105 protein-coding genes (2 of these 105 cut by a window edge) are annotated in these 115,343 nt (G+C 34.0%); 73 read left to right on the top strand and 32 right to left on the bottom strand.

The genetic code is table 11. The features are described 5' to 3' along the window. On the bottom strand, positions 1–1,042 hold the 5' portion of the coding sequence (locus DPQ89_RS03810; protein ID WP_127715375.1) for a hypothetical protein. The gene continues 182 nt to the left of window position 1, outside the view; the window shows 1,042 of its 1,224 coding nt (coding positions 1–1,042); the start codon lies at positions 1,040–1,042; the stop codon falls past the left edge of the window. A gap of 92 nt (positions 1,043–1,134) precedes the next feature. Here DPQ89_RS03810 and mtnP point away from each other — a divergent pair, with 92 nt between their 5' ends. The 14 genes from mtnP (at position 1,135) to ftsZ (ending at position 17,746) form a co-directional block, all read left to right on the top strand. After that, positions 1,135–1,983, top strand: a complete 849-nt coding sequence (mtnP, locus tag DPQ89_RS03805; protein ID WP_127715373.1) for an S-methyl-5'-thioadenosine phosphorylase — start codon at positions 1,135–1,137, stop codon at positions 1,981–1,983. After that, the gene (rsmH, locus tag DPQ89_RS03800) at positions 1,983–2,960 is read left to right on the top strand and encodes a 16S rRNA (cytosine(1402)-N(4))-methyltransferase RsmH (RefSeq protein WP_127715370.1); all 978 of its coding nucleotides are present in this window, start codon (positions 1,983–1,985) and stop codon (positions 2,958–2,960) included. Before mtnP ends, rsmH begins: the two co-directional genes overlap by 1 nt. Positions 2,961–3,020: 60 nt before the next feature. Beyond that, positions 3,021–3,362, top strand: coding sequence for a hypothetical protein (locus DPQ89_RS03795; protein ID WP_127715368.1), 342 nt, complete (start codon positions 3,021–3,023; stop codon positions 3,360–3,362). Beyond that, entirely contained in the window at positions 3,363–5,285 is a 1,923-nt protein-coding gene (locus DPQ89_RS03790; RefSeq protein WP_127715366.1) for a penicillin-binding protein, read from the top strand. It begins immediately after the preceding gene. Further along, the gene (locus tag DPQ89_RS03785; protein ID WP_127715364.1) at positions 5,278–6,654 is read left to right on the top strand and encodes a UDP-N-acetylmuramoyl-L-alanyl-D-glutamate--2,6-diaminopimelate ligase; all 1,377 of its coding nucleotides are present in this window, start codon (positions 5,278–5,280) and stop codon (positions 6,652–6,654) included. Before DPQ89_RS03790 ends, DPQ89_RS03785 begins: the two co-directional genes overlap by 8 nt. Further along, on the top strand, positions 6,654–8,039 hold the full coding sequence (gene murF, locus DPQ89_RS03780) for a UDP-N-acetylmuramoyl-tripeptide--D-alanyl-D-alanine ligase (RefSeq protein ID WP_127715362.1): 1,386 nt from the start codon (positions 6,654–6,656) through the stop codon (positions 8,037–8,039). The genes DPQ89_RS03785 and murF overlap by 1 nt, the downstream gene beginning before the upstream one ends. 29 nt (positions 8,040–8,068) lie before the next feature. Continuing rightward, positions 8,069–9,145, top strand: coding sequence for a phospho-N-acetylmuramoyl-pentapeptide-transferase (gene mraY, locus DPQ89_RS03775; RefSeq protein ID WP_127715360.1), 1,077 nt, complete (start codon positions 8,069–8,071; stop codon positions 9,143–9,145). Positions 9,146–9,149: 4 nt separating this feature from the next. After that, positions 9,150–10,532 (top strand): UDP-N-acetylmuramoyl-L-alanine--D-glutamate ligase, encoded by a 1,383-nt coding sequence (gene murD, locus DPQ89_RS03770; RefSeq protein WP_127715358.1) that lies wholly within the window; start codon positions 9,150–9,152, stop codon positions 10,530–10,532. A gap of 78 nt (positions 10,533–10,610) precedes the next feature. Further along, entirely contained in the window at positions 10,611–11,816 is a 1,206-nt protein-coding gene (ftsW, locus tag DPQ89_RS03765) for a putative lipid II flippase FtsW (protein ID WP_127715356.1), read from the top strand. Between the two features lie 36 nt (positions 11,817–11,852). Next, positions 11,853–13,223: a UDP-N-acetylmuramate--L-alanine ligase gene (gene murC / locus DPQ89_RS03760; RefSeq protein WP_127715354.1), complete on the top strand. Its 1,371-nt coding sequence runs from the start codon at positions 11,853–11,855 to the stop codon at positions 13,221–13,223. Further along, positions 13,220–14,116 carry a UDP-N-acetylmuramate dehydrogenase gene (locus DPQ89_RS03755; protein WP_127715352.1) on the top strand — a complete coding sequence of 299 codons (897 nt, stop codon included), beginning with the start codon at positions 13,220–13,222 and terminating at the stop codon, positions 14,114–14,116. Before murC ends, DPQ89_RS03755 begins: the two co-directional genes overlap by 4 nt. An 11-nt stretch (positions 14,117–14,127) precedes the next feature. Continuing rightward, positions 14,128–14,907: a cell division protein FtsQ/DivIB gene (locus tag DPQ89_RS03750; RefSeq protein ID WP_127715350.1), complete on the top strand. Its 780-nt coding sequence runs from the start codon at positions 14,128–14,130 to the stop codon at positions 14,905–14,907. 81 nt (positions 14,908–14,988) lie between these two features. After that, positions 14,989–16,227 carry a cell division protein FtsA gene (gene ftsA / locus DPQ89_RS03745; RefSeq protein WP_127715348.1) on the top strand — a complete coding sequence of 413 codons (1,239 nt, stop codon included), beginning with the start codon at positions 14,989–14,991 and terminating at the stop codon, positions 16,225–16,227. Positions 16,228–16,240: 13 nt separating this feature from the next. Then, positions 16,241–17,746 (top strand): cell division protein FtsZ, encoded by a 1,506-nt coding sequence (gene ftsZ / locus DPQ89_RS03740; protein ID WP_127715346.1) that lies wholly within the window; start codon positions 16,241–16,243, stop codon positions 17,744–17,746. A gap of 65 nt (positions 17,747–17,811) precedes the next feature. On the opposite strand, the gene DPQ89_RS03735 is transcribed toward ftsZ, so the two are convergent. From DPQ89_RS03735 to udk, 4 genes are read right to left on the bottom strand one after another with little or no spacing between them, the layout of a single operon-like run. Continuing rightward, positions 17,812–18,210, bottom strand: coding sequence for a hypothetical protein (locus tag DPQ89_RS03735; protein ID WP_127715344.1), 399 nt, complete (start codon positions 18,208–18,210; stop codon positions 17,812–17,814). Beyond that, positions 18,203–18,766, bottom strand: a complete 564-nt coding sequence (locus DPQ89_RS03730; RefSeq protein WP_127715342.1) for a hypothetical protein — start codon at positions 18,764–18,766, stop codon at positions 18,203–18,205. Before DPQ89_RS03730 ends, DPQ89_RS03735 begins: the two co-directional genes overlap by 8 nt. Before the next feature lie 18 nt (positions 18,767–18,784). After that, positions 18,785–20,413, bottom strand: coding sequence for a ribonuclease J (locus tag DPQ89_RS03725; RefSeq protein ID WP_127715340.1), 1,629 nt, complete (start codon positions 20,411–20,413; stop codon positions 18,785–18,787). Continuing rightward, positions 20,406–21,092, bottom strand: a complete 687-nt coding sequence (udk, locus tag DPQ89_RS03720; RefSeq protein WP_164848246.1) for a uridine kinase — start codon at positions 21,090–21,092, stop codon at positions 20,406–20,408. Before udk ends, DPQ89_RS03725 begins: the two co-directional genes overlap by 8 nt. Positions 21,093–21,200: 108 nt before the next feature. Between udk and DPQ89_RS03715 the strand changes: the two genes are divergently transcribed. The 10 genes from DPQ89_RS03715 (at position 21,201) to DPQ89_RS03670 (ending at position 29,767) form a co-directional block, all read left to right on the top strand. Next, on the top strand, positions 21,201–22,745 hold the full coding sequence (locus DPQ89_RS03715; RefSeq protein ID WP_127715336.1) for an ABC transporter substrate-binding protein: 1,545 nt from the start codon (positions 21,201–21,203) through the stop codon (positions 22,743–22,745). Continuing rightward, the gene (locus DPQ89_RS03710; protein WP_127715334.1) at positions 22,735–23,712 is read left to right on the top strand and encodes a 50S ribosomal protein L11 methyltransferase; all 978 of its coding nucleotides are present in this window, start codon (positions 22,735–22,737) and stop codon (positions 23,710–23,712) included. The genes DPQ89_RS03715 and DPQ89_RS03710 overlap by 11 nt, the downstream gene beginning before the upstream one ends. After that, positions 23,709–24,398 (top strand): RsmE family RNA methyltransferase, encoded by a 690-nt coding sequence (locus DPQ89_RS03705; protein ID WP_127715332.1) that lies wholly within the window; start codon positions 23,709–23,711, stop codon positions 24,396–24,398. Before DPQ89_RS03710 ends, DPQ89_RS03705 begins: the two co-directional genes overlap by 4 nt. 62 nt (positions 24,399–24,460) lie before the next feature. Further along, entirely contained in the window at positions 24,461–25,207 is a 747-nt protein-coding gene (locus DPQ89_RS03700; protein WP_127715330.1) for an RDD family protein, read from the top strand. Next, positions 25,200–25,661: a D-glycero-beta-D-manno-heptose 1-phosphate adenylyltransferase gene (rfaE2, locus tag DPQ89_RS03695; RefSeq protein ID WP_127715328.1), complete on the top strand. Its 462-nt coding sequence runs from the start codon at positions 25,200–25,202 to the stop codon at positions 25,659–25,661. Before DPQ89_RS03700 ends, rfaE2 begins: the two co-directional genes overlap by 8 nt. Further along, positions 25,662–26,033 (top strand): hypothetical protein, encoded by a 372-nt coding sequence (locus DPQ89_RS03690; RefSeq protein ID WP_127715326.1) that lies wholly within the window; start codon positions 25,662–25,664, stop codon positions 26,031–26,033. 194 nt (positions 26,034–26,227) lie between these two features. Next, complete coding sequence (locus tag DPQ89_RS03685; protein ID WP_127715324.1) at positions 26,228–27,061, top strand: flagellin; 834 nt, start codon at positions 26,228–26,230, stop codon at positions 27,059–27,061. 250 nt (positions 27,062–27,311) lie between these two features. Beyond that, a complete protein-coding gene (locus DPQ89_RS03680) occupies positions 27,312–28,145 on the top strand; it encodes a flagellin (RefSeq protein ID WP_127715322.1) in 834 nt (277 codons plus the stop codon). 135 nt (positions 28,146–28,280) lie between these two features. Next, entirely contained in the window at positions 28,281–28,982 is a 702-nt protein-coding gene (locus DPQ89_RS03675; RefSeq protein ID WP_127715320.1) for a PilZ domain-containing protein, read from the top strand. 2 nt (positions 28,983–28,984) lie between these two features. Then, positions 28,985–29,767 (top strand): UDP-2,3-diacylglucosamine diphosphatase, encoded by a 783-nt coding sequence (locus tag DPQ89_RS03670; protein WP_127715317.1) that lies wholly within the window; start codon positions 28,985–28,987, stop codon positions 29,765–29,767. On the opposite strand, the gene DPQ89_RS03665 is transcribed toward DPQ89_RS03670, so the two are convergent. From DPQ89_RS03665 to fliD, 12 genes are all read right to left on the bottom strand, one after another. Next, the gene (locus DPQ89_RS03665) at positions 29,744–31,345 is read right to left on the bottom strand and encodes a DNA repair protein RecN (protein ID WP_127715315.1); all 1,602 of its coding nucleotides are present in this window, start codon (positions 31,343–31,345) and stop codon (positions 29,744–29,746) included. The two genes, DPQ89_RS03670 and DPQ89_RS03665, sit on opposite strands and share 24 nt — an antisense overlap. After that, positions 31,342–32,244: an NAD(+)/NADH kinase gene (locus DPQ89_RS03660; RefSeq protein WP_127715313.1), complete on the bottom strand. Its 903-nt coding sequence runs from the start codon at positions 32,242–32,244 to the stop codon at positions 31,342–31,344. Before DPQ89_RS03660 ends, DPQ89_RS03665 begins: the two co-directional genes overlap by 4 nt. A 6-nt stretch (positions 32,245–32,250) precedes the next feature. Then, positions 32,251–32,610 (bottom strand): response regulator, encoded by a 360-nt coding sequence (locus DPQ89_RS03655; protein WP_127715311.1) that lies wholly within the window; start codon positions 32,608–32,610, stop codon positions 32,251–32,253. Then, positions 32,591–34,318 carry a sensor histidine kinase gene (locus DPQ89_RS03650; RefSeq protein ID WP_127715309.1) on the bottom strand — a complete coding sequence of 576 codons (1,728 nt, stop codon included), beginning with the start codon at positions 34,316–34,318 and terminating at the stop codon, positions 32,591–32,593. Before DPQ89_RS03650 ends, DPQ89_RS03655 begins: the two co-directional genes overlap by 20 nt. Beyond that, positions 34,270–34,887, bottom strand: a complete 618-nt coding sequence (locus DPQ89_RS03645) for a hypothetical protein (RefSeq protein WP_127715307.1) — start codon at positions 34,885–34,887, stop codon at positions 34,270–34,272. The genes DPQ89_RS03650 and DPQ89_RS03645 overlap by 49 nt, the downstream gene beginning before the upstream one ends. A gap of 6 nt (positions 34,888–34,893) precedes the next feature. Beyond that, on the bottom strand, positions 34,894–36,603 hold the full coding sequence (locus DPQ89_RS03640; RefSeq protein ID WP_127715305.1) for a glycosyltransferase family 9 protein: 1,710 nt from the start codon (positions 36,601–36,603) through the stop codon (positions 34,894–34,896). Next, a complete protein-coding gene (locus DPQ89_RS18420) occupies positions 36,590–36,733 on the bottom strand; it encodes a hypothetical protein (protein ID WP_164848245.1) in 144 nt (47 codons plus the stop codon). Before DPQ89_RS18420 ends, DPQ89_RS03640 begins: the two co-directional genes overlap by 14 nt. Before the next feature lie 21 nt (positions 36,734–36,754). After that, positions 36,755–38,401, bottom strand: coding sequence for a glycosyltransferase family 9 protein (locus DPQ89_RS03635; protein ID WP_127715303.1), 1,647 nt, complete (start codon positions 38,399–38,401; stop codon positions 36,755–36,757). Next, entirely contained in the window at positions 38,401–39,078 is a 678-nt protein-coding gene (locus DPQ89_RS03630; RefSeq protein ID WP_127715301.1) for a hypothetical protein, read from the bottom strand. The genes DPQ89_RS03635 and DPQ89_RS03630 overlap by 1 nt, the downstream gene beginning before the upstream one ends. 237 nt (positions 39,079–39,315) lie before the next feature. Continuing rightward, positions 39,316–39,660, bottom strand: coding sequence for a hypothetical protein (locus DPQ89_RS03625; RefSeq protein ID WP_164848244.1), 345 nt, complete (start codon positions 39,658–39,660; stop codon positions 39,316–39,318). 62 nt (positions 39,661–39,722) lie between these two features. After that, positions 39,723–40,124 (bottom strand): flagellar export chaperone FliS, encoded by a 402-nt coding sequence (fliS, locus tag DPQ89_RS03620; RefSeq protein WP_127715296.1) that lies wholly within the window; start codon positions 40,122–40,124, stop codon positions 39,723–39,725. A gap of 16 nt (positions 40,125–40,140) precedes the next feature. Continuing rightward, entirely contained in the window at positions 40,141–41,529 is a 1,389-nt protein-coding gene (gene fliD / locus DPQ89_RS03615) for a flagellar filament capping protein FliD (protein ID WP_127715294.1), read from the bottom strand. 298 nt (positions 41,530–41,827) lie between these two features. Here fliD and DPQ89_RS03610 point away from each other — a divergent pair, with 298 nt between their 5' ends. From DPQ89_RS03610 to lepB, 7 genes are all read left to right on the top strand, one after another. Next, complete coding sequence (locus DPQ89_RS03610) at positions 41,828–43,330, top strand: hypothetical protein (RefSeq protein ID WP_127715292.1); 1,503 nt, start codon at positions 41,828–41,830, stop codon at positions 43,328–43,330. A gap of 74 nt (positions 43,331–43,404) precedes the next feature. Then, complete coding sequence (locus tag DPQ89_RS03605; protein WP_127715290.1) at positions 43,405–43,623, top strand: hypothetical protein; 219 nt, start codon at positions 43,405–43,407, stop codon at positions 43,621–43,623. Positions 43,624–44,098: 475 nt separating this feature from the next. Next, positions 44,099–44,851 carry an inositol monophosphatase family protein gene (locus DPQ89_RS03600; RefSeq protein ID WP_127715288.1) on the top strand — a complete coding sequence of 251 codons (753 nt, stop codon included), beginning with the start codon at positions 44,099–44,101 and terminating at the stop codon, positions 44,849–44,851. A gap of 69 nt (positions 44,852–44,920) precedes the next feature. Beyond that, complete coding sequence (locus tag DPQ89_RS03595; RefSeq protein WP_127715286.1) at positions 44,921–45,829, top strand: sigma 54-interacting transcriptional regulator; 909 nt, start codon at positions 44,921–44,923, stop codon at positions 45,827–45,829. A gap of 21 nt (positions 45,830–45,850) precedes the next feature. Continuing rightward, positions 45,851–46,444, top strand: a complete 594-nt coding sequence (locus DPQ89_RS03590) for an RlmE family RNA methyltransferase (RefSeq protein WP_164848243.1) — start codon at positions 45,851–45,853, stop codon at positions 46,442–46,444. A gap of 9 nt (positions 46,445–46,453) precedes the next feature. Continuing rightward, entirely contained in the window at positions 46,454–47,740 is a 1,287-nt protein-coding gene (locus DPQ89_RS03585; RefSeq protein ID WP_127715282.1) for a penicillin-binding transpeptidase domain-containing protein, read from the top strand. Next, positions 47,740–48,501, top strand: a complete 762-nt coding sequence (lepB, locus tag DPQ89_RS03580; protein WP_127715280.1) for a signal peptidase I — start codon at positions 47,740–47,742, stop codon at positions 48,499–48,501. The genes DPQ89_RS03585 and lepB overlap by 1 nt, the downstream gene beginning before the upstream one ends. Here lepB and DPQ89_RS03575 read toward each other — a convergent pair. Then, positions 48,494–50,854, bottom strand: coding sequence for a Smr/MutS family protein (locus DPQ89_RS03575; RefSeq protein ID WP_127715278.1), 2,361 nt, complete (start codon positions 50,852–50,854; stop codon positions 48,494–48,496). The two genes, lepB and DPQ89_RS03575, sit on opposite strands and share 8 nt — an antisense overlap. An 85-nt stretch (positions 50,855–50,939) precedes the next feature. Between DPQ89_RS03575 and DPQ89_RS03570 the strand changes: the two genes are divergently transcribed. The 16 genes from DPQ89_RS03570 (at position 50,940) to DPQ89_RS18780 (ending at position 71,966) form a co-directional block, all read left to right on the top strand. Beyond that, the gene (locus DPQ89_RS03570; RefSeq protein ID WP_164848242.1) at positions 50,940–52,205 is read left to right on the top strand and encodes an NFACT RNA binding domain-containing protein; all 1,266 of its coding nucleotides are present in this window, start codon (positions 50,940–50,942) and stop codon (positions 52,203–52,205) included. A 62-nt stretch (positions 52,206–52,267) separates the two neighbouring features. Then, positions 52,268–53,068, top strand: coding sequence for a hypothetical protein (locus DPQ89_RS03565; protein ID WP_127715274.1), 801 nt, complete (start codon positions 52,268–52,270; stop codon positions 53,066–53,068). A 1-nt stretch (position 53,069) separates the two neighbouring features. Further along, positions 53,070–57,170, top strand: coding sequence for a hypothetical protein (locus DPQ89_RS03560; protein WP_127715272.1), 4,101 nt, complete (start codon positions 53,070–53,072; stop codon positions 57,168–57,170). 10 nt (positions 57,171–57,180) lie between these two features. Beyond that, entirely contained in the window at positions 57,181–58,353 is a 1,173-nt protein-coding gene (locus DPQ89_RS03555) for a class I SAM-dependent rRNA methyltransferase (RefSeq protein ID WP_127715270.1), read from the top strand. 8 nt (positions 58,354–58,361) lie between these two features. Further along, positions 58,362–59,309, top strand: coding sequence for a MoxR family ATPase (locus DPQ89_RS03550; protein ID WP_127715268.1), 948 nt, complete (start codon positions 58,362–58,364; stop codon positions 59,307–59,309). Further along, entirely contained in the window at positions 59,309–60,148 is an 840-nt protein-coding gene (locus DPQ89_RS03545) for a DUF58 domain-containing protein (RefSeq protein WP_127715266.1), read from the top strand. Before DPQ89_RS03550 ends, DPQ89_RS03545 begins: the two co-directional genes overlap by 1 nt. Beyond that, on the top strand, positions 60,145–60,924 hold the full coding sequence (locus tag DPQ89_RS03540; RefSeq protein ID WP_127715264.1) for a hypothetical protein: 780 nt from the start codon (positions 60,145–60,147) through the stop codon (positions 60,922–60,924). Before DPQ89_RS03545 ends, DPQ89_RS03540 begins: the two co-directional genes overlap by 4 nt. Next, positions 60,911–61,900 carry a VWA domain-containing protein gene (locus tag DPQ89_RS03535; RefSeq protein ID WP_127715262.1) on the top strand — a complete coding sequence of 330 codons (990 nt, stop codon included), beginning with the start codon at positions 60,911–60,913 and terminating at the stop codon, positions 61,898–61,900. Before DPQ89_RS03540 ends, DPQ89_RS03535 begins: the two co-directional genes overlap by 14 nt. Further along, positions 61,897–63,708 (top strand): VWA domain-containing protein, encoded by a 1,812-nt coding sequence (locus DPQ89_RS03530; protein ID WP_127715260.1) that lies wholly within the window; start codon positions 61,897–61,899, stop codon positions 63,706–63,708. The genes DPQ89_RS03535 and DPQ89_RS03530 overlap by 4 nt, the downstream gene beginning before the upstream one ends. A gap of 4 nt (positions 63,709–63,712) precedes the next feature. Next, positions 63,713–65,362, top strand: coding sequence for a BatD family protein (locus tag DPQ89_RS03525; RefSeq protein ID WP_127715258.1), 1,650 nt, complete (start codon positions 63,713–63,715; stop codon positions 65,360–65,362). A 3-nt stretch (positions 65,363–65,365) separates the two neighbouring features. Then, positions 65,366–66,280 carry a bifunctional riboflavin kinase/FAD synthetase gene (locus DPQ89_RS03520; RefSeq protein ID WP_127715256.1) on the top strand — a complete coding sequence of 305 codons (915 nt, stop codon included), beginning with the start codon at positions 65,366–65,368 and terminating at the stop codon, positions 66,278–66,280. 2 nt (positions 66,281–66,282) lie between these two features. Beyond that, complete coding sequence (locus tag DPQ89_RS03515) at positions 66,283–66,939, top strand: hypothetical protein (RefSeq protein ID WP_127715254.1); 657 nt, start codon at positions 66,283–66,285, stop codon at positions 66,937–66,939. A gap of 110 nt (positions 66,940–67,049) precedes the next feature. Beyond that, the gene (gene pilB, locus DPQ89_RS03510) at positions 67,050–68,726 is read left to right on the top strand and encodes a type IV-A pilus assembly ATPase PilB (RefSeq protein WP_127715252.1); all 1,677 of its coding nucleotides are present in this window, start codon (positions 67,050–67,052) and stop codon (positions 68,724–68,726) included. A gap of 12 nt (positions 68,727–68,738) precedes the next feature. Next, entirely contained in the window at positions 68,739–69,875 is a 1,137-nt protein-coding gene (locus tag DPQ89_RS03505; RefSeq protein ID WP_127715250.1) for a type IV pilus twitching motility protein PilT, read from the top strand. Between the two features lie 5 nt (positions 69,876–69,880). Beyond that, the gene (locus tag DPQ89_RS03500; protein ID WP_127715248.1) at positions 69,881–71,101 is read left to right on the top strand and encodes a type II secretion system F family protein; all 1,221 of its coding nucleotides are present in this window, start codon (positions 69,881–69,883) and stop codon (positions 71,099–71,101) included. A gap of 271 nt (positions 71,102–71,372) precedes the next feature. Then, complete coding sequence (locus DPQ89_RS18780) at positions 71,373–71,966, top strand: type IV pilin protein (RefSeq protein WP_127715246.1); 594 nt, start codon at positions 71,373–71,375, stop codon at positions 71,964–71,966. 48 nt (positions 71,967–72,014) lie between these two features. Here DPQ89_RS18780 and DPQ89_RS03490 read toward each other — a convergent pair whose 3' ends face one another. Then, positions 72,015–72,728, bottom strand: a complete 714-nt coding sequence (locus DPQ89_RS03490; protein WP_127715244.1) for a M48 family metallopeptidase — start codon at positions 72,726–72,728, stop codon at positions 72,015–72,017. Positions 72,729–72,838: 110 nt separating this feature from the next. On the opposite strand from DPQ89_RS03490, the gene DPQ89_RS03485 reads away from it, so the two are divergent. The 23 genes from DPQ89_RS03485 (at position 72,839) to lon (ending at position 102,109) form a co-directional block, all read left to right on the top strand. After that, the gene (locus DPQ89_RS03485) at positions 72,839–73,735 is read left to right on the top strand and encodes an ABC transporter ATP-binding protein (RefSeq protein WP_127715242.1); all 897 of its coding nucleotides are present in this window, start codon (positions 72,839–72,841) and stop codon (positions 73,733–73,735) included. Next, positions 73,725–74,501 (top strand): ABC transporter permease, encoded by a 777-nt coding sequence (locus tag DPQ89_RS03480; protein ID WP_127715240.1) that lies wholly within the window; start codon positions 73,725–73,727, stop codon positions 74,499–74,501. Before DPQ89_RS03485 ends, DPQ89_RS03480 begins: the two co-directional genes overlap by 11 nt. Beyond that, positions 74,498–75,277, top strand: coding sequence for an A24 family peptidase (locus DPQ89_RS03475; protein ID WP_127715238.1), 780 nt, complete (start codon positions 74,498–74,500; stop codon positions 75,275–75,277). Before DPQ89_RS03480 ends, DPQ89_RS03475 begins: the two co-directional genes overlap by 4 nt. 85 nt (positions 75,278–75,362) lie before the next feature. Next, positions 75,363–76,466, top strand: coding sequence for a type IV pilus assembly protein PilM (pilM, locus tag DPQ89_RS03470; RefSeq protein WP_164848241.1), 1,104 nt, complete (start codon positions 75,363–75,365; stop codon positions 76,464–76,466). Next, entirely contained in the window at positions 76,467–77,078 is a 612-nt protein-coding gene (locus DPQ89_RS03465; protein WP_127715233.1) for a PilN domain-containing protein, read from the top strand. Continuing rightward, a complete protein-coding gene (gene pilO / locus DPQ89_RS03460) occupies positions 77,079–77,735 on the top strand; it encodes a type 4a pilus biogenesis protein PilO (RefSeq protein WP_127715231.1) in 657 nt (218 codons plus the stop codon). It begins immediately after the preceding gene. 2 nt (positions 77,736–77,737) lie between these two features. After that, positions 77,738–78,208, top strand: coding sequence for a hypothetical protein (locus DPQ89_RS03455; RefSeq protein ID WP_127715229.1), 471 nt, complete (start codon positions 77,738–77,740; stop codon positions 78,206–78,208). A gap of 91 nt (positions 78,209–78,299) precedes the next feature. Next, the gene (locus DPQ89_RS03450) at positions 78,300–80,132 is read left to right on the top strand and encodes a type IV pilus secretin PilQ (protein WP_127715227.1); all 1,833 of its coding nucleotides are present in this window, start codon (positions 78,300–78,302) and stop codon (positions 80,130–80,132) included. Positions 80,133–80,135: 3 nt separating this feature from the next. Next, positions 80,136–81,248, top strand: a complete 1,113-nt coding sequence (locus DPQ89_RS03445) for a CDC27 family protein (RefSeq protein ID WP_127715225.1) — start codon at positions 80,136–80,138, stop codon at positions 81,246–81,248. A gap of 91 nt (positions 81,249–81,339) precedes the next feature. Beyond that, positions 81,340–81,783 (top strand): type II 3-dehydroquinate dehydratase, encoded by a 444-nt coding sequence (locus tag DPQ89_RS03440; protein ID WP_127715223.1) that lies wholly within the window; start codon positions 81,340–81,342, stop codon positions 81,781–81,783. Positions 81,784–81,798: 15 nt separating this feature from the next. Next, the gene (gene efp, locus DPQ89_RS03435; RefSeq protein WP_127715221.1) at positions 81,799–82,377 is read left to right on the top strand and encodes an elongation factor P; all 579 of its coding nucleotides are present in this window, start codon (positions 81,799–81,801) and stop codon (positions 82,375–82,377) included. A gap of 9 nt (positions 82,378–82,386) precedes the next feature. Further along, positions 82,387–82,821, top strand: coding sequence for an acetyl-CoA carboxylase biotin carboxyl carrier protein (accB, locus tag DPQ89_RS03430; RefSeq protein ID WP_127715218.1), 435 nt, complete (start codon positions 82,387–82,389; stop codon positions 82,819–82,821). 14 nt (positions 82,822–82,835) lie between these two features. After that, a complete protein-coding gene (gene accC / locus DPQ89_RS03425; RefSeq protein WP_127715216.1) occupies positions 82,836–84,179 on the top strand; it encodes an acetyl-CoA carboxylase biotin carboxylase subunit in 1,344 nt (447 codons plus the stop codon). A gap of 60 nt (positions 84,180–84,239) precedes the next feature. Next, positions 84,240–85,826, top strand: a complete 1,587-nt coding sequence (locus DPQ89_RS03420; RefSeq protein WP_127715214.1) for a hypothetical protein — start codon at positions 84,240–84,242, stop codon at positions 85,824–85,826. Continuing rightward, complete coding sequence (locus DPQ89_RS03415) at positions 85,819–89,862, top strand: translocation/assembly module TamB domain-containing protein (RefSeq protein WP_127715212.1); 4,044 nt, start codon at positions 85,819–85,821, stop codon at positions 89,860–89,862. Before DPQ89_RS03420 ends, DPQ89_RS03415 begins: the two co-directional genes overlap by 8 nt. Further along, positions 89,850–92,723 (top strand): outer membrane protein assembly factor, encoded by a 2,874-nt coding sequence (locus DPQ89_RS03410; protein ID WP_127715210.1) that lies wholly within the window; start codon positions 89,850–89,852, stop codon positions 92,721–92,723. Before DPQ89_RS03415 ends, DPQ89_RS03410 begins: the two co-directional genes overlap by 13 nt. 180 nt (positions 92,724–92,903) lie before the next feature. Then, positions 92,904–93,344: a 50S ribosomal protein L13 gene (rplM, locus tag DPQ89_RS03405; RefSeq protein ID WP_127715207.1), complete on the top strand. Its 441-nt coding sequence runs from the start codon at positions 92,904–92,906 to the stop codon at positions 93,342–93,344. 14 nt (positions 93,345–93,358) lie between these two features. Then, on the top strand, positions 93,359–93,763 hold the full coding sequence (rpsI, locus tag DPQ89_RS03400) for a 30S ribosomal protein S9 (protein ID WP_127715205.1): 405 nt from the start codon (positions 93,359–93,361) through the stop codon (positions 93,761–93,763). A 62-nt stretch (positions 93,764–93,825) separates the two neighbouring features. After that, positions 93,826–96,411: a hypothetical protein gene (locus tag DPQ89_RS03395; RefSeq protein WP_127715203.1), complete on the top strand. Its 2,586-nt coding sequence runs from the start codon at positions 93,826–93,828 to the stop codon at positions 96,409–96,411. A 100-nt stretch (positions 96,412–96,511) separates the two neighbouring features. Beyond that, positions 96,512–97,237: a hypothetical protein gene (locus tag DPQ89_RS03390; protein WP_127715201.1), complete on the top strand. Its 726-nt coding sequence runs from the start codon at positions 96,512–96,514 to the stop codon at positions 97,235–97,237. Positions 97,238–97,240: 3 nt separating this feature from the next. Beyond that, on the top strand, positions 97,241–99,052 hold the full coding sequence (locus DPQ89_RS03385; RefSeq protein WP_127715199.1) for a matrixin family metalloprotease: 1,812 nt from the start codon (positions 97,241–97,243) through the stop codon (positions 99,050–99,052). 74 nt (positions 99,053–99,126) lie between these two features. Beyond that, positions 99,127–99,600, top strand: coding sequence for a hypothetical protein (locus DPQ89_RS03380; protein ID WP_127715197.1), 474 nt, complete (start codon positions 99,127–99,129; stop codon positions 99,598–99,600). A 13-nt stretch (positions 99,601–99,613) separates the two neighbouring features. Then, on the top strand, positions 99,614–102,109 hold the full coding sequence (lon, locus tag DPQ89_RS03375; protein ID WP_127715195.1) for an endopeptidase La: 2,496 nt from the start codon (positions 99,614–99,616) through the stop codon (positions 102,107–102,109). Positions 102,110–102,156: 47 nt separating this feature from the next. Here the strand turns inward: lon and rpoZ are convergent, their stop codons facing one another. Next, positions 102,157–102,369, bottom strand: a complete 213-nt coding sequence (gene rpoZ / locus DPQ89_RS03370) for a DNA-directed RNA polymerase subunit omega (protein ID WP_127715193.1) — start codon at positions 102,367–102,369, stop codon at positions 102,157–102,159. A gap of 59 nt (positions 102,370–102,428) precedes the next feature. Then, on the bottom strand, positions 102,429–104,258 hold the full coding sequence (locus DPQ89_RS03365; protein WP_127715191.1) for a long-chain fatty acid--CoA ligase: 1,830 nt from the start codon (positions 104,256–104,258) through the stop codon (positions 102,429–102,431). Between the two features lie 107 nt (positions 104,259–104,365). Here DPQ89_RS03365 and DPQ89_RS03360 point away from each other — a divergent pair, with 107 nt between their 5' ends. Beyond that, positions 104,366–104,629: a hypothetical protein gene (locus DPQ89_RS03360; RefSeq protein ID WP_127715189.1), complete on the top strand. Its 264-nt coding sequence runs from the start codon at positions 104,366–104,368 to the stop codon at positions 104,627–104,629. 32 nt (positions 104,630–104,661) lie between these two features. Next, on the top strand, positions 104,662–104,901 hold the full coding sequence (locus tag DPQ89_RS03355; RefSeq protein WP_127715187.1) for a hypothetical protein: 240 nt from the start codon (positions 104,662–104,664) through the stop codon (positions 104,899–104,901). Here DPQ89_RS03355 and DPQ89_RS03350 read toward each other — a convergent pair whose 3' ends face one another. The 5 genes from DPQ89_RS03350 to DPQ89_RS03330 form a co-directional block, all read right to left on the bottom strand. Continuing rightward, positions 104,902–105,303 carry a hypothetical protein gene (locus tag DPQ89_RS03350; protein WP_127715185.1) on the bottom strand — a complete coding sequence of 134 codons (402 nt, stop codon included), beginning with the start codon at positions 105,301–105,303 and terminating at the stop codon, positions 104,902–104,904. Between the two features lie 129 nt (positions 105,304–105,432). Further along, entirely contained in the window at positions 105,433–107,151 is a 1,719-nt protein-coding gene (locus tag DPQ89_RS03345) for an ABC transporter substrate-binding protein (RefSeq protein ID WP_127715183.1), read from the bottom strand. 49 nt (positions 107,152–107,200) lie between these two features. Next, complete coding sequence (locus DPQ89_RS03340) at positions 107,201–107,701, bottom strand: regulatory protein RecX (protein ID WP_127715181.1); 501 nt, start codon at positions 107,699–107,701, stop codon at positions 107,201–107,203. Between the two features lie 52 nt (positions 107,702–107,753). Then, complete coding sequence (recA, locus tag DPQ89_RS03335; protein WP_127715179.1) at positions 107,754–108,887, bottom strand: recombinase RecA; 1,134 nt, start codon at positions 108,885–108,887, stop codon at positions 107,754–107,756. Between the two features lie 240 nt (positions 108,888–109,127). Beyond that, complete coding sequence (locus DPQ89_RS03330) at positions 109,128–109,616, bottom strand: phosphatidylglycerophosphatase A (RefSeq protein ID WP_127715177.1); 489 nt, start codon at positions 109,614–109,616, stop codon at positions 109,128–109,130. Positions 109,617–109,661: 45 nt separating this feature from the next. Between DPQ89_RS03330 and DPQ89_RS03325 the strand changes: the two genes are divergently transcribed. Then, positions 109,662–110,891 carry a TIGR04552 family protein gene (locus DPQ89_RS03325; RefSeq protein WP_127715175.1) on the top strand — a complete coding sequence of 410 codons (1,230 nt, stop codon included), beginning with the start codon at positions 109,662–109,664 and terminating at the stop codon, positions 110,889–110,891. Here DPQ89_RS03325 and DPQ89_RS03320 read toward each other — a convergent pair. The 6 genes in view from DPQ89_RS03320 to DPQ89_RS03295 are tightly spaced (at most 28 nt apart) and all read right to left on the bottom strand, a layout consistent with a single transcriptional unit that may run on beyond the window. Further along, positions 110,888–111,772, bottom strand: coding sequence for an alpha/beta fold hydrolase (locus DPQ89_RS03320; protein WP_127715173.1), 885 nt, complete (start codon positions 111,770–111,772; stop codon positions 110,888–110,890). The two genes, DPQ89_RS03325 and DPQ89_RS03320, sit on opposite strands and share 4 nt — an antisense overlap. Next, positions 111,759–112,184, bottom strand: coding sequence for a hypothetical protein (locus DPQ89_RS03315; protein WP_127715171.1), 426 nt, complete (start codon positions 112,182–112,184; stop codon positions 111,759–111,761). Before DPQ89_RS03315 ends, DPQ89_RS03320 begins: the two co-directional genes overlap by 14 nt. Positions 112,185–112,212: 28 nt before the next feature. Continuing rightward, positions 112,213–114,354, bottom strand: a complete 2,142-nt coding sequence (locus tag DPQ89_RS03310; protein WP_127715169.1) for an ATP-dependent DNA helicase RecG — start codon at positions 114,352–114,354, stop codon at positions 112,213–112,215. Then, positions 114,326–114,802, bottom strand: a complete 477-nt coding sequence (gene greA, locus DPQ89_RS03305) for a transcription elongation factor GreA (RefSeq protein WP_127715167.1) — start codon at positions 114,800–114,802, stop codon at positions 114,326–114,328. The genes DPQ89_RS03310 and greA overlap by 29 nt, the downstream gene beginning before the upstream one ends. A gap of 9 nt (positions 114,803–114,811) precedes the next feature. Next, complete coding sequence (locus DPQ89_RS03300; protein WP_206611132.1) at positions 114,812–115,114, bottom strand: hypothetical protein; 303 nt, start codon at positions 115,112–115,114, stop codon at positions 114,812–114,814. Between the two features lies 1 nt (position 115,115). After that, positions 115,116–115,343 carry the end of a hypothetical protein gene (locus DPQ89_RS03295; RefSeq protein WP_127715165.1) on the bottom strand. It continues 282 nt past the right edge of the window, so only the last 228 of its 510 coding nucleotides appear in the window; its start codon lies beyond the right edge, outside the window; it ends in the stop codon at positions 115,116–115,118.

Below are 115,343 nucleotides of genomic sequence, written 5' to 3'. Positions count from 1 at the left end.
CATTACTTTCATTACTTTGAAATAGTAACTTTGTTAAGACCATCCAGATATGGCTCTCGTACCACTCCGCTTCTAGAGCAACAGATGTGTAAAACTGTAAATTTGGTAAGAATTGATGGTTTTTCTTAAACCAATCTTTCTGATAATCACTTGATAAAGAACGTTGAAACTCCTTCATCATAATATCTTTCTTACTATCTATATATTTATAAATTTTAGTTCTTTCAAAGAAGTGAATACTATTTAGTAGCTTAAAAACTTTGTGCTTTAAGTGATCAGACCCTAATATTGGAGATGCGATTGTACTAAGGCCAATGACATGTTCTTGGGCCCAGTCTTTATTATCTTTTAAAAAATGAAGAGTATCAATTCCGCCTTTAGAAAAGCAGAGGAACCAAAGTTTTTCATTTGGATTTTCTTCAGTATACCTTTTTAGTTGTTGCTGAAGAAGCCTTGAATTGTGCTTGCAAGATTTTGTTCCGTTGACTTCAGCCGCAATATATTTGAGTCCCTTCGTTTTAAAAAGATGTTGGGCCCCTCTTTCAAATGCAGGAGTCGAAAAGATCTCATTAAAAACACCAGAAACTAAAACTATAGTTGAGTCAATTTTAGGTATTTTAATAGTACTTTCATAATCAGAATGCTTATGAGCATAATCAAGCTCAAGACATATGGCTTCAAATATATCTCCCTCGGAGTATTTCTCGAGGATAGTCTTATCACCGCTTTCAATAGACTTAATAATTTCAATGAAGCCTTCGTCATTTTTAAAATTATTTCTCTTATTAAAAATATCTATATATGAATGGAGATAGCGTAAACTAGAATGACTAATCCATGTACCAGAATTAGTTAGTGTTTTAACTAGATTTGTCATTGTCTGAATATTTGGCTCGCGAACAAATGTCTCCACTGCCTCAATTGAGTCCCTGATAGAAATACGCGTAGCACTTTCTAAGAAGTTCTTAGTGTGCTTCTTGTACGACTGGTATTGCTTTAAATACCTTTTGTATGTCTCATTCGGTGCTATGGCCGGCGTCATTGTTTATATCCTCTTTTAAAACTAAAGAGTCGGGAGTAGAATTGTTGCATTAACTTATGAAAGTAGTCAAATCCTTTGATGCGGAGGTCTAAGTGTCTGAAAGAGCGATTGGAATAATTGGTGGAAGTGGAGTTTATAACATAGAAGGTATTGAAATCTTGAAAGAGCATCAGGTCAATACTCCTTATGGAGCTCCATCAGATAAAATAATTGAAGCAAAGTTAGACGGTGTTAAGTTCTATTTTATTCCAAGACATGGAAGAGCTCACTCAGTATTACCTCACGAGGTTAACTACTGTGCAAATATTTATGCACTTAAGACTTTTAATGTTCAATACTTAATTTCTGTATCTGCAGTTGGATCTCTTAAGGAAGAATGTCCACCGACCACTATGGTACTTCCTGATCAATTTATTGACTGGACTAAGGGTGGAAGAAGAAGAACATTTTTTGGGGAAGGAATTGTTGCTCACGTTTCAGTTGCAGAACCAGTTGAGCCTAATCTTAGACAGGTATTAATTGATTCTTGTAAAGAGTCAGGTGCAAATCATCATGTTGGTGGTTCCTACCTTTGTATTGAAGGTCCACAATTCTCATCGAAAGCAGAATCAAATATATATAGAGGCTTTGGTGCAACAGTGATTGGGATGACAAATGTTCCAGAGTCTTACCTCGCCAAAGAAGCAGGTATGGCCTATGCAACACTTGCGATGGTTACAGATTATGATTGTTGGAGAGAAGAAGATCACTGTACAGTTGATGAAATAATGAAAGTTATGAAGACTAACAACGAGACGGCTCAGTCTATTTTAAAGAGTGCTTTAAAGAAGATTGAAAATAACAAATTTGATTTTAAGAAAGAGAATATGTTTGCAATCATGACTCCAAAAGATGCGATGAGTGATGAGCAAAGAAAAATTTGTGAAGTGTTACAATCATAATGAGCTATAAAGAACACTATTCAGTATTAAATAAAGAAGTCATTGAAATACTTTGTGGAAACACTGAGACTGATGATGAACTTACTTTTGCAGACATGACTTTTGGAGCAGGTGGGCACACTTTTGCTCTAGCACGAGCAAGAGAAAATTGTACTGTTCATAGTGTTGATCAAGACCCAGATGCTCTTAATAATGGAAGGAAAGAAATCTCTGAAAGTAACCTAGAAGGTAGAGTTATTTTAAGAGACATGAACTTTCAAGAATTTCCAAAATTCATTTCCCAAAATGAAGCAGGTCTTAAATTTGACGGAATAATTGCTGACCTAGGAGTCTCGAGTCATCACTTTGATCAAGGTGATCGAGGGTTTTCTTTTAGATTTGATGCTCCCCTTGATATGAGAATGGACTCAGATAATGACTCAATAGAAACAGCTGCCCATATAGTTAACACATATAGCGGTGAAGAACTTGCAAATATATTTTTTCGTTATGGTGAAGAAAAGTTTTCTAAACGAATAGCGAGAAAGATTCTAGAGCAAAGAGAAACTGCCCCTATAGAAACCACTAAGCAACTGGAGCAAATTATTAAGGATTGTTATCCGACAAAACTACAATTTGGTAAAATTAATCCTGCAACCAAGTGCTTTCAGGCCTTGAGAATCAAAGTAAATAAAGAATTAGAAGTTTTAGAAAACCTTATCCCGGCACTTTTACCAATGTTAAAAATTGGTGGAAAACTCGCAATTATAACTTTTCACTCTCTCGAAGATAGAATTGTAAAAAATTTGTTTAAAGACGCGATGCGAAGTGAAGAGCTCTTTGAGCTTTATAATAAAAAGCCAATCGTCCCATCTCATGGTGAGTTAGAAGAAAATCCAAGATCTAGAAGTGCTAAGTTAAGAGTAATTGAAAAAGTAAATCAAAAAAAATCTAAGAATAAGTATGCACAATTTTCAAAAATAGGTGAAAATAGATAGTAGAGCATGATGCTCTTAATTTAATTTGTAATTTTAAGCAAGAAGCTTAGGAGATAACAAATGTCTTTAAAAAAGAAAAAAGCAAAACGATCAAAATCAAAATCTTCAGTTAATAACGGAGCAATTGACTCTGTTAAGAAGGTATTTCTAAGTTCTCAGGGAATGCCAATTATGCTTACGCTTTCTGTTCTAGGAATTCTCTTTGTATTGTTTAGAATGAAAGGTATTGAGTTAAATTATAAAATAACAAATATAAATAAAGATATAGAAAAAGTTGCTCTAGAGTCTAAAGAGCTTAAAGCTAAGAAGGCGCGCCTATTATCGGTAAAGAACCTAAGAAGTATGGCAAAAGAGTATGATCTTAAGCAACCGAAACAAAGTCAGGTAATGGTGATTCCATAGATGGAAAATAATAGTACAAAAATTAAAATTTCATTCTTTATTTTTGTTGGTTTATTTACAGCAATATTAATAAAGGCTTTCATGCTTCAGGTTGTAGACAAAGAACATCTATTAACAAAGGCTAAGAAACAATTTTTTAGAGAGAGAACAACTTATCCTAAAAGAGGTTCTATTTATGACCGTAATGGGAACCCTCTTGCGATAAATGTTCAAACTTATAGTATTTTTACAATTCCAAAAAACCTTAAGGGTGACTATTCAACTTATAGGGAAGTTTCAAAAATTGTTCCAGACCTAACTTATAACAAAATAATGTCTATTATTAAAAAGAGAAAGAAATTTACTTTTCTAGCCCGAAAGATAGAACTGACTAATGAACAAGTTGAAAAATTAAAAGATTTAAAAGGTGTTCATATAGAAGCCGTAGCAAAGAGGTTCTATCCAAACCATGAATTGGTTGCTCAAACTGTTGGTTTTGTCGGAATCGATAATGGTGGACTATCAGGAATTGAATATGCTTTTGATGAGCAGTTGAAGGGTAAGCCTAAAATTACAAAGTATGTGATTGATCGTAAAGGTCGTCCTATAAAGTTTGAAAGTACACAGGCCGGAAGTGGCGCTAAAGATATTATTCTCTCTATTGATAAAGATCTGCAGTCAATCGGTGAAAAGGCTTTAAAAGATGCAATTGAGGAATACGGAGCACTTAAAGGTGGCTTTGGAGTAATGAATTCTGAGACAGGTGAAATTCTGGCAATGGGTAACTACCCTACTTTTGATCCAAATTATCCTCATAAGTCGCCTTCTAAGAATCAAAAACTTTCTTTTATTACAGATCCATTCGAACCTGGTTCAACGTTCAAATCACTTACAATTGCTTCAGCGTTAGAACATAAAATTGCACGCCCAGATACGAACTATTATTGTGAGCAAGGAAAGTTAAAAGTAGAAGGTCATATAATCTCTGAAGCGGAATCAAAGAAGAAGTATGAGTGGCTATCTGTTACAGATATCCTAAGTCATTCATCAAACGTAGGAACGACAAAAATTGCTTTTGATTTAACGTATCCGAAACTAAAAGAAACGCTAAAGAAGTTTAGGATTGGTGAAAAAACAGGAATAGAAATTTCTGGAGAATCAAGAGGTATATTTAATGAGGAAGAGAATGTATCTCCATTAAGTCTAAGTAATATTAGCTTCGGTCAAGGAGTTGCTACGACAGGAATACAAATGTTGTCTGCATACTCTGCGATACTAAATGAAGGTAACTATATAAAACCAACAATCCTTAAAAGAGATAAAAGTGAGATTAAGGAAGAAGATAAAGAGAGAATAATAGAATTTCAAACTTCTAGAGAGTTGAAAAAAATGTTGGTAGAAGCTGTTGAAAATGGAACAGGAACTAATGCAAGAATTCCGTACTTTACAATTGGTGGGAAGACATCAACAGCACAAAAGTCAGATAGTAATGGTGGTGGTTATACAGGTTATACACCAGGATTTATTGGCTTTCCTCTTGGAACAAAAGATAAATTTGTTGTTTATGTCTACGTACATCGTCCTGAAAAAGGTAAGGCCTACTACGGTGGTGTTGTCGCTGCTCCGGTCTTTAAGAAGATTGCACAATACATTCTTTATAAAGATCGCAACCTTGGTAATTTAGCGGTGAAGAAGAATTTTGATAAGAAAAATAACTTTGACACAGTAAAAGTTAAGCACTCTTCAACTCGTATAATTAAAGGTCATATTCCTGACTTCAAAGGTCTTGATAAGCGTTCAGCTAGTCAATTAGCTAAGAAATTAAACTTAACAATTCATCACCAGGGAATTGGAGTCGTTTCATCGCAAGATCCTCCTTCTGGTGAAAAAATAGAAGGTGGACGATCTGTTAGATTGTATTATAATCCACCTAGTTATGAATAATGAAAAAATCACAGATATTCTTACTCCACTGATAGAATCGAAGAATGCAAATCTTCAAAGTGAAATTCTTGGGGCCACAACTAATCTGCAGTTAGCTTGCGCTAACGATCTATGCTTCTACAACCTCAATTCAGAAGGTCTTCCAGTAGACACGCTTAAAAAGAGATTAACTCAAAGTGACTGCAAAAATCTTGTAACAACTTTAAGAATCGAAATTCCTGGCATAAATATATGGGTTGTTAGTAAAGAGGACTTCCTTAAAGCGCAAAAAATAATTGCTGATATACTCTACCCCGATCAGCAAAAGTTGAAGCTTATTGGTATTACGGGAACCAATGGTAAGACATCAACTAGTTATCTTGCAATGCAGATAGCATCTAATTGTAACTACCCTTCTTTATCCATAGGTACTATTGGGATAAGATCGAGTGAAAAGGTTTTAGAAAAAGATCTCTTAAGTACAACGCCTAGCTACCTTGAACTAAGAAAGATTATCCATAAATATCAAAAAGATTATAAATTTCTATTTATTGAAGTTAGCTCTCACGCGCTTGCTCAAAAAAGGTTATTTGATATTGAACTTGAACTTGGAGCATGGACAAGTTTTTCACAAGACCATCTAGACTACCATTCAAGCTTTGAAGAATATTTTAAAGCAAAGTGCTTACTTGTTAATAATCTTAAGAATAAAAATATAATTGTTCCTCAAACGGAAGAAGATTTAATTAAAAAATTAGATGTAGAAAAAATTAACACGTATATTGTAAAACCATTTTATGACCAACGTCTGTCTGTAGGTTTTAAAGCTAAGTATAATCAAAACAACTTAGCAATAGCCCGTGCTTTGGTTCAAGAGCTCATAGGTAGAAGAATCTTAATGTCTGAAATGGAGAAAATTAATTTACCTGACGGACGATTTGAGCCCGTAGAGATAAATGGCAATATAATAATTGTTGATTATGCACATACTCCCGATGCCTTAGAAAATATATGCAATACAATCAAGTCAGATTTTAATGATTACGAATTAGTTGTTGTCTTTGGCTGTGGTGGAGATAGAGACACATCTAAAAGATCTTTAATGGGAAAGGTTGTTGAAAAGTACGCTGACTCAATCATTGTGACATCTGATAATCCTAGAACAGAAGAACCGATGAAGATTATTGAAGATATTGTATGTGACTTAAAAGGTAATTATACTATAGAAGAAGATCGTAAGAAGGCCATCGAGTTAGCAATAAATAATTTAAAGAAACGTTCTGTGGTTCTTGTCGCAGGAAAAGGTCACGAAGACTATCAAGAGATTAAAGGTGTTAAATACCATTTTAGTGATAGTGAAGTAATAAGAAATGCCATTAAAGGATTGTAATGTTTAACTTATCTCTTTTGAATCAATTACAAAGTAAATTTACTTTTGAAAGGACTCAAGTTTCTCTATCAACAGATTCAAGAAAATATAATAAAGAAGAAGTTTTCTTTTGTTTATACGGGGATAACTTCGATGGATTCAACTTTTGTGAATCTGTGATCTTGTCTGGTTGTAAGATAGTTATATTCAGAGATGCACAAGAGAATTTAAAAACTCTTAAAACTCTTGTTGAAAAATATCCTAAAGTACAATTTATTCCATGCAATGACCCTATTGATTTTCTTCAAGAGCTGGCCAAGTTAAGGATCGATGAATTTAAGAGAGAGTCCAATTTAGTTATTGGAATTACGGGCTCAAATGGAAAGACGACAACTAAAGAAATGTTACATCACTTATTAAGTAGTATTCATGGAGAAGAGGTTTTTTGTACCCAAGGTAATTTGAATAACCATATAGGAGTACCTTTAACAATTCTATCAGCTCCTGAAAAATGTAAAGTCTTAATAGTTGAGATGGGTGCAAATCATTATGGAGAGATTTCGGCTCTTTGCAAAATTGCACAACCAGAGGCGGGGTTAATAACTAGTATTGGAGCTGCCCATATTGGTTTGTTTGGGGACGTAGAAACAATATATAAAGAAAAAACGTCTTTATATAAATATGTAGAGTCTAATAGTACGGCTCGTTCAAAATTTATTGTTAGTGACGAGGATAAGTACCTTACAAGGTTATCTGAAACAGAAGTTCTAAAGAAGTTTGGATCTTCTGGTAAAGTGGAATTTAATATTAGTAAAGCTTCTAATGGTTGGATTGTAGAAAATGGACAGAATAGTTTTTGTATAAATAACCCGACGATATTAGAGATATATAATCAGCAGAATTTAGTTCTATCTTTTTTATTATCCTTTTGCTTATACCCAGAAAAGATTGAGCAACTTTTGGATAGTGTAAAAACTTTTGAGATGCCGTCATTAAACAGATCTGAATGGATTTCTAAAAATGATAAAACGTTTTTTCTTGATGCTTATAATGCTAACCCAACTTCTATGGAGTTTTCTATAAAGTCTTTTGTTGAGAACCTAGAGTTGAAAGGTATTGAACTCAGTAGCGTTCATTTTATACTCGGTGATATGAATGAACTTGGTTCGTATACTGAGCAAGAGCATATGAAAATTGCCACGATCTTAGAAGGACTAGGTGTTAAGTCAGCCTCGTTCATTGGTAAGTTTAGTGGCTTTTACCAAAAGGGAATGGCCTGCGGGAAGTCTTATGAGACAAAAGAAGGCTTTAATGACGCATGGCCCGAACTTTTGAAGCAGCACAAAGCTTTCTTTATAAAAGGAAGTCGCTCTTTACAACTTGAGTCAATAATAGATATAACTTAAGTTACATCTCATATTAGCTTGGGTAACATATGCTATATCATTTTTTATATCCTCTAAGTCAGGATTTCTCTGCTTTTAATATTTTTCGCTATATTACATTTCGTACTTTTGCGGCTTTCTTGATTGCTACTATCTTTTCAATCGTTTGGGGTCAATATTTCATTAAATTTATGAAAAGGAAGCAGTTTGGACAAATCGTGAGAGATGACGGTCCTGAAAGTCACTTAAAGAAGGCTGGAACACCTACAATGGGTGGAGTTTTCATTATTGGTACTATTTTCGTAACAATGTTAGTTACGGCCAATTTCTTCTCTATACCAGTCCTCGTTACTCTAGGCGTTACACTATCTTACTTCTTATTAGGCTTTTGTGATGACTATCTTAAAGTTTTAAAAAAAAATACTGATGGAATATCAGCTAAAGGAAAGCTTTTGTGGCAATTCGCTACGGCCTTGTTAGCTGGCTACTTTCTAATTAGTAATGGTGTAATAGATACTAATTTGTACGTTCCTTTTGTTAAGGGACCGGTTTTAGATATGGGCTGGTTCTATGTTCTTTTTATAGGACTAGTCGTAGTCGGTTCAAGTAATGCAGTAAACCTAACTGACGGCTTAGATGGTTTAGCAATTGGTCCAATCGTTACAAGTGCGGCAAGTTTAGGTATTATTGCTTACGCTGCTGGTCATAAAGAGATTGCTGCATACCTATTTATTCCTTATGTAGAAAATATCGGTGAATTGATGGTTATTTCTGCGGCCATAATAGGTGCCGGTGTAGGCTTTCTATGGTACAACTCTTATCCAGCACAAATATTTATGGGAGATGTTGGTTCTCTAAGCCTAGGTGGAAACCTAGGAATTATAGCGGTGCTGACTAAGAGTGAGATACTCTTTGTGATTATCGGTGGTATTTTTGTTGTAGAGGCCCTATCTGTAATTTTACAAGTAGGCTCCTATAAACTTAGAAAGAAAAGAATTTTTAGAATGGCCCCTATACATCATCACTTTGAATTAAAGGGATGGCCGGAGCCAAAAGTAATAGTCAGATTTTGGATTATTAGTATATTTTTAGCAATGTTCGCGATAGCGACATTGAAAATGAGGTAAGTAGATGGAACGTTTTCAAGGCAAAAAAGTTCTAATTGTTGGAATTGGTAAAACAGGTTTTACGTTAATCAATTTCTTTAACACTGTTGGGTGTGAAATTAAAGTGACGGATATAAAGCCTATCTTTGATTTAAACAAAGCAGTAAAAAAGTTGAAAAAAATTCAACCACCTCTTCAAATGACTTTTGGAGAACACAGAGATAGTGATTTTCTTGAAGCAGACGTAGTTGTTTACTCTTCTTCGGTTAATCCTGATCTTCCTCAACTTGAGCTAGCAAGACAAAATGGAAAAGAAGTTTATTCAGAATTTGCACTGGGTAATCTATTATGTAGAAAACCAATTATAGCAGTATGTGGAAGCCAGGGTAGAACTACAGTAGCTCACATGATCGGCTATACGCTTAAATTAGACGGTAAGAATGTTTTTATTGGAGGTACTTCAGGAAGTCCTTTTATAGAATATGCAATGCTGCCTAACAAAGAAGAGGTTGATTACGTCGTAGTAGAAGTTTCTGCTGTTCAGATGAGAAAACTTACTAATTTTCACCCTAAGTTAGTTGTGTTTACTAATATTAGTGAAAACTATCCTGATAAGCATTTCAGCTCAGTTGGTGATTATATTGAAACTAAGTTAAGTATTATCAAAACATTGTCTCCTGATGACACTCTTGTTGTTAACTTTGATCAGTTAGCAAATAATACATTTTTTAGAAATGCAAATTGCCAAACTTATTGGTACTCAAGAAAGTCTTTTGTGACAATGGGAGTTATAAACGAGATCCAAGGAACTCACTTCCACGACAGAAGAATTCACTCGAATATAAATTATCATTCTGAATTTAAAGTTAATCAGATGAGAATTATTGGACAAGAGAATAGAGAAAATTTATTAGCAGCTATTACTGCATGTAAGGCCTTAGAAGTTTCTGATAAGTCTATTCAGTCATGTGTTCAAAAGTTTCCTGGAATTCCTCACCGTCTTGAGTTCCTTATGGAAAAAAATGGAGTGTCTTTTTATAACGATTCTAAAGCTGAAACTATGGAAGAGTTATGTAAGTCTATTTCGGCATTTAAAAATCAAGTTATTCTAATTGCTGGTGGTAAGGATATTGAAGATTTTGATTTCGAACCATATACGAACGACGTAATTAAGTACTCTCGAGTTATTGTACTAGTTGGTGAATGTAAGGAAAGAATGAACCGTGCTCTTCAAGAGCATACTCAAACATTCATCGTTGGCTCTTTTGAAGAGTCAATCCTTTTGGCCTACCAAAAGTCTAGAACAGGTGATGTTATCTTATTATCACCTGGAAATGGCGCTTCAGATTTCTTTAGAGACTACGAAGAACGTGGTAGTTACTTTAAGAAACTTGTTTATCAATTATAAAATCATAAAAGGAAGCTTAGGCTTCCTTTTTTTTTGTATTTCCTTGCGCGAAATCTAATTCACCCTTAAACTAAGAATATGAATGATGACTTCTCTAGGATGGAAAAGCTCTCCACTTATTTAAAATTCTCTTTAGGCACGCTCCTTACAATTGGAGTGATAATGGTCTACTCAGCATCATATATGTATGCAAAAGAGAACTTTGGAAACTCTGGCTACTTTTTTATAAAACAATTAATTTTTGCCGCAATCGCCCTTGGTGTTGCTTTTGTTGTATCAAGGACAAAATACAAGTTTTGGCTTAAGTTTTCTCTATTCATAAATTCAGCCGCAACTTTCTTATTGTTCTTAACTTTTGTTCCAGGTCTTAGAACTGTTGCTAAAGGTGCAAATCGTTGGCTCAATTTTGCTGGCGTTACAGTACAGCCTGGCGAGCTTATTAAATACACCATACTTCTGGTAGCAATCGTTTTTTTCGAGAACTTTGAAAAGTTCGATCGAAACACGAGAATTAAATATGCAGTAAGTTTGTGCCTTCCATTCTTATTGCTGATTTTACAACCAGACTTCGGTACATTTTCTATCTGCTTCTTTTCGATTAGTTTTGTATGCTTTTTGAGTTCTTTTCCAAGAAAATACTTTTATTCATCGTTCATTGCAGGGTTATTTATTGGTTGTGCCGTACTAGTGGCCGCACCATATAGGTTAAAGCGTTTACTTACTTTTCTTGATCCTTGGGCAAATGCACAGGGCTCAGGATTTCAAATTATTCAATCATGGATTGGGTTTGCAAATGGTGGCTTCTTTGGAACAGGACCAGGTAATAGTATAGAGAAACTATTCTATTTACCTGAAGCCCATAACGATTTTATATTTTCAGTAATTGGAGAGGAGTTTGGATTCTTAGGTGTGATGAGCATCGCTTTATTATTTCTTTTTTTGATTTATGCAGGCTTTAGTCTCTCATTAAAAGTAAAAATGAGAGAAGGTTCAATCTTAATGGCCACTATAATTTTTGTAGTAGGTATTCAAGGGGCACTTAATATGGGCGTTGTACTTGGTTTACTTCCTACTAAAGGGTTGAACTTACCTTTTATTAGTTACGGTGGTTCGTCCTTACTCGGTAACCTTTTTGGTATAGGATTGTTTTTTGCAGTGCTTCGTTCTTATCGAGAAAAAACCACGAGCTCTTATAGTGATAATAATATCTTTAATCCTACATCAGGACATTCATCTAGTTTTCAAACCCCGACAAATCAGGCATCATCTAGCTTTACAAGATAGTGAGAAAGTAGCTTCTTACTAATTGATGGAGCATCTATGTTTAGTCCTAGAAAGGATATTAAGGTTCATTTTATAGGAATCGGTGGAATTGGTATGAGTGGTATTGCTGAAGTGCTGCTCTCTCTAGGATATAAAGTGAGTGGTTCTGATATTTCAGAATCTCCTACTGTTATCAGGCTTAGAAACTTAGGTACCGAAGTATTTGTAGGTCATAAGGCAGAAAATATTTCGAACGCAACAGTAATTGTATATTCATCAGCAATTGACAATACTAACCCAGAAGTTATTTTGGCAAAGTCTAAAAGATTACCAATAATGAGAAGAGCTGAAATGCTCGCTGAACTTATGAGGTTGAAATATGGGTTAGCGATCGCTGGAACTCATGGAAAAACAACTACAACAAGTTTCTTGGCAACAATTTTACAAGAAAGTCAGTATGATCCAACTTATATTATCGGTGGAATTGTTAAGAATTTAGATGGTCATGCAAAAGTTGGAAAAGGTGAGTTTCTAGTAGCTGAAGCTGATGAGTCTGATGGTTCATTTCTCTTATTGAATCCAATTATGTCTGTTGTAACTAATATAGATAACGATCATATGGATCACTATGGTAGCGAAGCGAACCTTGTGGACTCGTTTAAGGAGTTTGTAAATAAGGTACCTTTCTACGGTTTAAATGCCCTTAATGCTCACGACGAAAGATTGATGGCAATGACTCCTGAGATTAAGAAACCATGGGTTACTTTTGGAATTGAAACGAAAGCTGATTTCGAAGCACGTAATATTAGATATGTTACAAATGTTGCGACTTATGACCTTTTCCATAAAGGTGAAAAAGTAATCGAGATTACAATTAACCTTCCAGGTAGCCACAATATTCTAAACTCATTAGGAGCCATTTCTCTGGCTTATAATATGGGTGTCTCTTTTGAAAAAATTGCAGCTTCAATAATTAAGTTTGATGGTGTCGGAAGACGTTTTCAAACCCTTTATTCTAAAGGAAAATTTGAAATCATTGATGATTATGCTCATCATCCAACTGAAATTGAGACAACATTAAAAACAATGAAAGAAACAAGAATCGATAAAAAAATCGTAGTTGTTTTTGAACCACACAGATACTCAAGAACTAAAGACTGTTGGGATAACTTTCTTCACTGTTTTAATCATGCTGATGAGGTATATATCTCACCAATTTATCCTGCTAGTGAAAAACCTATTGCAGGAATTGAAAGCGATAGGCTAATTTCAGATATAAATGCTCTTCACCCTAACCTAGTCTCTAAGCTTGATGATATTAATAATATTGAATTACTTATTAAGAAGTATGAAAGTGAAAATGTAACTTTTGTAACTTTAGGCGCCGGAACAATTGGAAAGGCCATAAGGTCTATTACAGATAAATGAACTTAAGAGAACTGTTAACTAATATTAAAGACATTGAGCTTGAAGAAGCTAAAGATCTGACAAAGTATAGTACTATGAGATTAAAGGCTCAAGGAGACTTAATAACTGTCAGATCGATAGAAGCTCTAAAAGAGACCTTGCCTACTCTAACGTCAAAAGGGATTAGCTATAGAGTGTTAGGATTGGGGGCAAATCAGCTTTTACCTGAACTTAGCGTGATTCCTTTTATAAAATTAGCTCTACCTTTTAAATCTTCTTACTTGGATGAAGTACGTGAAATATATGAACTACCAGCTTCAGTTACTTTAAGTAAATTATCTTCACATGCGATTAAAAATGGGTTGAGTGGTTGGGAGAGCTTTACTGGTATTCCAGCGACACTTGGCGGTGCTGTTTTCATGAACGCAGGAACAAATTTAGGTGAAATAGGTACTTTAATTCGAGAAGTAAGAATTATTAATAAATTAGGTGAGCTCAGAGTTGAAGTTATAAATGAAACATCATTTAGTTATAGAAAGAATCACTTTTTAAAAGAAGGTGATGTCGTAGTGTCAGTGTCAATGGGGCATTTGGGTGTTGATCCGGCAATTACTGACAAGATAAAAAATTACTTAGACTTAAGAAACAGGACACAACCTCTTAAAGAATGGACATGTGGATGTATTTTCGAAAACTCTAAACTTGAGAGAACTTGCCTGGCCGGAAAGTTTATTGATATACTGGGATTGAAGGGGTTATCTCATAATGGATTGAGAATTAGCCCGAAGCACGCTAACTTTATGGAAAATGTAGATAATGCAGGCCGTGAAGATGTCGTCGCTCTAATTAAAATAATCAAGGATGAATTACGCCTGCAGTATGGCGTTGAGTTTGAAACGGAAGTTAAACTTTAGGGCAATAAAATATGATTGATCAACCATCAAAAATACGTTTGATCTTAATTGCACCAGTTGTATTACTTTTTCTCTTCATGGTTGAAGAGGGAGTGACATCGATAGGTGCTAGCAAGAGACAGGAAGTTAAATATAGAACTTCTTTTGGTCAGTGTCCTTCAAGAGCTGCTGGAACACTAACGTTGCAACTAATAAAATCTTTCGAAAAGAATAAATCTCTCAAAGATGTAAAGACAAAAATTGTTAAAGATAAACTAGATGAAAAGCATTTCATTTCGTCATATAAAGTTAAATACGATCCTTTAAAAAAGTATCTCCACTTCCAGTATGATTGTCCTGAACCATTAATGAAGGTTCAGATTTATAAGGAAGGCGGCCTTGAATCTTATGAAGCAATCTTAGTTGATAATGGAAAGTTATTTGATCCTACCTACGAGGTACTACTAAGAACAGAGAATAAGCTGACATATGATTTACCATTTCTGGCTTTACCTGTCGGTGAGATGGATGAAAAAATTCAAAAAGATATTACTAAGCTTGTTTCAGGAATGCCTCTTAAGTTTAGAAAGAAACTTGCAGAGGTAATTATCAATGAAGATAAGGAGCTAACCATAATTTTATCTTTAAATAATCACCCTTCTAGTGTTTTTATGGGGATAGACGAGTGGCCGCTTAAGATGACTAAGCTGGAGAAGATAGTTAACTATATGGAATTACAGAAGAAAATTCCAGCAATTATAAATCTTACAAATTCAAAAAAAGTTGTTGTCAAGTTCAACGACAAATTCTAGAATTTTTGTAACGCTTTATATCTAAAAAAAATATAAAGCAAGATCAACGGATTGATTGAACACCAGTGAGAAAGGAATCTCATGAACGAAAGAAATATCATAGTCGGCTTAGATGTCGGTACTACCAAAGTTTGCACCATTGTCGGTGTACAGAACCCTGATTCAGAATTAGAGATAATCGGTATTGGAACTCATCCAAGTTACGGCCTTAAAAAAGGTTCAGTAGTAAATATCGATAAGACCGTTAGATCTATTCAATGCTCATTAGAAGAAGCAAAGCTAATGGCTGGCGTGAATATTCATAGTGCAACAATTGGGATTGCTGGTAGTCATATATACAGTTTTAATAGTTCTGGTGTTGTTGCTATTAAAGGCTCAGAGATAACAAGTGAAGATGTGGATAGAGTTTTAGAAGCAGCAAAAGCTGTTGTAATTCCTTCTGATAGAGAGATTCTTCATGTTATCCCTCAAGAGTTTAGAGTAGATAATACGAATGGTATTAAAGATCCAGTAGGCATGTGCGGTGTTCGCTTAGAAGCGCATGTGCACATTGTTACAGGTTCAATTCCTTTAATTCAAAACTTAGTTAAGTGTGTTGAGCAGACAGGTGTTAAGGCAGATTCTGTTACGCTACAGCCTATTGCTTCAAGTGCTGCTGTGTTATCAAGCGAAGAGAAAGAACTGGGAGTCATCTTAGTTGATATTGGTGGAGGAACTACTGATATCGCGATCTGGAAAGAAGGTAGCTTGATTCACTCACAAATTATACCTGTAGGTGGAAATCATTTTACAAATGACTTGGCCGTTGCTCTAAAGATACCTCATGCTGAGTCTGAAAGAATTAAAATAAATCATGGATGTGTGCTTGCTGAACAGCTTAATCAATCAGCGCATATTACAGTTCAAGGCTTGAGTGGAACTAAGCCTAGAGAAGTTCAGTTAAGTTTAATTGCTGATGTTCTTGGAGCAAGAGCAGATGAATTATTTAAAATAATTAGAACAATTATAGAAGATAAAAACCTTGGTAATGAAATCACGGGTGGAATCGTTCTTACTGGTGGTGGTGCTTTGATTAAAGGTATTGCTGAGCTAGGTGAGTATGTAATTGAAAGACCAACAAAGATTGGATTTCCTACCCCATTTGGTGGGATGACTAATATAATGCAAAACCCTAAGTTTTCCACTGTGCTAGGACTTTTAATAGAGTCGAGCCAGAAGTACGAAGGGATGAGTAAAGTACAAGAAAATAATAACAATCAGATGGATTTGATTGGAAAGTTTAGTGACTCTCTAAAATCCGTCTTTAAAGAAATTTTTTAATTAGGGGGCTCTCATGTTTGAGATTGAACAAGAAAATTCTGTTGTAGCGAACGGTGCAAAAATTAGAGTAGTAGGTATTGGTGGAGGCGGATGTAATGCTGTTAACACTATGATTAGAGCAGGACTTACTGGAGTTGAGTACATTGTTGCAAACACTGATCAGCAAGCTTTAAACGCTAACCTTGCACCAACAAAGATTCAGCTGGGAGCTGAAATAACAAAAGGTCTAGGAGCAGGTGCAAATCCAGAAGTTGGAAGAAAAGCAGCTTTAGACGAATATGAAAAATTAAGTGAAGTTCTAGAAGGTTCAGACATGATCTTTATTACTGCCGGAATGGGTGGTGGAACTGGTACAGGGGCAGCTCCTGTTATTGCAAAACTTGCTAAAGAGCTTGGTGCTCTAACTGTTGGTGTTGTGACTAAACCATTTCTTTTCGAAGGAAAGAAAAGATTTCGTCAAGCGGATGCAGGAATTCAAGTATTAGAAGAAAATGTTGACTCTTTGATTACAATTCCTAATCAAAGACTGCTTTATATGGCAGGAGAAAGTTTATCTCTAGTAGATACTTTTAAAAAGGCCGATGAAGTTTTACTGAATGCTGTTAGAGGTATTTCAGATTTAATTAATACTACAGGTCACATCAATGCTGACTTTGCTGATGTTAAAACAGTTATGGTTAATAAAGGGCTTGCTCTTATGGGAACTGGACTTTGTTCTGGTCCAGATAGAGCAATTAAGGCTGCAACTGAAGCTATTAGTTCTCCACTTCTTGAAGATATTTCTATCAATGGAGCAACGGGAATCATTATCAATATTACAGGTAATGACTCATTAACAATGCATGAGACTAATGAAGCAGTTACTTTAATTATGGAAGCTGCTGATGAAGACGCAGAAATCATTTTTGGGACTGTTATTGACGACACTATGGAAGACAATATTAAAGTTACAGTTGTTGCGACTGGACTTGGTGGCCTAGAAAAAGTACATCATGCATCTGTAACAAGAACTGAACAAATGGTTGAAAGGCTAAGACCAGAGCCAGTTGTTCAAAGACAGGCTCCTAAGAACTGGGAAAATAATCAAAATACTGAAATGAGAACTCAAGACACAGCTCATGTTTCATCTCAATCAACTGAGCAAACTTGGTCTCAACCTGCTTCTCAAGAAGTAAAGCCAGAGACAGTAGAAGAATTTGTATCTGCTCCTGTGGAAACTCAAAACTGGGATCAGCCAACTTATAGAGAAAGAGAAGAGATGCCTGCTAGAAATGAGGCTCAGGCTAACTCTTCATTAGCGCAGTCAATTAGAGATGCAGCAACTAGATATGAGTCTGGTAAAACTGAGCAAGTTCAAACAGCTCCAGCTAGACCAGCACAGCAAGAAAGTGTTTCAGTTAATAGAGCAAAATCAATCGCTGAGAAGTTAGGATTTATTAACTTTGATGAAGATGAGCTTGATACACCATCATTCTTAAGAAAAGATGAGAATCAATCTCATAATAATGCTGAATTTTAATTGAGTTGCCCCCCAACTCAATAATATAAGGCGCTTGTGATTTATTTTGCAAGCGCCTTTAATTTTTATTCGTTTATTGTCTTAGTTACACTCTTTGCAAGGAGTTCGATAAATTGAGGCAAAGTTTCTAAAGTATCTTTTTTAAATTGTTCAGGACACTCTAATAGTAATTTTGAATTACTATGTTTAATATTTGTAAGAATAAATCTATGTCCCTGTTCTTTCCATTTTTTCCAGTTTAGAGCATAGTCTTGACGAGTGAAATCTCCACCACCAAATTTCTTGCTTCTTTCATCTTGGAAAATATCCGCCAAGCAAATTGAGTAATCAACATTTACGTTAGCAGATAATAAATCGGCTTCATATTGAAGGATTTTTTTATCAATCATGTTGCGCTTAGGAGCATTAACTTGATTCTTATTCATAATATCTTGAATTGCATTCTTTAAATTATCTTTATCCATTACGCTGCTCTTCTTTAAATTTTTGTAATTGGTTTGAAATATCATCTTTCTGTTCTTCTCGAACGTAAAGTTGAACATAAGTTTCTATAAAGTCATTTTCAACTTGGATTTTATATTCGTTTAGTATGAAAGAAGGTGTCTTGTTGCTTTTCCAAATTTGTTGTTTGAATTTATATATATAGACACCATCATTGGGATCGTTAGGTGTTGTTCTTTGATTTGTTATAGGTGACCAAGTATGTGAAGCGTAAATACTAAAATGCTCTGGACAAAGGTTTACACTTTCAATTTGCTTAAGGCAGTCAATACAGAACTCGTCTTCACAAATAGCGCAGATGCCGACTGAGTTTTTCTCGTCATGATTTTTACATAGGCCAATACTTTCTATGACAGGTTCAATTTCTTTTTCTAGATCTTTTGGCTTTTGCGAAGTTTCAATTTTTGATCTTTTAAAGTAGTTGAGCATTAAGAATATCGAAACAACAATGAGGCCTGCAATTATAAGTAAGAGCAAGATAACAATTATCATTAAAGTAGAATCAATTTGAATATTCATGGAATTATTATAACTGAACTAAACTATGTGGACAATGGTGACTGGCTTGTACCCAAGTATATTATTAACATAACGCCGGACAACAATTCTTAAGTGCTCAGACGTTTTTTCTAAGAGTTTATTTTTTCGTGTGGACAATTCATTTAGAACTAAGCTTCGAAGCTCGTCATGATTCTCTTTAAAAGAATCCGGAAGACCTTCATAAGTTAAAACAATCTGAATATTTCTTTTAAGTAAACTTTCTTTGTTAATTGAAAGAGATATTAGGCCTGTTGTAGCTAGTTTTCTTCTTTTAGAAATATTCGTCTTTTCAATCTCTAATTGTTTTCCATGTATAAGAATAGGACTTAAGCTCTCCCCTACGTGCGTTTCTAGCTCTAAATTTTCATTTAGTCTAAGAATATCAAAATTCTTTAAAACAATTGCCTGTGCTTGTGGATAACTCTTTTTTATAAAATTTGCATGCTCTTTCAAGAAGAGTGATTCCCCATGAATAGGAACAATGTAGTCAGGGCAGTAGCTTTCATAAACTTTTTTAAGATCGCTCTTTCCAGGGTGTCCAGATACGTGAACAAGTAAGTTTCTATTCGAAATAATTTCAGCACCAGCTTCAATAATTTCATTTTCCAAAAGAGAGATTTTCTTTTCATTTCCCGGGATTGCTTTAGAGCTTATGATAAACAAGTCTTCATGGTTTGGTTTAAAATGAGTATCTTCTCCTTTTACAACACGTCTGAATGACCCTCTGAAATCTCCTTGGCATCCACTTAGAATCACAATTAAATTAGTCTTATTAGGTAGTGCTGCTTGGTCAGTATAGTAACTCCCCTCTTCTATAAGACCTCTTTCAACTGCTGTGTTGACATAATTTATCATTGAGCGACCATAGAGCAGTACTCTCTTTTTATTGGCGGCAGCGGATGCAATAACAGATTGAATTCTATGAATGTTCGAACTGAAGCAAGTAAGATAAACTCTATTATAATTCTTTTTAAAGAGCTCGTTAAAAGATTCAAGAACGAGGGCTTCTGAGGGAGTTTCTAGGTTGCTAGAAAGGATATTTGTGCTGTCAGCAAGCAGAATGCGTTTACTAGAATTACGCGTAACTTCTTTAAGCTGTTTGAAATCAAATTCTCTTTCGTATGGGTTTATAGAATCGATCTTAAAATCTGAAACTAAAAAAATACTATACACTTCATTCTTTTCTCTAAACACTAATCCAAATGTATCTGGAATTGAATGGTTTACATGAATTGGAAAAATATCAAAATCTTCAAACTCTATAACCGAATTTCTATCGTAGATATCTATTTTCTTGCTAACTTTATAGTAATCAAGCTTTCTTCTGATTAGTGCTGCAGCAAATGGAGGAGCAATAATTTCAATATTGGGGAAGTGGTCAATTATGTGGTTAATTGCTCCTATGTGATCTTCATGTCCATGAGTGATTACGAGGTGAGTTGGAGGGTTTTCAATTAAAAGTGTGAGGTCTGGGATTAGATAGTTGATATCAAAGAAGTCCTCACTAGGAAAGAGTATTCCTGCATCTACAATTACTCTACAATTAGATGTTTCAAATAGAGTCATGTTTGAACCAATTTGCCCTACTCCACCAACTGGTTGTATTTTAATTAGACTTTTACTCATTTGATAGATTTACCTGATGATCTCCGTAGTTGAAATCTTCTCTGTTTAGATTTGTGCTATTTAGGCAATACTCACCTTTTTGTGAAAGTTCATTTAGTTTTGCACTTAATATTGAAGCTGCAATATCAGTTTCTTCACCTATGATAAAGTCTGCGTATTCTTTTTGAGGAGAAAGAAACTTGTTGTACATCGGGCGTACGGTTTCGTAGTATTGCGATATTACTGAATCAAGAGTACGTCCCCTTTCATTTACGTCTCGATTTATTCTTCGTGCAATCCTAATGTCTGCGTCAACATGTAGAAAGCACCTTATATCTAGTAGATCTCTTATTTCAGAATCAAAAATAGAAAAAATCCCTTCGAATAAAATCACGCTGGTAGGCTTTACTGTTTTTGTTTTATTAAGCCTTTTAGATGTAACAAAGTCATAAACAGGAACTTCTATTGGATTGCCACTTTTTAACGCTTGCAGATGTGTGCGCAATAATTCCCAGTCAAAAGCTGCTGGATGATCATAATTTGGATTACCTTTTGCGGTAAAGTGAATTTCTGGCTGATTGTCTAGGTAGTATGAATCCATGTGTAGTATGGCCATCTCTTCACTAACTAAATTAATGATTTTCTTTGCAAAAGTTGTTTTTCCAGAACCTGAACCACCGGCAATGCCTACAAGATACACAATATTACTCCAAACAGTTTGTAAAATTCACTTAGAGATAAGATAATGATAATATGTAGTTATCACAATAATTAGGATAATATTTACTTACTTTATTTAGGAACTTTAATGCGATTTAAGACACTTACACTTGTAATACTTTCGGCCCTTCTCTATTGTTTTGATTCATTATCTGCTCTTTCGAAGTCACCTACTCGTATTGCTATTTCATCAGCCCCATCTAATATAAGTTTCTTTTACGGTTCAGATGCAAACTCACAGAATATTAATCGTCTTGTTCATATAAGTTTGACTGACTTTAGTAGTAATATGACGTTCTTTTGTAGGTTATGTGAAAACTATTCCGAAAGAATGGATGGTCAAAAGCATATTATAAATTTTAAATTAAAGAAGAATGTTAAGTTTTGGGATGGAACTGTAGTAACTGCGGGAGATGTTGTTAATTCATGGCAATACATTGCTAAAAATGAAGTAATAAAGTCGAAATACCAAGCGAGCTTCTCAGCCATTGAGAGTATTAATATTAAAAATGACTTTGAAGTTGAATTGGTTTTTAAAGAATTTAATGTTGATAACCTTTCTAATTTGACACTTCTTAAAATTGTAAAGATTAATGATTCTGATATTGTTAACCCTATGCCTGCAGAAAAAATAATTGGAGCAGGAGACTACAAATTTAAAAAGATAAGTGAGCTTGAGATAGTTTTAGAGTCATTGGATAAACAAAGGCCAGACTTATCTTTTAAGGTGGTAAAAGACGAGACAACGCTTGCTTTAAAATTAATTAATAAGGAAATTGATCTGTCGCTGGCAAACATTTCTCCACGTAAGTACTTATGGCTTAAGGAGAATGTGAAAGGATTACAATTCATTCAGACAGAGGGAACTAACTATCAGTATATCGGTATAAATCATAAGAACGAATATTTAAAAGATAAAGATTTTAGAAGGGCACTGTCATTACTGATACCAAGAAAGAAAATTTCAAAATATAAATTAAAAGATACTGTTACATTATCTTCTAGCATGTTTTCAAAAGCGTTCTCAGACTTTTATCTCGGAGAACTCTTTGATGATTACAACCCTAAAGAAGCTTTAGAACTATTCACAAAGCTTGGTTACAAGAAGAATGAAGCAGGAGTATTGACTAAAAATGGAAAAGAGGTTGTTCTTACTTGGCGTGTTTCAAATAACAAAAGTGCAATTGAAACAGCTGAAAGTATAAAGACATTTTTTGAAGAAGCCGGACTTAGGGTTAATTTAATGGTTCAGGAGTGGGGGACCTTTATTCGTAATTATAAGACAGGAAATTTTGATATGGTGATGTCTCAGTGGGTTGGCTTTACTGGACCAGGACTTTTACGCTATATATTTCATAGTCAGACAATACCTCCAAATGGTGCAAATAGAGGTTTCTTTGTAAATGCAAAGTTTGATGAATTTGTTGATAAGGCGACATCTGAAATTAACTCAACTAAGCGAAATAATTACTATAAAGAAGCTCTAAAGATTTCAAATGAGCAATATTCGTATTTAAATCTATGGCATCCAAATATTATATGGATTGGTAGAAGTTGTTTACAAGGTGTAGAGGTTCAGCCTAATGGTAGTTTCTTATCTTTATTAAACTTGGTGGATAACTGTGGAAAATAAAAATTTTATTGAAGTCAAAGTACACTTTACTGTTGGAGATATTTCGCAGCTAGATGAAATCAATGCTCTTGCAATGAGTGATTATGCTTGTGATGGGGTTCAAGAGTTTAGTATTGATGAGCCTATTGTCGATGAGATCCTTGGAACTAGGGCTTACTCAGGTGGAGACGTTCCAGAAGATGTGATCGATGAAGTTAGCGATGTCGCTAGCGGGAAATATCTTAGTCTTGTATATTTTTTCTATCAATCAGATACGGCTTTAGATGATGCGAAGATTTTTAGAGAGTATTTAAAAACTAATGAGAAGGTAATTGATATTACTTTGGAAGAGAAAGCGTGGGAAGATTGGAATAAAGAGTGGAGGAAATTCTATAAACCAATTGTTGTCTCTGATGAACTCGTTATAGTGCCGGAGTGGCAAAAAGAAGAATCAAATCTGTCCGATGAAAGTTGCATTTATATCTATCCTGGAATGGGTTTTGGAACTGGTGAACACCAAACGACATATCTTTGTCTTAAACTTTTTATGGAAATTATATCTGAACTTCCTAAGGATTCTTCTTGTCTTGACTTTGGGTGTGGCTCGGGAATTTTAGGAATTGCAGCAATAAAGAAGCTCTCTATGCCAACACAGTTTTGTGATATTGATGAGCAGGCCCTTAACAATTGTTTACAAAATTTAGACCTTAATTTTGGAGGATGTGACCTTTCGGGAACTTCTTTGGTAAGCAGAAAGAAGTTTGTGTCTGATAAAAAATATGAACTCGTCTTTGCAAATATATTAGAAAATGTACTTATTCTCGAGAAAGGTGAATTGGTTAATTCTACAGCTGAGGGGGGATACTTAATTGTTTCGGGATTGCTTAATCATCAGGTTGAAAATATAGTTAAAGAATATAGTGAATTTAAAAAAATAGAAGTCGTATCAAAAGATGACTGGTCAGCAATTTTATTTAAAAAGATATGAGAGCAGCTTTTTTAGAGAATACTTTTACTGTTGATGATGTTGATAAAGTCTTCAAAATTGAGTCGGATCAAGCTAGGCACCTAATTAAAGTTATTAGAATTAAAAAGAATGAAAAGATTTTGATTCTTAATGGAAAGGGGAGTCGGGTAATTGCTTGTGTGATTCATGTCGATCGAAGAGAGTTAAGTGTTAAATTAGAAAGTGTAGATGTAGCTGTGGATAGCCGTAGGATTAGTCTTTTTCTTGGAATTCCCAAGAAAGAGGCATTTGAGAGTATTGTTAAAATGTCTTCTGAAATAGGTATTAAAGAAATATTCTTATACCGATCGAGATTCTCTCAGCAAGAGGTTGAAGTTAATGAGCGAGTTCTTAAAATTGAAGAAAGTGCGATGCTTCAAAGTAATAATCCATATAGAATGAAGTTCACCATCGTTGAAAATTACCGAGACGTCTTAAATCATTTTGACTTAGTTGTTAATTTCTCTACATTTACTAAAGGTGATCTTGTAGAAATTAACGCTCAAAATGTTCTTATGATGATTGGCCCTGAAGCCGGTTTTTGTGAGGATGAAGAAGACTCTTTTAATTCTCAACCTAATGTTGTTGTGTGCAAAATGAGCACTAATATTCTTCGGGCACCAACAGCTCTAGCTGTAGGTTCAGGTTACATACTTAGTAAGTTTTGATTGATGCTTTAAGTCTTTTGTGAGATTATATAAGTATCTATAACTTCATACTTGGATGGGCCATGGACAATCAAATTACTCATAACGAACCAAAAAGTAATGATTCTAATATTGTTTTTAATACAAGTGAGTTTAACCTTGATGAGTTCGATTTTAAGCCACTGAATGAAGGTTTAGGTTTTCACCAAGAAGAAAGAAGAAACGGTATACTTCCAACGAATAATAATAAAAATATTTCTGTTTCACGAAGCCACAGTGCAGTTAGAACATCTAGTTTAGGGATATCAAATCCAAAGGTCGCGGATAAGGGTATTCAGTCGATGAACGCTCTGTCAGCTTTTTATGAGGAAACTCAGCCTGAGCAAGTTGAAGTTGAATTAAAAAAGACACTTACTGAAGAGAGTTTTTATCAAGTTACATCCTCATCAAGACAATTTGGAGCATGGTTAGTTGATATTTCAGTTGTTACTCTTATGAGTATTTCACTACTTGGTCTGTTTGTCTTAGTCTCTGGACTTAAGGTTTCTCAGTTTTATCAAATAATTGGTCCTAATGACTTATTGATTTTTGGAGCAAGTGCATTTTCTATTTTTTACTTAAGCTATTTTTCTATTTTAGATTTACAGACAACTCCCGGTAAATCGATGTTTAAGATAAAACTTGTTAAGGAAAACAACCAACCAGTTAGTTTAAAAGACAGTTTTCTTCGTTCGTTTATTACTGTTATTTCTTTTGTTACTTTAGGTCTTCCTTGTATTATTGATTTTCAAGGAAAACTAACAGATACAAAAGTTGTAGATGATGTTTAATCTATCTTCATCTACAAAAGAGTTTCTAGCGAATAATAAAGGTAAGAAAATAGTTTTTACCAACGGATGTTTTGATATATTACATTCCGGGCATGTAGCTTATCTAAACGAAGCAAAGAAGCAAGGGGATCTCCTTGTTGTTGGTTTAAATTCAGACGATAGTATTAAAAGATTAAAGGGGCCAACTCGGCCGATTAATAAAGAAAAAGACCGAAAATATCTACTTGAAAACTTAAGGTGTATTGATTGTGTGGAAATCTTCACTGAAGATACTCCTTATGATTTGGTTCGCGCTATAGAACCAAATGTTCTTGTAAAGGGTGGAGATTGGCAAGTTGAACAGATCGTAGGGCATGATATTGTTTTGGCCAACGGTGGTGAAGTTAAAAGTTTACTCTTTGTTGAAGGTTACTCTACAACAAATATAATCTCTTCTGTGCAAGGGAAAGAGTAGATGTTTCTAACTCTTAATAATGAAGGCACAGGCTTTAATCAAGAATTAAAATCTTTTAAAGATTATGACTTTTTTTTTCTATCTTCTGATTTGTCTGGTGACTTTATTACTTTGTCGGATAAAGTTTCATTTAAGGTTTTTAATGACTGCTTAGCATGCTCATTAAAACGAAATAAGAGCGTATTTATATTAAATGACTCATCTCGATTCGATAAAGAGTGGATTGAGCTTATAAAGCAAAAGGATATTAAGCTTCACGAAGACTTTATTTATATTGGTGTCAATTTAAGAGAAAAACTTCTGGCCTTAACACCAACAGATTCAGAAAAAATCAGTCTTAAGGTTCTGTCCAATAATTATAGTCAGTTATAAATAACAGACTTAAGTGGTCGGTTATAAATACCTGATATTACGGCAAATTCTTCCATTTATTTCTCAAGTATATTTCCGAGTATCCGTTATGGTTATTACACGGCCCATGTGGGGTGGGCTTAAATTGTAGCAAACAAGGCTGTTTGTTCTAATCATTTTTACGGAGGAAGGTATATGTTTCGAGGAGATTAGTAATGGGTTTAAGAATTAACACAAATGTACAATCATTATCAGCACAAAGAAGTTTAGGAAAAGTTAAAGCGGATCAAGGAAATAACCTTGAGAAACTTGCTTCTGGAAGTAGAATTAACAAGGCATCTGATGATGCAGCTGGTTTAGCTATCAGTGAAAAGTTAAAAGCGAATATTAGAGGTTCTCAACAAGCGAAAAGAAATGCTGGAGATGGTATCTCAATGATTCAAACTGCTGAAGGTGGATTAAATGAAGTTTCAAATATCTTAGTTAGACTAAGAGAGTTATCAGTACAGGCAGCATCAGATACAATTGGTGACGCTGAAAGAAAGTTTTCTGATATGGAATTTCAAAATTTAGTTCAAGAAGTAGATAGAATTGCTGGATCGACTAAGTTTAACGGTAAAGAGTTGCTAAGTGGAGAAGGTGAAACAGCTGACTTTCAAATTGGTATTATGAATGATGACTTTAATGACAGAATTTCATACAGACCACAAGATTCGGCGGCTTCTGCAGATAGTATTGGAATTGGTGGATTAGCTGTATCGACGAAAGAAGATGCGCAGTCAAACCTAGAAGGTATTGACGGAGCGATTAATAAAATAAATGAGAATAGAGCAAACCTAGGTGCGCTACAAAACAGACTACAGTCTACTATCTCTAACTTAGATGTTAAGACAGAAAACTTAAGTGCTGCAAATTCTCGTATTAGAGACACTGATGTTGCACAAACATCATCTGAACTGACTAAAGCAAATATTCTAACTGCTTCGTCTACTTCGGTACTAGCGCAAGCTAATAGTTCTCAAAATGCAGCTCTAAAGCTAATTGGCTAAAAAGTGTATTAAACATTCATTTAAAAAGGAAGGCCTCGCAAGAGGCCTTTTTTTGTGCCTATACAAATACCATACCAAAAAAGTCAGCATCTAACCTATTGTAAATATTGATAAAATCAAACTAATTTAATTATTTCCGACCAAAAGGCTAAAGTATTTTGGCATGTGAACGATAAAGTTATTGTCTGACAAAAACAGTCGGACAGGCTTAAAGGGAAAAAAATATAACAGTATTTCTTAGGAGGAAATCATGGGTTTAAGAATCGCAACGAACATCGCTTCTCAAGCAGTTCAGAAAAATTTAAAAGAAGTTTCAAACGAAGGTCAAGCAAGTCTTGAAAAACTCTCTTCAGGTAAGAGAATTACAAAGGCCGCTGACGATGCAGCTGGACTAGCAATTGCTACTAACCTAGATGCACAAACAAAAGGTCTTAGACAGGCCACTAGAAATGCGAATGACGGTGTTTCTATGGTACAGACAGCGGAAGGTGGATTGAACGAAGTTTCAAACATTTTAGTCCGTCTTAGAGAGCTAACGGTTCAAGCATCATCTGATACAGTTGGTGATACTGAAAGAGGATTCCTAGATAAGGAATATCAACAGTTAACAACAGAAGTAGACAGAATTGCTGAATCAACAACATTTAACGGAACAAATCTTTTAAATGGAAATGGTAAAGGAACACTGGATATTCAGGTAGGTGCCTTTGCAGGAGATCAAAACAGAATTCAATTCGACTCAGATGCAACAAATGCAACAGCAGATGAGATAGGGGTCGGAGGAACATCAATTTCAGATAAGGGAGATGCCTTAAGTGCAATTGAAAATATAGATACAGCAATAAGTACAGTGTCGGGACAACGAGCGAACTTAGGTTCAATCCAGTCAAGACTACAGTCAACGGTAGCGAACTTAGAAGTTCAAACTATCAACCAGGATAACGCAAGATCAGTAATCCAAGATGTGGATGTAGCTGAAGAAACTGCAAAAATGGCATCATCAAATGTTGTAAAAAATGCAGCGGTATCATCATTGTCACAGGCAAATGCAATACCTAACTCAGCGTTAAGATTAATCGGATAATATTAAAAGTTAAGAAAATGTGGGTGATAAATTCACCCACACTTCCTAAGCCCTTAGGAGTGTAAAAACTCCGATTTAAGCCCAGATCCCTCCGGTTCCCACCGGGGGGAACTTTTAAGGCGCGAAGGAGAAGGCATGAACAACTTGAGAAATGAAGAAAATGATTCAAAAGTTAAAGATCTAATACTTGAAGCTTTTAAAAGTAAGTATGAGATTTATGCATGGGGATCATTTGGTGGAAGAGTTGTTAAGGCCGATTTAGAATTTAAGACAATTAAATTTAATCAAAAAAAAATCATATTAAGTCCAAAAAAAATAAGCAGAGCATATCTCGATGAATTAATCGGTGGAATTGGAAAAATAAATTTCGCAATACCTCAGATGTCTCTTCTTTTTGAATCAGAATTTCTTTCGTATGAAGATGATCTCACTATCGCTTTTCCAAAATACTATAAATTCTATGATAGAAGAAAATCTGAAAGAATCGATCCATTCTTTAACCTTTCGATAAAGTTTGAACATAACAAGGTTAGGTTTAATAAATCTTGTAATGATATAAGTATAGGTGGCATGTCTTTAGTTCTTTCAAAGAATGAAGTTAATAAATTCACTTTTGGAGATATTATTAAAGGTCTAGAGCTAACTTTTCCGATGAAAAATATTAAAGTAGATGCAAAAGTATCTAGCATGATAAAGCTAAATCCTTTTTCAAACGAAGAGAATCCATATGGAGCTGCTAGGCTCTCACTTACTTTTGAAGGTAATACGTCACTAATAAAGAAAGAGATATTGAAGATCATAAATGGACAGAAAAAGCTTGTTTGTGATATTGATTAAGTATGAAAATTTCTTCCATATCTGATGTTCACGTCAAAGTCTTAGATGATAATTCTTTTAAAATTCTAAGTAGTTTCTTTGCTCAAGAAATTGTTCAAAAATCTGATTATATAGTTCTAAATGGAGATATTTTTGACCTTTTACTAGGCACTAAGTCCCAATATATTGATAAATATGAATCTTTCTTTAAATTAATTGAGAAAGCTACTTCAATGGGAGCAACAGTAGTTTACCTAGAAGGTAATCACGACTTCTTTTTAGATAGAATGATATCATCTTCATACGAGAGATTTAATATTCCTAGAGATAAATTTATACATTGTCGGTCTGAATATCGTATTGAAGTAGATGGTGAAATTCTACTTTTTACTCATGGAGATGATGTCGAGATAGATAATATTGCGTATCAGAAATATAAAAGTAGAGTTAATAATAAGCTGATGAAATTTATTACGAGAAATATTTTACCATTCTCTTTGATTGAGTGGATAGGACAGAAAAGTTCAGATTACTCTAGAAGTAAGAACTCAAAACATTACGAGATGTCTTCTGAAGGACAAGAATTTGTTAAAGATAAATTTAGACAAAGTGCTCAAAAGTTTTTCAATGATAACAGAGATGTAAAAGGTCTTATTTGTGGGCACAGCCACAGTAAGGATTTATATAAATTAGATCATGGTAAATATTATATAAATAATGGCTACGCTCCAAGTAGCAAAAGCTTTATATATATTGATGAGCAAGGCCCTCGATTCATTGATCTAAATCTGGGCCATGTTTTGTAGATAAGACTCTCTTTGAGTAGCATCAATAACCTTAGTAAAAGAATATGTTCTCTTTGAGATTTCTTTCTTGTCGACATCAATCAATAAGTCTGAGAATTTTGCAATTTGTGGAAGGTGAGTTATGGCAATAACTTGAGAAGCCTGAGATACTTCCTTTAGTGCCTTACCAATCGTTACGGCTGTTTCCCCACCAATTCCTGTGTCAATCTCATCAAAAAGAAACACTGAAATAGTGTCTGACTGTGAAAGAATTTGTCTTAAAGATAATAAAATTCTTGAAAGTTCTCCGCCTGAAGCTATGTCCTTTATTCTAAAGTACCCTTCGCCTGAGTTTGTCTGGGCTATAAATGAGATACTAGTGCAACCGTTTGAACTAAGAACTTTTTGTTCAGAGCATTCTATTTTTATCGTAGCACCGGTCATTCTTAAAGATCTTACTTTCTTGGTGAGGTCGCTAGATAGTTTTTTTGATGCGCTCACTCTTGCTTGATGAAGTTTAGATGCTTCGTTCCAGCACTGTTCTTGTAGTGATCTTATCTCATCTTTTACATGTTTAATACGCGTGTCAGATGTTTCAATTCTATCAAATTCGTCTTTGAAGCCTCTGAAAATATCTTCAAGTTCTTTAGTTGAACAATTAAATTTTCTTTTCACTTTTTGATAAGCATCAAGCCTTTCTATTATTTCTTGTAGCTCATCTTCATCAGTAATGTCTTGATTCTTTTTTGATATAAAATATGAAATCTCTTCAATTGTTTCTACCGCTTCAATTAGACTCGAGTATTCAGACTCTGGTAGTAAATCATTTCTTTCTACTTTAGAAATAACACCTTTTAATAGTGATGTTATACTGTGATTGTTTTCACTTAATATATCTGAGGCTTCTTTATAACTTTGGGCCTTCTTTATTTCACTAAGTAGCTCATCTTTCTTAGCAATAAGAAATAACTCATCTTCTTCTGTAGGATCTAGACCCTCAAGTTCATTGATCTGAAAATCTAGATAATCTTTTCTTTGAAGAAGTGTTTTGCTTATTTCGGTTAATTCCTCTAGTTCATTTTGTCGTTCCTTTAACTTCGTATAAAGGCCGATGTATGTTTTTGAGTTATTACTGCTATAGTCGTCGACTAACTTTAATTGATAATCTTCGCTTAATAACTTTTGATTATCAAATTGTCCAACAAGGTCAACATATCTTTTAGATATAGAAGATAGGGTCGATAATGAACATTGTTGAAAATTAAGATATGCTTTGGATGAACCTTCTTGATTGATAATTCTTTTTACAATAATTTCATCTTCTTCAAAAGGATGGCCTATTTCCAAAAAGTAATCTTGTATTTCCTTATCTCCGCAGCTAAATACTGCTTCTACAGTTGAGAATATAGAACCCTTTCTAATAATTTTTTTATCAGCTCTCATTCCAAATACAAGCTGAAGAGCATCTAGAATTAAGCTCTTTCCTGATCCTGTTTCACCTACAATTGTGTTAAACGAGTCATTAAACTCGATTACTTGATTATCGAAAGTTGCAAAATTATTTAAGGTTAAAGACTTTAGTATAAGTTTATTTCTCATAAATTCTCTCTTTGCCCATGAGTAAGTTTTTCTTTTAGCGTATGAAAATATGTTCTGTCAGGGTTCTTGATAAATTTTGCGTAACTATTTTTCACTTTAGAAATTGTCACGATACAACCTTTGTCAATATCACATGCTTCTTGCCCATCTATCGTTAGAGTTAGGTGATCTTCTTGAATTGGAAACTTTATATCAATACTCTTGTTGTCTGGAATAACTAGTGGTCTATGATTTAAGCTATGAGGGCATATTGGAGTTAAGACAAGAGCGTTAACCTCGGGATGAATAATTGGTCCACCAGCGGCTAGTGAATATGCTGTTGAACCAATAGGAGTACTTATTATGAGACCATCTCCAGAGACATTATATATGAGTTCTGAATCACTTTCTGCTGTTAAGCTAAACATTCTTGAAATATTGTTCTTGTTTATTACAACATCGTTTATGAAGTTTGCTTTAAAAATAGATTTATTCTTTCGAGAAACCTCAACTTTATAGAGTTGAAGCTTTGAGATTTCGTAGTTCCCCTTAAGAGTCTTTGCGAGTTCGTCGAAATACTCGACTTTAGAAAACTCAGTTATAAAACCGAGTCTTCCCATATTAATACCAAAGATTGGAGGACTCTTTTTCTGACACTTTCTACTTATCCCTATTAAAGTACCATCTCCACCTAGTGTTATGATTAGGTCTAGTTTGTGGAATTCACTATGATCTTCAAAACTAACTTGTTTTGGAATTGTTTTAAAATACTTTTGGATGCGATTATGCTCAGTAGATAGGAATGTAACTGTTTTCTTTCTTCTTATTAACCATTCTGTAATATTAGGAATAATTGTTGTGAATTCTAGAACATTTCTAGGCTTTAGAAGTATACCTACATTTTTAATTACATTACTCACTTGTTCTCACTTTTTTATAAATATTTCAATTGCTTCTTGAATATCTTCAAAGGGTTTACTTAATACTTTGCAACCGTAGCTTTTAGCTTTTTCTAAAATTTGAGGAGAGCTATAGGCCGTCATAATGATAAATAAACTACTAATTTCTTCTATAGAATATTTTTTCTTAGATTCTTCAATAATATCGAAACCCGTAATATCTTGTAGCATAAGATCACAAATTATTCTGTCATAGTTATTATTAATTAACATATCGATTGCAAGTTTACCTGTTGAAGAGACGTCAACAGAGGCACCTTTCTTTTCTAGGAGCTTCTTTAGTGACTTCTGAATTAGCAACTCATCTTCAATTACAAGAATTTGCATAGTTATCCTCTATAGGGAGGGTGAATATTACAATAGTACCACATTCGTCCCTATCTATAATTTCAATTTTTCCATGCAGTTTGTCAATTAAGTTTGCGCAGATTGATAGTCCAAGGCCTGTACCCTTAGATTTTGAGGTGTAGAAAGCATCAAAAACTTTAGATTTGTACTTGTCTGGTATACCAGGGCCAGTATCCGAGATAGATATCTCTATTTCTTCTAGTCGCTTAATTATGCTGATATCAATCTTATTGGTACTGAGATTTGTTCCACTAGATTTTATGGCCTGAGAACTGTTGATAACGAGGTTAAATATAATTTGACTTAGCCACGTAGGATTGGAATTAATAATATAGTCTTTTTCTACTTGAAAGTTGTAAAAGTCGATTTTCTTAGGAATCTGTTTACTTTCACTCTTGGTGAGTAATATTGTCTCTTTAATAACATCGGAAATGTTAAATTCTTCGAAGATATTCTCTTCTCTATAAAGCTTGGAGAAATTGTCGATAATTGTTTGGCACCTATTACTATTGATAGAGATATCATTAACTGTCGTTTTGAATTCGTCATCACCATCTTCAAGTAGGAGAAGATCAGAGGCCATCTTTAATCCAAACAAGGGATTACTAAGTTCATGTTTTAACGTATTAAGCAATTCACCTAATAGACTTATTCTTTGATGGTGATAAATATCTGAAGTATCTTTTTGTTGAGTCTTATATAACTCTACGAGCTTTTTTTCGTTAACGTCTATGTACTTGTCGGCCTCTTCTTGCTCAAGAAGCTCTATCTCACGCGCTGAAATATTTAATGGATTTTCGTCTAAAAATACTGGGTGTGGATAGTGTTGAATAAAAGAAGAATATAGTTCAGATCTTTGTTTCTCAAGAGAAGTTAGTAGTATGTCTTGAACCACGTCAGAGATAAAACTCATTGATGAATTAAAAAGTCCAATTTCTATGTCGGATGGTGGTAAGAAGTCATTTCTTGAAATGAATATAAGTATTGAGTGTTTTGACAATTCAATTTCTTTGGCCAGAAATGTTCCCACTACTCCAATGTCTGTTTCAAGTAGAGAAGATTGATCAAATAATTTGTTCTTACTCTTCTTAACGAGATTGAATATCTTACTAAAATTTGTAACTAGAATTTCTTTCTGGGTCGGACCTAATGTTTCATCATAACAATAGGCTGAAATACTAGGACTCCCCTTTTGATGTATCATTATCTGGCAAGATGAATAGGACTTATATAATTTTGATTTTAAAATATATTCTGGAAGCTCTTTAGTACTAGAAATCTTTTTAGACTGACTAATCATATATGTTTTAAATTCTAATATTTCGTAAAGACTTCTTATGTTGTTAGACGTCACTTTCCGTAAGTGATTTACCTTGAGAGATTTTTTCTTTGTAAATCCTTTGAATTCATCTTTTTGTAAATCTTCATTAGATCTAATTAGCTGATATATAGTTTTATAAAATGTTGAAGATGACGTTTTAAATAAAGGCTTTCCTAGGATTGAATTCCCTTGAAATACTTCAAAAGTTCCTTTTGTACAGTGAATAGAATAGTCAGAGTTTAATGGAGTTTGAGAAAGAGTAATATTCTCGGCAGGTTTAAATATACCTGCCTGAATACTATCTGAGATATAGAGTTTTAAAGGTCTCTTAATTTTTTTAGTTCTGGTATTGCCTTTATTTTCCACTGTGTCAGATTATCTGTTAGTTCATATTCTAGCAAGTCGTTCAACATTATAATGTCGTTTTTTTCTTTAGCAGGAACTAGGGCTTTCATTATTGATAACAAGTGGATTTCTAAGTTTTGAAATGTAGTACTTGTTTGTAAATGCTGAGTATGTCTTTTTCTAATTGTTTTATAAATTCTGGACATTAATTGCACAAAGAGGTCCATGATTTCAATAACTTCTCCAAAAAGTACATTTGCTTCATTCATTTTGTTTTCATTTTGATACTCTGTAAGCATCTCAATTTTTTTGATAATTGTGTCGATGTATGATGAGCAATCAGCAAGTGCATCAAAAGCAAGTTCGTAACTACTTGTAGTCGTAAAATTTATGTCGTTGTACTGTTGAGCAGACTCAGACATTATTTCTTGTTCTTCTTCGTAGGATAGTTGTTTACCATTAATATCAACGGAGGTAATGACTTCATCAGAATGAAGGATTTCATTTAGCACAAACTCCATAACGTCATTTACACTAAAGTTTTTGTCTGAGTTTTTTACGAGCTTATTATTAACTGTTACTGACGTCATTTTTTCCTACCTTGGATTTATAGTGCTTAGATTAGTTTTTTCTTTTTGTTTAGATGTTAAAGTCTTTTCACATAGATCATATATAATACTGCATAAGTTCGAGAGATCATTAAAAGCATAGAATGAACTCTCTGTAAGCTTTACTAGGTTATCACCATGCAAGTTTGCTTTTGAGATCTTTGCGAAATTTGTTACAGGTGTTAGTTGAGGATAAGTTTGAGCAATTAAATCACTAAGCTTGTCTACCTCGTCAACTTTGTTTGAAAAGCTCTTTATTTTTTGAATGTCAGGAGTCTTTGATGAAATTTCTTCTAAAATGTAGCGAGAGTATTTCTTACCAAATTCACACAATTCATAAAATTGATGAAGTCCTTTCATATCTGTCATTATTTGTTGATGTGTTTTATCTGAAATAATAGGCAAGTCTTGTTTGACTTCGATTCCGTTGAATAAATATGCCCAAGCTAATCTGTAGAAGCTGGCGGTGGTGTCTAAGTAGTTAGATTCATCTTTTGTGATGGACTTAAGTATGTAAACACCAGACTCATTAAACTCAGATTTTCTAATGTTAATAGAGTTTAAGTGAAAGTGAGAAAGCTTTTCTTTTAGGGCCTCTTCAGTTACTTCTTTTCCATTAGCGACTAAGTTTAAAACTTCATTTATTGTTTGAAATGGAATGTCTGCATGACACTGATAGAAGTCACATTTTGTATCAGGTTTACAAGGAAAACACTTTGTTTGTGGTGATAAATTGTAAACACCCTCGATATATGGAGTTGTCTCATGTGGTCTAACGGGCCCAATACTAACGGTGATTATTGGGATCTGTTGTAAAGAAGCTAAGTGACTAACCATTGAGTCGTGTCCAATAAAGCATGTGTCGCTATCCATTGACTCTTTGAGTTCGTTTATTGACAACTTTGCGCAATCTACATGAATTCTATCTAGATAGTCTTTTAACAAAGGGTTTTTTATTATTTTATCACAGCACTCTAGGTCGGACTTTGCTCCGACTATATGAACTGCCTTGTCTGTATTATCTTTTAAGAATTTAAAAATGATTTCAACCCACTTTGATTCACTCCATTTCTTCTTTGGATCACTGGCGAATGGATGAATAATTAGTTTCTTTTTTACAGAGTTTTTTACTTTGTTTTTAGTGGTTGAAGTTAAGTCTACGCCAACAATAAAGTTGAAAAGATCAACAAGAGAGTATGGGTTCTGATTTGTTTCTAGAACATTTGCATATAAATACTGTGACCATTTGTCATTGATTACAATATTTGCATTGGTGTCATAGTGTGGACCAATTTTATGTTGAGCATTTATTAGGGACATCAGATAGTTTGCACTTTTTGAGTAGGAAAGATTTATACAAACTTCAATATTATTTAAGTTAATTTTTGATCTAAGTGCTTCAATATTTGTAAGAGTATTCTCAAGATTAGTCGTTTGACTCGATAGTGTCAGGTCATTTAGATCAACAGTTATGCACTCATCAAATACACTGTCGATAATTTTTTTCAGTGGAGTAGCAAATTGCTTTCTAGCGATAAGAAGTAGTCTGTACTTTTCTCCGTGGACATAGCGTAGACCTTGGGCCATTTGAACTGTCTGGATAATATCACCAAGTCGTAGTATTTGTACTAGTGCTATTGTTTTCTTTACTTCCTGTGGAGGTACTTCAATATCTGTCGAATTTTTAACTGCTGACATTTCCTTCCTCCTCTAAAAGTGATGCAAGGAATAGAACTTTTAGCTCTTCTGATGACAAAGGTTTACCTGTCGAAGCAGATTTCTTTATGTCCTCAATTTTATCAACAATTTCTTTCGCAAAGTTACTCATACGCCTTCCTTGGCATTGTAATTATAGTGATTGAATAGGCCTAGTGCTTTTGTTTTCGATAACCGAAGCAGCATCCTGCAGCCTTGAGCTTTCTTCAACTGTTTTTAACACTTCATATACTTTCTGTAATTCGCCTTTCATTTTATAAAGTTGGGCCTCAACTTCTTTTACAGACTCAGATAAGTTAGTAGAAATTAGTGCTTCTAGCCTTGCTCTAAGAAAGAGTGTAGGTATTGCAGTAATAGTTACATCAGAGCAGTGTTCTAATAGCAGGCCTAGTGAAGCGATAAAGTCTTTAGTTTTAGACTTACTTTCAGTCATTTGGATTAATGATCTTATTGTTCCTAGAAGATCTTTTGTAACATTTGTTACAGCTTCTTTTTCGTTAGCAAGCCATCTTTTGAATTGATCTCCTTTCAAATCTAAGATCATCTCTACAAAAGAATCTGTTGGCCTCTCTGTTAGGGTTTTAGTTAGGAACATTCTAGAAGCAATTCTTTGTGCCTCTATGATATTGTTTACACTTCCTTTAACTGAAAAATATGAAACACCTAGATCATCATGGTAAGGTCTGTACAAAGTTAGGCCTTCTGATATTTCAGTACTATCAAGGGATTTAATATTAAGTAGTAAAAGTGTTGAGTTGAGTATGTCTGAAGCAGTAATCTTTACTTCAGTATCATCTTTTGAGAAATTTCTATCTTCTAGTGACTTTGTAAGTATTAGAGACTGATCGTTGATGGACCCTTGCTTAAGAAAAGGAGATGCTCCGAGACTTACTTCTAGACACGGAGTATCTACTAGGTCCGATAAATGCTTTATCGCAGTGTCAGGAGTTATAATTGCATCTAGATTCATAACCACACTAGTTAGTGCGTGAAAGTCTGATTCAACCGAAACAAGCTTCCCTGAGAATGATTCATTGATTCTATTTGCAATTGTTCTTTCTGAATCAGTTGGGGCAATTAGAAGCATAGGAGTAATGTCATTATCAATAAGCAACTGAATTGTTTCTATTAAAATGTTTTCTGGAATGTTTTTCGATTTTTCGCTTGTAACAAGTTGGAGACCAATAACTTTTTTGCTCTTTCCATCTTGCCCTTTTCTAAGGAATGAAATGTTTTTAAATGCATTTTCATTATGGTTTGCGCTAGTTTTCAGTTTAAGCCCGTCTTTGTTTATCTTAACACCTACCATACTGTGATATATGTCGTTAAAATGAATAGGAGAGAAGTCTAGTTCAGTGAGAACATCGTTAAAAAGAATTTCCCAATCATTAGAGTAATTGTTTCGCATTGTTTTTGAAAATGTTAACCCTAGTTTTTCTTTTGAATTTAAAAGTGTGCAAAGATGAGTTGAAACTCTGTCGTTAGAGTAGTTTATTACTTGATCCCAGCTAATAGTATTAAACTCTTTAATATCTTTGTAGAACTCTTCGATCGCATACCCATCATTGAAAATATTACTCTTGGTTAGAGTAATTATTTTTTTTCTATCTATTGTGTAAACATTAGTTACACCTTGAAGGTTTAGTGCAACCTTTTCAAACTCTTTATATACTAGAAGCGATATATCCCACCCATTCTCTTTAACCATCGAGTTGATGAGGTTTTCGCATGAATAGATGTCACCAAATCTTCTTAGATTAACAAGTAATACTTTTTTCATTATTTATTTCCTTCTTCGAGGGCGAGTGATCCCTTAATCATTTCATTATATGCTAGAAAGAAGTGATCTGTTTGATCTAGATCTTCTTTTCTATTTTGAACCGATTCATTTATTGCACTAACAATGTCTCTGTCCTGGTTTAATCTTTTAAGGTTGTCTCTGAGAACTACAGATTCAATATATTCATCGAAACTTCTCACACTCTTTGGAGCTTGGTACGAAAGAAGGTTTTTGTAGTAATCTTCATATAGATTGAAGCTTGCTGGATGAGCTATGATTCCTGGCTTTGTGAGTAGGTAATTTACAAGTTCTCTGTTTTTATATAATTCTTTTATCTCATAACCTGCATATATAGAAAGGTTACTGTCGCTTAGTTCATTATATTCGAGGTAATCTCTATAAACTTTTTCATTTGGTTCAATAACTATTATCTTATAATTTGTTCCCCATTTTTCTTTAAGAGATACGATGGCCTCGCTTACATGGTATCCAAAACCCAGACCTAGAATTAGTATTTCATTCTTTGCAGAGATCAACTTTTTATTCTTAGCTATAAACCCTACGGCCTCTCTAACAGGGTTGTAGATTGAATGAATATGTACATCATTTACAACTGGAACTTTGTGTTCAGTTTTGGCAACCTTGATTTCATACTTATATAAAGAAGTATTTTCCATGGAGAATTCCTTGGCTGTAGATAGATATTTAGAATTTTCAATAATAGAATTATTAGACACGTTGATTACCTCTTCCTTAAGGTTATTTGTGAAATATATAGAGAACCAAATCCTAGTTCTCTCGCCCCTATATTTCACCATGTCTACGGATTTTCGTCAATCAGAATATAAAAAATAGTCGATTAACACTGGGTCCCATAAGGAGTTGTAATCTATGGGAACCAGCTTAAATTAAGGTTATTTTTTGGTATTATTAAGGTTGTATCCTTTGAACTGTTGGCGTGACTTAAATATCGTACCAATCTCCTTGGTTGTTTCTAATTTTTGGGCTTCAAGGATCTCAAATGACTTTACATCAATTGCTTCAACTTCTTGTGCCCATAAAGATAGGTCACTTTGCCAAGCTTTGAGTATTGAAATTATCTCTTGAGTGATTTCCTCGGGCTTGAGAGTTGCTACCATATTTTCGATTTCCGACTGGAACTTCTCTAGGATATTGATCACTCTTTCTCTATTGTCAGCTTCAAAGTTTACAAGATTGATATCGCCACGAGTTGTTGCAATATACATTTCATGTGTCATTTTTAGACTACTATCCAATAGAGATGTATGTCTCATTAGGAGATTGTAAATTCTACTTATCATTAGGCACCATTTCCTTCTGCTGCGCTCTCTTTACGGAGCGATTTGATTGCTTGTCCCCATCCCTCATAAAGAGTATTGAGTACATTGAGAACACCATTTAATGGTTCGGCCTCAATTTTAATATTGGCCTGTGTGCTAGAAAATAGAATGAAGTCATATAAAGATGATAGTTCTTTTGCAATATCTCCTCCTACTTCAAAGTCAAGACTGTTATTTAGCTCGATAACTATGTCTTGTAGTTTTCCAATATATTCACCTTTGGCAGGGATATTCCTTTGCTCAATAGCTTCAATTGCCTTCTTGCAATTCTTTATAGCTGCTTGATAGAGCATCAGTAGAATTTGTTCCTTGCTTGCCGTGTGAATCGACGTCTTTTTATAAGCTCCTAAACCATAACTCATAACCACCTCCTAATGGTTAACCAAGTTGCTGTACTGGATCTGGTCCAGCAGCACCTAGAGCACTTACTCCAGCACCTTGGCTTTTCATTCTTGCAATAGTTCCTTCGAGCCTTGCAAATTTATCTTTTAAATTTTTTTCTTTTTGTTCAATTCTTCTTTCTTTATCAACTATTCTTCTGTCAATTTGATCTATGTTTGTATCAAGAGATCTCTTTCTTGATTGAAGTAACCCATTTGGAAACTGTAGAGCAGTTTTAACAGTATTATTTAGATGGTCTACAAACCCTGGAGATTTTCCTTCTTCTCCAAAGTATCCAGTTAATATCTGAGAGACCATTTTGTAGTCTTTTGATACAAAGTTCCCGAGGACTTCACTATCAAGTTTTAATAAACCATCTCTTTGAAACTTAATTCCTAAATCACTTAATCTCTTGTAGCCTTTTTCAGTTTTTATATCTTGGAATATAGTAGCTCTAAGTCTACTTTCCAGTGATTGCAAAATACTGTCACCACCAAGGGTTCTAGAGGTATCAGTGTTCTCGTCCATTTGGTTTTGAGTTTTAATAAATTGAAGTACGCCATTGATACTTGTAACTATATCTTCAACTTTGCCTGCAACAGCTTGTGAATCTTCTGTAACCGTTAGTGAGAATTCTTCGCCAGGTTTTGCTTTTTTTAAATCAATTGTTAGGCCTGGAATAAGTTCCGAAGCTTTATTTTCTGGTAGTTCGATGTCAAATCCATCTAATTTAATTTTGGCATCATGGGCCTCTCTTTCAAATTCTAGATAGAGGTCGTTCTCACCATCTACGAAGTAGAAATATGGAAACTCAGCTCTTTTTTCATCACCTGTATCTTCAAGAGATAGAATCATTCTCCATGGCTCATCTCCACCACTACCGTCGTTGATGACAGATGCTCTTAGGCCATTGTCGCTATCTTTATTAATCATCTTGGCTAGACTATTTAGTGATGAGTTGTCACTGTCTACATATAACTCTTTGCTATCTCCATTTGGTAGATAGTATTGAATAAATCCAACACCAACGTAACTTTCATCTGGGTCTTCAAACCCGGAAGTCATAGCTGAAGACTTTTGAGAGAGTTGTGTAACTTCTAGTTGGTAGGTTCCAGGCTGAGCAATATTCTTATCTGCACTAACTCCAATTATGTCATCGTTAGTTTGTACTTTAAGCTCTCTTAGTGATCTGGCGTTACCATTTTTAAGGACTTCACCTTTAACACCTTCCATGAGCTTGATTAGTTCACCAACAAGCGCCTTCTTGTCAGAGATTTTACCTTTTCTTTCATCCATTTTTTGCAAAGGAATTCGCTCAGCAGCGACAATCTGCTTAACTATATCTTTTGGAAGCCCTGTATTTATGGAGCCAAAAGAAATACTCAAATCTTCCTCCTGAAGTGCCTAAACCCTCTTCCTGAGAGCCTGGATAAACCCTCTATATATTATCACAGCAGTGCTTTGGTGCAATGTGACGCGATGTGGGGGCATTATTTTCTATGGGTAATACTTGAGTGATGCGCTCAGGATTGAGTGATAAATACTTAAAATAGCTTTATAGAAATTATATAATGGCTTAAACTAAAAAAGGCCAGATTGGGGATCTGGCCATTTCGAGTGAGTAATAATTCTAAACCTTGTTAATGGGTAGTTAACAAGTGTTGTACTAAATTGATCGGATATTATGGCAAATACTTTAGAAAAAAAGTCAGGAATACTGTTTTTAAAATCGAAATTCTTTATATATCGGCTAGTTAGTTATTTCTCTTTCTTGCTCATTCCTGTGTATGTTCAGAAGTCATTAGATATTCGACCTGTTTATCAAGTTTTTATGATGCTTTTTTATAGTGGATTTATAATGAGTCAGTGGTTCTTTCTGGGTAAGGAGATTGATCACCGATTAAAAATCTACTTCAGGGTAAACTCTTCAATTGATAGAGTTGTCTATCGCCTATTTTTGGGTCTGTTCTTCTTCATTCTTGTTTTTAATCTTGTTTATCTACTGCCCTCAAAATGGATTTATAATGTTTTTTGGATTATTTGGGGGGTTCTTGGTCTTTTCTATTCTTGGCCAACGAGAGGAAAAATAATTCAGGAATCTGTTACTACTAACTTTTCCGAGTTTAAGTATCTTGATAGTTTTGAGAAAACAATTGTGTCACTAGTTGTTCTTATGGTTGCAGTTACAATCCCTGCACTGCCTGAGTTAGTTCAAAAAGAAGCTCTCATTTTATATTTTGATCCTGCACAACATTTAAGTCCAATGTTTTGGAACTTTCTCACGGTCACGTACTATCCTTTTAAGAACTACCCTACGCTATTTAAAATTGCTTGGAGTAGTTACTTTTATGTTGTAAATATTTGCTTATACCTACTTACCTTTTATGCATTTGCAAGATTCTTTATTTCCAGAAGACTTTCTCTGCTCGGTGTCTTTGCTATTATATCTTCATGGAGTGTCTCAAAAATCTTGGTTAGTGATTATGGAGCAATACTCTTTGAGTCTTATTCAATACTTTGGATCTGGGGCCTTCTATGGGTTACCAAGAGTTCAACCTATAGAACGGGATTATTTCTTGGTTTATTAGGCTTTTATGGTGCTCTGTTAAATCAAAGCTATGCCCTACTTTCTATCTTACAGGTTCTTGTTTTGATTTTTTATTTTTTAAAAGATAAGACGGATTGGTTCAAAAGGCAGTTGTTAAAGTACGCTTCTTTCGGCCTTGCGCTAATGGTTTTAGTGGTCATATTTAACTTTAGCTTGGTTGCAGATATTGAACCAAGTGGAATAGATTTCATCTCTAATATTAAAACACTAATTGATAGAAAAGCATTCTATACATTGTCTTTTTTCGGTGTACTTATTGTACTTTTGAAAAGAACAACTCCCCGATTGAGATCATTAACAGCACTTCACTTTGATAAAGTTCGAATTGATGAGTTCAACATTGGGCTTTTTATTCTTTTTAGTTTTGGTATTGTTATTAACGGACTTACGTTACAGGGATTTTCTCTACTGTGGATTATTGCTTTTTTTAGCTTAATACCACTAGAGGTTGTTTTTCTTCAAATTTCGAGATTAAGATCTAGTAGGAATATGATCTATTTAATTTACATTTTAATTTGTCTTCTTGATTCTCACTTTGAGGGTAGATTTAAGATATTTTTAAAATTATTTCATAGATAGACTAATCTTATTATATAATTGAAGTTGTATGATATAATTTATTTGAGTCGATAAGCATTGGAAAAGGAGTTTCTATGTTTAAGTCCAGTCTCACGAATGTTCTCTATCAAGATTTTTTAACCTCTTTTAACCTAAGAAGAGATGAAATCGAATCCTACCCCTTTGTTTATGTCGACCCCGAAACTGGTGAAGTTCGCTTGCTAACGAGTATGTCATTTGATGATGAAGGTGACCTATTTGCAAGCACGATGGCTTCCCACGGAGAGATGGAAGTCTTATCTACTGGGGAGTAGATTTAGCTTTAAATGGCCATTTAAACTAGTTTAAATGAATTCTAGTGGTGTCGTTTGGATACCTTTTGAATTTAATTCAACCTTTAGATTGTAAGGTTTTCAATAATATTCTTAAGTTTTAGGGAATCTTGTTAATGTTATAAAATTTAAGAAAGCAACTTTTAAAATGTGTAATTTTGTGGATAACTTGAATAAATTTGTGGATACATTCTTGTGCAGGTAATCGTATTGTTTCAATGTGTTAAAAATAGTTAGGTAAAACGTTGAAAACACGACTTTCTAAAGAGATATTAATTAGTAAAGTTTAATTGAGCAAAGTAGTATATTATTGTGGATAACTCTTACGTTTTTGTGAGTAAAACAAAGTTGTCAACTAAATATTTCGCATTTTTTAGATATTTTTTAGAACTTTGTTAAGGTAAGACTATTGTAATATATTAAGTTGAGCTTAATGTTTTATTAAGGAATAGGTTAAATGATTAGAAGCGAAAAGCTTAATTTATTAAGATCTGGTGTGAATAAGATTGTAAGAGAAGTTATAAACCCCGAGTCTTTATCGGAGTCTCTGCAAATTGAAAAGAAGTCAGATCGCTCTATTGTTACGCGTGTAGATAAGGAAATTTCTAAACTCATTGAAATTGAGTTGGAGCATCTTGTTAAAAATGAGGGGTTTCACTTTTTCAGTGAAGAAAATATGGTGAGCTTCGGATTTCCCTCAATAATCTTGGATCCAATAGATGGGACAAGAGAGTTAGCAAAGGGATTAGGTGAGTGTGTTGTCTCTTTGGCCGTAATGACTAGTAGTAATGAAGGCTTTTCGTGGATATATAACCCCTTTACTGGCTTTGAAATCTCTTCGAAGGACGCATTCTGTGAGCCTGTTAGCTTTAATGAAGATAGATTGTTTGGCCTTGTTTCTCGAACAGATTACTCAAAGGGCATTTTCTCTGATTTATCTTTAGATAGTTCGATAGTTGTTGAACCGAGAGGAAGTATCGCTTTTAAGCTTGCGCTACTTGCAAGTGGAGCTTGTGACTTTGTCTATTCTAAAACTCCTAAAAGTGTCTGGGATATAGCCGCAGGTACGTTACTTTGTTGGGATAGAAAGATTAAGTTATTTCAATCTGGCGCTGAAGTTAAGAGATTAGACTCTGTCAAAATTGATGGTGAGCTTATATGGTGTCGGGAAAAAGATTTAGCACGATTACAAAGTTCACTTTTGAAATAAATTCTCTAAAGAATACGTTCTAATTGAGCTTTTAGCAGTGAAAAGTTATTTCTCCATTTAGGAGGACTAATGAACTTACTATATAACTCATCTGTTCCAATCCTTATTAAAGGGGAGTCTGGGACTGGTAAAACTATTCTTGCAAGAAAAATTCATACCAATTCAAATAGAAAAGAACTTCCGTTTGTGAAGTGTGATGTTGCCGGCCTAAGTGATAACCTATTTAGTAGCGAACTTTTTGGTCATGAGAAGGGAGCATTTACTGGGGCCGATAAATATAAGCAAGGGTATTGTGACATAGTAGGTGATGGAACATTGTTTTTAGATGAAATCGGAGAACTAAGTCTAATTCAGCAGAAGAGACTTTTATCACTTTTAGATGAAAGTATGTACAGCGCTGTAGGCTCATATAAGAGAAAGCGCTTCTATGGACGAGTCATCTTTGCAACACATAGAGACCTAGAAGAAATGGTTCGCAACGGAAAGTTTAGAGAGGACTTATACTTTAGAATGGGGGTTAATCCAATTCAGCTTAAACCATTCTGGAGAAGAGCCTATAAAGAAAAGCAAATGATTATTCAAAGAAAAATAAACGAAGTTTGCGATACCTATAATTTAAATGGGTGTGAAGTTTCTAACGAAGCATTACTTATACTTACTTCATATGAATGGCCTGGAAACTTTAGAGAGATAGAGAAGACTATAGAGTTTTTAATTCTCAAAGGAAATGGATCAAAGATTGAAAAGAGCTCTTTACCACCTCATATGACACAAGTAAGTAGAGAGGGTGGCCTCTTCCGTAGTCAAGTAGAGTTGTTTGAGAGCAAGATAATACTTAAGGAGCTAGCTTCTAATAATCATGGAGTAAATAAGACCTCAAAATCATTAGGAATCTCAAAGACAACGCTCATTGCAAAAATGCGTAAATATGGTATTACTGTGCATCAATTTAAAGAAAGTATAAAAATAGCGGCATAGCTGCTGATGCATGAGGTTGTGATGAATTTCAAAGTTAAGGATCACTATTTTAAGAAAGCTAAGAAAGAGGATTTTCTTGCTAGAAGTGTTTATAAGTTAGAAGAAATTGATCAAAAGTTCAAAGTTATAAACAAAGGTAACACGGTAGTTGATTTTGGATATCACCCAGGTTCTTGGACTCAATACACAAGTCGAAAAGTAGGTGAGGATGGGAAGGTCGTAGGTATTGACATTAGACCGTTAAACAAAAAACTTCTCCACATTAAAAATATAACACTTTTTGAACAAGATATTTTTGAAGTTCAAGAAACTTCTCAACTAGGTGTAGATCATAAGTTTGATGTTGTTATTTCTGATATGGCACCTAATACAACTGGGATACGCTCAGTTGATCAAGATAGAAGTTTAAACTTAGTTGAAAAAGTATTTGAGGTTCTACCTGTTTTCTTAAAAGAAAATGGAAATCTTGTAATCAAAGTTTTTGATAGTAACCAGGCCCAAAAGTTCCTTAAAGACCAGAAAGGTTTGTTTAAACAGTATGATTTTCTTAAGCCCAAGTCGACACGTTCAATCAGTAAAGAATTTTTTGTCATTGGTCGTGGATATAAGGCATAATAAGTAGATATGAAATATATACTAAACAAAAAAAGCTTTTATTTATTCCTTTTTCTAACTGTTGTTGCTGCGGGATTTGGTTTTAATCAATCTTGGAAAGAGCACAAGGCCGAAAAAAAACGTAATGAGATGATAAGTAAGCGCTCAGTTATAAAGCAAACTTTAAGTCAATCGTTCAATTTTGAAAGATCAACGTTCCCCAAAAAAATAGAGTTAAATGATAATTCAGTGTCGGTTGAATACTCAATGAATGAACAGCTGACAGAACATATTAAGAGACTCTTGAAGAGGTATCGATCAGATTATTCTTCAGTGATTGTTATTGATAATGAAACTGGTTACATTCTTTCAGCGGTTGGTTACGAGAGAAAAGATAATAACTTTAATATATCTCTTCCTTTTAGCTCAACACACCCATCAGCTTCACTTTTTAAAATTATAACGACAGCAGACTTAATCGAGAAATCTAATTTATCAAATGATTCTGTCTTCAAGTTTAGAGGAAGAGGGACTACTCTTTATAAGTATCAGTTAAAAGATAAAAAGAGTCGATGGCAAAGAAATCAGACATTGGCTAAAGCATTTGCTTATTCAAATAATGTAATCTTCGGAAAGGCTGCAATAAATGAATCAAGTTCAGAAAGGCTTTTTGATATGGCCTCTGACTTTGGCTTTAACGAAAAGCTAATGGAAGAGATTAACTTGTCTAAGTCATCTTTTGAAATCTCAGAAACCGAGTATGAATTAGCTGAAAAAGCATCGGGATTTAATTCGGAAACAATGATCTCTCCTATTCATGCGGCAGTACTTTCTTCTGTAGTTGCTAATGATGGTGTTTTGAATTATCCAAGATTTGTTACACAAGTTACGGACTTAACTACAAATAAACCAATTTGGACACCACAACTTAAAACAAAGAGAGTTATGGAAGTTGGAACGGCTAGGCAGATGCAGGACTTAATGGGTTTAACTGTTAAGATTGGGACGGCCAGAGGCCCATTTAGAAGACTTAATAGAAAATTGAAAAAGGAATTATTGGTCGGAGGGAAAACAGGCTCTATTACCGGTGGTGTTCCTTATGGAAAAAGAGATTGGTTTACATCCTATGCAATGCCTGTCAATTCTTCCTTAGGGAAAGGAATTTCTGTTGCTGTTATGAATATTAATGTTAAGAAGTGGTACGTAAAATCAACTTATCTTGCAAAAAATATAATTGAATACTACTTTAAGAAAGTTAATCCTTTAAATGACAACCTTACTAAGGCTAAGAATAAAGAATTAGATAAGGATACTTAGTGGAAGATCTTGGTTTTGAGGAGGCAAAGGCACCTCGTAAAAACAATCGAATTGTAAAAGAGTTGGTTTTAATCGTTACAATAATCTTTGTAATTATGGTTTTTCGCTCTTCACTCTTTGAGCCTTATAGAATACCTACAGGCTCTATGATTCCTACTCTAAAAATTGGTGATTACATAATTGTTAATAAGTTTGCCTATGGCGCAAAACTACCTTTTAGTGACTTTACTCTAGGTGATATTAATTTAAATCCAAAGTACTTAACGAAGCAAGAATTACCTAAGCGTGGAGATATAATAGTATTTAAATTTCCGAAAGACCCTTCAATAAATTATATAAAGAGAGTTGTTGGTTTACCGGGTGATACTATTGAAATTAAAGATAAAGTTTTATACCTAAATGATGTTCAAATTAAAACTCTACCAATTAAGGGTGATAAATACCTTGTAGATATGAATAAAAAATATAAGAAATATAAGTTGAACTTTTTTGAAGAATACTTTGGCGAAATTCCACATATTATACAGCAAGATAGTGATAATTATTATTCAAAAGATAAGGATAAGATTACCGTTAAGCCTGGCCATGTATATGTTATGGGCGATAATCGCGACTTTTCATTTGATTCTAGGTTTTGGTCAACTGTTCCGGTGGAGTATATTAAGGGGAGAGCTGAGTTTGTTTGGATGTCAGTGGTTTTTCCTACTGATGGTGGGAGTTTTATTTTTAGAAGCGCTAGAATAGGTGAAAAAATTAGATAAGTGTTACTCTTGTTGCTCCATCATTTCCTTCTTCTGAAGAAAATTCTATCTCTTTAAAAGAAGTTAAGTATCCTCTAAGCCATTTCTTTAAAACACCTTCCCCATGGCCATGAACAATATTCAAAAAAGGAATATCTCCAGAGATGAGTTCATGAAGTGTGTCTTCAACAAGTCTTTGAAACTCTTCAAGCCTCAAACCTCTTCCATCAATTTCTAGTTTTCCATGGACTGTACGGGTAATATTTATCTGAACTTCTTTTGCCACTCGCTTATGATGAGTAGGATAAAGGTTCTTTGAAGCCATCCAAATACTCATTTTTCCATTTAGAACTTGAATTTCTTTTTTTCTTTCATTTATAGATTGTACAGTAACAACTTTGTTAAAAGGCTTCGCAAGAAGTTGATCACCAATTGATACGGAAGAAATACTTATTGGATCTTCTTTGTAATCAACGGCAAGTGCCTGAGCAAATTTAGTTTTTCTTGGATCAGGTAATTCGTCACTCAGAGTACTTACTTTTTTTGAAAAGTGTTTTTCGTTTTTAATATTTCCTTTTCTTGTTTCATGAAGTAAATGTTCTGCTTTAGAAATTACTTTATTCAACTTCTTCTTATACTCATTAACAAGACGTTCTTTTTCAAGATGAACAAGTCCCTCCATAGACTTGTTCTTATTTTTGAGTTCATTATTCAGCTGTCTGTTTTCAAGGAGTAGTCTGTCTAACTCTGATTTTTTTCCCGATAATTCTTGTAGTAATTGTTCGTATGAAACTTGCTTACGGTCTAAAATCTTCTCTGCTCTTTCAGAGATGGAGTTGATTAAATTAAATTTACTGGCCAAAATTTCAAAGATTTGAAATGCCATAGAACTACCAGGCGAGCCGAAAAGTAATTTATATGTTGGCTTACTGTTTTCAACATCAAAACCTACATGAGATGATATGTAATCTTTGGAGCTATGAATATATGTCTTAAAGAATTGATGATGTGTTGAAATAATAACTTTAGCGTCACTCTTTTTATGGATCTCCTCTAGAAAAGAAATTGCTAGGGCCGAAGCTTCCTCCGAACTTGTAGAGTTGAAAATCTCATCTACGATGATAATGGAAGTAGGCTCTATATCCTTTAGGAGTTCAAGATAATTCTTAGCTTCTGATGCAAAAGAACTAAGACCACTGCTTAAATCTTGCTGATCATGAGAGAAATAGTATAGACCTTCTGGTAAGTACAGGTCACAACTTTGAGCGGGTACATAGAGACCCATGTAGCTCATTAGAAGACATATGGAAACAGACTTAAGAGTTACCGTTTTTCCGCCAGTGTTCGGTCCAGATATAATAAGACCTTTTTTACTTGGTCCTATGGAAATATCATTTAATATTGGATTTTCAATTAATGGATGGAAAAAACCCTTTATATCTATTTTTGATTCAATATTTAATGTCGGACGACATAGGTTTAAACTTTCACTAAATCCTGATTTTGTTTTAAGTAAATCTAACTTGAAATAAAAGTGTAAAATATTTAAAGGTGTGCGATCAAATGTTAAGAGGGTTGAGCAGAATCCCTGGCAGATTTCGTTAATAATAGCATCGACTTGAGCAAGTAGTCGTATTCTTAAGTTACTTTTTTCTCTTAGCGGATAGGGTTCAACAAATAAAGTCATTCCTGTGTTAGACTTCGCAATAATAACTCCAAGTTCTGAGTTATAAGTGTCAGATCTAACAGCGAGAACATATCTGTCATTAATAATATCGTACTCATTTAACTGAAGTGCCTTGGTGTACTTCTCTTCTCGGGAAATATTCATTACCTGCTGGCGAAGAGTAAACTCGAGTTCTTTAACTTCTTTATAGAGCTTGGAGATTATTGGATGATTTTCAAGATGCTCTTCTCCATTTTTATAGACAAGTTTTCTAAAGGGATTTACAAAGTTGTTTCTGATTTTACTCTTTGTCCCCTGGTCGCAGTGTTCGTGTGTTATATTAAAGTCTTGAAAGTACTTTTGTGTTGTGGAGTATGTTTCTAGCAATTTGCATACAGAGTTCAACTCAGCAAGGTTTAAAATGACGCCTTTTTGTATTGCCTTAAGATAAGTTTCTATTTGATTAGTCGATGGCAGACATTCGAAGACATCTTTTAGATGAATGTCGTAATTATCCCGCTGGTCAATATATTGATCAATTAGGTTTAACTCAGCATTAATTTCATCATTATTACGATATTCCAAAAGATTCTTTAACTTCTCTTTGGTATAATCAAAATAAGAATAGGATAAGAGAATTTCTAGTATTTCGTTCCAATCTAGATATTCAAGAAATTTAGAATTTTTTTTTAATAAATTGAGAGCCATGATACAAACTGTAAAAGATTTAATAAATTCAGTCCAAGAATATACCACTTTATGTCATATTGACCAGCGAGTTTGTACTGCTGTTATGCAAAAGATATATTCTAGCCCTCACTATATTGTTGTATCTGCACGCTTACCTGGAAAGACTGTCTTTCTGTATATTGGTAGGGGACAGAACTATGAAGGGCTTTTTGTAGGTAATAAGAATATTCCTTCAAAGTACAGAATTAGGGATCGATTTATAGAGTTTTGTCGCAAATACCTTCAGGGTGGAATAATACAGAAAATATCTGTTGAGAATGAAGACCGTCTAATGAAGATATCTTTTACAAAGAGAACTCTACGTTGTGACTTCTTTCTTTTTTGGAAAGGTCGGGAGCTATACTTTGCCTATTATGAAAATTCTGATGAAGGGAAAAGAGTTTTTCGAAGTTGGTCTGGTTGGGAGGTATGTTTTGAAGAGATTTCTATTTTTGATATTTTTCATGCTTTAGATGTTGGTAGTAATAAAGCAGAAAGAGAAGCTAAGGGCAGTTTTAATGAAGAACACTATATCGCTTCACTCGAAAAAAATGTTGATATTCAAACCTTTCCTAAGCGTAAGAAAAAATTCTTCCAAAGAAAACTGATCAATATAGAGTCAGATTTAAAGAAAGTGAGAAAGTGGAGAGAAATGACGGAGATGATCCAGTCGGATTCATACTCAATACCTATGGATTATGAATTTAAAATTTGTGGAATTAAATTTAAAATCGACACAAGTGTTAATAAGTTCAAAAGAAGAGATATTATTTATAAAAAAATAAAATCCTTTAAGTCAGCTGAAGGTCTACTGGAAAAGAGGTTGAATGATACTTCCAATGAATTAAAAAAATGGGTTAATGGAGACGTTTTTGTTGTTAAAGGTCTTGGTAAAACAATAGAGCCTGTCTGGAAAAGCGTAAAGATTGATAAGAGAGATCAGGTAATTGGTGTCAATAAAAAAATAATAGACTTGGGAAATGAGTTACGAATGGCCGTTGGTATGGATGCAAAATCTAACGACTGGTTAAGAAATACATGGTCTAAGAAAGAAGATTATTGGTTTCACATTGATGGAGAAACCAGCTGCCACATATTCTTAAAAAACCCGAAGAGTATAAACTTAGATGCTAAGATATTAGAATTAATAGGTTCAGCCTTGAGGGAATTTAGTCGTTTCCCGCAGACACAGATACCGGTGGTTTATACTCAAGTAAAGAATTTAAAGCCTGTAAAAGGTGCACCAGGTAAAGTTATATTTAAGAAAGAAAAGAGAATAGATATACATTACCTAGATAATTGGAAGGAAAGAATTTCAATCATTTCATGAGTTTATAATACGTTGTAAAATATTATAAGAGTTTAGATACTCGTTAATAAAGGTAGATATAAATGAAGTACTTGTTGATAGTTTTTATAAGCTTATTGTGCACTAGTGTAACAGCTCGAGAAATTCCTGAAATAAATGAATTCGATATTCGTTATTACCATCCTGAAAATTTCGGGTTGAAAGATTTGGTCTTTGAGATAAGAGTTTCAAACTTAAAAGAAACTTTAAATAAGAGGCAGAATTTTGGAAAAATGGAGGATCTGTATTTTAAAGTGTACTGGATGTTTCCTGGTCAATACCAAATCAGAGTTGAAGGATTTCCAAACGGATTTCAAGAAGTAAAGTATCAACTTAAACAGATGATTAAAAATCGATTAGATTTTGTGATACCCCTGAAACTATCGCCAAGGGTGAGAGGTTATGCTTTGGATTATTTTAATAGTCCTGGGGTTACTGCAATAAAGGGAAAGGACCGTGTAGGATCGAGCCCTGTATCAGAAATACAATTAAAATTTAAGAAAAATGGGATGCTTGAGGAGTTTAAAACTTTTAGTCCTACTGGTGTAAATTCTACAGTCTTTGATTTAACATCAAAAAGCTGGAGTAATAACAAGTGGGTCGTGAATAAAATGACGACAAAATTAATTCAAGGAGTTCAGATCTCAACTATAGATAATGAGTTCACATATCAGACAGTTGAAGGTTTTGGTTTTCCAAAGAAGGTCGAAATTTCGACAACTCAAGAAATAATGGTAAATAATAAAACAGATTCACGTACAGTGAAATCAGTAATTGAATTTTCCAACTTCGAAGTAAATAAGGGAAAGGCCCAAAAGTACATGATGAGAGGAATGAAAAACTAATATGAAAAATCTTATCATACTCGCTTTTTTATTACTTCCTTTATCTTGTTTTAAGCAAGACGCCCCAGAGGTAACATCTGACAGGGATAGAACTACACGAGATAGGGATCAGTTAAAAGCGTGTTCTGATATTACTTTTTATGAAGGTTTTTTAAAGCATAAAAACATAACAAATCTTTTTGTATGTACCAGTTGGGATAGAAAGTTTGTTGAAATGTACTCTGCCTTGAAACAAATTAATGAGACAGATTGGAATACAATACTAAACCCAATTGACGATATCTTCTTTGCGGATAGAGAACGTAGAGATCGATTTATTACCTATTATAGAGAGTTAGATAAAGATGATGCGCTCGATGATCTTGGACGTGTACTTACTGCTTTGACTGATACTAATTTCTATGATGGCCTTAATAAGTTATTTAAATGTTCAGAAAATCCAAGTGATGAAGACTGCCTAAGTAGGTCGATAACGCCTACAAAGGCCGAGATAAAGAACTTTTTTGATATACTTAATCGAAATCCTAAAATCTTGATGGAGTTGTCATTGGTCATAGATAATTTCAATAATGCATCAAGAGATGACTCAGAAGAGCTAAGAAAAGAAATAAATAAATTTAACGATACAGACTTTTTCAAATCTTTGCGTGTCATGTTGGTATCTAAGATGGCCGAAAAATATATCAGCGGTCTAGATTCGACAGACTTAAAGATGATTAAGAGACTATTTTTAACACAGGCTAATAATGGGAAATCGTGGATAAAGTCTTGGCTTGATGATGAATCTGTTACATATGAGTACTTGCTTGAAACTTTATCAGTACCAGTTGTAAAGCAAAAACAAATGGTAAGAGATTTTAAGGTTTTAAATGGATTATATGTTAATGAGATTAGATGTGATTCCAATGAAATAGATTTTAACCTTGATATTAAATCTCTCGTTAATGAAACAATGACACTTCTCGAGGTAGGAGAAAAAGAAAGGTTTTTTGAAAAGCTTCTCTTATCTGTCGAGGCTACAAAGTATGCTCAAAAGATATGCCCTAATGTAACCAGTGCAAAAGGTGTTGTGAACTACTATGAGTATAGCCAGCGAAGAAACGTAAATCATACACTTGAGCTATCGAATACAATTACATATTTGATGGGAATATTGTCACATAATCAGTCATTAGAATTATCAAAGTATATTATCAATATTACAGACAGCAATTATGACTACTTAGTATCTTTGTTGGGCGGAGAGATCTTTAATGTAGGTAACGAAGTTAATCGAGTCGTTATAGAAAATGCAGCACCATTTTATGATGTAATTTTAAGAATTCTAAAAAAATCAGATGATCAAATGTATAAATCGATGGCCGTTCTTGCGAATGAGCTTATTTCTGAATCAAAGAGTCCTGACATCTATGCTTGGAGTAAGGTTTGGTTGTTTTGGAGTACACAAGAAAGAAACTTTCTATTTAACTTTATTGATAGACATTTAGATGATGATACTGACTATATAAGGTTGTTTGAGTTTTATTCCTTATTTTTAAAAGAAATGTCTTCGAATTGGCTAGTTTTAAGAGATGCATATATAAAGGATGAGCATCAAAAGGAACAAACCTATCAGGCATTTAAAAACTTTTCTAAAGTTTTTCATGGCGACAAGATCTTGTCTGATTATAAAAAGTTTTTCTCACGCGATCATATCGTAGAGCTATTAAGAGTAATAACGTCTGGAGAGAGTTTTGTTGATGACCAAATAAGTAGCTTGAGTGTGACATATGAAAGTGATTTTTATTCGCTACCTAGAGTGGATTATTCACTTTCAATGAGTGGCTTTGATGGTTCAGAAAGCTATGAGTGTGCAAAAGAAATTTCTAAGCTTGGGGATCTACAGAGCGTAATTCTAAATTATCCTAAAAAATGTGAAAGTGTTCAAAGCTCATATGCTCTTAAAACAATAACAATGGGAATTAATGATTTTATCACTGAATATCTAGACAACTATCCTAGTCGCGAAGTCGATCACTTCTTCAAAAATGGGGGGGTATTATCGCCTTCGATGATTGAATGGAGTTTGGCAAGTGCAGTCGAATTGAGAACTAATTATGAAGCAAGTGGAAAATCTTTGTCAGACCTATTTTCTTTCTTTGATAAGTATCTCCTTTCTATAGGGGAAGAGAAAACTAAAGGGAAGGATATATTAAATCAGGTTATCAGCTTAAGTGAGTATTGGCTTGGTTCTAATGACGATATTAGCTTTAGAAATACTTTACTACGAAAGCTAACTAGTAATCAATCAAGAGTAGAGGTCGTACAGAATAAGTTACCTGGCCTGTTCTTAGATTATTCTAACTGGTTGAGAAATTATAAGGAAAGTTCTTATGTTGAAGACTCTAATTATAGTTGTGAGAAATTTATTAATACAGGTGTTGGGGCGAATGTGTGTCCAGAGAAAAGTGTTATTAAGAAAAACTTATCTCTACTGACTAGTCAGTTAATAAAGAAACATGAAGACAAAGAAGGACGAGCGATAGATTACATACTAGAAGCAGCAGTTTATGGAGATGGGATTGATATACCTCTTGATGCAGAAAAAACTGAGAAGAAAAGGTTAACATTGGTGGATACCTTTAATTATCTATATGACTTAAGTGATAAGAGTTTAGCTGTAAATAATGTTTTAGTTAAGCATAGGCCACGCCTAAATGCAGATAAAGAGAAGTACAAGTTAACTACATCTGAGAGAATTGATTTGGTTATCAGAAATGTTGCCTTTGATTATAACTATCTTGGTGTCCAGTATCTCAACGCAATTGTTAAAGGAGATGATTACACGGATATTGTTAAAGATAAGCAGAAATTAATGAGCTTGTGTGTAAACGCCCCAGTCGTCAGATGTGGTAAGAAAATGAGTAAAGACGAAAAACGAATGGCGCGAAATGCTCTCTGGGCCTACGATGGTCTTGTTGATGTGAATAACGGTAATGGACTTGAACCTAAACTTGTCTATGGTAAGTATATGCAAACCTTCTTGTTAAGTATGGTGGGCTCTTCTTCAAAAGAAGCTCAGGAGGTTACATTCTGGCCACTGGATAAAGACCTATTGTTGAAACACAATGGTAGAGCACTTGGTTATTTCTCAGAGATGGCTTCTTTTAGTAATATGGGGCGAGTAGTTCATGACCGAGTGGGTAGGAGTCGAGAGGAGTTTGTTGAGTTTATAAATAAGGACCAATTTAAAAGAGTCAATGATTACTTATTCGCTAATGCTAATATTAAAGATCTAAAAGATGTATTTAACGAAACTTTTGAAATTTTGAATAGGGATAATGATGGAGCTACACTAATTGATACAAGTGTTGATTGGTTAGAAAGTCTAAGTTATCAAGAAATGCGTCTTCTGGAAGAACTTGTTAGTAAAGTATTGTACTTATCCACTTATCTTGGAAGTGAGGAGTTTGTTTTTGGACAGGGTGATAGCAAAGAATTCAAAGAACACTCAGTTTATGAACTACTAAGTATTTCAACTAAATTCTTAAGAAAGCATGTATTAATTTCAAAGCAGCTTGGTGAAGAGGACTACCTTAGAAACATGATTTCTCCTGCAAATACTATAGTAAGCTTTTTCTATGACATGCTCTCTGCTGAAAAGACTCGTAGGGATTATTGGGAAATCCTTAATATTACTTATGCTGGTATAAAGACATCATTGTATGAGCTAGGTGGAGATGATCTTATCGTTAGGAATATTGTGGAAAAAACAAGAGTAAATGCGGTAAGTAGATTTGTTAAAGGCTCCAATAAATATCTTAACCGTCTTGATAATGATAGTTTTGAAGAAATAGCTGAACACTTGAGGATAATAAATCAAGGTGCTGTGAAAAATGAAATGGTTTGGGATTTCTTAAAGAAAACTACAGTATCTGCGACTTGCCCCCTTGAGGAAGGCGAGTGTGTCTCTAACCCTACATACGATGACTTTTATAAGATGATGTTCTTATTTACCAAGAAGAGTAACCTCGATGATTTTATTGATTGGTTAATTCTTGATAATAGAAATAGTTTTTTAAAAACAGCAAATGAATTTTTTCCACACATTAGAATAAGATAAAGAGGATAACTTGAGAAATATAAATTTGAGTAAGCAGGCTACATCACGCCTGCTTATTGGGCGTAGTGATTTTTACCTAAAAGACATAGAAGATAATATCAAATCTTTTAGGCCGGGTGAGTGGATTACTGTAAATGAACTGTATTATGCATTTATTAATCCATTTGTGATTAAGGGACCAATACTGAGAAAAGTTGTGGCGATTAAAGATTTCTCTATCAATACTCCTCCTCTTGAAATAATAACAACTCTTCTTAGAAAGAGTTACGATAGAAGAGTTCAGTTTCTAGATTATAAAAACTATCGCCTTTGTTATGGTGATTCAGATCAGCTTCCTGGCTTGATTATAGATGTTTTCGAAAATTGTGTTTTAGTTCAAATTAATACGGCCGGTATAGATATTCATAGAAATGAAATAATAGATTATGTGGCCTCTCTGTATCCTCAAAAAAAAGTGTCTTTCTTAGACAATAAAAAATACAGAGATAACGAAGTACTACCAACTTATGAAAATAGTTTTACAGAAGATATATTGGTTAACGAAAATAATTTTAAATATACAATATCAAACTCAACACTACAAAAAGTAGGATATTACTTTGATCATCGAGAAAATAGATTAAAGATGGAGACTTTTCTTGGTCGTATAGCACCTTTAAAAAATGGAATGGACTTATTTTGTTATACAGGCAGTTGGGGGCTTCATTTACTACGGGCCGGAGTAGATAATGTAACATTTGTTGATCAAGCTGATATGTCTGAGAATATTGATCATGTACTTGATGTGAATGGTTTTCCTAATAGGGGAGAATTTATAAGAAGAGATGTTTTTTCTCACTTAGATCTATGTATTCAAAATCACGAAAGATTTGATATAATTGTTAACGATCCACCAGCTTTTAGTAAAAGTGAGAAAAACTTGAAAAAGGCGTTAGGTGGCTATGAAAAGTTGCATGCTAAAGCAATTAAACTTATTAATGATAAAGGTTTTTATGTTGCAGCTAGCTGTACACATGGTGTTTCTCTTAAGGACTTGGACTCATCTGTGATAAAGGCCGCAACACGAATAGGTAGGACAGTTAAAATGTTAGACGTGGGTGTTCAAGGGTTTGATCATCCGTTTAGCTCTTTTGAAAGCAACGAATTTTATATAAAATATTTATTATACCAAGTTTATGAATAAGGAAGTTTATGAGCACTGTTAGAGAAAAGTCTATTGAAGCACTCGCAAAGGCAAAAGAAGTTATCTATGGTCAAGATGATATGCTTGATGCAATTTTAGCTGCACTTGTATGTGAAGGTCATTTGTTAATTGAAGGAATGCCAGGACTAGGTAAGACTATGAGTGTTTCAACGATGAGTAAATTATGTGACTTATCGTACAAGAGAATTCAATTCACTCCTGATTTATTACCCTCTGATTTGATTGGGACTATGATTTACTCTCAACAAAGAGAAGAGTTTTCAACTAAGTTTGGACCAATCTTTACTCAACTTTTACTCGCGGACGAAATTAACCGTTCTCCTGCAAAGGTGCAGGCTGCTCTTCTTGAAGCTATGGCCGAAAAACAAGTTACAATTGGTGACGAAACACATAAGTTATCGAGTCCTTTCGTAGTTCTTGCTACTCAAAACCCTATTGATCAAGAAGGAACCTATCAATTACCAGAGGCCCAGTTAGATAGATTTATGATGAAGCTTGAGGTTAAGTATCCAGATTTCGAAGCTGAGAAAAGTATTCTTTCTCATACAGGGAATCCTCTAGCTGAGCTTGATGCAATCTTATCAACGGATGATGTTTTAAACATGAAGAGTGAAGTTGAAAATGTTTATGTTGATGACAAGATAAAAGACTTAATAGTTAAAATTGTACATGCAACAAGACCTGGGAATGAATTATTTGATAAAAGATATGATGGGGCTATACTTGCAGGAGGCTCCCCAAGAGCTTGTATTTGGCTACATAAAATCAGTAGGTTTATTGCCTATATGGATAATAAAGAATTTGTCTCTCCTGAGCATTTGTTAAAGATCGTTCCAGGAGTTCTAGGACATAGAATGATTTTAACTTATGAAGCATCAATTGATAATCTTCAAGGTTCGCACATAGCAAAGAAAATTGCAGAAAAACTAGTATAATGAATTTACAAGAAGTACGCAGACTTGTCGGTAGTATAAAGAGTACTCTATTTAAGAACTCAAATAGCTTTTCGATAGGAATGCTTAAATCACATTTCAAAGGTAGTGGTCTACAGTTTAAAGAACATATGGTTTATTCACATGGTGATGATGTACGTTTTATTGATTGGAAAGTATCAGCAAAAACACAAAATACTTTTATAAAAACTTTTGAAGAAGAGCGAAATGTCGAGATTGTTGTAGTTTTAGATTTATCGCCATCAATGTTTATGGGATATAAAGGAGTTTCAAAGCTTCAAGCTGCTTTGGAGATTTGCTGCCTTCTTTTCTTGCTCTCTAGTGAAACAAATGACTATGTTCAAGTAATAATTGCTGGTGAAAAAATTGAGAACTTACCTAAGTCTACTGGAGAAAAAGGAATTGCACTTTTATTATCAAAGCTGGAGAAAATAAATGTCTTGGATACTAAGGGTAAAATTAATCTTTCTTATCCTTACCAAAACAATGCTCCTTCTCAAGAAGTCTTTCAAAATATGATGAAATATTTACGTCGAAATAAGGAAGTTGTTTTTCTTTCTGATTTCGTAGAATTTAGTAACTTAGAAGAATTAAAGAAAATGAGCTATAGAAAACATATTCATTGCTTTCGAATTTTGTCTCCCTTAGATGAAGCTATTGGAGAAACGTATGAAGTCTTCACAAGTAATAAGAATAAAGGCGAAATGAGTCGTGTTCATAAAAGAAGTGCAGATAAGATAGAAGATGCTTTAGGGAAGAGGATAAAAAAACTAAGAGTTCAGGAACGTTACCTGGAATCTTTTATTAAGGAGATGATGTGAGATTTATTGTCACGATCATTTTTTTTCTCTCTCTGACTAACTCTATTGCTTATGAGATTCAGGGCCAATTTAAAAGTTTAAAGAATGAGTCTGAAATTACAGAAGGGGAGTCATTTGATAGTTATATTAGAGTCTGGCCTATTCCAAATGAAGATCTTGAGCTGTTTAAAAGTGAGCTCGAACAAAAAGACTTTTTAAGTTTCTTTTACATAGCAAAAGTATATTCTATAAAGTATTCCGAAAATAATGAAGAAGTTTTAGAAATTCATGCTAAGGCCATATTGAAAAAAAGCTATACGCCTCGGGAATTCTATATATGGAACTATAAGAGTCTAACGATTCCTTTTAGTTTTGAAAATATTGATCCTCAAGAAAATGAAGGTGGTAAAGAGTTTATTGTTGTAAACCAGTCATTCAATGACTTCTTAAAAGAAAGAAGTATTTATCTCTATATCGTGTTTGTCGTTTTTTCAATACCGATAGGTTTTATACTAGGACGTAAAGTTTATATAAGATCTAAGATCAATAAAGAAAAAAGAATGAGAGATGATCATTGGAATCAAGTCTTTCAAAATGCTCAGACTAGGAAAGATTTAGAGGACATATATTTAAAAAGAGAGGAGTGGGTGAATCACCTTGGTGGCGAAACACCTCCGATTCTACACTTCTTTGACTCAATCGCTAAAATCCAGTACAAAAAAGAATGGAGCGACTTTGAACAACTTCAAGTCAATGACTCATTTGATGAGTTGAGGAGGATGTTTGAAAGGAATTGAATTTACGAACCTGCTAATGGCCGTTTGGGGATTAGTTGGCTTAACTATTTGGTCTTTGTCGTATTTTAATATTTTAAAAAAGAGTGAGATATTTCTACCTGGAGGAATAAAGGAGGAAGCATCTCAATTACGCCGAGTTTTAGTTTGGATCGTTGGAGCTGTCGGTTGGCTATTTATAAGTTATTCATTAACACAACCAAGAATACCTCAAGGCTTTGCTAAAAATAAAATTGAAGTGAATGATATTTTCTTTGTCGTCGATGTTTCTAGATCTATGCTTGCAGAAGATTTTACACCTAACCGATTAGAAGTAGCAAAAGAGAAAATAGGTGAGTTTGTCGCTTTACGTCCTACTGATAGAATTGGGATTATCATGTTTTCAGAAAAAGCGTTCACTCTATTACCACTCAGTACAGATTTGAAATTAATACGGCAAATGGTTGCTCAGATCGATGTTGGTGGAATGCTTGGGAGTGGTACTAATATTGGAGATGCTCTAGGTCTTGCTGTCGCTAGAGGAGCTCAGTCTCTTGCAAAAAGTAAAGTTATAGTACTTCTTACAGATGGTGTAAGTAATGTTGGTTTTCTCACGCCAATTCAAGCGGCAGAGGAAGCTAAGGCCCAAGGCATTAAAGTTTATACAATTGGGATGGGTGGAAGTTTAGACGCTAAGATTCCTTATGGAAAGAATGTGTTTGGAAGAAAGCGTTACCAGACTATTCCAGGAGGATCTATTGACTTTAAAACACTTGAAGAGATTTCTCGTATAACGAATGGTAAGTCTTTTGCCGCTCAAAATGAGCAGGCCTTAAAAGATGTATTAGCTGAAATTGAGAAGTTAGAAAGGTCTGAAATTGATTCATCAGCTAAGGTTATATATAAAGAAATATATCTGAAGTTTCTAGTCTTTGGAGTTTTCTTGTTAATAGTTTGTGAATTATCTAGGAAAATATTTTTTAGAGAGGGAGTTTCATGAGCTTTGTATACTGGTCATATTTCCCATTTGTACTTGTAATCTTAATAATAAGCTTCTTTCTACTTAAGAAATATGAAGACAAGTATTTTGCTTGGGTTAAAGATCACTGGTTTTTGGATAGATCTAAATCCTCTAAAATCGCTTCATTTTTAAAGTTCCTAGCGTTTTCATTACTAATCGTTGCGACTTTGGACCTGAGGGGTAAAGAAGAAAAAATAAACTCGGACATTCCTGATCAACGAACAATTATCTTGATCGATAAGTCTTTGAGTATGTTGGTTGAAGATGTGAGACCTAATCGGTTTAAGAAAGCATTAATGATGGCCAGGCACTTTGTTAAAAGAGCTGCAGGTCATCAAGTCTCTGTGATTGTTTTCTCTGATACGCATAAAAGAGTGGTTCCATTTACTGACGATATAGATCTATTAGATTCAATTCTAAATGGTCTAGATAATCCTGCAATAATAAGTGGAGGTTCTCAATTATCAGTTGCGATTAAAGAAGCGATTGGATACTTTTCACTTAACTCTGATTATAAAGGTGGAAACCTTCTTGTTATAACGGATGGAGAGGAGCACGATAGTTTGCAAGGTATGACTATCCCATCAGAAGTTAATTTAGCCATTGTTGGTGTAGGTACTCTAAAAGGAGGACCGATCCCTATTAGAACTCAGGATGGTAGCTTTAGAGGCTATAAGAGATATAATGGGGAAGATGTTGTTTCAAGCTTAAGTGAGTCAAATATAAAGAGCTTTGTTGAAAAAACAAAGAATTCAAAATATTGGATATCACTATCATATTCATTACCGACCGAAGAAATACTTACCTTTTTTCGAGGAAGGTTTAAGTCTAAAATGGCAAGTGGTGAAGTTCGTATACGACCAGTCTTGACGTATCGAATAATTGTTATATCTATCATTATTTTATGTTTTTCTTATTTAGTTTCAATACGAAAGACCTTTGTTAGTTTACTGGTTTTATTAACGTTAACTGGTTTTAATAATGTTGAAGCTCAAGAGGTTGAAAAGCCTAAGTCTGCTCTTGAGATTAATACAGATATGCTAAAGGAAAAATTGAAAAAGGGTGAATTGGATACTTCTCAAAAACTAAAGCTTGCTGAGAATTTAATAAGATTAAAAGATAGCAAGAGTGCTCAAATTCTTTATGAGGAAATAGCAACAAATCCCAAAACAATTTCTAATGAAGCTCTTTTAAATATGACAACATCTATGATTCAAAATGGGGAATTTTCAAAAGCAGTACCATTGTTTGATGAATTAATGTCTCGACAAAATTTAACGGATCAACAAAAGAAAATATTAGAGAATAATACTTTGATGGGATTGAGACAGAAAGATCAAAAGAAAAATCAAAAAAAACAGAAGAAGGATGATCAGAAAGACCAAGAAGATCAAAAAGATAAAAAAGATAATAAGCAGAACGAAAATCAGAGTGATAAGGACAAAGAGCAAGACCAAAATAATAAGAAGAATAGTGAGCAAAAACAGAAGAATTCGCAAAAAGATAAAGAAAAGAAAAAAGATAAAGAAAAGAAGAAGAGTAATGATGAACAGAATAAAGATAAAGAAAAAAAGAATAAAGATAAAGACAAGAGTGATGGAGACAAAGATAAAAAAGAAAAGAAGAAAACTGTAAAACAAAAAGAAGATGAAATTAGAAAGAAGCGGAAGATGAAGAAAGTCCCTGCGACACTTAAGCAAATAATGAATGATGATAGAGGCTTGCAAAAACGCTACTTGAAAACAACAATTGGTAAAGACAAGAGAACTGAAAAGAAAGATTGGTGAAAATATGAAGAAATTATTACTTTTATTGCTATTAACCTTAGGTGTCTTTAGTTCTTACGGATCAGAGAAGGTTAATGTATTTATTCAACCTTCATCTCCGATCGTAAACGAGCCTTTTGACTTGATCTTTAAGATTCAGCTTAGCGGTGATGAGGATCCGTATATATCTTTTGATCCGGGACGTTTTGAAGTTCTTGGTAAAAGTAATCAGGGTGTGTCTATTAAGACAACTATTTTGAACGGAAAATTCGCAACGAAGAAGGAAGTCAATATTGTATATAGCGTACAATCACAATACTCTGGACAAAACTATATTAGAAACATCGAAGTAGACTTCGGCGGAGGTAAGAAAGAGAAACTTAAGAATTTAAGTATCAACGTATTGAAAGAACCTCAGCGAGCTAAGGATATATTTGTTTTAGCTGTACCAAGCAAAACAGATGTATATGTCGGTGAAGGGTTTGATGTTAACTATTATTTATATTTCAAGATTGGTGTTCTTGGAAGTGAGGTAGAGAAATATCCAACACTTTCTAAGTTTTTGAAGAGATTTCATATAGTTAATGAAGTTGTAGAGACTGTACGTTATCAAGGAGAGATGTATCGAAGAACGCTTAAGTATTCTGCGAGACTCTTTGCGCAAAAGCCTGGTGAAGCAACAATTGATCCTTTAAAGTTAAAAGTACAGTATGCAAGTTCTAGGAATCGAGGAGCATTTGGCTTTGGTCTACAGTTAGGACAATATCGAACGAGAAGTTTCAATAGCTCAAAAGTTAAAATAAATGTGATGTCACTGCCTTCTGAAAATGTTCCTCCTTATTTCACAGGTCTTGTAGGTAAACATGAGTTTAATTTAACTGTTCCAAGAAATAAATTTTTAGTGAATGAGGCCATTGAAGCAAAGTTGGAGGTTAAGGGAGTTGGTGCTCTCGAAGCATTTGATCCTCCTAAAATATTTTCTCATGAAAGCTTGGAGGAATTCGATACAAAAGGTGAGATTCAGCCTGTTGATAAGCAGGTCCAGAAAAAGATTTTTGAATATACTTTCTTACCTCGAGCAGGATTTAAACTTGAACCTTCAACTACAAAGGTCGCGTATTTTGATCCAGATCAAAATGTATATGTGACGACTGAGATTCCTGTTCCTGAGATGATTGTTTCTGGTGCAAATACAACCGCTAGAAGCTTCACTCGCCCTGAGGTTTCAGCAGGAGAGGATGTAAAAGATGAGAAGCCGCAAGAGTCAATTCCTAATAAGGGGATCGTCGGCATAGGGCTTGGTAAGAGTGTAACTTCTAGCCTAACGCCTTTAAGATTAAATATTTCGTTAGTTATGGCAATCATTCTTGTAGTAATAAGCTTCTTTATTACTGGCAAAAAGTCATCTAATGAAAATATAAAGCGTCTTGTAAAAGAAGCAATATCAAAAAACTGTAGTTACTCTACTATTTATGCATTAATTAATTATCTTCCAGGTGATGAACAAAAAACTGCAACTGAGAAACTGGGAGCAAGTTCACTTTCGGACCAAGCTAAAGATCATCTTTTAATGTTGCTAGATGCCCTTGAGAGAGGTACTTATTCAGAGGGTATTCATAAAACTTTAAAAGTGAACAGAAAACATATTAATGAATTACGAAAACTAATAGAATAAATAATGAAAAAGATAAGTAGTCTTAAAGAAATTTCTAACGAAACTATTTCAATTACAATGGGTAACTTTGATGGCGTTCATCTTGGACATCAAAGTATTATCAAATCGATAAGTAGTTTGTGTAAAGAAAATGGAACAAAATTCGTTCTTATTACTTTTAATCCTCATCCGATGAGGATTTTAAGTCCGAAGGATAATTTCCTTATTAATACCTACTCTGAGAAATATGAACTTTTAAAAAACTTAGGAGTAGATTACTTTTACGAGATCCCGTTTACTCGTGATCTAAGCACACTGAGTCCAAGTCAATTTCTTGAGGACTACTTGTTGAAGAGTAAGCAAGTGAAGTTTATTTACATGGGGCATGATTTTACATTTGGTGCGAACAAGAAAGGTGATTTCTCTTTTGTTCAAAGTTATTGCTCGGAAATAAATATTGTTAAACTAGATGAATTTAAAAAATCAGAGTCGGATATTTCATCTTCTCGAATTAGAAAATCAATTAATGAGGGAGATGTTGAGCATGCGAATAAGCTGCTAGGAAGAGAATTCTTCCTTAGTGGTACTGTTGTAAAAGGAGCGGGAAGAGGAAGACAGATTGGCTTTCCTACTGCAAATATTGAGTACAATGATGAGAGAATAACACCAGCTTTTGGTGTTTATATAACAACTGTTGAAGTTCGAGGAATGATTTATCACTCTATTACCAATATAGGGATCAATCCTACTTTTAATGAAACTAATCTTAAGACGGTTGAAACAAATATTTTCGATTTTTCAGAAGACATCTATGGTGAAGAGCTAAAGGTGAAGTTTCATAAGCGGGTAAGAGATGAGAAGAAGTTTTCAAGCGTGAATGAATTGGTTGAACAAATCTCTAATGATGTTTCCCACGCAAAAGCTTATTTTAAGAGTTAGAAATGAGAAAATTAGGACTTGTTGGTAGAAATATTTCTCATAGTAAATCACAGCAAATGTATGAGGAAATTCTAGGTGAGCCCGTTGATTATTCTCTTTTTGACTTTGAAGAAGAATCAAAAATACCTAAATTAGAATATTTTTTTAACTTAGTTGATGGACTTAGTATTACAGCGCCTTATAAAAAGCAATTTCTTAAAGATGTAATACTTGATCGAGAAATAGAGGCCCTTGGTGCAATAAATTGCATTAAAAAAGAAGGGAATCAGTATTTCGGAACTAATACAGACTTTATGGCCGTGGAGCAATTACTTAGAAGTTACACTGATAAATCAATAGTAATTCTTGGAGATGGTTCTATGGCCTCAATCACCATCGCAGCTCTAAACTCTTTGAAGCTACAATATAGGCAATATTCGAGACGATCTTGTGGTGATATTACCAAATTAGATCTCTCGAATTTGAATAATGGATTAATTATAAATACGTGCTCAAGAGAGTTTCTTTATGAAGGAGCTTTGTCTAAAGATACAATTTTTTGGGACTATAATTACTCAAGTAGCAAGCAGGCTAAAATAATTCAAAACAAGTACTCATATGTTGACGGGCTAGAACTATTAAAGCTCCAGGCTAAATTTGCTCTAGATTTCTGGGATTAGGTCAATACTTGAGTTCTTTACTGCGGAAAACTCTAACCACTTAAAATTCTTAAATAAAATTTTAATATATCCGATAAGATATATATAGAGACTTTTATTTACGGTGACTTATGTTCAGGAAAGAATTTGCAGACGTGATTGGTAAAACGGGAATGATCCCGATTAAAGATTTGCGTCCACTTTTACTGGAAAAAGATCCTTCGAAAATTTCTGAAATTGGTTTACTTGACCTGTCATTTTTTGATGATACAAAATTTGCTAAGCAAGTAGCTGAAAACTACGGACTTACCTTCATAGATCTATCAAAGGCTAAGATACCTGATAGAACAATAAAGCTAATTAAAAAATCTGATGTATTAAAATATAGAGTGTTGCCGATACAAAAGACAGCTAAGGCCGTTAGTCTTGCTATCTTTGATCCTTCTGTCGCCGAATTAAAGGCCGAGTTGCAAACAATATTTCAACATCCTGTCGAGTTTATCTTAACTAATATTTCGTCTTGGGGAAAAATATTTGAACGTGTCACTGAGTCTATTGATGAACTCTTAGAGACGATTAGAGAAGTTAAAGCAAATGAAGTCAATCCAGATGAAAATGTTAATGAAGAAGATATTGGTGAAGATGTAATTAGATTTGTGAATAGAATTCTTGCTGATGCATATGTCAGAAAAGCTTCAGATATCCATGTTGAACCGTACGAACATAATTTTAGAGTACGATTTCGAGTTGATGGTACTTTGATGGAAGTTGCGAAACCTCCTAAATCGCTTATGGCACCAATGACTTCAAGATTAAAAATTATGGCGCAAATGGATATTTCTGAAAAAAGAAAACCTCAGGATGGAAGAATAAAGCTCTCTGTTGGTGGTAAAGCAATTGATTATAGAGTTTCTAGTTTACCAACGCTCTTTGGAGAAAAAATAGTTTTAAGACTACTTGATCAATCAAACTTACAGCTTGATATGACAAAATTAGGTTTTGAGCCTGCGCAGTTAAAGGTTTTTAAAGAAGGGATACATCAACCTTACGGAATGTGTTTGGTTACGGGGCCAACTGGTTCTGGTAAAACGACGACTCTCTACTCTGCCTTAGCAGAGTTAAATGTAATCGGGAATAATATTTCTACAGCAGAAGATCCTGTTGAATTTAACTTAGAAGGAATAAATCAGGTTAATGTCAAAAAGGAAGTAGGTCTTACCTTTCCTTTTGCTCTGAAGGCCTTTTTGAGACAAGATCCTGATATTATCATGGTTGGGGAAATTAGAGATTTAGAGGTTGGGGAAATTGCTGTTGAAGCGGCGCTAACTGGTCACATGGTTTTATCAACTTTACACACAAATGATGCACCTTCAACTGTTACGAGATTGTTAAATATGGGAATTGAACCATTTCTTGTCACTGGTGCACTTAATGTTGTCGTTGCGCAGAGACTTTGTCGAAAAATTTGTGAGAGCTGCAAAGAGGTTGATGAAAAAGTAACCGTTGAGGAGATTGTTGCCTGTGGTATCGCTCCAAGCTCTGCTTCTAAGATAAAAATATATAAGGGTAAAGGATGCGATATGTGTAACAACACTGGCTATAAGGGTCGTGTTGCAATCTATGAAGTTATGGATCTATCTGTCAAAGTTAAAGAATTGATTTTAAAACATGCATCATCAGACGAAATAAAGAAACAAGCAATTAAAGATGGAATGAAGACACTTAGAATGTGTGCTTTGACAAAAGTTGCAAAGGGCGAAACAACTCTTGAAGAAGCGTTGAATAATTCAAGTGCAGATAAATTTTAATGGAGTAAGACTATGAGTGGAGACTCGACCAAAGCAGATAAAACCTTTACTAAAACCAAACAAGCGGGTGCTGATTCGGTAAAGATTCAACAACTATTTAAGTTAATGGTAGAAAGCGGTGCATCTGATTTACACCTTACTGTTGGGACCCCTCCTGGATTAAGAGTCAATGGAGAAATTGTCAGGGTTAAAATCCCTGCGTTATCAGCAGCTGATAGTAAAAGATTGGTTTATCAAATTCTTACTGAAGAGCAAAAGAATGAATTAGAAAAGAACCTAGAGCTGGACTTTTCTTTTGGTATAAAGGGACTTGCAAGATTCAGATCAAATGTTTTTTATTCTAAAGGTGGAGTTGCCGCGGTTTTTAGGCAAATACCTTCTATTATTCCTGATTTTAAATCTCTTAGATTACCAAATGTTCTATTAGAAATGACCGATGTTACTAATGGACTTATTCTTGTAACTGGTCCAACAGGCTCTGGTAAGTCGACTACACTTGCAGCTCTAATTGATAGACTTAACGAAAACGAAGCAGGACATATTATAACGTTAGAAGACCCTGTTGAATTTGTTCACCCTCATAAAAGTTGCATAGTTAATCAAAGAGAAATTGGAACTGATTCCCTGTCTTTCGAAAATGCTATAAAATCATTGCTAAGACAAGATCCTGACATTGTACTTGTTGGAGAGATGAGGGATCCAGAGACGATCGAAGCTGCCTTAACAATTGCTGAAACAGGTCACCTTGTTTTCGGTACGCTTCATACGAATAGTTGTATTCAAACAATAAATAGGGTTATAAATGTTTTCCCTGCGCATCAGCAATCTCAGATTAGAACACTATTGAGTTTCGTTCTTCAAGGGGTAGTTTCTCAACAGTTACTTCCTAAGTCATTCGAGCCAGGTCGATGTCTCGGTCTTGAAGTTCTTGTTCCAACACCTGCGATACGAAACTTAATTCGAGAAGATAAAATTCACCAAATTTACTCTCAAATGCAAATTGGTCAAGATAAGTCTGGGATGATGACAATGAATCAAACGATAAAGAAGCATGTTGACGCTGGATTAATTGATACAGATACGGCCATGAGTTATTCAACAAACCCTGAAGAGCTCGCTAAACAACTTGGTGTGAAAGAAAGAGGATAGTTTAGATGGCGAATTGGAGATACGAAGGTTTTAATAAAGATGGAAAGAGAGTTTCTGGCTCTGTTCAGGCTAATTCTGAAAAAGAAGTTAGAAGATTACTTCGTAATGAAAAAATTAGGGCCAAGAAAATCATGCCTCCTTCGATTCTCGAATTTGACCTCGGGGAGTGGATGGTTGATAAAGGATTTGCTGCGCCTTTTGGTCCTAAGGAACTTGCAAATTTTACTAAGCAATTAGCAATTATGATTAATGCAGGTGTTCCTATTTTATCCTCACTAGAAATCATTTATAAGTCCGAAAAACAGCCTGTTTTAAAAAAGGCCGTAAAGAACATTGCAAGAGAAGTTGGAGAGGGACAGACTATTGCTGAAGCTATGGAAAAGCAAAAGGGCTTTAATAAGCTCTATTGTAATCTTGTTAAAGCAGGTGAGACTGGTGGTATTCTTGACGAGATTCTGAATAAGCTCTCAATTCATATGGAAAAGCAAGAAAAGACGAAGGCCCAAATTAAGTCTGCTATGATGTATCCATTTATCGTAACCATGGTGGGTTTTTTAGTTATATGGGGGATGATGGTATTTGTTGTTCCTCAGTTTGTCGGGATGCTAAAAGATACTGGTCAAAAACCGCCTTGGATTACCCAGATGGTAATTGATACTTCTGCTTTCTTAGGCGACCATTCAATGAAAATGATTGGAGGACTCTTTGTATTAGGAGTTATCCTAAATAGTTATGTAAAAACACCAAGTGGGAAAATTATCTTTGATAAAATGATGATGATGATGCCTATATTTGGGCTAATAATTATCAAAGGAAATCTAAGTACTTTTTCTAGAACACTTGCAACAATGTTAAGTGCTGGTGTTTCACTAATAGATTCTTTAGATATTTGCGTTGAGACCATAGATAATGGTGTGATAGCAGAAGATGTACGAAATATTAAAAAAGAAGTTGTCCAAGGTAAAACCCTTACTGAACCCCTAATGAAAATTGATTACTTTCCTGACATGGTATCGCAGATGATTAAAGTAGGTGAGCAAACTGGTCAAATTGACCAAATGCTTGAAAAGGTATCTGACGTTTTTGAGGATGAAGTTAATACTCTCGTTGGTGGAATGACTAAAATGATTGAGCCAATTATTATTGTCGTTTTAGGTGGTATTATTGCAGCAATTCTAGTTGCTATGTATCTACCAATGTTTATGAGTGCTGGAGGTTCCGACTAAGCAAGTTGTTGAAAATACTGATGTTTTATTGATTCATAAAAGAATATTATTTTACTAAAGTTAGAATCATTTCTTTAAGATGATATAATTATAAACAAGTTAAGAGCTTAACCATTGGCCAGGGTAAATTTTATTTTGAGAGTTCTAAATACTTTTAAAATAGGTTTTCTAAAATGGATGATGACTCTGATCTTAACTAATCCGTTACTTCTCTAAATGAAGTAATAAAAAATTAATCGCCAATCTAAATTTGGCAAAGGAAGGAGGCTTTATGAAAAGCTTGAAAAATCAAGAAGGCTTTACGCTAGTGGAGCTTATGGTCGTGGTTGCAATTATTGGTATTTTATCAGCTGTTGCTATCCCTAACTTTAAACAATATCAATCTAAAACGAAGACTTCAGAAGCTAAGCTTCAGTTAGCTTCGATTTATTCTGCGGAAACTGCACTTCAATCAGACTTTGATGCATTTGCAACATGTCTAGGGTTTGCTGGATATTCTGCTCCAACAGCAGGTAACTACTACGCTGTAGGTTTTCCTACAGGTGAAGCTGGTGGAAATGCGGTTGTTGATGCCAACGATGGTAACTCAGGTAACTGTAATAACGGTGGTTCTGAAACAGGTGGAGATGCTAATAGATCAGTGGGGGGGGCGACAATGACTCAAGCCAACCTTGCTCAATTAGCTGCTCAGGTTGCTGCTAGATATACAAACGGAGCAACTGGTGTTCAAGTTGAAGCCAACGGTAACTTCTTTGTTTCAGGTGCAATTGGTGTTGTTGATTCAGCAAATAACACTGCCGCACTAGCTTCTCAGTGGGCAATTGATGAAAACAAGAGACTTCTTGAGTTAAATAGAGGTTTCTAGTTATAACAAAATTCTTATTAGCGAAGGGCCCCTATTAAGGGGCCTTTTTTATTTGTAATACTTGAATTGATATTTCGAAGAAAAGCTTCCATTCTTATTTTTAATATATGGATAGTTAAAGAAATCATAATTGCTACAGTCTTTTTTTTCAGAATTAAGACACTCTAAATCTATGATGGCCTTGATGGAGTAAAGTCTAAGCGCTAAGCGCTTTTTAATCGCTTCTATTTTTGTTGTCTTGTACTGTGTGAGTAAAACTGCATATGCTTCTTCAGGACTTCCTCTTTTGTGTATGGCCTTTGCGATTATACTAGGTAAAAGAGAGAACTCTTTTTCAATACGTGGGTGATTTAGAATTTTCTTATAGAGAGTAATGGCCTTGTCATAATCTTTTATCTCAAAGTAATAATTAAAAGCAGCATCCTTTATTAGCTCATAATCCTCTGGATAGATACGTAAGCCTTTTTCATAAATAGTTTCTGCTCCATAGATATCGTCTTTAATGATTGAGAGATATTTACCTCCAAAGAGGTAATTTTCATAGAAATTTGGAGTTAAATAAGAAATAGAATTAAACCTATAAAACATCCATGAATTACCGTCATCTTTTTTATAATGTTCCTCATCGCTTTCTAAAAGAGTTTGAATCCAAAGAATACTAGCCAATAATCTTTCGTTGCCAGCAGATGCAATCTTTAATGAAAGAGGACCAAAGTTATATGCTGACTCCTCTTTTGAGATTGATAAGACAGGTTTTTTCAAATTTGTATTTATCAAGTTTGTAAAAAAACACAAAGTAACTATAATGGGAATATATACAAATCTTCTAATGCTGATTTTATTCATGCATTTAGTTTAAAACGAAAAAGCAAATGTTGAAAGTTAAAGATATTACTAAATCATTTAAGCAAGACTTTTGGAGCAAGAGCTTCAATGCCTTAGACAAAGTTAGCTTTGATATAAATGAAGGTGAAATTGTTGGCTTTTTAGGTGCTAATGGTGCAGGAAAGACCACTCTTTTGAAAATTATTATGGGTTTTATACCATGTGATAAAGGAGAAATTGTATTCGATCCTAAGCTTGGAAAGAGTAAAAAAGAAATTTTTAAGAAAATAGGTTTTTTGCCAGAAAGACCGTACTTTTATCCATATTTAAAAGGAAGAGAGTTTATTGAATATGTTGCAATAATTTCTGAATTGGATAAGAGGATCATTCGAGAAAGAACAGAATTGCTATCTAGAGAGTTTAAAATAGATCATGCGCTGGACCGAGATATACGAGGATATTCCAAGGGAATGTTGCAGAGACTGGGGTTTGTCGCAACTCTTATTCATGACCCAGATTTAATTATTCTGGATGAACCTCTTAGTGGACTTGATCCTGTTGGAAGAAAAGAAATAAAAGATCATTTGGTTGCTCTTAACAAAAAAGGGAAGACTGTTTTTTTCTCGAGTCATATTGTTTCAGATATTGAAGAAATATGTACAAAGACAGTTGTTCTTAATAAAGGACAGCTTACGTACGAGGGGAGTATAGAAAGGCTGATCTCTGAAAACACAGATGAAAAGTTCTATATTTTCATTGATAGTAAGAGTATTAATGATTTCGTAGAAACTTTAGATTATGAAACACTTGGTGAGAAAATACGCTTAACTGTCGGTCCTGATGAAAAAGATAATTTAGTTAATAACTTAGTAAAAAACTCCATTTCTATAGATGAAATAAGAAAGAGTCATGTAACTTTAGAAGAGGTTATATATGAAATATAACTTCAAAGTATGGGTTATCGCGAGATTCACTTTCTTAGAGCTATACAAGAGTAAAATTCTCATGAATGTTCTAATGTTAAGTTTGGCCTTACTCGGAGTTTCCTATGTCGCAACTGAGTTTACTTATGGTGTTCCATCGAGGGTTGCAATAGATTTCGGATTAGGAGTAACAACAATATCTAGTATCGCAATTGCAATCTTTATGGGTTCAAGTCTTCTGATTAAAGAAGTCGAAAATCGAACACTTTATATGATTCTTTCAAGACCTATATCAAGAAAAGAATTCTTAACTGGAAGAGTTCTTGGATTGTTAGGGATTCTCTTTGTTAATATTTTGATTCTTATGAGCGTTACACTGTTACTCTTTTTTTATTTAGGAGGACAGTATTCTAATCTTTTGCTTTGGAATTTCTTATTTACCTATATTGAAAGCTCTATCGTTCTTCTTGTGGTTATTCTTTTTTCAATGGTTACCAATCAGGCAATCTCTATTATAAATACGATTACAGTTTTTATATGTGGGCATGCCATCTCAAAAGTACATGATTTATCTTTTACAAAAAACAATGAGTTTATAAGGTTTATCTCTAATATTGGAAAATATACTTTACCTGACTTATCAAAGCTTAATATTAAGAATTTTCTACTTTATGAAAAATCACTTCCTGATAACTACCTATCATATGGGCTTCTATACGGAATTTTTTATTGTTTAATGTTATTAGTTGTATCAATGTTTATTTTTGATAAAAAGAGTTTCGATTGAATCCTGAATTAATATTAATTGCTATATTTCTTGTTTTTGGACTTCTCGTTGGTAGTTTTTTAAACGCTGTAATTTACCGAGTCCCTAGAGGTATTAATATTGCCGTTCCAAGATCTCATTGCACAAGTTGTAAAAAGACAATTTCTTGGTATGAAAATATACCTGTAGTAAGTTATATTTTCTTAAGAGGAAAATGTTCAAATTGTAAGACCAGTTACAGCATCTTATATCCTTCAGTCGAGTTATTTGTAGGTATGGTTTCAGTTATTCTTGCTCCGACAGTTTTAAGCTCTTATAACCTGATGCTGTACTTTTTTTACTTTAGCGTTTTTTGTGCTCTGTTGTGCCACTTTGTAATTGATATTCAACATAAAATCTTACCAAATTCTATCAATATTTACTTGGCTTCATTATTTTTGGTCCATTCTTTGTATTTTAGATCTCTTGAGTATATTGGATTTGGGCTTTTAGTGGGATTCGCTTTCCCATATTTTGTTACTTATGTATTCTACAAACTTAAAGGAGAAGTAGGATTAGGCGGTGGCGATATTAAGCTATATGCTGCTTTGGGAATAATTTTAGGGCCAGTAAATATTATTAATAATATTTTTTTAAGCTGTTTCTTTGGTGCAATCTTTAGTCTTTTTATGATGTCTATTGGAAAAATGAGTCGGAAATCGAGACTAGCATTTGGACCATTTATTATTATTGTTGCGGTGTTTCAAATATTCTTTCCAAGTGCCTTTAAGAGTTTTTCTTCTATCTGGAGTATTTAAGTTCTTAGCATGTGCAGTAATACCTTGAAATCAATAGTTTTAATAAGCTATAATTAATATTATACTTTTCCTATAGGGATAAAAATTGGACACAAAAAAAGCTATTACTAACGCGTTAAATAAAATTAAGAGCAGCCTGAAGGTTGGCTCCAAGGGTATTATTGGCGTGGATATCGGTTTAAGTAGTGTCAAGGTTGCTCAGATGACTGGTAGCGCTGAGGCCGGGTTTACTCTTGTGGCCTATGCTTCTGAGCCACTTCCTGAGGGAACTATTATCGAAGATGATATCCAGAAAGAGGATGAGCTCAAAGAAGCGATATTAAAAGCTATAGAGAAGTCTGGCTCTAGTTGTTCTAATGTTGCAATATCTCTATCAGGGCCTAATACAGTTGCTAGAAAGCTTCAGCTTGCAGGAGGTTCTTATGAAGAGATTGAAGATCAAGTTTCATGGGAAGTTGAGCAGTACATTCCTTTCAGTGTAGAGACATCTAAAGTTTCTTTTCACATAGTTGGTGAAAATGAAGGTGGTGGTGTTGATGTTATTGTTGCTGCTGCCAAAGGTGAAACCGTAGATAGTTATAAAGCACTTTATGAGAGTATTGATTTGATTCCAAAGGTAATAGACCTTGGGGTTCTTGCCATTACGAATGTTTTTGAAGTTGTTTACGATGAAAAGCTTGAGGATGGAAGTCAGTCATGGATACTTATCGACTTAGGTGCCCAGAAAACAGAATTTGTCATTTATAAGAATCATAAGATTATGTTCACCAAAGAGATTGATATTGGTGGAGTTATGATAACTGAAGAAATTCAGAGACAAATGGGTGTTAACTATTACGAAGCTGAAGACTTGAAATGTAATGGGGATGAAAATGGGAATTTACCTGAAGAGATTCTCGAGATTATTGATGACGTTGTTGAAAATTTCTTTAGTGAAATTAAAAAGACGATAGATTTCTATATAAGCTCTACTTCTGATGAGTCGTTTGTAGAATGTGTCTTAACAGGTGGGAGTTGTTTAATTCCAGGACTTATTGAAGGTCTAGAGGCCCTACTAGGTATTAGTGTTAGTATAATGAATCCTTTTGAAGCGATTGATTATGACAAGAAAAATATAAAAGAAGAGCAGTTAAATGAAATCGCCTATAGAGGCGCTGCCGTATTAGGATTAGCGATGAGGTTAGATTAAATGATTAAGGTAAATCTGCTAGAGCAGAAAGCCCCATTTAAAATGCCTGTTGTTCTCGGTATAGATTTTGCTGATTTAAATCTAAAAGCTTTAGCTTTTGTTATGATGCTTAGTTTTGTCCCAGAATGGTTTATTTATCCTACTTGGAAGGCTGACTTCGAAAAAGTTACTGAAGAGCTTGTACAATTACGAAGCCAATATTCAAAATTAAATAAAGAACTGAAAGGAAATAAGGATATTAAAGACAGACTTGAAGCTTTTAATAAGCAGGTTGCTAAGCTTCAAAAGAGAAGTGTGCAAGTTGATTTAATACTTCAAGAGAAAAGAAATCCTGGGCTTCTAATGGAGAAACTTGCTAGAAGAGTTCCAAAAGATATTTGGTTTGATTCATTTCTAATTGAAGAAGATAAAACAATTGTTATTAAAGGTGGAGGTGTACTCTACTCAAGCATTGGTGAGTTCATTTCTAACGCAAATAGTGCAGGGTTTTTTGACCAACCTCTAAACCTTAGTGAGTCTAAAACTGTTGAAGAGGAGCCAGGCTCTAATTACAGAATACAAGAATTCACAATTTCTGGAAGAATTGATAAGTTCGACCCTTGGCAACAATAGATGAAGTTATTAATTAGTAAAATACATTATTTTATCTTCATTTACATAGCTTTTGGTGTTTATACGCATTGGTTAGAAAATAATGAAAAAATTGAATCTGAGCTTGCTCAAGTTCCTGTCATTCAAAACAAGATAAGAAAGGCCAAGAAAGAAAAAAAGCAATTGAATAGCTACTTGAAAGATGTTGAAGCTGCAAAGGGAAGAATTGAACTTGTCGCAAAAGAAATAGAGAATCTTCAGAAGAAGCTCCCAAATACAATTGATGATACTAAGAACCTTTCAAATATAAAAAATATTGCCGAACAAATTAATATAAAGAATATTTATCTGACACCTTTAGACGAAATAGATAAAGGTTTCTATATGGCAAAGAGATATAATTTTAAGGCCTCTGGTACATATCTACAATTTCTTCTTTTGATGGAAAAGATCGGTGCTGAATCGACGATTCTTAATGTAAAAAGACTCTTTTTAGAAAATGTTCAAAAAAAGCAAAGAGGAAGGTTTCAGATAATTAATGGTGATGTTATAATTGAAACATACCGCTATAATGAAAATTATAAAGAAGACCGTGGTATCCAAGCGATTGAAAATGAATTTAAAAATAAAACAAAGAAAAAAGTAGTAAAGCCACGTAAACGTAGAAAGAAGAGATAAAGATGATTCAAAAAACTATTCTAATTACGTTCATAGTTATAGGTTTTACTTTTTCTGTAAATGCCAAAGCGCCTAAGCTTATCAAAGATAATCAAACCAGTGTTAAGAATCCGCTAGAGTTACGTGATCCATTTAAAAGAGAACTGCGTAGAAGAAGCAGAGGAAAAAAAGACTATCCTGGAACACGCTCTGTATTTAGTAATATTCCTACAATAGATGCGACACCGATCGATAAAATAAAAATAACCGGTATTCTTATTGGAAATGAAAGACGAGCTGTGGCCAAAACCATAAATGACCAAGGAAAACTTGGGGAAGAATCTTATATTCTAAAAGAGGGTATGAAACTAGGTGAGAACAATGCTGAGATTAAAGCAATTCTTCCTGGTGGAATCGTATTAGTTGAGAAAATTCGTAATGTTTATGATCAAGATGAATATCTTGAAACTATAATTCCTGTATCTAGCGACTAAAAAAAGTTGTCAACCATTTTAATTCTTATGCTATAATTTAAGTAATTTACAGTTTCATGATGGAAACTATTTACCTTAGGACGAGGTTGCAATGAATATTAGAAGTTTTCTTAATAAGCTTTTACTTACCTTAATGTGTGCGGGCATAACAAATATATGGGCCGCAACTCTTGAAAAAATTGATTACAAAATTAAAGAAGAAGTTGCTCAATTAGAGCTAGTTTTTGATGTTAATGATGCTCAAGCAAAGAAGTTTCATGTAACTGAAGACAAGCAAATAATCATCGATTTGAAGGGCGTTCAGGCAACGGACAGAGTAATTAGGGCCTTTGATACATCTGAATTTAGTGGAAGTATCGTTTTTGTATCTGCGTACAGGAAGTCATCGAATCCAGAAGATCTTAGAATTGCAATTCAGCTTAGGGACAATGTTCGAAGCATATTAAAGAGAGAGCCTAATAAAATTATCTTAGAAGTTGAAAGTCGATTTGGTGTCTTTTCTCAAAGAACGATTGAAGAAAATAAAACATATGAGGAAAAAGTAACTGAAGATATTAAAGAAATTGGTAAGTTAAGTATTCCAAAGTCAGACAGCGTTTCTGATATTCTTGAAAACCTAACGTTGTCAGGTAGAAAGAAGTACATTGGAAAGAAGATTACTTTTAATATCAAGGATCTTCCTGTTGCAGATATTTTAAATATGATTGCGGATGCATCAGGCTTCAATATCATTATTACTGATGACATTAAAAAGTTGGCTCCGTTATCATTGAACTTAACAAATATACCTTGGGATCAGGCACTTGATACGATATTAGGTTTGAATAAACTCGTCGCAAAGAAAAACGGTGTAATTTTAATGGTAACAACTTATGAAAAAGCCGCACAAGAGCAAGAGCAAGAATTTAAAGCTAAAAAGCTAAAAGAAAAAGAGGTACCACTTTTAACGAAAGTTTTTCCGATAAGTTATGCAACAACCCAGGATCTTATAAAAATTTTAGAAGGTTATATTACTGAAAGAGGAAAACTTAATGAAGATGTTCGTACGAACTCTTTAATTGTAAAAGATACTGCAGATACCATTGAGAGAATTCGGAAAATAGTAGGCGTCTTAGACACTCAAACACCACAAGTTCTAATAGAGTCAAAGATTGTAGAAGTTAATGAAAGTTATAAGAAAGAAATTGGTCTTCAAAATGGTTTAAACTTTGGTTATGATCCTGTTGGACAAATTGGTGATGCACCTCCTTCAGTAATTGGTAATGATCCAACTGCTGGAACTAATGCAGGGCCTGGTTTTACATTTAGTTCGGCACCATCCACTGGAGATAGTGCACGAAGTATTTTTGGTCTAACTGTTTCTAGGTTTAATCGTTTATTAAATTTAAATTTTTCGCTTCAGCTACTCGAGACTGAATCAAAAGGTAAAATTGTAGCAAGTCCAAAAGTGATAACACAAAATAAAAAGAAAGCAGTAATTTCAACAAAGCAAACGACAAGTTTTTCTAAGTCAGTTTCAACAGATGCAAATACAAATGAGACAACTTTTGAAGAAGCAGAAGCATCTCTGATTCTTGAAGTTACACCTCAAGTGACGAATGAAGGGTCTATCTCCCTTGAATTAGACCTTATGAAGCAGCAATTTGGTACAAGACCATCAGCAGCAGCACCACCAGATAAACAAGAAAGAAGAGTTAAAACGAATGTTCTTGTTGATAATGGTTCGACAATTGTCATTGGTGGTGTATACAATTATGAAAAAAGAGAAGCTCATTCTGGTGTACCATTTTTGAAAGAGATTCCATTAGTTGGTTGGTTGTTTAGAACTCCGTATGCACCAGAAACAATAAAACAAGAGTTGTTAATTTTCTTAACACCTAGAATTGTAAACCAGGAAGAAGCTGGAATTATTGACCAGTCGTAAAATATGGCACAAAGTAATCAAATATTAGAAAAGTATTTAATGACTCTAGAGAAGGATCCTTCTTCTAGAGTCTTTGCGCCGTTAGCCGAATATTATAGGAAAAATGGATTACTTGGTCAGGCCATTGATACTCTGGCCCAAGGAATAAAATATAATCCAGAATATGTTTTGGGTCATCTTGGCTTAGCTTTTTGTCATTACGATAATGGCGAGCATAAGAAAGCGTACGACATTCTAAAGCCTTTGGTTGACTCGAATCGAGATAATATCAGAATGCTGAAGCTTTTCAGCGACATCTGTCTAGATTTAAAAAAGTATGATGAGGCCCTCGAATATCTAAAATACTTGCTATTTGTTAATCCAAAAGATGTTGATGCGGCCGAAAAGGTTCAACGATTAGAAAAAGAAAACGCTAAGTTTGGTCCTTTAAAATTTAGCTTTCATGATGATGAGTCAGATGAAGAAAAAGAAATTCTCTTCGATGTAGATTCAATGAGTAGTACTCCTGAAAAGGTTTCTGAAATTGATGAGTGGGTTAAGTTCGATTTAAAGCAAGAATCGACTGATGAGCCTGAAGATCTAAATGATTGGTCAATGAACACAAAGATAACACTCAAAGATCAATCAGCTGAAGAAGAGGTTCGAGAATTTAAAGTTGCTGAAAGAGTGAGTAAAGTCCCAGAGCAAAAGAAAGTTGATTCGGCAGTAATAACACACACTTTAGTTGATCTTTATTGTAATCAGGGCTATTTGGATAAAGCTAAATCTCTTCTAGAGAAGATATTAGAGTTAAACCCAACGGATATAAAAACAAAACTTAAGCTTCAAGAAGTGGAGCGAGTTCTTAGTGAGTCCTACTTTGATGAAGATGAAGAAGATCTTCCTATTGAGACGGTTAAAGAAGTAACTACTCAGCAAGACGAAACAAATGGTAGAAATGAGTTAATGAATTTATTTGATAGTAAATTTAACTCAGCTGCTGAAGAAGTTATAACTAACGAAGAGACGATACCTTCGCATGGGTCAGACAAGCAGGTAAATAAACTACTCGAAGATAAACTATGGTCCTTTCATAAAGCACTTTCGGCCAGGGCACTAGAGGTTCTCTCTAAGTAAAACCAAGTAAAAAATCTTTACAAAAAACTGATAGGTTGGTATTTTGACGCATTATTCTATTTGAATAGTTGAACAAATATCAAGGTATCACATGGTCAAAAAATTTATGGTTATAAATGGCCCTAATTTAAACTTGCTAGGTACGCGAGAACCTTCTGTTTATGGAGATAAGTCTCTTTCAGATATTGAGTTGTATACAGAAAATTCTTTAAAAGAATTAGGTTTTACAGATGTAGAGACGACCTGGTTTCAATCTAATATTGAAGGCGAAATTGTAGGAAAGATTCAGTCTCTGTTAAATCTAGACTATGACGCACTCCTAATAAATCCTGCTGCATATTCACATACTTCAGTAGCAATATTAGATTCTTTGAAAATGTTAGAAATACCTGTTATTGAAGTACATCTTAGTAATACTCACCTAAGAGACGCATACCGTCAGACGAAGTTGACTGCTAAAAGCTCTACTATCATAATGGAGGGGCTTAGACATAAGGCATATTTAATAGGAATACTTTCACAGCTAGTGAAATAAAGAGGATTGATATTTATGGGACGCGAACTACAAACAACAGAGCTTAAAAAAAGAGTAATGATTGAGCTTGATGATAAACCATATCAAATCATTAAAGCAGACTTTACCAACCCAGGTAAGGGATCTGCATTTACTATTTGTAAGTTAAAGAATTTAGAAACTGGTGCTGTTTTTGATAGAACATTTAAATCAGGTGTTGGAACAGGAGTGTACGAGCCAGATATAGATCTTAAAGTTGTTGAATATATGTACGGAGATAATGACGGTTTTAATTTTATGGATCAGACTACATATGAAACAATTCATGTGACAACTGACCAAGTTGGAGACTCTGCTGGTTATCTTCAAGAAGGAATAACTCTTGATCTACTTTTTTACAAAGGGCAGCCGATTGCAATTGATCTTCCAAACTTTGTTGTTTTAAAAATTAAAGAAACTGATCCAGGCTTAAAAGGTGATACTGCTCAAGGTGGAACCAAGGTAGCAATAATGGAAACAGGGCTTCAGGTAAAGGTTCCTCTTTTTATGAAAGAAGGGGAAATTATAAAAATAGATACAAGAACTGGCGACTATATAGAAAGGGCCAAAGCATAGGACTTAAAAATGGACTTTAAAGAATTAGAAGATTTTATTGCTATAGCGAAAAAAGCTGGAGCAAGTGAGTTAAAATATCAAAAAGATGAAAAGAAGTTTTCAATATCTTTTCCAGTGTCTGGTGCTCAATCAGTTCAGACTGTTGCGCCTATTGCTCAACCTGTTGCCAGTGCGCCAGTAGTTGCAGCTGCAAAATCTACGGAAGGTTTGGTAGATGTAACATGCCCATTTGTAGGAACGTTTTACAGAACTCCTTCACCAGACGCTTCAGCATATGTAAAAGTTGGAGATAAGGTTTCGAGTGGAAAGGTTTTATGTATTGTGGAAGCAATGAAAATCATGAATGAAATTGAATCAGATATATCTGGTGAAATTGTAGAAATTTGTGTTGAAAATGAAACTTATGTAGAGTTCGGACAAGTTCTTTTTAGAATTAAACCGTAATAACGGAATAGATTATGAAATTCAAAAAAATACTTATTGCAAATAGAGGCGAAATTGCAATAAGAATTGCTCGAACATGTAGAGAGCTTGGAATAGAAACAGTTGCTGTTCATTCGACAGCAGATGAGAATTCTTTGCACGTTAAACTTGCAGATGAATCTGTTTGTATAGGTCCGGCAAAGCCAACTTTAAGCTATTTAAATATTCCTAGTATTCTTTCTGCTGCAGAAATAACTGGTGCAGATGCAATTCATCCTGGGTTTGGATTCTTGTCTGAGAACAAAGAATTTGCTCAAATGTGTGAAAAGTGGGGATTAACTTTTATAGGCCCTAATATTGAATGCATTGAGAAAATGGGTGATAAAATTATTTCCAAAGAAATAGCGGAAAAAGCTGGTGTTCCTGTCTTGAAGCCAATTGCCGTTAATGGAAGATCCGATGAGGAAATTCTCAAAAATGTTAATGAAATGGGTCTTCCTGTTCTAGTTAAAGCTTCTGCTGGTGGTGGTGGCCGTGGGATGCAAAAAATTGAAAAAATTGATGATCTGCTTGTAACTATATCTAGATTGAAAACAGAGGCTAAGGCAGGTTTTGGTGATGATACTTTATTTATTGAGAAGTTTGTAACAAACCCTAGGCACGTTGAAGTTCAAATAATGTCTGATAAGCATGGGACAGTTCTTCACTTAGGTGAGAGAGATTGTACTGTTCAAAGAAGATTTCAAAAAGTAGTAGAAGAATCTCCATGTCCAGTTTTAAGTGAAGAAAGAAGAGAAGAGATATGTAACTCTGCTGTAGAGCTTGCTAAATATGTAAACTATGACTCTGTAGGAACTGTTGAGTATCTATACGATCAAGATGAAGATAAGTTCTACTTTATGGAGATGAATACACGAATTCAAGTTGAACACCCTGTTACTGAACAGAGAACAGGTGTTGACTTAATTGCTCAACAAATTATTGCTGCTTCTGGTGAGAAACTAAAATATTCTCAAGAAGATATTAAATTTGTCGGCCATTCCATTGAGTGTCGTCTAAATGCTGAAGACCCAAAGACTTTTGCACCTAGCCCAGGGCAAATTATTCATTATCATAGGCCTGCAGGTCTAGGTGTTAGAGTGGATGACTTTATCTATAGTGGATATAATGTCTCTCCTTTTTACGATTCTATGTTAGCAAAAATCATTGTTACAGGCTCCGATAGAGAAGAATGTCTAAATAGAATGACTAGAGCGTTAAAAGAAACAGTTATCGAAGGAATTAAAACTAATAGAGACCTTCATTTAATGATTATTTCTGATGAGGACTTTAGGGGCAATAATTACGCTACCGATTTTTTAGTTAAGAAATTGAAGTAAAATAAGAGTTAAGTAATTGTATTCATTTGAATAGAAGATTATTTAACTCAAGATTTTACTATGAATGATTTAATTGAAAAAATTGATTTAGCATATAATGAAAATAAGTTTCGAGAAGCTCTTAGATTAATTGAAGAGTTTCTTAATTCGAATTTTTTAAGCACGTCGCAACATTGCGAGTTGTTGGAAACAATTTTTCAGTGTCAGCCTGATCTTCAATTTTCACTTAGAGACTTGTATCTAGAAAAGTCTTTAGAGCAAAACTTTAAAAGAATTAAATTTCTTGAAGATACTCTTTGTAAGCTTTCAAAAAATCAAAAAATACACATATATAAAAATGCAAAAAGAATATATCTTTCACTAGGTAAACTAGAAAAGTTAGAAAACCTTTTTTCTTCTATTAAATCTGAATTTTTAAAATATAAGTCATACTCACTTCTTCTCGAAGAGGTTGAGAATCTAGAAAGAGAAGGACTTGAAGATTTGCTTACAGACAAAGAGAGAATGGAAATTAACTATGGTCTTTTTAATATAGACTATTTTAAAAAGCTATATGAAAGATCTCTTCAAGAAGGCTCATCACCATTATCATATAGCAAAAGTGCTGTTGATTTCTCTAATGATATATGGAGAAAACAAACCTTTGCTGTTAAAGAAAAAGTTATCAGCAATTCAAAATTTTATAATATCGAAGAAGCAAAAGAATTTCTAAAAGGCATTTACGAATTGCTAATCGTTGATAGTGAGACAGCGTATGTTCTAAAATACTTACTACATTATTGTAAAGTTTTTGGAAATATGCCATTGGCGCAAGCGAGCTTCTCATTACTGACCAAAGAATCCAAGGATACTTTTGGCTGGAGCGAAAATGATATAAAAAATATTCCGAGAGTCGAAAGAGCTGACTTTGAGCAAATAGACCTAGGAGAGGACTTATTTGCGAGTGATGGAAAAGAAAAAGAGTTAACTATTCAGAGGCTTGTTAATCAAATCCAACTCCTAAATAATCAAGATGATTTAGCTGGTGTTACAAAGCTTTTAAAACAGTTGCGTGAGTTAGATGAAGAGCACTCTCTTGTTAAAGAACTAGGAGAGAGAGAGCATGGAAAGCTTGGGTCGAAATTAAAAACATACAAAAAAAGTATAACTGAAATTCAAGAACAGTTATTTAAAGAACTTGGAAGATATTCTTCTGAAGAAATATCCAATTCTCAAGAAATAGATCATCTTGAGAGGGTAAGCAAAAAGTTTATCGAATTATCCCAAAAAGAATTCTTGACGAAAAATTACAATAATCTCATTTACACATTTAACACACTAGGGTTTTATAAGGTTTCAATTAAACTCATTAATATTCTTCTCATAGATAGTGAAGATATCTCCATAAAGTTTAAGGTTGAATTGGTTTATCTAAAGTGCGAAACACTAATAATGTCAAAAAATTTATATGGTGCTCTTAATGAAATTGAAGAGTTTCTCGAGCAAGAGCCATTAACTCAAAAAGAAAAAATAAACTTCTGGTATCTTAAGGCTGAAGTTTTGAGAATGCTTGGAAATAAAAGGGAAGCTCTTAAAGTTTACTCTAAGGTGTTTAAGATTAATAAGAATTATCGGATGGTATCAGACAGGTTAAAAGAGATTGAATAAATTAAATAGAATTTTAATAATTTTTTCTATCTTTATGTCTTTCTTTGTAATGGCCACGTGGAGTTTTATTCAGTCTGAATATTTTGGTAAAATATTGGCCAAAGAAGTTAATGAAACAATTTCTTCGCAAACAGATTTTGATATAACTTTTTCTCATATTGAAATTGAAATGTTTCCTCCAACTACATCGTTGAAAAATGTCAAAGCAAGAAACAAAGAAAGAAGTGTATATGAGATAGATATTGTAGCTGGTGGTTTATCATTAGCTTTTGGTATTAGTGATTTCTTTAGTAGTAAACTATCTATTGATCAAGTTGGTTTTGAAGACGCCAAAATAAACTTTAAATTAAATAAACCTAATACAAATAGTAAAGATTCTATTGAGTACTCTAGTATATTTCCATTAATTAAAAATATTTTAACTGAAGACCTTCCTGTCAGTATTAAAGGAGTTCATCTTAAAAGGTCAACGGTATACTCTAAACTGGCCAGTGGTTACTTTGAATATTTAGATGCAACACTTTATAAGAACGTTTTAGAGACTAATATAAAAGCTCATAATTTAGAAGTTTCAGAAGTTTTAGTTCCTGACAATAATTACAGAAAGTTTGATTTCTTATCTCTTGATTTTCATTTGAATTCTAAAAAACTACTGATCAAGAATAGTGAGCTGTGGAAAGATACACAGAAACTGTCTCTTGATGGTGCTTTAATTTTTAAACCTCTTCGAAATATAGATTTTGCTGGTTCTGTTTACTTGCGCGGTTTAATTGAGAAAAATGAGTATGTTAAGAATAATATTGAACTAAGTAAGTTAAATATTAGTGGTGTTTATGAAGTTAAGGCAGATGTTGTAACCAATCTAAATGAGGTAAAGAGTGTAGACGGTTCTATACGAATTGTAGATTTAAAGTCAGAGTATGCAAATGTAGATAGCCTATTTACTCGCTTTGATGTTAAGGACTCCATACTTAGTATTGAAAATACATATGTAGAGCATAATAATGGTTCAGCTGAATTATTTAACAGAGTCGGTGTTTTTAATTTAAAGACAAAAGAACTTCTTAGAAATACACTTAATGCCAAAATTAAGAACTTACACACAAATTCGATGTTATTCGCACTTCGAGATTCTTTAGATATATTAAAAGGCCGTGCTACAGGTAATGTTGATATCTTGTGGGATGGAAAGGATGTAACTTTTTCCATTTATGAAGGAGCAAAATTTGAATCTTTCAAATTAGCACTACCTAAGACAACGCCTATCCTTGAAAACAAATATATAAAAATTAACTCTGGAGTTGTGAAGATTCTTAATGAAGGAGTAAGTTTAGATTTCGATCTCGCTACAGGGGAGAGCACAAAGATCCGTGCAACAGCTTTACTTTCTTCTGAACGAATTGATGTTGATGTAAGTGATTCGTTTATCGACTTTGAAGAGTTAGGACCAATATCAGGGCTTCAGCTTAAAGGAAGCGGCCCATTCGATATGGTAATTAAGGGTATTACAGATGATGTAAACTTTGACTTTGATGTTGATTTAAAGAATGCTGAAATTCTGGGGTACAACTTAGAGAACTTTAAAAGTCAGTTAACTTTGGATCTCGAAGAGTTAGTTCTCACTATTAAGAATGGAAAGGGTGTTGCAAAAGGTTCAAGGTACCTTGCCGATGGATATTTAGATTTTAAGAGAGATAAGTTGAATATCTCTGTAAATATGCTCTATTCAGATTTAAAAAGTTCCCTTTATATCTTAAAGCCAATCTTAAAAGATTTGTCATTCTTGCATGTACCATATTTATCTTATTCTTATAAGGCACAGGTGAAAATTAGCGGTGGTATTAACCCTGATGACCTAATCGTCTATGGTCTTGTTGAGGGGGTTGATCTTCAAATACTTAGAGAGAAATCAGAATCTCTTTCATTTAATTTTAATTATGCAAACAATCTACTAACCTTTGATCAAATTAAACTAAGACACGGATCTGCAGAAGCTGTTGGTAAGTTTAATATGAATTTAAAAAGTCAGTACTTTGAATATGATGCAAAACTATTTAATGGTCACTTAGAGGATTTAGAAGTTTATCGTTTTTTAGATTTAGGTTATGCAAGTGAGGTTTCAGGCGAGTTTTATGGGAAAGGAACTTTAGATGATTTCTCAACACGTTCTCATTTAAAGTTTACAAATAGTTTTTTGGGAAATGTTCAAGTGCCAGAGTCACTTTTAACTATTTATAATAATTCTAAAGAAGTTTTTTCTAGTGGTAATTTATTAGGAGATAGGGCCACTTATAATATGTATTTAAACTTTGACAAAAATACTACGCAGAAGTCTTACTTTAATTCCTTTATTAATTTTAAAGATATAAGAGAGTTGGTTGGTATTCTTTCAAATCATAATATGGAAACAAAAGATATCTCGGGATTTTTAAAATCTAATATATCTTCCTCTTTTTCTGTTTTTGATTTAAAAAACTCTTCAGTAAGTATGAAAATGTCTGAGTTTAAATTCAATAAAGGGTCAAAAGAACTATTTATAGATGGAGAAGAGGCTTTTTTACATGTCGTGAATGGATCTTTGGATAAAGTTCAAGTCAGTTTGAAAAGTAACGAAAGTGATTTTTTCAAAATAGAGGGAAAAGGCTCCCTTGGAGAAGAGTTAATTTTAGAGCAGAAGTTCAAAGTTGATGCATCTCTCTTGGAGCTGTTTAGCCGTAATATATCTAAAACTACAGGCTACCTTAGTGGGCAAGGAAGAATTTATGGTAATATCAATAACTTTGACTTTGATCAAAGTGTAAGTGGTGAAAATATATTTTTAAAATTAAGTAATGTTCCTACTTCATTTTCAGGTATGAACTTTAATTTAGTCATTGACGAGAATTCAATTTTCTTAAATGAACTTTCAGGGTTCTTTGGTAAGGGAAATGTAAATGGTAATGGTGTCGTAAAATTAGTACTACCATATCCAGAGGTAGACTTAGCTTTTGAGTTTAAGAATAGTTATTTACCGCTTTTTAAGAAAAGTGGTGTTCTACTTTCAGGAAAAGGGAAGTTAGAGGGGAATAAGTTTCCTTACTTATTAAATGGAAGTGTAACTGTCTTAAACGGAACAATAAACGATGAGCTGCAGGACCTTTCCCCTCCTAGTGTTAAAGGAGATCAGGTTCATGAAAAATATGTTCCGGAGAATAAGTATAAATCTAATTTCGATTACTTTGATTTAGATATACTGTTAGATTTCGACAAGCCTGTAATAGTCAGAAACCTTCTTACTGATCTTAGGTTGGTAGGGAATGGAAGAATTAGAGGGAAACCATATAAGCCTGAGCTAAATGGTATCGTAGAAGTTGTGCCAGGACTTTCAAAGTTATTGTTTAAAGGAAACGAATTCATTATTAAAGAAGGAAGCCTAACCTTTACTGAAGAGAAAGGCCTTGTTCCTGAACTTAATTTTAATGGAAGTAGCCGAATTAACCAGTATTCTATCAATTTAGATCTTTATGGTATGGCCAATGATCCTCAGCTCTCTGTGTCTTCTGATCCTTTCTTAAACCAAGAAGATATATTCAGTCTTTTAACACTTGGTTTTACTTCTGAGATATCAGACGAGCTTGAAGAAAAAGACTTACGATCAGCTACAACACTAGGAATTGGAACACTTTTATTTGATCAATTACTAAAAAATCAAGGACTAAGTTCGAAGCTTGGTTTAAAGTTAAGTGTGCTACCAGAATTTCAAGAAGACGAGTCTTCATTATTAAAAGGAAAATCGGGGGTCTCAGATACTGGATCGAGTAGGTATAAGACGGCAACCAAAATTAAATTAGAAAAGAAGTTAAGTCGTAATGTCGATCTTTCTCTTTCTAGTACGGTAGGTGGTTCAGCAGAACAAAAGCAAGAGATGAATATCAATTATAATGTCTTAAAGAATGTTTCCCTTGAGGGAGTATATGAAGTTAATAATGGTGATGAAGAGCAGTATCAAGAGCCAACATCATTTGGAGTGGATTTTAAAATACAATGGTCATATTAAGAGTCTTTATATTTATTTTATTTTCCTTTGTAGTTCTCGGAACTAGTGCAAAAGGTGAGGAGTCTGTAAAGAGTTTAACTCTCAATTGTTCTGGCGACGCCCAAAAATGTTCTGACTTAGAAGGGATTGTAAAAAAGAAAATTAATGAAGGCCTTAATCTAGGTAATGCAAGGGAATATTTTAATTTATTGCTTTTTGATATTGCTATAGCTCGCTTTTCTTATGCATTTAATAATGAAAATCTAAGTCTGAATGTTGAATACTATAAAAAAGTTTCTTTGTTTCAAATTATTCACTCAACAGATATTGAGACTAAAACACTAGAAAGGCTTGTCGGTATTAGAGAAGGGTCTTTTTACAAAATTTCAGAACTTGAAAAAGCTAAAGAACAAGTTTTAAATTACTTTGTTGAAAGAGGCTATAGTAATGCAAGTATTCATGTAAAGCTTATCGAAAGAGACTCTAGAGTACGAATTGATATGTTAGTTAATACTGGAGAATACTCTATAGTTAATGAAGTTCGAATCGTTTCTACTTCGAGTGATGAATCGTTGGAACTTATAAAGAGAAGATTTAATAAATTTCAAAATAAAGTTTGGAATAAAATTGATATCAAGTTTGATGTTGATAGGCTTTCTTCAGACTTATTTAATGATGGTTACTTTTCCTCAACTGTTTCCATTTTGCCTGTAGTTTTTGTTGAAAAGAATAAAGTACAAATAAATTTAGAGGTAGATTTAGGGGAGAAACATAGTTTTAGCTTTCATGGAAATCAGATGTTTAATCATCAAGAAGTTCTTAATATGATCAAAGAAGGAGTTAAGTCTAATCTTGGTTACTTTAAGGAGTCTGATCTTATAGATATCGTAAAGTCTATGTATGATAATGTAGGAGTTTTCAATACTAAGATAAGCGTTTATAAGAACATTGGAACTGATAAGTACGGTCAATCTTTTGTAAATTACTTCTTCAATATTACTGAAGGGGATAAAATTGTTATCAATTCGCTCTCTTTTGTAGGAAATAGTGAAATATCTTTAGAAGAAATTCAGAAACTTTATTTCAACGACTCTTCAGTTCTAATTTCAAGAGGATTTTTAGATCGTAACTACATAAACTCTTTTAGCGTGAAATTGAAAAACAAGTATCTTGAAAATGGTTATGTTCAGGCTAATGTTTCAGCGCCTCGTGTTGTATTTTCTCCTAACAAAAGAAGAGTGGATATTGAGTATCGAATCAAAGAAAAGCAGCAAGTGATAATAGAAAAATTAAATTTAGAAGGTGTGCCTTTAAAATATAGAGAAGAAATTCGAAAGTTACTTATAAACAAGAAGATGAAACCTCTGAATGTATTAAAAGTAGATGAAGATATTGAAAAGACTACGACTTATTTAAAGAACAAAGGATATTTCTTTGCTGAGGTTAAAAAACTTGAAACTTCTGAAGTTCTTCAATATGACCCGAGTTTTAGCAGGGCGACTTTAAATATAAGCGTTGAAGTCGGTGAGCTTGTAACATTTAATAATTCGTTAGTCTCAGGTTATTCAAAAACAAAGAAAATTGTTCTTGATAGAGAAATTAAATATCAAAAAGGAGATATCCTTACACCTTCTTCAGTTCAGAATCTAAAAAATCGTTTATCTTCTTTAGGCCTCTTTTCTAAAATTGAGATAAGGCCACTAAGGGATAAAAGTAATAAAGGTTATAACTTGTTAATTCAAGTTCAGGAAAAAGATTTTGGTCAAGCTTATGTTGCTCCAGGATATAGAACAGACCTTGGTTATAAATTATCTGCAGGGACTAACTATAATAATATCGGTGGAATGAATAGAGTTGGGTCTTTGAGAGCACAGGTAAACCGTAGAACAAGCTACAGAGCTTTCGATCCAAGAAGACAAAGTGAACAAAAGGATATGCTAGAGTATTATGTTAGGGCAAATATGACGGAGCCTTATTTTGCACCTTTCCTCTTTGGTGATCAGATGGAGGGAGATGTAGCTTTAGCTGTTGAAAGAAAGAGGTATTATGAATTTGATGCTGACAGGTATAGAATCGCACCAAGTTTATCAAAGAGTTTTAATAAAATCTTCTCGGCCTCGTTAAAGTACCAATGGGAAAGAATTAATCAATACGATGCTAGTTCTGCGATTAATAATGATGACTTTAATATTGGTGGTATCACTCCAGGGTTTTCGCTAGATTTTAGAGATGATCCGATTAAGCCAACGAAAGGTGCTTTCTTTAGTCTTTCTAGCGAGTTTGCTAATCCTTTCTTTGGCTCTATGAATAATGAGTCTATTATTGTTAATTATTATAAATTGGTATCGAGAAACAGAATATATGTACCAATTCAAAATTTCGTCTTTGCTTTCAGTGGAAGCTTTGGTGTTCAGCAAAACTTTTCTTCAAATCAAAAATTTGATGAAAATGGCCAACCAATTTATGACGAAGATGGCAATATTACAACAGATGGTTATATTCCATCTATTAAGGTGTTTAGATTAAATGGGGTTGACCTCGTCAGAGGTTATGCTGAGGATGAAATTAATATTTTGCCTGACGGTCGAGATATTGGTGACGTTATTATAAGAGATAAGGCCTATTTTGTTAATCTGAAGTTTGAAGCGAGATATTCGGTAAATGATTCATTGATAATCGGCCCATTCTTTGATGCCGGCCGCGTGTTTGTTAATAATATCGATATGTTAGATCTACGTAGTTCTGTAGGTTTAACGCTTAAGTATGTTACACCTGTTGGAACATTGGATTTTGATTACGGGATCAAGACTCACAGGATGAAGCATCTTTCTGGTCTCGAAGAAAGTTTTGGACGGTTCCACTTATCTATAGGCTTCTTCTAGTCTCTAAATAATATACATTTTAATTGATTAAATTTGAAGAAAATACGTAATGATCATTTTTTGGTCTTGACTATAGGCCCAATAATCCAGTATAAGGTCTAACACTCGTATTTTGAGTAAAGATAAATCAATGCATAGCATTGTAAAACAAGTAAATATATTTTACGTGGAAGGTAGTTTATGTACACGCAGAAGTCTTTTGTATTGAAGCCAGCGGACGCAGACAAAAAGTGGCATCTAATTGATGCTCAAGACAAAGTTGTTGGAAGACTTGCGACCGAAATAGCAAATATCCTTAGAGGTAAGAACAGTCCAAAGTATACGCCTCATACTGATTCAGGTGATTTTGTAGTCGTTATCAACGCTGACAAGGTTGTTTTTACTGGGTCTAAATGGGATAACAAAGTTTATCACTGGCACACAAACCACATTGGTGGATTAAAATCTAGAACAGCTAAAGAGCAATTAGAAAGAAAGCCTGAGCAGATTCTTATGAATGCTGTTAAAGGAATGCTTCCTAAGAATTCTTTAGGTAGAAAACAACTAACTAAGCTAAAAGTTTTTGCAGGTGAGGCTCATGCTCACGAAGCTCAAGCTCCAGTAGCTTATGCAATTAAATAAATAAGGATATTGTAATGGCCACTAAAGGTAAAACTTACGATGCACATGCTGTAGGAAGAAGAAAAACTTCTGTTGCTAGAATCTACGTAAAAGAAGGTTCAGGAAAAATTACAGTTAATAATAGAGATTTTAAAGAGTACTTTGATAAAGGTACTAACAGATACGTTGTTACTCAACCTCTTAACTTGATGAAGATTGCTGATAAGTATGATCTTAACATTAATGTTCAAGGTGGTGGAACTACTGGTCAAGCAGGTGCTGTTAGACATGGTATTTCAAGAGCAATACTTAAGCTTGATCCTGCTTCAAGAGCAGAATTAAAAGCTGCTGGATTCCTTACTCGTGACGCTAGAAAAGTTGAGCGTAAGAAGTACGGTCTTAAAGGCGCAAGAGCTAAGTACCAATTCTCGAAACGTTAATATTTGTTTTAAGATATTATTTAAGGGCCCACTGTATGTGGGCCTTTTTTGTTTGAGGTTTAATGACTCAGAACTTTATTTCCATTAAAGGTGCTCGCACGCATAATCTAAAGAATGTAGATCTTGCTATAGCACTTAATTCGATTACATGTATTGCTGGTCCGTCTGGTTCTGGAAAATCTTCCTTGGCATTTCACACTTTACTTTCTGAGTCTAAGAGAAGGTTTATGAACTCCTTTCCGGGGGATGTTAAGTTTTTTTGGGATATTCCACAGTCTGCTGATGTTGATGAAATATTTCCTGTTCTTCCTGTGTGGGGGTTGGCGCAGACTAATCCCGTTGTGGGTTCAAGGCCTTCAGCCGTTGATTTAGTTGGTGTTAACGATCAGTTGAGTAAGCTTATTTTTAGCCTCGGTGATAGTTATTGCAAAACCCATAAGCAAAAATTTGTGGAAAAAATAGCACTGAACCAAATAAGAAACTTTTTAGAAGCTCATGACTTAGAGAACGAAGCTGTTCATTTTTTCATGGAGAGCACTTCTTTTAAAAAGATCTATGGTGATAGTTTCTTGCCTGCACGATCATTCTGCGACGAAGTCAGAGCTTTTAATTATGAAGATGAGTATTGGGAACTATTTAGAATTAAAGGTACTAGGTTATCGAGTTTAGATAAGAAGTTTAAAGAGTTAAATTTAGAAAATATAAATGGGTCTCTTAAGGTTTTTATCCCTTTAAGGGGCGTAACTTCTTCCTTTGTTATCAGTAAAGAGAGGTCTTGCCCTGTTTGTGACGAGTCTATTGGTATAAAAATAGATAGTCCTCAGAACTTTTCGGCCTTTACGCCTTTAGGTGCCTGTAGTGTTTGTTCTGGACATGGAATGAACCTTGAGATCGATAGAGAGAAAATAGTAAAGAATACTTCTCTTTCTCTAAAAGAAGGGGCGGTTAACTTTCTTAGTTATTCTCGTTTTGAGCATATCTTTCCAGTAATGCTTAAGGAGGCTAAGAAATCTGGATTTGATATAACTATACCCTTTTGTGAATTGCCTTCAAAAGTATGGAACTTTTTAGAAAAAGGTTCAGGGCAATATGTTGGTCTTGAAAGTCTCTATGAGTACTTAGAGTCAAAAAGATATAAAAAGAATGTTCGTATTCTTCTTCGTTCATTAAAGACTGAGGTTCTCTGTCAAAGCTGCAATGGAACAAGACTTAAAAATGAACTTCTATCTTTTTGTATAAATACTAAACAAAGGACAAGTGTTCAGGACATTTTAGAATATACTTTCTCGGAACTGTTGAACTTTTTAGTTCGCCTAGAAAAAGAAGGGGCTGAATTATTAAACTGGAAAAACTCTCAAAAAATAGTTAAGCAATTAATTGAAATTTTGAAAGTGTCAGTTGATTTAGGTCTCGGTCATCTTAAACTTTTAAAAAAAGTTAAATATCTATCAGTTAATGATTATCAAAAACTTTTATTAGTGAAGTATCTTTCGTTTCAAGGGTCCGGTTCACTGTTTGTACTAGATGAAGCAAGTTTAGGAATTGATCTTGATGAGCAAAAAGTACTGTTGAAGTATTTAAAGAAACTGAAGAAGAATTTAAATACAATTTTACTTGTAGACCATAGTGAATATTTGCAAAAAAATAGTGATGAAGTTATTGTCATGGGTCCTGGTGCCGGGCATCTTGGCGGAGAGATTGTTTATCAGGGAAAATTTAGAAATAGTAAAATAGAAATGCCTACACCTTCAGGTGACAAGCTCAAAGAGCTTAAATTGCCAAAAGTTATGCTTAATGGAGAGAGTAGAGATTTGTCACTTTCTATTGAAGGTATAAATGTAATTAGAGGAAAGAGCTATTCTCTTAAAAAAGATTATTATATTGAAGCTGTTGCTAATATCGTCTCTGAGGTGTTGGGATTGGAGAAAATTTCAAGTCAGCAGGTTCAATTTTCAAGACCCAAAGGATTGGTAAATTTTAATAAGGTTCTAGTTTTAAATTCAAAATTCAACAGGTACAGTTCGCGATCAACTGTAGGTACAATGATTGGTTTAACTCCTTTCATTAGAAAATACTATGCTTCTTTAGCCGTTTCTAAAAATTTAGGTCTTAAAGATGGTCATTTTTCTCCTAACTCTGACTTGGGGAAGTGTCTGAGCTGTGAAGGAAAGGGTGTTCATAATATCGACATGCAGTTTCTAGAAGATGTCGTATTGTCATGTGATGACTGCAATGGAATGAAGTTAAAGCCTTTTATCGCTACAATTTCAGATGGAAACTTCACAATAAATGAGGTTTTTACCAAACCTTTGTCTGAAGTTCTTCCAAGTGTAAAGTTAACTCCTAAAGGGAGAAGGATCTGGGACTACTTAAAACTGCTGAACTTAGACTACTTAAACTTAGATAGACCTTTGAGCTCTCTTTCTGGAGGGGAAAAACAAAGGTTGAAACTATTGTCAGAATTACAATCTAGTATTGAAAACTCTCTCGTTATTTTTGAGGACCTCTCTTTTGGCCTTTCTAGTACAGAGACTCTTAAGATCTGTGAATTTTTAGAAAGCTTAAAAAATAAGGGAAATACTATTATTTTAGTTGATGAAAATGTAGTTTTCTCAAATTTTGCGGACAGAAATATTGAATTTCAATAAGATTTCAGTGGGTTGGATGTTCATTTAACCGATCATTTCAGTAAAGAATTCACAAAAATAGCCGATAATATTAGTAGGGCATATTATTTTAGGGCTATCTATGAATCGAATTTTATTACTTTCAGTTTTCTATTTCCAATTCAATGTAATGGCAACAACCTTTATTCCATTGAGTTTGGATAAACAATTAGAAGAAGCTGACGGTGTTGTTCTAGGTGAGTTCAAAGGTCTTGAGTATAGAAAAATAAATGATGGAAGAATTTTAACTGAAGCAACCTTCAAAATAATTAAGAGCGCAGGTATAAAACAAAGTGAAATTGTTAATAAGAATAATTTTAAAGTGGTTTATCCTGGAGGCGAATGGCAAGGACTTGTTTATAAAGTTTCAGGAGCACCGAAATTCTTTAAAGATGAAAAGTCACTACTAATTCTTAAGAATACACCTTATGGCTACTCTGTTAAAGGTCTTGGAATGGGGAAGTATGAAATTTATAAAGAGTTTGATAAGACTTATTATAAGTCCGCAGTGTTTCCTGGACATGCTAAACTTGGAAAAATTTCAAGCAAAACACTAAATAATTCTCTAGAAAAGATGTTGGGAGAAAGCCTCGTAACTAAATCATCTGATCTGTTCGTGTTTAAGTCAAATACAACAAAGAAAGTTAAAAGTGAAGGTAGAGCACCAGCTAGTATTGGTAACTCGAGAACTGTCGCTGAACAACTAGATAAAAAAGAAGAAGAAGCGTCTAACCCATATTGGTTAGTAATTTTATTTGCATTTATGGGTGCATATTCAGCTTTCTCAATGAGAAAGCACAGGAAATAATTGATGCTTAAGTCTTGGAGCTTAATCCTCGTTTCATATTTTATTTGTTTTTCTAGCTATTCGTATTTAGTTATGAGAAGTGATGCTGGACAATTTAATAAATGGAATAGTTCTAGTAATATAAATTTCTTTCTAACGAATAGTGTTCAAGGTATCTCTAGCTCAGATGTAGATAGTATCGTTTTTAGTTCAGTAAATTCATATAATTCAATAATTTCAAATTCAATTAATCTTCTTATATCTAATGATGGAGAAGTTTCTGGACGAAATGACATTTACCAATTGAGTAATGATGTCTTTTTTAGTGATAGCTCTATAGTAGCCGTTACAACAACTCATACTGACTCTGTAACTGGTAAAATAGTTGAAGCTGATATCGCTCTTAGTAGTACTTATTCATTTTCAAACTCTGCATATAATAAAAACTATCTCGGCAATGCGATGACACATGAAATTGGTCATGCTCTAGGTTTAGATCATAGTCAGCTTAGAGATGCCACTATGTTTTTTGAAACGAAGAAAGGACAATACTCCTTACACAGTGATGATAAAAGTGGTTTAAAGATGCTATATGGAGAAACATCAGAAGGTAATATCACTGGGATCGCTGCAGGGGGCTCTTCATTAGTGAGTGTTTTTGGAGCACATGTAACAGCTTTTAGTCAAAGTAGTGGAAAGGCCATTACTTCTACTGTAAGCGATGATAATGGTGCATTTACACTTAGTAATCTACCTCTTGATGATACATACTTTATTTATGTGGAACCTATAAATGAGGTAGGGTTAAAAACTCAATATTATAATGTGGTTAAAAAGAATTATTGTGACAATGGAAATTCATATAAAGGTGGATTTTTTCAAAGATGCTTTGGAGATGATAGAGGTAAGCCTTACGGAATAAGCTTGAATAATTCTCAAAGCTCGGTAAATATGGGTTACGTATCAATTAAGTGCGGCCTGGAGGTAAGTAGGGAGTATATGATTTCTAAGGGAGAAACTTTTACTCCTCAAATTGTAACTAAAGATACTAACTCTACTTATGTTGGAAGTTCGCATGTTGGATTTTTTAATACAAAGAGTATTAACGGTGCGCTCGTTTTTGATGATCTATATGATGACTATAATTTAGACTTAAGTCTTTATGATTTACACGCAGACTTTCCAGGTAAAGACCTATACTTAGAAGTTCGAATTGCGACTCAACCTTTTTACTCACCATTAAGAGTTACTACTATTCTTAATCATGAAGATTACTTATCACCTGTTTATGAACCATTTCTGGCTTCAAGCCTTCCTGTTGATACAGATGGCAAATATGATTTAAGCATTACACATCGCCTACCTATTTCTACTGTTCAGCTCAAGAATATTTATAATCTTAAAATTGTTCCGAGCAATATTGATCAAGTTCATTCAATGGATGAAAATCATCCTTTAAGTTATGAAATATTTTCCCTTTCAAGATCAGGCTTTAATGAAGATAGGCATTTCTATTTCATAACAACAAGACTAGTTGAAAAAGTAGGGGTTGATTATAAGCAAGTTAGCCAAAAGAACTTTGGAACACTGACAGACAACTCTTCTTGTATGGATGGAGCTCAGACTTATTCAGTAACGGCCAATACGATTAGTAATGGTGATAATTTAAAAGCAACTAAGAAAAAGAGTGACGATTCAGCTCTTCCTGTCGCTTGTGGCTCCATTGTTGATATCAATTCTGGACCTCCTGGTAATGGACCTTCTGCGTCATTGCTTACTGTGCTATTTATGATGATTTCTCTATTAAAGTTAAGTTCTTCTAGAATTCTCGAATAAAAGCTTGGATTACCGCCTAAAAAGTTTCATAATATTATAGATGTTAATGACTGATATCATTAGGAAATTACACTATGAGAAAATGGATTTTTTCAACTTTATTTATAATTCTAAGTTTTAACTCTTATTCGCAAAACCTTTTGGGTGAAAGAATTCGTCGTGTTTCTAGCACAAAGAAATCTGTCTACTTTGACAGTGGAATTTTTCACAATGGTGGACCTAAGAGAAGTTCGACCCTAAAGGCCATGCGGCACTCTTACTCTTCTAAGAGAGGATACGAAAGAATTGTTTTCGATTTTACTTCGGCCGAGATTCCAAGAGTGTATGGAAATATTTCATCTGGAGAAAAAAAGCTATATGTGGATCTCTTCAACACAGCTCTAAGTGAAAATATTAATTCATTTGGAAAAAGTAAATTTGTAGATGAAGTTAAATTTTTTCCAATTAGCAAAGAATCTCTCTCAATAGAATTAACATTTAGTAAAGTTGCTAATGTTGATATTTTCTACCTTAGTTCACCAGGTAGACTCGTTATAGATATTAAATAATTAAGGAGACGTAATGTCAGATTTTGAAAACGAATATCAGGTTCAAATCTCTGCAAATGAAAGCAATGAGACTAACTTTCCTGAATCCGTTGTTATTATACCTATTATGAATAGCCCGATTTTTCCGGGAATGATTGCACCTATAATTTTGACAGAAGATAAGTTTACCCCTGAATTGGATGAACAGCTTCTTAAGACTGGTTATATTGCTTTAAACTTAGTGAAGTCTGATTTAAAAGATGAAACAGGAAACTTTGTACCAGATGAAGAATTAGATTTAGATGCTAGAGAAATTACTCCAAAAGATATTTATAAAGTAGGTGTACTTTGTAAGGTTGTAAAAAAACTAAAGCTTCCAGATGGTTCAGTTAATATTTTAGTTCATGGAATCAAGAGATATAGAGCATCTGGTATAAGCCAAAAGACCTCTCTTATTATTACTAAGATTGATGTATTTGATGATATTTTAGAGTCCGATGAAGAGCTTGATGCATATACTCGCTCTGTTATAAATCAAGTTAAAAAGCTTAGTGAGATTAATCCTTACTTCAATGAAGAGATGAAGCTCGCAATGTTAAATCCACCTTCACCAGGGGCTTTGGCCGATCTTGTTGCTTTTGCAATTTCATTAGATATTTCTGAGGCACAAGACTTTCTTGAAACACTTGTGGTTAAGAAGAGGTTTGCTAAGCTTCTTGTTTACTTAAAAAGAGAAAAGGATGTTGCAGACATTCAAAAGAAAATATCTGATGAAGTTAATGATAAAGTTAATAAGTATCAAAGAGAATACTTTCTAAGAGAGCAGCTTAAGGTGATTAGAGCTGAACTTGGAATGGATGAGGATGAGAAGTCACGTGACCTTAAGAAGATGCGTGAACAAATTGAAGAAGCTGGCTTACCTGAAGATACTTTAAAATCTTTAAAAGAAGAAATGGATAGGTTAGAAGTTATTCCAGAAAGTTCTCCAGAGTATAATGTTACAAGAACGTATATTAACTGGATGATTGATCTTCCTTGGAATAAATCTACTGATGATAAAGTTGATATGCCAACAGCAGCTAAAATTTTAGAAAAAGATCATTTTGGCTTAGAAAAAGCTAAAGAAAGAATTCTTGAATTCTTGGCAGTGAGAAAGCTTAAGCCAGGATATGATGGAACTATTCTATGCCTTGCAGGTCCTCCTGGAGTTGGTAAAACTTCCTTAGGGAGAAGTATTGCTGAATCTCTTGGAAGAAAATTTTATCGCTTTAGTCTTGGTGGAATGAGAGATGAGGCCGAAATAAAAGGTCATAGAAAAACTTATGTAGGAGCAATGCCAGGGCGTATAATCCAAACTTTAAAGAGAGTAGAAGTTAATAACCCTGTTATTATGCTAGATGAGATTGATAAACTAGGTCAGTCATTTCAAGGTGATCCTGCATCTGCATTATTAGAGGTTCTAGATCCTGAACAGAACTCTACATTTATTGATAATTACTTAGATATACCTTTTGATTTATCTAAAGTTTTATTTATAGCAACTGCGAACTATTTAGGTGATATTCCTGAACCTCTTTTAGATAGAATGGAAGTAATAGAGCTTAGTGGTTATACGATTGAAGAAAAAGTTTCAATTGCTAATAAATGGGTAATACCTAAGCAACTTAAGAAACATGGTTTATCAAAGGCTGATTTCTCATTAGGTATTCCTGTTATTAAGAAACTTATATCTGATTATGCTAGAGAGCCTGGTGTAAGGGTGATGGAACAATATATAGCCAAGCTATGTCGTAAAGCGGCCTTGTTAAAAGTCTCTGCCAAGAGAAAGGCCAAGAAGTTTTCACCTCTAGCGAAAGACTTAGAGGGCTTCGTAGGCCCAGCTAGATATCAAAGTGATATGGCACAAAAATTTGTTCCTCCTGGCGTTGTGACAGGTCTTGCCTGGACTTCATTTGGTGGAGAAATATTATTCATTGAAACACTACCTCTTGCTGGAAAAGGTGGCTTTAAGCTAACTGGACAGTTAGGTGATGTAATGCATGAGTCAGCCAACCTTGCTTATAGCTATGTTAAAAAGCTTCTTCAACTTGAAATGGAAGCAATAGCTAAAAAGGCACCAAAAGTTAAAAAGAAAAAAAGTGATGATCAAGATGATTGTGAAATAGAGCCAGAAGATTATTTATCTGAGCACGAGGTTCACCTACACTTACCTGCTGGAGCAACTCCTAAAGATGGGCCTAGTGCTGGTATTACAATGGCCCTGGCTTTATATAGTCTAGCTACAAGTAAAAAAATAAGACCTCAACTTGCTATGACTGGTGAGTTAAGTCTTACAGGTAAAGTCCTTCCAGTTGGTGGAATAAAGGAAAAGGTTCTAGCTGCAAAAAGAGCAGGAATTAAAGAAATTATTTTACCAAAAGACTGTGAAAAAGATCTTATTGAAGTTCCCGAGAGACATCGCAAGGGACTGAAGTTCTATCCTGTAGAACATTTCGATGAAGTACTAAAGATTGCATTTAAAAGAAAATAAAAAAAGGAGCTTGAAGCTCCTTTTTTTTATATGTGAATTTTAAGTTCTTAGAATTCGTCAGAATCATACTCACTAACAGGAGCATGCTTTACTTTACCTGCTGCAATTTCTCTTAAAGCAGTAACAACTTCTTTATTTTTACTTCTTACAAGTGGATTAGAACCTTCTCTCAATTGCTTTACTCTCTTAACAGCTAAGTGAACAAGTTCATATCTGTTTTCTACTTTTTCTAAGCAATCTTCAATTGTAATTCTGGCCATTTGATTCTCCGTTAAATAAAAATATCAATATTGATAATTATGACAAATTGAGCATAAAGTCAAAGTTTCTTTTGCTTGTATAGTGCGTCAATTTCTTCCTTGAACTTCTCTAGTATAACCTTCTTTTTTAGTTTTAGCGAAGGGGTTAAAAGTCCATTTTCTGGGGTAAATTCAACTGGTGAAATGTAAAAGTCTTTAATGGTTTCAAACTTTGCCAGTTTTTCATTGATTAAGGAGATCTCGTTAGAAATAAGTGCTCTAACTTCCTGATTTTTTGATATTTCTTCAAGTGTGCAGTTCGACTTAAGCTCCAGTTCATCTAGATGCTTTAGGAAGCTTTCTTTTTCAATTCCAATGATGCCTGTTAGATATTTTTTCTTGTCTCCAATAACCATAAAGTGGGAAATGAAGGAAGTAGTTTTCATCATATTTTCAATTTTTTGTGGGGCAACATTCTTACCACCAGAGGTTATGATGATGTCTTTTTTTCGATCAGTTATTTTGAGGTATCCGTTATTGTCTAGTTCCCCTATATCCCCAGACTTAAACCAGCCATCTTCCATCGCTTTATCTGATTCGCTTTCATTTTTATAGTAACCACTAAAAAGAGCAGCAGTCTTTAGAAGTATTTCTCCATCATCTGCAAACTTAATTTGTGTGTCTCCAAGGGGGAGACCAACTGTTCCGGCAGTTTGTTTTGATACAGGATTTAGAAAGCATGGGGCAATTGTCTCTGTTAATCCATATCCTTCCAGAATAGTTAAATTTGCATTTCTTAGAAATAGAATAATTTCCGGAGAAAGTGGGGCGCCACCTGATACGAAGAATCGAATTTTGCCACCAAAGCGATCATATATTTTAGAGAAAACTGTTTTGTATGCAATATTTTTGGCCAATATAAGTGAGCCAGGAGGAGATTTGTCTAAATCTAGGAAATCAAAATACTTGGTCGTAATTTCATTTGCCCAGTCGAATACTTTCTTTTTAACAAGTCCCTCTTGATTAATTTTTTCAAGAGTCTTGGTATAAATCTTTTCAAATATTCTAGGAACGGCAATCATTATCGTAGGTCTTGCTAGACTTATGTTATCAACTAGTTTTTCTATACTTTCCGCATAGATAGTCTCTAATCCAAGACAGAGTCCTAGCATGGAATCACATCTTCCTAGAACATGAGAAAGTGGTAAAAATGTTAATGTTCTGTCTGAGTCGCCGATATTAGCGCTTAGGCTTTGTCTTACATTATTTAGCATTGACCAAAAGGCCTTATGTCTAATTAGAGCGCCTTTTGGAAGTCCAGTTGTACCGGATGTATATACAATTGATGCGAGAGAATCATCTTGTACGCTGTTAATTAACTCTTCAACTCTTAGAGGTCTTCTTTCATGTATTTCTTTACCTGCACTAGAAAACTCACCATGTTGAAAAAATCGTATATTATTAGAAAGCTGCGTGAGTTCTTTTTCTTCTATTTTTTCAATACAAATAATGGTTTTTAGGAATTCTAGCTTCTCCTGTACTTGAATGACTTTTTTCAATTGAACTAAGGAATCGATAATTAAGCACTTTGATTCGGAATGATTGAGGATAAAGTCTATTTCTTCAGCTAAGTATGTAGGGTATATCGGAACAACTACTGCATTTAGACTCAAAGAAGCAAGGTCATATATATTCCAGAGCGCAGAAGTATCAGCTAATATCGAAATTTTGTCATTAGACTTGATTCCTATCTCTTCAAACTTGAGCGTTAAGTACGATATTTCTAAGAAATACTCACTCATAGTGATGGTTTTAATAGTATTACTTTCGATCCATCCGATAGATTTTCCATTAGGTGATTTCTTATATCTTTCTAATAATAGGGAAGGAATATTCTTACTTAGATTCATTATTTTAAAAGCTCCAAAAGATTAACTGTGATTTCAAGACAATACGAATTTCTATTATTTCCATAATTTTAATCTATTAGACACTGAAAAGATAGAAAGGAGAGCTTATGAAAAATGTAGTCTTAGTTTCAATATGTGGAAAAAAAGTAATACGAAATAAGTATGATATTTATTACTCTTTCCATTTTAAAGGCTATCTAAACGGTCAAAGGGTAACATCTGTAGAAGTGTGTAAGCCGTTAAGGGGCTCTATACTAGTCGGTGAAGAGTATGTAATGTTCTTAGAGGTAATTGAGAATTGCCGAGGTGTATTAAGAACTAAGTTGATCAAATATAAGGAACTCAAAAAGATTTGTTACGTTTGTAAATGATGTGATAGAATAATTTTTTAAAGGAGCATCTTATGAGTAGTACAATTGAAGAAATGGCCATGGCCGAGAGAAAGTTTCTACATGATTTAAGTAACCAACTCGTTGTAGCTCAGGGTATGGGTAATATTGCCTTGAAGAAAATAACTTCTGATGATGATCAGATTGTTGATCAAGGTATAATCGACAAGCTAGAGAAGTCCTTGAGAGCTGTAGATAAGATGGTCGTTTTAGTAAAAGAGCGAAGAACAAATCTTCACTCAATCACTATGTAATTACTTAACTTTTACGTTTACTCTATCTCCAACCATAAAGCTGCCAATATCATAAACTTTTTGATCCTTGCCAACGTTACTTTCTTTAAGTGTCGCTATTGCACTTCCTTTTTCGGAATGAAGCACTTCTAATTCACCAATCTTGATATTGTATGTATATCTTTCTTTTCTTTTATAGGGATCAAGTCTAGAGATAGTTCTTACTACGTCTAGGGTTGTGCCTTCATTAACACCTTGTTCGCTACCAATATTTACATAGAAGTTTTTGTTAACGACTTCTTGCTCATATCCCATTGGTAAATCTTGAACAATACTGAAAATAATAAAATCCCGAGCAAATGCCATGCTCGCTGTGAACATAAAGATGACACCCATTAGAATTTGCAGGTTCTTGCGTTTCATAATCTTTCCTAAGTTGCAGGTTGACCGAAGTCTTATAGAGCTTATCGATAGAAAGGCAGTTGAACTAAAGAAAAGCCCAACGTTAGTCGGGCTTTGTAAAAAATTGCCGTATTGAGGCGAAGAAGTGGACTATTTTAGTCGTAAATATTTAAAGTTATTGTAGATCAAATCAGAGTGGCGATAGTTATTTAATCTGTCGTGATAAAGGATATAGTTACGTGAGTAATATTGCATCACCCAAGGCAACTCATCGATAATTATTGACTCCATTTCCTTCATTAACTCATTCTTTTTGGCTCCATTAGGAAGAACTTTTAACTCGTTAAAAAGTTTGTCAAACTTAGGATTAGAGTAAAAAGTTGAATTTGGTCCAGGAGCATGGTTTCTTGTGATGAGTAGTTGTAATACATTTTCTGCATCTGGGTAATCTAGTGCCCAACCGTCTTGCCAGAACTGAAGTTTACCCTGCCTTGCTTTCTCTAGAAATCCTGGAAATGTATTTAGTGCAACTTCAACGTTGATACCAATCTTTAATAGCTCTGATTTTACAAAGTCAGCTTGTTGACGATTGGTTGCGCTAACTCCTCTTACATCATAAGTAAGAGGAGGTAGTCCCTTGCCGTCAGGGAAGCCAGCTTTTCTTAAATACATCTTAGCTTTTTCTGTATTGTACTCATAAGGTAGTTTAGAAGATGGATCATAACCAGGTATACCTGGAGGATAGATTGAATTAGACTTTTGACCAATATTATTTGTGAAGACCTTTATGTATTTTTCTACATCAATTCCATGTGCTATCGCTTTTCTTAGATTTTTATTCTTTCCTAAAAGAGGATCATTCATATTGAATGAAAGCCACCAGTAAGTTAGCGTAGGAAATATTTGTAACTTTATATCTTCTTTTTCAAGCTCAGGAGTAAGATTACCATTAGGATCGACAGCAGAGCTGTAGTTGTCTTTTGGTATTACGAGGTAGTCGATTTTCTTTGCTTTAAAATTTAACCATCTCGTTTGAGCCTCTTTATAAACGTTATATTCTACCTTTTCTATGAATGGCATGACCTTTCCTGAATCAGCTAGAAGGTTTCTGCTATTTGCTATTCGGTCACCTTGACCTGGGTAAAAAACCTTTCTGTAATATGGATTCTTTTTTAGTGTTAGTCTAATAGAAGATTTCCATTCATCTAATTGATAAGGGCCTGTTCCTATAATTTTATTATTTAAGTTATTTTCATACATTTCGACAGCTTCTATCGGAATCGGTGAAGTGAAGCTCATTGCAAGTGTATAGAGCATTTGAGGGTAAGGGTCATTAAGCTCAATGACTAAGGTGTGATCATCAGGTGCAGTTACTCCTGAAATACTATAGGATTTAAATTTTGAAAAATCTCTTCCTACTTTATTTCTAAAATCGTTGATCCCTTTGATTTTTTGATCAAATAACCACCACCCATTACTATTGGTAGGAAGATAGGCAAGCCTTTTTAGCTGTGTAATAAAGTCTTTTGAGGTTACGAAACGCTTTTTGCCTTTAAATGCAGGATCATCATGATATTGAATATTTTTCTTAATTTTAATTGTATATTTCTTACCATCATTTTCAATTGTAGGCATACCTTCTGCGAGTAATGGTTGCAGAGTATAAGGTCTCTTTAAATAATGATACTCATATAATTGTTCATATCCTTGATAAACGATTGAGGCAGAAATAGTATCGTAACTATTAGCAGGGTCTATCGTAGAAATTTCACCAGATAATGAAACATTTAGAGTATTTGTTTTATCTTGCTTCTTACATGAAGAAATAAGTATAGCGATAGAAAGTAAAAATATATTTAAAATTTTCATGGTAATCCTTAGTTAATAAAAATTTACCACAAAAAATGATTAAGTGAAATTATTGGTTAGATGAAATAATTATTTCGAATTGTGATTGTATTTTTGAATAAGAATGCCCTTTGCTCATAAGGTACCTAAAGACTCGTTGCTTAATTTTTTGCTTTGTTTCGTAGTCTTGATGGTTGAAATCTATCTCTCTTGGAAGCTTCTTTTTAATTAGTTTATCAACTTGTTCACATGTAGACATGGGATACTGTGAAAAAATATCTAAAATATAATCCACATCAACTCTTATTTTCTCTTCTTGAAGCTTAATTTGAATGAAGCTTGGATGTAAACCTTTATGCATAAGGCCCTTAACTCTCGCTTCGATATAGTTTTCTTCTTTTAAATAGCCTAGATCTATTACTTCTTGAATCGCTTGCTCTATGTGTTCGCCATCATAGCCACGCTCTTTTAATTTCTTTGTAATTTTATAAATGGAATAGTCTCTCTTAGCGAGAAGTCTTATGCAGTATAAATATGCTGATTTTTGAGAAGATTCTTCGACTTTTTTCATAATAAGATCCCTTGGGCCAGATATTCATCTGGGCCAAGGTACTTTAAAAGAGTTATTGAATTGTTTTCTTTGTCTTTTTTGTTTTCTTTGCAGGCTTAGCTTCTTCAACGATATCCTGTGCTCCATTATCGAGAATTTCACCTGTTTCTGGATTAATCTCAGGCTCATCAAGCTTTATAAGGCCATTCTTAGCAAGAACTTTTTGTTTTATTTCTTCAAAGATCTCACTGTTCTCAGTAAGAAAATTCTTTGAGTTTTCTCTACCTTGACCAATTTTGGCATTATTATATGAGAACCATGCTCCAGCTTTTTCAACAACACCATGTTCAACAGCGAGGTCTAGTACATCTCCAGTCTTAGAAATACCACTACCATACATAATATCAAATTCTATTTGCTTAAATGGAGGAGCAACTTTGTTTTTAACAACTTTTACTCTTGTTCTGTTACCTGTAACATCGTCACCATTTTTAATTGCACCGATTCTTCTGATGTCTAGTCTAACTGAAGAGTAGAATTTTAAAGCATTACCACCAGTTGTTGTTTCCGGGTTACCAAACATAACTCCGATTTTCATTCTAAGCTGGTTAATAAAAATTACTGTAGTGTTTGATCGTGAAATTGATCCTGTTAATTTTCTTAAAGCTTGTGACATTAGTCTCGCTTGAAGTCCCATATGAGAATCACCCATATCTCCTTCAAGTTCAGCTCTTGGAGTAAGAGCAGCAACAGAGTCAACAATTAAAAGATCAACAGCACCAGAGCGTACAAGCATATCTGTAATTTCTAGAGCTTGTTCACCACTGTCTGGTTGAGATATAAGTGTGTTAGGAATATCAACACCAAGGTTTTGAGCATAATGTGTATCTAGCGCATGTTCTGCATCAACAAATGCGACTGTTCCACCAGCTTTTTGGCACTCGGCCGCTATATGTAGTGTTAGAGTTGTTTTACCAGATGACTCTGGCCCGTAAATTTCAATGATTCGACCTTGAGGAATTCCACCTACACCAAGAGCTAGGTCAAGACCTAAACATCCTGTAGAAATAGAAGGTACTCTTTCTAGCTTAGTTTGTGGGTCAAGTTTCATGATTGCACCCTTACCAAATTGTTTTTCAATTGTAGCAAGTGCTAAGTCTAGTGCTTTTGTTTTGTTTGCATCCGAAGTTGTGGATTTTGAAGCCATTGTTTTACTCCTACCTTTTATTAATTGTGTGCGGTCAAATTACGCTATCATTGTTAGTGCCTTAAGGCACGACGAAACTTAAGCAAATTAGTGGACTGTTTTATAATTCAATTACTTGTAATTACTCTTAAAAAACAGTCCATATTCTCGAAATTGCCTATATTGGCCAAAATTTCTTATATCTAATTATTTGCGTAAGTCATGCGTAAGTCAAGCATAAAATGCGTAAGTTGCGTAAGTTTATATGACGCGCAGGTAGCAAAGTCCCAAGTAGACGATCCCTGCGAAGATTCCGCTGATTATGTCGTCTAAGATAGTACCAGCACCATGATGTACTTTCTTATCAAAGTAGCTGGCAGGCCAAATTTTTATGATATCAAAAAATCGAAATAGAGCAAAAATCACTGTATAATGAAGAATCGACTGATTCTGGATAAAGAGCCAAGTCGTTGCAATACCTAATGATTCGTCTATAACTATCCACGATGGATCATGAAGTTCTAGTTTTCTTTGTGTAATGTCCGCTACTAAACAAGCTCCAGCCGTTGAGATGATTAGGAATGGTAGAAAAAGAAAGTATGGGGCGCCTGTGGTACCTAGTGCATACAAGAAGGGCATTGTGACTAAGGTTCCAAAGGTTCCGGGGGCCCAGGGAAAGAAGCCTGCTCCTCCTACTGAAAGAAAGAAAATATCGAGATTTTTGACACTAAGTTTATTTTTATCTGGCATACACTTATGGTAGTTTAAATGGATTATTAAGGAAATAGGTTATCAATGGTTAGACCAAATTATTTATCACAATATATGTTCGACTGGGAAATTTTGGATGTTATTGTAAGCGGAAAATCTGCTTTAGATTCAAAGTTCTTTGTTGGGGCTATTGGCGATAGTACTCAGGTGAATAAATTCTTGCGAGGTTATGGTCTTGATCCTAATGATCCTGTGAGTAGGGCCGAGTTATTTGGAAATTTTCAAGAGGCACTGCAGTTTATTCGAAGATACTTTCTAAAAGAGGGTAATGAAGAAGGTCTAGATTTAAAAATACCTAACTCACTATATATGATAACAGATATTGGTGAACTCTTTCTAATGGCGACTGGTCAGAAAGAAGGGACTCTTAAGGAAGATGAACTTTGGGCAGAGATTATTTTAAAAATCATGCACACAATTTTACATACTGACAAAGATCTTCGTTCTAATTATTTTTCTGCTATTCAAACTCAAATTTTTGATAAGTTTTATAAGTTTATTACAAGAGATGCTGACGATAATCTCTATCTTTGTTCTGATGATGAAAAGATAAAGCTGGTTGACTTTGAAACTAAGTCTAAGAAAACGAGAGAAAGTGTAATTATAAAGCTTCTTCATAAAGCTGAAAATGTCGCAGAAGAACTCTTTGATCGAATAGGAGTGAGGTTTATTACTGAGACGAAATTTGATGCATTAAGAGTCGTTAATTTTCTTGTTAAGCAGAATATTGTTATTCCACATAATGTTAAGCCTAGTCGTTCCGTAAACACTTTAGTTAATTTAAATACATTGAGAGACAAGTATCAAAATGTTGTAAAAATGAGCCTAAGAAATGACCTCGCTGAAGATCGTTTTGTAAACGCGGTTGAAAGAGAGATTTCAGAGTGCTCTGTCATAGAAGAAAATGAACGCAATAGTCACTCTGCTAAAAGCTATCAGGCAATTCAGTTTACTTGTAGACAACTTATTAAATATAAAAATCCATTCTTACAAGAATTTCATAGATTGAGAAAGGAAGCTAAGGCCAGTGGAGAGAATGATCTTGCAAAGAAGATTCTAAATTTAGATGTTTCGCTAATTGCAAGAGATATTAGATTCTTCTATCCTTTTGAGGTTCAAGTTGTTGATGAGAAGTCTCATAAAGAAAATACTGAAGGTGAAGCCTCTCATGCTGAATATAAAAAGGCGCAAGCAAGATCTGCAATGCTTAGAGTATTTGGCGAGCTTATAAAGTATAAAAATTTAGAAATTTAATATCTTTTGATAAAAGAGAGAATTCTTTCATTAAGTAGTTCTGGAAAGTCTATCTGTGGAACATGACTTCCATCTTTAACTATATATAAATCAGAGTTTTTTAAATACTTATGTAGTATTTTTTGAAGATAGTTTGGAATAATTTTATCAGAGTCTCCTCCAATAATTAAAGTAGGTGTATTAATATTTTCCAAATGAGAGATAATGCTATGTTGTTTCATTTTTTCTAGCAGATGAAAGAAAAGCTCTTTAGATAATTCACTAATTTTTTTCATATATATCTGAACAAAACTATCCTCAACTTTTTTAGTATTAAATCCACCGTCAAGAACGATCCAACGAGCAAGAGGATTTTTGAATGAGTTTTTCCAAAGATAGTTAAATATATTTGGATTATGATTTGAAAACTTCTCAATCAATGGAGCTGCAATATCAACAATATTTGAGTCAAACATTATGTCTTGTGGAGGAAGAACCGTTCCGGAAATTAGAACTAGAGATCTAATCTCATTGGGAAAGAGTTTTGCATATTCTAACGAGACATTCACTCCCATACTATGACCAATAATAATAGGATTAATAATATTAAGTGATTTTAATATTCCATTAATATCTTTTGCCATATTTTCAAAGGTGCACGCTTCTAGATTTTCTTGACCTGAAGAGCTGTAATGGGCCCTGTAGTCATGAATGAGAATTTTATATCCAAGATCATCGAAGAATTGTATTTGTGGTTTAAAGTGAGAATGGTTGCAGACTAGCCCATAGTTGAAAACGATAACATTGCTTTTGTCTTCGAGCTTATGGTCAAAGTTCGTAATATAAAATATTCGCGTCCCATCTTGTGAGTAGTAGTAGGAAGGGAATTCACTTTTCATCATATTTTAACTTCTCGAGATGAATGAAATCTTGCTCAATAAGAGAGAATATTTCCTCTAACATTGGAGTTTCTTGTATTCTTTTTTTATATAAGTTGTCTATATCTGTCAGATGATCAATATGGTCATATCTAAACTCGAGAATTTCGAAGCTTATCGAAGAAAACTCAATCTTACTTCCAGCATCAATATTTTTCTTTCCAGATATTTTCTTACCATTTACCTTATAGAAAATGCCTGCCTTTTTGTTTTCAACGTACAGCTTATCGTTCGAAACTGTTAGTATTATACCCGTGCATTCTGGATCGATTAGACTGGAGCTTGATTTCTTACCAATAGTAAAGATGTTCCCATTGTTATAATGAGTTCCGATAATAAATGGTGTTGAAGCCTTGGTAATTTCAATACGAATCATAGTCTAATGCTAACAGAATATTGTAGCACTAGACAGTGGAAAAAATCTTAGCATCTTTTTCCATTCTTTTTAAAAGTTTGCTAAGAGTTTCAGGATTTTCTTTTAGAATTTTAGTTGAATCTTCTTTCGCGTACTCTAGCTCTCTAGAATTAAGAATAATATTAGCAATTTTCTTATTATTGCTACTTCCTGACTGCTCTTTGCCAAAAATATCACCTGCTCCACGTAGTTTTAAGTCTTCTTCTGCAATATGAAATCCATCACTATATTTCTCTATAACTCTAAGTCTTTGCATACTTTCTGAAGAAATATTTTTCTCATTAACTAGGAAGCAAAACCCTGGCTTGCTACCACGTCCAACTCTTCCTCTCAATTGATGTAGTGAACTCAGTCCAAACCTTTCTGGACTTAGTATGGCCATAACAGTGGCATTGATTACATTGATTCCAACTTCAATAACACTCGTCGCTATCAGAATATTTATCTCATTGGCATTAAACTTTTCTAAAACAGATCGTTTTTCTTCTGATGCCATCTGTCCATGAATCCCAGCAATAGAATACTTAGGATAAAAAAGTTGAAACCTTTTTAATACATCTTCGAGATTCAATGTGTCTTGAGTTGGAGACTCTGTAATTGCTGGAACCACAACGTAGATTTGTTCATTCATTGATACTCTGGTGCTAATAAAATTTAGAAATTTTCCAAAGTTTTCTTGTGTAACAATTCTTGTTTGAGACCCCTTCCTGCCTGAAGGCATTGTCGTAATAGTTGATATATCAAGATCTCCAAACTGTGTTAAACAAAGACTTCGTGGAATAGGTGTTGCCGTCATAATTAAGCAATGACATCCTGAACCTTTTGCAACTAATTTTAGTCTTTGTTCAACTCCAAATTTGTGTTGTTCATCTATAATAGCGATGCTCAAGTTTTTAAATACCACTGTATCTTGGAATAATGAATGTGTTCCTATGATAAATTTGATTTTACCATTAGAAAGTTCCTCGAGTATCTTTTTTCTTTCTTTTTGAGGTGTTGAGCCTATTAATAATGAGCACGAAATATCAAGTTGGTCACAGTATTCTTTTATTTCTTTAAAATGCTGTATGGCCAAAGACTCTGTTGGGCACATTAGAGCACTTTGGAGTTCTTGCATGCAAACAATTAAGCCAGCGATGATGGCAATAGTTGTTTTTCCACATCCAACATCTCCTTGAACAAGTCTCATCATTGGATGACCAGATTCAAGATCATTTAAAACATCATTATAAGTACACTCTTGATCATTTGTTAAAGAGTAAGGGAAAAGAGACAGTATTTTTTCAATCGAAGCGGGGTCTCTTTTGATATTTATGCCAGGCAGAGATTTAATTGTTTTCTTTCTTAACGTGAACTTTAATTGTTCTTCAAATAATTCTTGATAGACAAGTCTGTCTCTTGCTTGTTGATATTGTAGTTCACTCCAAGAGTCTAGGATTTCTCTTTTAGCATGAATAATTGCGAATGATGTTTTTAAGTCTAGAAGATTTCTCTTGTTAATATATTCTTGAGGAAGGGTATCTTCTATATTATCCCACAATGCCAAAGGAATTTTTTCGATGACTTTTTTAATGTTTGAACTATTTACACCATTAGTAGTGGGGTATTGAACCTTTAACTGTGGGAGCTGACTTTCCTTTTCTTCAGTACTGGGAAGCTCATTTTGAGTATAGGGCTTAAAATCAGGGTTAACGACTTGTAAAGCGCCTTGGTAAGACTGCACCTGACCAGTAAACTCTAAATATTTTGATGATTGAATCTTGTGAGATACTGAACTATACGAGTTAAACCATTTTAACTCTAATGAACTTTTAGAAAAAATATCTTGAACGACAACTGTGATATTTAGAAGTTGTGCCATTCCTTTGCCTCGTCCGTTAAAGCTTGGAAGTGACCTTACTGAAATAACTTTTCCGATGCCTGTAAAAATGCTGTCTTCTTTTGCATGGCTAAAGTTTTTAAGAACAGGCATTTTGATTACTCGTAATGGAACGAGCCAGAGTAGGGAACTTAAGTCTGAATAACCTGCGCTTATAAGTGCGAGGGCACTTTTGCTAGGCTCTTTTGGGTAGAGCTCTCCAATTTGAGAGCTCCAGTTTAAGTTAGATATATTCGAACGACTCGACTTCATATTCAATGTCGCCCTTTGGAGCCTTTACAATAACAGTATCTCCCTCTTCCTTTCCAATTATGGCCTTGCCTAATGGACTCTTGAAAGAAATCTTTCCAACTTTCATATCTGATTCAGTTTCTCCAACAATTTTATAGACGACGGTTTCATCTTTATCTACGTCTAGTAAAGTTACTGTCGCACCGAATACGATCTTATCTGACTTTACTTCCGAAGGGTTGATAACTAATGCATTTGCTACTACACCTTGAAGTTGCATAATTCTGCCTTCGACAGTTGACTGCTTCTCTTTGGCTGCATGATATTCTGCATTTTCTTTTAAATCACCTAATTCTCTAGCTTCAGCAATAACAACTTTCAGCTCTTCTCTTTCAACCTTAATTAAGTGTTCAAGTTCTGTTTGAACTTTTTCGAACCCTTCTTTAGTAATTGGCATTTCATTATTCATATCTTTTCCTTAATTTTTAAATAGTGCATCTGCTGCATTTTTTAAGTCTTCAGCTTTTGTGCTGCTATCTTGTGAATTTGTTAAAATAAAGTAATCACAAAAATTGGCCATTTCCTTATCTACTAATCGATCAGCATTAGACTCTCGACATTCATTGTAAGCTGTTTTGTCATAGAAGTCACACATCTTACAGCAGTGAATATTCGCATAGCAATGTGGGCACTCATCACTTCTCATTATTTTAGCATTTTGTTCAAGATTTAAGACTTTTTCACACGCATGACAGATTAAGCCTTTTTCAAATTCTGACATATTAAAAGCTCCATTGTTTTTGAAAGTAAACAGTTTTAGCACTAGGTGATTTATCTTTTCTATAGCTTGACTGGTTAAAATCAATTCTAGGTAAGTTTCTCTTGTTATACTCTTGAACAGCTCTATTTAAATTCTTTTCATTACTAGCTTCGATAGTTCTAGACATCAAAAAATTTATAATAATCGCTGTCGCCCCGCCAATCATAAGTGATTGCTTGTTTTTACTATT

The sequence above is a fragment of the Halobacteriovorax sp. HLS genome, assembly GCF_004006665.1.
Lineage (GTDB): Bacteria > Bdellovibrionota > Bacteriovoracia > Bacteriovoracales > Bacteriovoracaceae > Halobacteriovorax.
The sequence above is the reverse complement of the archived record's forward strand: the minus strand, read 5'-3'. Positions and strand labels throughout refer to the sequence as shown.

What these genes read in the sequence shown, in the direction of transcription:
- rsmH (WP_127715370.1), top strand. Translation starts at nt 1,983, where the DNA reads ATGAGCTATAAAGAACACTATTCAGTATTAAATAAAGAAGTCATTGAA.
- DPQ89_RS03795 (WP_127715368.1), top strand. Translation starts at nt 3,021, where the DNA reads ATGTCTTTAAAAAAGAAAAAAGCAAAACGATCAAAATCAAAATCTTCA.
- DPQ89_RS03790 (WP_127715366.1), top strand. Translation starts at nt 3,363, where the DNA reads ATGGAAAATAATAGTACAAAAATTAAAATTTCATTCTTTATTTTTGTT.
- DPQ89_RS03785 (WP_127715364.1), top strand. Translation starts at nt 5,278, where the DNA reads ATGAATAATGAAAAAATCACAGATATTCTTACTCCACTGATAGAATCG.
- murF (WP_127715362.1), top strand. Translation starts at nt 6,654, where the DNA reads ATGTTTAACTTATCTCTTTTGAATCAATTACAAAGTAAATTTACTTTT.
- mraY (WP_127715360.1), top strand. Translation starts at nt 8,069, where the DNA reads ATGCTATATCATTTTTTATATCCTCTAAGTCAGGATTTCTCTGCTTTT.
- murD (WP_127715358.1), top strand. Translation starts at nt 9,150, where the DNA reads ATGGAACGTTTTCAAGGCAAAAAAGTTCTAATTGTTGGAATTGGTAAA.
- ftsW (WP_127715356.1), top strand. Translation starts at nt 10,611, where the DNA reads ATGAATGATGACTTCTCTAGGATGGAAAAGCTCTCCACTTATTTAAAA.
- murC (WP_127715354.1), top strand. Translation starts at nt 11,853, where the DNA reads ATGTTTAGTCCTAGAAAGGATATTAAGGTTCATTTTATAGGAATCGGT.
- DPQ89_RS03755 (WP_127715352.1), top strand. Translation starts at nt 13,220, where the DNA reads ATGAACTTAAGAGAACTGTTAACTAATATTAAAGACATTGAGCTTGAA.
- DPQ89_RS03750 (WP_127715350.1), top strand. Translation starts at nt 14,128, where the DNA reads ATGATTGATCAACCATCAAAAATACGTTTGATCTTAATTGCACCAGTT.
- ftsA (WP_127715348.1), top strand. Translation starts at nt 14,989, where the DNA reads ATGAACGAAAGAAATATCATAGTCGGCTTAGATGTCGGTACTACCAAA.
- ftsZ (WP_127715346.1), top strand. Translation starts at nt 16,241, where the DNA reads ATGTTTGAGATTGAACAAGAAAATTCTGTTGTAGCGAACGGTGCAAAA.
- DPQ89_RS03735 (WP_127715344.1), bottom strand. Translation starts at nt 18,210, where the DNA reads ATGGATAAAGATAATTTAAAGAATGCAATTCAAGATATTATGAATAAG.
- DPQ89_RS03730 (WP_127715342.1), bottom strand. Translation starts at nt 18,766, where the DNA reads ATGAATATTCAAATTGATTCTACTTTAATGATAATTGTTATCTTGCTC.
- DPQ89_RS03725 (WP_127715340.1), bottom strand. Translation starts at nt 20,413, where the DNA reads ATGAGTAAAAGTCTAATTAAAATACAACCAGTTGGTGGAGTAGGGCAA.
- DPQ89_RS03715 (WP_127715336.1), top strand. Translation starts at nt 21,201, where the DNA reads ATGCGATTTAAGACACTTACACTTGTAATACTTTCGGCCCTTCTCTAT.
- DPQ89_RS03705 (WP_127715332.1), top strand. Translation starts at nt 23,709, where the DNA reads ATGAGAGCAGCTTTTTTAGAGAATACTTTTACTGTTGATGATGTTGAT.
- DPQ89_RS03700 (WP_127715330.1), top strand. Translation starts at nt 24,461, where the DNA reads ATGGACAATCAAATTACTCATAACGAACCAAAAAGTAATGATTCTAAT.
- rfaE2 (WP_127715328.1), top strand. Translation starts at nt 25,200, where the DNA reads ATGTTTAATCTATCTTCATCTACAAAAGAGTTTCTAGCGAATAATAAA.
- DPQ89_RS03690 (WP_127715326.1), top strand. Translation starts at nt 25,662, where the DNA reads ATGTTTCTAACTCTTAATAATGAAGGCACAGGCTTTAATCAAGAATTA.
- DPQ89_RS03685 (WP_127715324.1), top strand. Translation starts at nt 26,228, where the DNA reads ATGGGTTTAAGAATTAACACAAATGTACAATCATTATCAGCACAAAGA.
- DPQ89_RS03680 (WP_127715322.1), top strand. Translation starts at nt 27,312, where the DNA reads ATGGGTTTAAGAATCGCAACGAACATCGCTTCTCAAGCAGTTCAGAAA.
- DPQ89_RS03675 (WP_127715320.1), top strand. Translation starts at nt 28,281, where the DNA reads ATGAACAACTTGAGAAATGAAGAAAATGATTCAAAAGTTAAAGATCTA.
- DPQ89_RS03670 (WP_127715317.1), top strand. Translation starts at nt 28,985, where the DNA reads ATGAAAATTTCTTCCATATCTGATGTTCACGTCAAAGTCTTAGATGAT.
- DPQ89_RS03665 (WP_127715315.1), bottom strand. Translation starts at nt 31,345, where the DNA reads ATGAGAAATAAACTTATACTAAAGTCTTTAACCTTAAATAATTTTGCA.
- DPQ89_RS03655 (WP_127715311.1), bottom strand. Translation starts at nt 32,610, where the DNA reads ATGCAAATTCTTGTAATTGAAGATGAGTTGCTAATTCAGAAGTCACTA.
- DPQ89_RS03645 (WP_127715307.1), bottom strand. Translation starts at nt 34,887, where the DNA reads ATGACGTCAGTAACAGTTAATAATAAGCTCGTAAAAAACTCAGACAAA.
- DPQ89_RS03640 (WP_127715305.1), bottom strand. Translation starts at nt 36,603, where the DNA reads ATGTCAGCAGTTAAAAATTCGACAGATATTGAAGTACCTCCACAGGAA.
- DPQ89_RS18420 (WP_164848245.1), bottom strand. Translation starts at nt 36,733, where the DNA reads ATGAGTAACTTTGCGAAAGAAATTGTTGATAAAATTGAGGACATAAAG.
- DPQ89_RS03635 (WP_127715303.1), bottom strand. Translation starts at nt 38,401, where the DNA reads ATGAAAAAAGTATTACTTGTTAATCTAAGAAGATTTGGTGACATCTAT.
- DPQ89_RS03630 (WP_127715301.1), bottom strand. Translation starts at nt 39,078, where the DNA reads ATGGAAAATACTTCTTTATATAAGTATGAAATCAAGGTTGCCAAAACT.
- DPQ89_RS03625 (WP_164848244.1), bottom strand. Translation starts at nt 39,660, where the DNA reads ATGACACATGAAATGTATATTGCAACAACTCGTGGCGATATCAATCTT.
- fliS (WP_127715296.1), bottom strand. Translation starts at nt 40,124, where the DNA reads ATGAGTTATGGTTTAGGAGCTTATAAAAAGACGTCGATTCACACGGCA.
- DPQ89_RS03610 (WP_127715292.1), top strand. Translation starts at nt 41,828, where the DNA reads ATGGCAAATACTTTAGAAAAAAAGTCAGGAATACTGTTTTTAAAATCG.
- DPQ89_RS03605 (WP_127715290.1), top strand. Translation starts at nt 43,405, where the DNA reads ATGTTTAAGTCCAGTCTCACGAATGTTCTCTATCAAGATTTTTTAACC.
- DPQ89_RS03600 (WP_127715288.1), top strand. Translation starts at nt 44,099, where the DNA reads ATGATTAGAAGCGAAAAGCTTAATTTATTAAGATCTGGTGTGAATAAG.
- DPQ89_RS03595 (WP_127715286.1), top strand. Translation starts at nt 44,921, where the DNA reads ATGAACTTACTATATAACTCATCTGTTCCAATCCTTATTAAAGGGGAG.
- DPQ89_RS03590 (WP_164848243.1), top strand. Translation starts at nt 45,851, where the DNA reads ATGAATTTCAAAGTTAAGGATCACTATTTTAAGAAAGCTAAGAAAGAG.
- DPQ89_RS03585 (WP_127715282.1), top strand. Translation starts at nt 46,454, where the DNA reads ATGAAATATATACTAAACAAAAAAAGCTTTTATTTATTCCTTTTTCTA.
- DPQ89_RS03575 (WP_127715278.1), bottom strand. Translation starts at nt 50,854, where the DNA reads ATGGCTCTCAATTTATTAAAAAAAAATTCTAAATTTCTTGAATATCTA.
- DPQ89_RS03570 (WP_164848242.1), top strand. Translation starts at nt 50,940, where the DNA reads ATGCAAAAGATATATTCTAGCCCTCACTATATTGTTGTATCTGCACGC.
- DPQ89_RS03565 (WP_127715274.1), top strand. Translation starts at nt 52,268, where the DNA reads ATGAAGTACTTGTTGATAGTTTTTATAAGCTTATTGTGCACTAGTGTA.
- DPQ89_RS03560 (WP_127715272.1), top strand. Translation starts at nt 53,070, where the DNA reads ATGAAAAATCTTATCATACTCGCTTTTTTATTACTTCCTTTATCTTGT.
- DPQ89_RS03550 (WP_127715268.1), top strand. Translation starts at nt 58,362, where the DNA reads ATGAGCACTGTTAGAGAAAAGTCTATTGAAGCACTCGCAAAGGCAAAA.
- DPQ89_RS03545 (WP_127715266.1), top strand. Translation starts at nt 59,309, where the DNA reads ATGAATTTACAAGAAGTACGCAGACTTGTCGGTAGTATAAAGAGTACT.
- DPQ89_RS03530 (WP_127715260.1), top strand. Translation starts at nt 61,897, where the DNA reads ATGAGCTTTGTATACTGGTCATATTTCCCATTTGTACTTGTAATCTTA.
- DPQ89_RS03525 (WP_127715258.1), top strand. Translation starts at nt 63,713, where the DNA reads ATGAAGAAATTATTACTTTTATTGCTATTAACCTTAGGTGTCTTTAGT.
- DPQ89_RS03520 (WP_127715256.1), top strand. Translation starts at nt 65,366, where the DNA reads ATGAAAAAGATAAGTAGTCTTAAAGAAATTTCTAACGAAACTATTTCA.
- DPQ89_RS03515 (WP_127715254.1), top strand. Translation starts at nt 66,283, where the DNA reads ATGAGAAAATTAGGACTTGTTGGTAGAAATATTTCTCATAGTAAATCA.
- pilB (WP_127715252.1), top strand. Translation starts at nt 67,050, where the DNA reads ATGTTCAGGAAAGAATTTGCAGACGTGATTGGTAAAACGGGAATGATC.
- DPQ89_RS03505 (WP_127715250.1), top strand. Translation starts at nt 68,739, where the DNA reads ATGAGTGGAGACTCGACCAAAGCAGATAAAACCTTTACTAAAACCAAA.
- DPQ89_RS03500 (WP_127715248.1), top strand. Translation starts at nt 69,881, where the DNA reads ATGGCGAATTGGAGATACGAAGGTTTTAATAAAGATGGAAAGAGAGTT.
- DPQ89_RS18780 (WP_127715246.1), top strand. Translation starts at nt 71,373, where the DNA reads ATGAAAAGCTTGAAAAATCAAGAAGGCTTTACGCTAGTGGAGCTTATG.
- DPQ89_RS03485 (WP_127715242.1), top strand. Translation starts at nt 72,839, where the DNA reads ATGTTGAAAGTTAAAGATATTACTAAATCATTTAAGCAAGACTTTTGG.
- DPQ89_RS03480 (WP_127715240.1), top strand. Translation starts at nt 73,725, where the DNA reads ATGAAATATAACTTCAAAGTATGGGTTATCGCGAGATTCACTTTCTTA.
- DPQ89_RS03465 (WP_127715233.1), top strand. Translation starts at nt 76,467, where the DNA reads ATGATTAAGGTAAATCTGCTAGAGCAGAAAGCCCCATTTAAAATGCCT.
- pilO (WP_127715231.1), top strand. Translation starts at nt 77,079, where the DNA reads ATGAAGTTATTAATTAGTAAAATACATTATTTTATCTTCATTTACATA.
- DPQ89_RS03455 (WP_127715229.1), top strand. Translation starts at nt 77,738, where the DNA reads ATGATTCAAAAAACTATTCTAATTACGTTCATAGTTATAGGTTTTACT.
- DPQ89_RS03450 (WP_127715227.1), top strand. Translation starts at nt 78,300, where the DNA reads ATGAATATTAGAAGTTTTCTTAATAAGCTTTTACTTACCTTAATGTGT.
- DPQ89_RS03445 (WP_127715225.1), top strand. Translation starts at nt 80,136, where the DNA reads ATGGCACAAAGTAATCAAATATTAGAAAAGTATTTAATGACTCTAGAG.
- DPQ89_RS03440 (WP_127715223.1), top strand. Translation starts at nt 81,340, where the DNA reads ATGGTCAAAAAATTTATGGTTATAAATGGCCCTAATTTAAACTTGCTA.
- efp (WP_127715221.1), top strand. Translation starts at nt 81,799, where the DNA reads ATGGGACGCGAACTACAAACAACAGAGCTTAAAAAAAGAGTAATGATT.
- accB (WP_127715218.1), top strand. Translation starts at nt 82,387, where the DNA reads ATGGACTTTAAAGAATTAGAAGATTTTATTGCTATAGCGAAAAAAGCT.
- accC (WP_127715216.1), top strand. Translation starts at nt 82,836, where the DNA reads ATGAAATTCAAAAAAATACTTATTGCAAATAGAGGCGAAATTGCAATA.
- DPQ89_RS03420 (WP_127715214.1), top strand. Translation starts at nt 84,240, where the DNA reads ATGAATGATTTAATTGAAAAAATTGATTTAGCATATAATGAAAATAAG.
- DPQ89_RS03410 (WP_127715210.1), top strand. Translation starts at nt 89,850, where the DNA reads ATGGTCATATTAAGAGTCTTTATATTTATTTTATTTTCCTTTGTAGTT.
- rplM (WP_127715207.1), top strand. Translation starts at nt 92,904, where the DNA reads ATGTACACGCAGAAGTCTTTTGTATTGAAGCCAGCGGACGCAGACAAA.
- rpsI (WP_127715205.1), top strand. Translation starts at nt 93,359, where the DNA reads ATGGCCACTAAAGGTAAAACTTACGATGCACATGCTGTAGGAAGAAGA.
- DPQ89_RS03395 (WP_127715203.1), top strand. Translation starts at nt 93,826, where the DNA reads ATGACTCAGAACTTTATTTCCATTAAAGGTGCTCGCACGCATAATCTA.
- DPQ89_RS03390 (WP_127715201.1), top strand. Translation starts at nt 96,512, where the DNA reads ATGAATCGAATTTTATTACTTTCAGTTTTCTATTTCCAATTCAATGTA.
- DPQ89_RS03385 (WP_127715199.1), top strand. Translation starts at nt 97,241, where the DNA reads ATGCTTAAGTCTTGGAGCTTAATCCTCGTTTCATATTTTATTTGTTTT.
- DPQ89_RS03380 (WP_127715197.1), top strand. Translation starts at nt 99,127, where the DNA reads ATGAGAAAATGGATTTTTTCAACTTTATTTATAATTCTAAGTTTTAAC.
- lon (WP_127715195.1), top strand. Translation starts at nt 99,614, where the DNA reads ATGTCAGATTTTGAAAACGAATATCAGGTTCAAATCTCTGCAAATGAA.
- rpoZ (WP_127715193.1), bottom strand. Translation starts at nt 102,369, where the DNA reads ATGGCCAGAATTACAATTGAAGATTGCTTAGAAAAAGTAGAAAACAGA.
- DPQ89_RS03365 (WP_127715191.1), bottom strand. Translation starts at nt 104,258, where the DNA reads ATGAATCTAAGTAAGAATATTCCTTCCCTATTATTAGAAAGATATAAG.
- DPQ89_RS03360 (WP_127715189.1), top strand. Translation starts at nt 104,366, where the DNA reads ATGAAAAATGTAGTCTTAGTTTCAATATGTGGAAAAAAAGTAATACGA.
- DPQ89_RS03355 (WP_127715187.1), top strand. Translation starts at nt 104,662, where the DNA reads ATGAGTAGTACAATTGAAGAAATGGCCATGGCCGAGAGAAAGTTTCTA.
- DPQ89_RS03350 (WP_127715185.1), bottom strand. Translation starts at nt 105,303, where the DNA reads ATGAAACGCAAGAACCTGCAAATTCTAATGGGTGTCATCTTTATGTTC.
- DPQ89_RS03345 (WP_127715183.1), bottom strand. Translation starts at nt 107,151, where the DNA reads ATGAAAATTTTAAATATATTTTTACTTTCTATCGCTATACTTATTTCT.
- DPQ89_RS03340 (WP_127715181.1), bottom strand. Translation starts at nt 107,701, where the DNA reads ATGAAAAAAGTCGAAGAATCTTCTCAAAAATCAGCATATTTATACTGC.
- recA (WP_127715179.1), bottom strand. Translation starts at nt 108,887, where the DNA reads ATGGCTTCAAAATCCACAACTTCGGATGCAAACAAAACAAAAGCACTA.
- DPQ89_RS03330 (WP_127715177.1), bottom strand. Translation starts at nt 109,616, where the DNA reads ATGCCAGATAAAAATAAACTTAGTGTCAAAAATCTCGATATTTTCTTT.
- DPQ89_RS03325 (WP_127715175.1), top strand. Translation starts at nt 109,662, where the DNA reads ATGGTTAGACCAAATTATTTATCACAATATATGTTCGACTGGGAAATT.
- DPQ89_RS03320 (WP_127715173.1), bottom strand. Translation starts at nt 111,772, where the DNA reads ATGATGAAAAGTGAATTCCCTTCCTACTACTACTCACAAGATGGGACG.
- DPQ89_RS03315 (WP_127715171.1), bottom strand. Translation starts at nt 112,184, where the DNA reads ATGATTCGTATTGAAATTACCAAGGCTTCAACACCATTTATTATCGGA.
- DPQ89_RS03310 (WP_127715169.1), bottom strand. Translation starts at nt 114,354, where the DNA reads ATGAAGTCGAGTCGTTCGAATATATCTAACTTAAACTGGAGCTCTCAA.
- greA (WP_127715167.1), bottom strand. Translation starts at nt 114,802, where the DNA reads ATGAATAATGAAATGCCAATTACTAAAGAAGGGTTCGAAAAAGTTCAA.
- DPQ89_RS03300 (WP_206611132.1), bottom strand. Translation starts at nt 115,114, where the DNA reads ATGTCAGAATTTGAAAAAGGCTTAATCTGTCATGCGTGTGAAAAAGTC.